General features: G+C 59.8%; 96 protein-coding genes, 1 tRNA gene and 1 pseudogene (1 of these 98 running past the window's edge). 36 read left to right on the top strand and 62 right to left on the bottom strand.

Annotated elements, in window-relative coordinates:
* Window positions 1-160: the 3' portion of an SEC-C metal-binding domain-containing protein gene (locus EI969_RS30930; protein ID WP_160386827.1), read on the top strand. 17 nt of this gene lie to the left of the window's left edge; 160 of the gene's 177 nt are visible here — the last part of the coding sequence; its start codon lies beyond the left edge, outside the window; its stop codon occupies window positions 158-160.
* Window positions 161-691: 531 nt separating this feature from the next.
* The gene (locus tag EI969_RS07155) at window positions 692-1,828 is read left to right on the top strand and encodes a tyrosine-type recombinase/integrase (protein ID WP_160386826.1); all 1,137 of its coding nucleotides are present in this window, start codon (window positions 692-694) and stop codon (window positions 1,826-1,828) included.
* A gap of 164 nt (window positions 1,829-1,992) precedes the next feature.
* Here EI969_RS07155 and EI969_RS07150 read toward each other — a convergent pair whose 3' ends face one another.
* From EI969_RS07150 to EI969_RS07120, 7 genes are all read right to left on the bottom strand, one after another.
* Window positions 1,993-2,526: a DNA-binding protein gene (locus EI969_RS07150; RefSeq protein ID WP_160386825.1), complete on the bottom strand. Its 534-nt coding sequence runs from the start codon at window positions 2,524-2,526 to the stop codon at window positions 1,993-1,995.
* A 24-nt stretch (window positions 2,527-2,550) separates the two neighbouring features.
* Window positions 2,551-3,864, bottom strand: a complete 1,314-nt coding sequence (locus EI969_RS07145; RefSeq protein WP_160386824.1) for a hypothetical protein — start codon at window positions 3,862-3,864, stop codon at window positions 2,551-2,553.
* Entirely contained in the window at window positions 3,861-4,820 is a 960-nt protein-coding gene (locus EI969_RS07140; RefSeq protein WP_160386823.1) for an ATP-binding protein, read from the bottom strand. The genes EI969_RS07145 and EI969_RS07140 overlap by 4 nt, the downstream gene beginning before the upstream one ends.
* Complete coding sequence (locus EI969_RS07135; protein ID WP_160386822.1) at window positions 4,813-6,585, bottom strand: hypothetical protein; 1,773 nt, start codon at window positions 6,583-6,585, stop codon at window positions 4,813-4,815. Before EI969_RS07135 ends, EI969_RS07140 begins: the two co-directional genes overlap by 8 nt.
* A 185-nt stretch (window positions 6,586-6,770) precedes the next feature.
* Window positions 6,771-7,421 carry a hypothetical protein gene (locus EI969_RS07130; protein ID WP_160386821.1) on the bottom strand — a complete coding sequence of 217 codons (651 nt, stop codon included), beginning with the start codon at window positions 7,419-7,421 and terminating at the stop codon, window positions 6,771-6,773.
* A gap of 458 nt (window positions 7,422-7,879) precedes the next feature.
* The gene (locus tag EI969_RS07125; protein WP_160386820.1) at window positions 7,880-9,058 is read right to left on the bottom strand and encodes a M20 aminoacylase family protein; all 1,179 of its coding nucleotides are present in this window, start codon (window positions 9,056-9,058) and stop codon (window positions 7,880-7,882) included.
* A gap of 2 nt (window positions 9,059-9,060) precedes the next feature.
* Window positions 9,061-10,380, bottom strand: a complete 1,320-nt coding sequence (locus tag EI969_RS07120) for an MFS transporter (protein ID WP_160386819.1) — start codon at window positions 10,378-10,380, stop codon at window positions 9,061-9,063.
* A 386-nt stretch (window positions 10,381-10,766) separates the two neighbouring features.
* On the opposite strand from EI969_RS07120, the gene EI969_RS07115 reads away from it, so the two are divergent.
* Window positions 10,767-11,906 (top strand): porin, encoded by a 1,140-nt coding sequence (locus EI969_RS07115; RefSeq protein ID WP_160386818.1) that lies wholly within the window; start codon window positions 10,767-10,769, stop codon window positions 11,904-11,906.
* Here the strand turns inward: EI969_RS07115 and EI969_RS07110 are convergent.
* The 3 genes from EI969_RS07110 to EI969_RS07100 form a co-directional block, all read right to left on the bottom strand.
* Entirely contained in the window at window positions 11,903-12,826 is a 924-nt protein-coding gene (locus EI969_RS07110) for a LysR family transcriptional regulator (RefSeq protein ID WP_160386817.1), read from the bottom strand. The genes EI969_RS07115 and EI969_RS07110 overlap by 4 nt on opposite strands.
* Window positions 12,827-12,930: 104 nt before the next feature.
* Window positions 12,931-13,599 (bottom strand): dTMP kinase, encoded by a 669-nt coding sequence (locus tag EI969_RS07105; protein ID WP_160386816.1) that lies wholly within the window; start codon window positions 13,597-13,599, stop codon window positions 12,931-12,933.
* Window positions 13,596-14,525: a LysR family transcriptional regulator gene (locus EI969_RS07100; protein ID WP_160386815.1), complete on the bottom strand. Its 930-nt coding sequence runs from the start codon at window positions 14,523-14,525 to the stop codon at window positions 13,596-13,598. Before EI969_RS07100 ends, EI969_RS07105 begins: the two co-directional genes overlap by 4 nt.
* Window positions 14,526-14,591: 66 nt before the next feature.
* Between EI969_RS07100 and EI969_RS07095 the strand changes: the two genes are divergently transcribed.
* From EI969_RS07095 to EI969_RS30475, 3 genes and pseudogenes are all read left to right on the top strand, one after another.
* Window positions 14,592-14,765 (top strand): hypothetical protein, encoded by a 174-nt coding sequence (locus EI969_RS07095; RefSeq protein ID WP_160386814.1) that lies wholly within the window; start codon window positions 14,592-14,594, stop codon window positions 14,763-14,765.
* Between the two features lie 45 nt (window positions 14,766-14,810).
* The gene (locus EI969_RS07090; protein WP_160386813.1) at window positions 14,811-15,398 is read left to right on the top strand and encodes an NADPH-dependent F420 reductase; all 588 of its coding nucleotides are present in this window, start codon (window positions 14,811-14,813) and stop codon (window positions 15,396-15,398) included.
* Window positions 15,399-15,673: 275 nt separating this feature from the next.
* Window positions 15,674-15,898, top strand: a pseudogene (locus tag EI969_RS30475) (LysR family transcriptional regulator); the annotation flags it as partial.
* A gap of 17 nt (window positions 15,899-15,915) precedes the next feature.
* Here the strand turns inward: EI969_RS30475 and EI969_RS07085 are convergent.
* The 14 genes from EI969_RS07085 to EI969_RS07020 form a co-directional block, all read right to left on the bottom strand.
* Window positions 15,916-17,286, bottom strand: a complete 1,371-nt coding sequence (locus EI969_RS07085) for an LLM class flavin-dependent oxidoreductase (protein WP_160386812.1) — start codon at window positions 17,284-17,286, stop codon at window positions 15,916-15,918.
* 34 nt (window positions 17,287-17,320) lie between these two features.
* Window positions 17,321-18,166, bottom strand: a complete 846-nt coding sequence (locus tag EI969_RS07080) for an amino acid ABC transporter permease (RefSeq protein ID WP_160386811.1) — start codon at window positions 18,164-18,166, stop codon at window positions 17,321-17,323.
* Complete coding sequence (locus EI969_RS07075) at window positions 18,163-18,984, bottom strand: ABC transporter substrate-binding protein (RefSeq protein WP_160386810.1); 822 nt, start codon at window positions 18,982-18,984, stop codon at window positions 18,163-18,165. The genes EI969_RS07080 and EI969_RS07075 overlap by 4 nt, the downstream gene beginning before the upstream one ends.
* Before the next feature lie 218 nt (window positions 18,985-19,202).
* Window positions 19,203-20,621, bottom strand: a complete 1,419-nt coding sequence (locus EI969_RS07070) for an aldehyde dehydrogenase family protein (protein WP_160386809.1) — start codon at window positions 20,619-20,621, stop codon at window positions 19,203-19,205.
* A gap of 12 nt (window positions 20,622-20,633) precedes the next feature.
* On the bottom strand, window positions 20,634-21,674 hold the full coding sequence (locus tag EI969_RS07065) for a homoserine dehydrogenase (RefSeq protein WP_160386808.1): 1,041 nt from the start codon (window positions 21,672-21,674) through the stop codon (window positions 20,634-20,636).
* A 114-nt stretch (window positions 21,675-21,788) separates the two neighbouring features.
* On the bottom strand, window positions 21,789-22,226 hold the full coding sequence (locus EI969_RS07060; RefSeq protein WP_030130664.1) for an Lrp/AsnC family transcriptional regulator: 438 nt from the start codon (window positions 22,224-22,226) through the stop codon (window positions 21,789-21,791).
* A complete protein-coding gene (thrC, locus tag EI969_RS07055) occupies window positions 22,223-23,611 on the bottom strand; it encodes a threonine synthase (RefSeq protein WP_160386987.1) in 1,389 nt (462 codons plus the stop codon). The genes EI969_RS07060 and thrC overlap by 4 nt, the downstream gene beginning before the upstream one ends.
* Window positions 23,612-23,629: 18 nt before the next feature.
* A complete protein-coding gene (locus tag EI969_RS07050; RefSeq protein ID WP_160386807.1) occupies window positions 23,630-24,520 on the bottom strand; it encodes a LysR substrate-binding domain-containing protein in 891 nt (296 codons plus the stop codon).
* Between the two features lie 51 nt (window positions 24,521-24,571).
* A complete protein-coding gene (locus EI969_RS07045; protein ID WP_160386806.1) occupies window positions 24,572-26,005 on the bottom strand; it encodes an amino acid permease in 1,434 nt (477 codons plus the stop codon).
* A 136-nt stretch (window positions 26,006-26,141) separates the two neighbouring features.
* A complete protein-coding gene (locus EI969_RS07040) occupies window positions 26,142-27,410 on the bottom strand; it encodes a cystathionine gamma-synthase family protein (RefSeq protein ID WP_160386805.1) in 1,269 nt (422 codons plus the stop codon).
* Between the two features lie 266 nt (window positions 27,411-27,676).
* Complete coding sequence (locus EI969_RS07035) at window positions 27,677-28,060, bottom strand: VOC family protein (RefSeq protein WP_160386804.1); 384 nt, start codon at window positions 28,058-28,060, stop codon at window positions 27,677-27,679.
* A gap of 20 nt (window positions 28,061-28,080) precedes the next feature.
* The gene (locus tag EI969_RS07030) at window positions 28,081-29,193 is read right to left on the bottom strand and encodes an S-(hydroxymethyl)glutathione dehydrogenase/class III alcohol dehydrogenase (protein WP_160386803.1); all 1,113 of its coding nucleotides are present in this window, start codon (window positions 29,191-29,193) and stop codon (window positions 28,081-28,083) included.
* 110 nt (window positions 29,194-29,303) lie between these two features.
* On the bottom strand, window positions 29,304-30,272 hold the full coding sequence (locus EI969_RS07025) for an ABC transporter substrate-binding protein (protein WP_160386802.1): 969 nt from the start codon (window positions 30,270-30,272) through the stop codon (window positions 29,304-29,306).
* Window positions 30,273-30,397: 125 nt separating this feature from the next.
* Complete coding sequence (locus EI969_RS07020) at window positions 30,398-31,237, bottom strand: hypothetical protein (protein ID WP_160386801.1); 840 nt, start codon at window positions 31,235-31,237, stop codon at window positions 30,398-30,400.
* A gap of 109 nt (window positions 31,238-31,346) precedes the next feature.
* On the opposite strand from EI969_RS07020, the gene EI969_RS07015 reads away from it, so the two are divergent.
* A complete protein-coding gene (locus EI969_RS07015) occupies window positions 31,347-32,258 on the top strand; it encodes a LysR family transcriptional regulator (RefSeq protein WP_160386800.1) in 912 nt (303 codons plus the stop codon).
* Between the two features lie 59 nt (window positions 32,259-32,317).
* Here the strand turns inward: EI969_RS07015 and EI969_RS07010 are convergent, their stop codons facing one another.
* The 13 genes from EI969_RS07010 to EI969_RS06950 form a co-directional block, all read right to left on the bottom strand.
* On the bottom strand, window positions 32,318-33,973 hold the full coding sequence (locus EI969_RS07010; protein ID WP_160386799.1) for an arylsulfatase: 1,656 nt from the start codon (window positions 33,971-33,973) through the stop codon (window positions 32,318-32,320).
* 57 nt (window positions 33,974-34,030) lie between these two features.
* Window positions 34,031-34,825, bottom strand: a complete 795-nt coding sequence (locus EI969_RS07005) for a cyclase family protein (RefSeq protein ID WP_110658374.1) — start codon at window positions 34,823-34,825, stop codon at window positions 34,031-34,033.
* On the bottom strand, window positions 34,803-35,807 hold the full coding sequence (locus EI969_RS07000; RefSeq protein WP_160386798.1) for an NAD-dependent epimerase/dehydratase family protein: 1,005 nt from the start codon (window positions 35,805-35,807) through the stop codon (window positions 34,803-34,805). Before EI969_RS07000 ends, EI969_RS07005 begins: the two co-directional genes overlap by 23 nt.
* Window positions 35,808-35,817: 10 nt before the next feature.
* Window positions 35,818-36,801: a fumarylacetoacetate hydrolase family protein gene (locus EI969_RS06995; protein ID WP_160386797.1), complete on the bottom strand. Its 984-nt coding sequence runs from the start codon at window positions 36,799-36,801 to the stop codon at window positions 35,818-35,820.
* On the bottom strand, window positions 36,798-37,379 hold the full coding sequence (locus tag EI969_RS06990; RefSeq protein ID WP_160386796.1) for a cupin domain-containing protein: 582 nt from the start codon (window positions 37,377-37,379) through the stop codon (window positions 36,798-36,800). The genes EI969_RS06995 and EI969_RS06990 overlap by 4 nt, the downstream gene beginning before the upstream one ends.
* A gap of 13 nt (window positions 37,380-37,392) precedes the next feature.
* Window positions 37,393-38,640, bottom strand: coding sequence for an MFS transporter (locus EI969_RS06985; RefSeq protein WP_160386795.1), 1,248 nt, complete (start codon window positions 38,638-38,640; stop codon window positions 37,393-37,395).
* On the bottom strand, window positions 38,630-41,098 hold the full coding sequence (locus EI969_RS06980) for an RND family transporter (protein ID WP_160386794.1): 2,469 nt from the start codon (window positions 41,096-41,098) through the stop codon (window positions 38,630-38,632). Before EI969_RS06980 ends, EI969_RS06985 begins: the two co-directional genes overlap by 11 nt.
* Window positions 41,099-41,102: 4 nt before the next feature.
* Entirely contained in the window at window positions 41,103-42,197 is a 1,095-nt protein-coding gene (locus EI969_RS06975) for a YCF48-related protein (RefSeq protein ID WP_160386793.1), read from the bottom strand.
* Window positions 42,198-42,259: 62 nt separating this feature from the next.
* Window positions 42,260-43,648 carry a DUF1329 domain-containing protein gene (locus EI969_RS06970; RefSeq protein WP_160386792.1) on the bottom strand — a complete coding sequence of 463 codons (1,389 nt, stop codon included), beginning with the start codon at window positions 43,646-43,648 and terminating at the stop codon, window positions 42,260-42,262.
* 12 nt (window positions 43,649-43,660) lie between these two features.
* On the bottom strand, window positions 43,661-45,358 hold the full coding sequence (locus tag EI969_RS06965) for a DUF1302 domain-containing protein (protein ID WP_160386791.1): 1,698 nt from the start codon (window positions 45,356-45,358) through the stop codon (window positions 43,661-43,663).
* 44 nt (window positions 45,359-45,402) lie between these two features.
* Window positions 45,403-46,527, bottom strand: a complete 1,125-nt coding sequence (locus EI969_RS06960; protein WP_110658383.1) for an FAD-dependent oxidoreductase — start codon at window positions 46,525-46,527, stop codon at window positions 45,403-45,405.
* An 87-nt stretch (window positions 46,528-46,614) separates the two neighbouring features.
* Window positions 46,615-47,025 carry a Rieske (2Fe-2S) protein gene (locus tag EI969_RS06955; RefSeq protein ID WP_160386790.1) on the bottom strand — a complete coding sequence of 137 codons (411 nt, stop codon included), beginning with the start codon at window positions 47,023-47,025 and terminating at the stop codon, window positions 46,615-46,617.
* Window positions 47,026-47,034: 9 nt separating this feature from the next.
* Window positions 47,035-47,964, bottom strand: a complete 930-nt coding sequence (locus EI969_RS06950; RefSeq protein WP_160386789.1) for a VOC family protein — start codon at window positions 47,962-47,964, stop codon at window positions 47,035-47,037.
* Between the two features lie 277 nt (window positions 47,965-48,241).
* Between EI969_RS06950 and EI969_RS06945 the strand changes: the two genes are divergently transcribed.
* Together EI969_RS06945 and EI969_RS06940 are read left to right on the top strand one after the other, a co-directional pair.
* The gene (locus EI969_RS06945; RefSeq protein WP_160386788.1) at window positions 48,242-49,204 is read left to right on the top strand and encodes a LysR family transcriptional regulator; all 963 of its coding nucleotides are present in this window, start codon (window positions 48,242-48,244) and stop codon (window positions 49,202-49,204) included.
* Between the two features lie 59 nt (window positions 49,205-49,263).
* The gene (locus EI969_RS06940) at window positions 49,264-50,421 is read left to right on the top strand and encodes a S9 family peptidase (RefSeq protein WP_160386787.1); all 1,158 of its coding nucleotides are present in this window, start codon (window positions 49,264-49,266) and stop codon (window positions 50,419-50,421) included.
* A gap of 474 nt (window positions 50,422-50,895) precedes the next feature.
* Here the strand turns inward: EI969_RS06940 and EI969_RS06935 are convergent, their stop codons facing one another.
* The gene (locus EI969_RS06935) at window positions 50,896-51,282 is read right to left on the bottom strand and encodes a nuclear transport factor 2 family protein (RefSeq protein ID WP_160386786.1); all 387 of its coding nucleotides are present in this window, start codon (window positions 51,280-51,282) and stop codon (window positions 50,896-50,898) included.
* Between the two features lie 259 nt (window positions 51,283-51,541).
* Here EI969_RS06935 and EI969_RS06930 point away from each other — a divergent pair, with 259 nt between their 5' ends.
* Together EI969_RS06930 and EI969_RS06925 are read left to right on the top strand one after the other, a co-directional pair.
* On the top strand, window positions 51,542-52,891 hold the full coding sequence (locus tag EI969_RS06930) for an amidohydrolase family protein (protein ID WP_160386785.1): 1,350 nt from the start codon (window positions 51,542-51,544) through the stop codon (window positions 52,889-52,891).
* Window positions 52,892-52,902: 11 nt separating this feature from the next.
* Entirely contained in the window at window positions 52,903-53,349 is a 447-nt protein-coding gene (locus EI969_RS06925) for a heme-binding protein (protein ID WP_160386784.1), read from the top strand.
* Here the strand turns inward: EI969_RS06925 and EI969_RS06920 are convergent.
* Together EI969_RS06920 and EI969_RS06915 are read right to left on the bottom strand one after the other, a co-directional pair.
* Window positions 53,334-54,269, bottom strand: a complete 936-nt coding sequence (locus tag EI969_RS06920) for a LysR family transcriptional regulator (RefSeq protein WP_160386783.1) — start codon at window positions 54,267-54,269, stop codon at window positions 53,334-53,336. The genes EI969_RS06925 and EI969_RS06920 overlap by 16 nt on opposite strands.
* Window positions 54,270-54,403: 134 nt before the next feature.
* A complete protein-coding gene (locus tag EI969_RS06915) occupies window positions 54,404-54,874 on the bottom strand; it encodes a MarR family winged helix-turn-helix transcriptional regulator (RefSeq protein ID WP_160386782.1) in 471 nt (156 codons plus the stop codon).
* 270 nt (window positions 54,875-55,144) lie between these two features.
* Between EI969_RS06915 and EI969_RS06910 the strand changes: the two genes are divergently transcribed.
* The 3 genes from EI969_RS06910 to EI969_RS30470 are packed head-to-tail and all read left to right on the top strand — an operon-like array spanning window position 55,145 to window position 57,680.
* Window positions 55,145-56,098, top strand: a complete 954-nt coding sequence (locus EI969_RS06910; RefSeq protein WP_160386781.1) for a PDR/VanB family oxidoreductase — start codon at window positions 55,145-55,147, stop codon at window positions 56,096-56,098.
* 40 nt (window positions 56,099-56,138) lie between these two features.
* Window positions 56,139-57,215 (top strand): aromatic ring-hydroxylating dioxygenase subunit alpha, encoded by a 1,077-nt coding sequence (locus EI969_RS06905; RefSeq protein WP_160386780.1) that lies wholly within the window; start codon window positions 56,139-56,141, stop codon window positions 57,213-57,215.
* 45 nt (window positions 57,216-57,260) lie between these two features.
* Window positions 57,261-57,680 (top strand): hypothetical protein, encoded by a 420-nt coding sequence (locus EI969_RS30470; RefSeq protein WP_256678261.1) that lies wholly within the window; start codon window positions 57,261-57,263, stop codon window positions 57,678-57,680.
* A 170-nt stretch (window positions 57,681-57,850) separates the two neighbouring features.
* Here the strand turns inward: EI969_RS30470 and EI969_RS06895 are convergent, their stop codons facing one another.
* The 4 genes from EI969_RS06895 to EI969_RS06880 form a co-directional block, all read right to left on the bottom strand.
* Window positions 57,851-59,437 carry a GMC family oxidoreductase gene (locus EI969_RS06895; protein ID WP_160386779.1) on the bottom strand — a complete coding sequence of 529 codons (1,587 nt, stop codon included), beginning with the start codon at window positions 59,435-59,437 and terminating at the stop codon, window positions 57,851-57,853.
* 153 nt (window positions 59,438-59,590) lie between these two features.
* A complete protein-coding gene (locus tag EI969_RS06890) occupies window positions 59,591-60,475 on the bottom strand; it encodes a sugar phosphate isomerase/epimerase (RefSeq protein ID WP_160386778.1) in 885 nt (294 codons plus the stop codon).
* Between the two features lie 91 nt (window positions 60,476-60,566).
* Window positions 60,567-61,589, bottom strand: coding sequence for a glycoside hydrolase family 3 protein (locus tag EI969_RS06885; protein ID WP_160386777.1), 1,023 nt, complete (start codon window positions 61,587-61,589; stop codon window positions 60,567-60,569).
* 47 nt (window positions 61,590-61,636) lie between these two features.
* A complete protein-coding gene (locus tag EI969_RS06880) occupies window positions 61,637-62,806 on the bottom strand; it encodes a Gfo/Idh/MocA family protein (RefSeq protein ID WP_160386776.1) in 1,170 nt (389 codons plus the stop codon).
* Window positions 62,807-63,212: 406 nt separating this feature from the next.
* Here EI969_RS06880 and EI969_RS06875 point away from each other — a divergent pair, with 406 nt between their 5' ends.
* The gene (locus tag EI969_RS06875; protein WP_110661413.1) at window positions 63,213-64,079 is read left to right on the top strand and encodes a helix-turn-helix transcriptional regulator; all 867 of its coding nucleotides are present in this window, start codon (window positions 63,213-63,215) and stop codon (window positions 64,077-64,079) included.
* On the opposite strand, the gene EI969_RS06870 is transcribed toward EI969_RS06875, so the two are convergent.
* The gene (locus EI969_RS06870) at window positions 64,070-65,248 is read right to left on the bottom strand and encodes a thiamine pyrophosphate-dependent enzyme (RefSeq protein ID WP_178120583.1); all 1,179 of its coding nucleotides are present in this window, start codon (window positions 65,246-65,248) and stop codon (window positions 64,070-64,072) included. The genes EI969_RS06875 and EI969_RS06870 overlap by 10 nt on opposite strands.
* Window positions 65,249-65,777: 529 nt before the next feature.
* Between EI969_RS06870 and EI969_RS06865 the strand changes: the two genes are divergently transcribed.
* From EI969_RS06865 to EI969_RS06845, 5 genes are all read left to right on the top strand, one after another.
* Window positions 65,778-66,938, top strand: coding sequence for a PotD/PotF family extracellular solute-binding protein (locus tag EI969_RS06865; RefSeq protein WP_160386775.1), 1,161 nt, complete (start codon window positions 65,778-65,780; stop codon window positions 66,936-66,938).
* A gap of 95 nt (window positions 66,939-67,033) precedes the next feature.
* Window positions 67,034-67,969, top strand: coding sequence for an ABC transporter permease (locus tag EI969_RS06860; RefSeq protein WP_160386774.1), 936 nt, complete (start codon window positions 67,034-67,036; stop codon window positions 67,967-67,969).
* 28 nt (window positions 67,970-67,997) lie between these two features.
* The gene (locus EI969_RS06855) at window positions 67,998-68,789 is read left to right on the top strand and encodes an ABC transporter permease (RefSeq protein ID WP_160386773.1); all 792 of its coding nucleotides are present in this window, start codon (window positions 67,998-68,000) and stop codon (window positions 68,787-68,789) included.
* A gap of 5 nt (window positions 68,790-68,794) precedes the next feature.
* The gene (locus tag EI969_RS06850) at window positions 68,795-69,874 is read left to right on the top strand and encodes an ABC transporter ATP-binding protein (protein WP_160386772.1); all 1,080 of its coding nucleotides are present in this window, start codon (window positions 68,795-68,797) and stop codon (window positions 69,872-69,874) included.
* A 127-nt stretch (window positions 69,875-70,001) separates the two neighbouring features.
* Window positions 70,002-71,588, top strand: a complete 1,587-nt coding sequence (locus EI969_RS06845) for a GMC family oxidoreductase (protein ID WP_160386771.1) — start codon at window positions 70,002-70,004, stop codon at window positions 71,586-71,588.
* A gap of 195 nt (window positions 71,589-71,783) precedes the next feature.
* Here the strand turns inward: EI969_RS06845 and EI969_RS06840 are convergent, their stop codons facing one another.
* Together EI969_RS06840 and betT are read right to left on the bottom strand one after the other, a co-directional pair.
* On the bottom strand, window positions 71,784-72,788 hold the full coding sequence (locus EI969_RS06840) for an AraC family transcriptional regulator (RefSeq protein ID WP_160386770.1): 1,005 nt from the start codon (window positions 72,786-72,788) through the stop codon (window positions 71,784-71,786).
* A gap of 80 nt (window positions 72,789-72,868) precedes the next feature.
* Window positions 72,869-74,842: a choline BCCT transporter BetT gene (gene betT, locus EI969_RS06835; RefSeq protein WP_160386769.1), complete on the bottom strand. Its 1,974-nt coding sequence runs from the start codon at window positions 74,840-74,842 to the stop codon at window positions 72,869-72,871.
* Window positions 74,843-75,165: 323 nt separating this feature from the next.
* On the opposite strand from betT, the gene EI969_RS06830 reads away from it, so the two are divergent.
* The 7 genes from EI969_RS06830 (at window position 75,166) to EI969_RS06800 (ending at window position 87,232) form a co-directional block, all read left to right on the top strand.
* Complete coding sequence (locus EI969_RS06830; RefSeq protein WP_160386768.1) at window positions 75,166-76,233, top strand: alpha/beta fold hydrolase; 1,068 nt, start codon at window positions 75,166-75,168, stop codon at window positions 76,231-76,233.
* A 461-nt stretch (window positions 76,234-76,694) separates the two neighbouring features.
* Window positions 76,695-78,185, top strand: coding sequence for a DUF1254 domain-containing protein (locus EI969_RS06825; RefSeq protein WP_160386767.1), 1,491 nt, complete (start codon window positions 76,695-76,697; stop codon window positions 78,183-78,185).
* 14 nt (window positions 78,186-78,199) lie between these two features.
* On the top strand, window positions 78,200-79,690 hold the full coding sequence (locus tag EI969_RS06820; protein ID WP_160386766.1) for a DUF1254 domain-containing protein: 1,491 nt from the start codon (window positions 78,200-78,202) through the stop codon (window positions 79,688-79,690).
* A gap of 738 nt (window positions 79,691-80,428) precedes the next feature.
* Complete coding sequence (locus EI969_RS06815) at window positions 80,429-82,300, top strand: DUF1302 domain-containing protein (RefSeq protein ID WP_160386765.1); 1,872 nt, start codon at window positions 80,429-80,431, stop codon at window positions 82,298-82,300.
* Between the two features lie 16 nt (window positions 82,301-82,316).
* Window positions 82,317-83,669: a DUF1329 domain-containing protein gene (locus tag EI969_RS06810; protein WP_160386764.1), complete on the top strand. Its 1,353-nt coding sequence runs from the start codon at window positions 82,317-82,319 to the stop codon at window positions 83,667-83,669.
* A 75-nt stretch (window positions 83,670-83,744) separates the two neighbouring features.
* Window positions 83,745-84,878: a YCF48-related protein gene (locus EI969_RS06805; RefSeq protein WP_160386763.1), complete on the top strand. Its 1,134-nt coding sequence runs from the start codon at window positions 83,745-83,747 to the stop codon at window positions 84,876-84,878.
* Entirely contained in the window at window positions 84,875-87,232 is a 2,358-nt protein-coding gene (locus tag EI969_RS06800; protein ID WP_160386762.1) for an MMPL family transporter, read from the top strand. Before EI969_RS06805 ends, EI969_RS06800 begins: the two co-directional genes overlap by 4 nt.
* An 80-nt stretch (window positions 87,233-87,312) precedes the next feature.
* Here EI969_RS06800 and EI969_RS06795 read toward each other — a convergent pair whose 3' ends face one another.
* A complete protein-coding gene (locus tag EI969_RS06795) occupies window positions 87,313-88,338 on the bottom strand; it encodes an NAD(P)-dependent oxidoreductase (protein ID WP_218575182.1) in 1,026 nt (341 codons plus the stop codon).
* Window positions 88,339-88,610: 272 nt separating this feature from the next.
* Here EI969_RS06795 and EI969_RS06790 point away from each other — a divergent pair, with 272 nt between their 5' ends.
* Entirely contained in the window at window positions 88,611-89,381 is a 771-nt protein-coding gene (locus tag EI969_RS06790; protein ID WP_160386761.1) for a DUF3313 domain-containing protein, read from the top strand.
* A gap of 40 nt (window positions 89,382-89,421) precedes the next feature.
* Entirely contained in the window at window positions 89,422-89,829 is a 408-nt protein-coding gene (locus EI969_RS30465; RefSeq protein WP_256678256.1) for a hypothetical protein, read from the top strand.
* A gap of 1 nt (window position 89,830) precedes the next feature.
* On the opposite strand, the gene EI969_RS06780 is transcribed toward EI969_RS30465, so the two are convergent.
* The 7 genes from EI969_RS06780 to fdnG form a co-directional block, all read right to left on the bottom strand.
* A tRNA-Sec gene (locus EI969_RS06780) sits at window positions 89,831-89,926 on the bottom strand.
* Between the two features lie 6 nt (window positions 89,927-89,932).
* On the bottom strand, window positions 89,933-91,840 hold the full coding sequence (selB, locus tag EI969_RS06775) for a selenocysteine-specific translation elongation factor (RefSeq protein WP_160386759.1): 1,908 nt from the start codon (window positions 91,838-91,840) through the stop codon (window positions 89,933-89,935).
* Window positions 91,837-93,267: an L-seryl-tRNA(Sec) selenium transferase gene (gene selA / locus EI969_RS06770; RefSeq protein WP_160386757.1), complete on the bottom strand. Its 1,431-nt coding sequence runs from the start codon at window positions 93,265-93,267 to the stop codon at window positions 91,837-91,839. The genes selB and selA overlap by 4 nt, the downstream gene beginning before the upstream one ends.
* Window positions 93,268-93,318: 51 nt before the next feature.
* Window positions 93,319-94,245: a formate dehydrogenase accessory protein FdhE gene (gene fdhE / locus EI969_RS06765; RefSeq protein ID WP_160386755.1), complete on the bottom strand. Its 927-nt coding sequence runs from the start codon at window positions 94,243-94,245 to the stop codon at window positions 93,319-93,321.
* 3 nt (window positions 94,246-94,248) lie between these two features.
* Window positions 94,249-94,914 (bottom strand): formate dehydrogenase subunit gamma, encoded by a 666-nt coding sequence (locus tag EI969_RS06760; RefSeq protein WP_160386753.1) that lies wholly within the window; start codon window positions 94,912-94,914, stop codon window positions 94,249-94,251.
* Entirely contained in the window at window positions 94,911-95,846 is a 936-nt protein-coding gene (gene fdxH / locus EI969_RS06755) for a formate dehydrogenase subunit beta (protein ID WP_160386750.1), read from the bottom strand. The genes EI969_RS06760 and fdxH overlap by 4 nt, the downstream gene beginning before the upstream one ends.
* Entirely contained in the window at window positions 95,847-98,912 is a 3,066-nt protein-coding gene (gene fdnG, locus EI969_RS06750) for a formate dehydrogenase-N subunit alpha (RefSeq protein WP_160386748.1), read from the bottom strand.
* Window positions 98,913-99,222: 310 nt separating this feature from the next.
* On the opposite strand from fdnG, the gene EI969_RS06745 reads away from it, so the two are divergent.
* The 4 genes from EI969_RS06745 to EI969_RS06730 all read left to right on the top strand — a co-directional run bounded on the left by EI969_RS06745 (window position 99,223) and on the right by EI969_RS06730 (window position 103,517).
* The gene (locus tag EI969_RS06745) at window positions 99,223-100,377 is read left to right on the top strand and encodes a MalY/PatB family protein (protein WP_160386746.1); all 1,155 of its coding nucleotides are present in this window, start codon (window positions 99,223-99,225) and stop codon (window positions 100,375-100,377) included.
* Window positions 100,378-100,612: 235 nt separating this feature from the next.
* Complete coding sequence (locus EI969_RS06740; RefSeq protein ID WP_160386744.1) at window positions 100,613-101,470, top strand: SDR family oxidoreductase; 858 nt, start codon at window positions 100,613-100,615, stop codon at window positions 101,468-101,470.
* 74 nt (window positions 101,471-101,544) lie between these two features.
* Complete coding sequence (locus EI969_RS06735) at window positions 101,545-102,156, top strand: Yip1 family protein (protein ID WP_160386742.1); 612 nt, start codon at window positions 101,545-101,547, stop codon at window positions 102,154-102,156.
* Window positions 102,156-103,517, top strand: a complete 1,362-nt coding sequence (locus EI969_RS06730) for a sodium:proton antiporter (RefSeq protein WP_160386740.1) — start codon at window positions 102,156-102,158, stop codon at window positions 103,515-103,517. Before EI969_RS06735 ends, EI969_RS06730 begins: the two co-directional genes overlap by 1 nt.
* Here the strand turns inward: EI969_RS06730 and EI969_RS06725 are convergent.
* From EI969_RS06725 to EI969_RS06715, 3 genes are read right to left on the bottom strand one after another with little or no spacing between them, the layout of a single operon-like run.
* The gene (locus tag EI969_RS06725) at window positions 103,495-105,414 is read right to left on the bottom strand and encodes a PAS domain-containing sensor histidine kinase (RefSeq protein ID WP_160386738.1); all 1,920 of its coding nucleotides are present in this window, start codon (window positions 105,412-105,414) and stop codon (window positions 103,495-103,497) included. The two genes, EI969_RS06730 and EI969_RS06725, sit on opposite strands and share 23 nt — an antisense overlap.
* A gap of 13 nt (window positions 105,415-105,427) precedes the next feature.
* Window positions 105,428-107,716 (bottom strand): ATP-dependent DNA helicase, encoded by a 2,289-nt coding sequence (locus tag EI969_RS06720; RefSeq protein ID WP_160386736.1) that lies wholly within the window; start codon window positions 107,714-107,716, stop codon window positions 105,428-105,430.
* Complete coding sequence (locus EI969_RS06715; RefSeq protein ID WP_160386734.1) at window positions 107,713-109,365, bottom strand: VRR-NUC domain-containing protein; 1,653 nt, start codon at window positions 109,363-109,365, stop codon at window positions 107,713-107,715. The genes EI969_RS06720 and EI969_RS06715 overlap by 4 nt, the downstream gene beginning before the upstream one ends.
* Before the next feature lie 211 nt (window positions 109,366-109,576).
* Between EI969_RS06715 and EI969_RS06710 the strand changes: the two genes are divergently transcribed.
* Window positions 109,577-109,801 (top strand): YgdI/YgdR family lipoprotein, encoded by a 225-nt coding sequence (locus EI969_RS06710; protein WP_160386984.1) that lies wholly within the window; start codon window positions 109,577-109,579, stop codon window positions 109,799-109,801.
* 137 nt (window positions 109,802-109,938) lie between these two features.
* Window positions 109,939-110,610 (top strand): MliC family protein, encoded by a 672-nt coding sequence (locus EI969_RS06705; RefSeq protein WP_160386732.1) that lies wholly within the window; start codon window positions 109,939-109,941, stop codon window positions 110,608-110,610.
* Between the two features lie 44 nt (window positions 110,611-110,654).
* On the opposite strand, the gene EI969_RS06700 is transcribed toward EI969_RS06705, so the two are convergent.
* The 4 genes from EI969_RS06700 to EI969_RS06685 form a co-directional block, all read right to left on the bottom strand.
* Window positions 110,655-111,740: a polyamine ABC transporter substrate-binding protein gene (locus tag EI969_RS06700; protein ID WP_160386730.1), complete on the bottom strand. Its 1,086-nt coding sequence runs from the start codon at window positions 111,738-111,740 to the stop codon at window positions 110,655-110,657.
* 70 nt (window positions 111,741-111,810) lie between these two features.
* Window positions 111,811-112,152, bottom strand: a complete 342-nt coding sequence (locus tag EI969_RS06695) for a cupin domain-containing protein (RefSeq protein ID WP_008050088.1) — start codon at window positions 112,150-112,152, stop codon at window positions 111,811-111,813.
* 43 nt (window positions 112,153-112,195) lie between these two features.
* Entirely contained in the window at window positions 112,196-113,602 is a 1,407-nt protein-coding gene (locus EI969_RS06690) for an FAD-binding oxidoreductase (RefSeq protein WP_160386727.1), read from the bottom strand.
* A 50-nt stretch (window positions 113,603-113,652) separates the two neighbouring features.
* Entirely contained in the window at window positions 113,653-114,468 is an 816-nt protein-coding gene (locus EI969_RS06685; RefSeq protein ID WP_160386725.1) for an AraC family transcriptional regulator, read from the bottom strand.
* A gap of 264 nt (window positions 114,469-114,732) precedes the next feature.
* Between EI969_RS06685 and EI969_RS06680 the strand changes: the two genes are divergently transcribed.
* Window positions 114,733-115,005, top strand: coding sequence for a DUF1652 domain-containing protein (locus tag EI969_RS06680; RefSeq protein WP_160386983.1), 273 nt, complete (start codon window positions 114,733-114,735; stop codon window positions 115,003-115,005).
* Window positions 115,006-115,343 lie beyond the last annotated feature (338 nt).

Genomic DNA, 115,343 nt, shown 5'->3' with positions numbered 1-115,343 from the left:
GTCAAAGAACCCGGCCGCGCGAGATACCTCTTCAACTGTCGCCGATGCTTTCGCATGGCAGCTACGGGCGGGCTTGGTCCAGCCGAGGACAAGGCCCGGGCGCAATGATCCGTGTTATTGCGGATCAGGTCAAAAGGTCAAGAAATGCTGCAAGGCATGATGTCGGGCTGTTAATCCACCGGGCGACCTACTGGTATGCCAGTAGCGGGCTACCGACGGCGGCTTAGAGCAGCCGGGCGAAGCACCACGAGCCAATATTACGAGTCTTGGCCGCGGAGCCCTTCGCGTTAACGGTGCACTCTGCGTACTTGAACTTACTGCGGAGTGGCCCACACTGCAAGGCGCGACTTGGGCCGCGACGGTTCTGCCAGGGGACCGAGGTTGGCGGCTGGAAGCGGTTCTACTAGCGCCTCCCGCGGCGCAACGAGCGGTCACCCGCGGTCGTGGTTGCTCAGCTGTTTCTGGGCGGGGGGGCGCTTGCGTGGTCGCTGACCACTCGTTGCCCCTGTGTTACCTCTGTTGGCGTCGGCCAACTGCTGGCTCAGCGTTACAGCGCGGGCCAGCACCGCATTCGCGGCGGCAAACACCTCGTTTTCCGGCACTCCTACCGCCGCGCTCCACCTCCGGTTATATTAGGCCTGATAATAGAATGTTATCCGACGTTATTTCCGAAGACGGAAATTTCAGTCCGATGAACGTACTCAATAACACCGATCAGTTAGCGCTGGTCGACGCAACGCCGCTGGACCTGCATTGCCTGGCGCTCAACGCCCAGCAAGCGACGGCGGCGTTTATTGCCGCCGGCACCGCAGCGAACACGGTACGCAGCTACCGTAGTGCCCTCGCTTACTGGTCAGCCTGGCTACAGTTGCGTTACGACCAGGTACTGGGCGATGTGCCGCTACCGGCCGCCGTGGCAATTCAGTTCGTCCTGGACCACCTGGCGCGGCCGCTGGAACAAGGCGGCTGGGCCCACCTGTTGCCGCCCAGCATTGACGTCGCGCTGGTCGCCGGCCGGGTCAAGGCCAAGTTGGGGCCGCTGGCGTTCAACACGGTCAGTCACCGTCTTGCGGTACTCGGTAAATGGCATCGGCTCAGCGGCTGGGACAATCCATGCGAGGAACCGGCCCTGAAGACCCTGCTGCGCGAGGCGCGCAAGGCGCAGTCGCGTCAAGGTGTGAACGTGCGCAAGAAGACCGCGGTGGTGCTCGAACCCCTGCAGGCAATGCTGGCGACCTGCGACGATGGCGTGCGTGGGCTCCGCGACCGCGCGCTCCTCCTCCTGGCCTGGAGTGGTGGCGGTCGACGGCGCTCGGAAGTGGTGGGACTGCAGATTGGCGACGTGCGTCGGCTCGACGCCGACACCTGGCTCTACGCCCTGGGCGCGACCAAAACCGACACCGCCGGCACGCGCCGCGAAAAGCCGCTACGCGGCCCCGCAGCACAAGCGCTGGCGGCTTGGCTGGCGGCGGCGCCGGCCACCTCGGGGCCGCTGTTTCGGCGCCTGTACAAAGGCGGCAAAGTCGGCACGACGGGAATATCAGGCGACCAGGTGGCTCGCATCGTCCAGCGGCGGGCAAAGTTGGCGGGGTTGGAAGGTGACTGGGCGGCGCACAGCCTGCGTTCGGGGTTTGTCACCGAAGCCGGTCGCCAGGGTGTGCCGCTTGGCGAGGTGATGGCCATGACCGAGCACCGCAGCGTTAGCACGGTGATGGGCTACTTTCAAGCGGGATCATTGCTCGGCAGCCGTGCGAGCCAATTGATCTCAAGGAATGACTCACAGGCTGATGAGTCCGGAAATACTTTGCCCAATCGAGACGAGCCCTAGCCGAGATGAAGATGGCCAGCGCACAGGTCGCCTAATGCCCATTGAGAAAAGGGCTAGGAAAGTTTTCTAATGCAATGGCGGTTCGCGGTTTGGGAGTGAGTAAACCGTGTTGTGGCGGCTCGATGCACCATCGAGGCGAGCAGGACGAGAGAGGCAGAACAGCCCTACCCATCATCCCTGTGGTCAGGGTCATCAGCCCTGTGCAAATATTGCAGCACCTCGCGCATTTCTCGATTCTCTGCCAGCATTCGCCTGCGCTCCGTTTCCATGAACTCAACCTTGCGAGCATATATTTGAATTTTATCCCTAGCTGTGGCAAGAGTACGGTTGGCATCAGAAATCAGCTCGTCGAAGTCACCTTGCAGCCTCCTGAAGCGCTCAGCGAGTGCGAAAAGCTCATCGTCTACAACCCTATCAACCCTTGGACTAGCGTGATAACTTGAGGGGGGATACTCACTTTGAGGTTCGAGTAACTTTTCTGCCCTCTGTTTTTCTCGTTTTACGTAATATGCGAGTTCAACTGCTGCAATGGAATGTTCAAACGTCCCTTCCCTGACCCCGGGGAGTTTCAGCCAATTGGAGATGGTGGTGAGACTGCCCCCTGTCATCGCGCGCACGCTTCTCGTAGTAATAGGCTCTCCCGCAGCCAACAACTTCTTTACCGCAAAGGCAACTTGTTCGGGTGTAACTCCTTTCATAATTACCTCCTGACGAACTTAAGATCATAAGTTCAGCACAATACTTCTCTTACCAGAATACCCAGCCGACGTCACCACCCAACCAAAGTTATCATTCCGGCTAAAGCTAAGAACAGAACGTTCACCACTAATGTTATCGCAGTAGAACGCCTTGTTCAGCGGCGAGACACCGAGTATCGTCACCCCCTCCCCCTCGCGCCTGCCAGGTCGAGACAAATCATAAAGCAACCCCTCCCACGGAAGCAGCCGAAGCCTTACCGAATAACCAAGGTTGAGATAAATACTTAAGTTGTATAATAATTTTAAAAAATAAACCCTTATCAGCACCGCCGGAAACCCAAATCTGGCAGGCTGAACATTTTGCAGGATCCCTAAATAGTCAAAACCAAACTTCTTGTAGTGACCAGCGGGGATGCTCAACTGACTCAAGGAAGAGCAACGAATGCGCACTAGAAAATACACGATGAACTTGAGGCAGACCATGCATGATAGCTCCTCCCCATTCCAATATCCTGAAATAGACTCGATGCTGCTCTCGCACTGTGAACAAGGGGCGCGAAAGTGCATTTTTTCAAGCCGTTGGCACTCCGCCTCCCACTCCAACACTGCTTGAAGTTTTTCTTCCGCCACCCAACGAATGAGCCTCGCTCTACGCCTGGCCACAGCCTCCTCGCAAAGCTCGAGCGGCAGCGGCCAACCCAACGCTTTGATAACCGTTGCGTCGATGGGATTTGCGTCATAACTGTCCATTCTCTCAATCAGCAAGAACAGTGAACTGCCCGATCTACAATATTGAGAAATATTTGTATACCACCTGTCCAATGCAACCACAGCACGATGTATTTGCACTTTCAACTGAGCATTTCGCCTACAAAAAATCTGATCGGAAGGAGGCGTAAGATAAAATCCGCACGAACGACATGGAGAGACAGTTACATTGATCGTATTGAAACTTTGACAACCTGCGCAAGCGACAATGAGTGGCTCACGGTGAATCGCACAAACGTTGACCTGCGGCATGCAAAAAAAAACTGAATGATAGCCAATCTTCAAACACGATAAACAAAACTTGAATTTAAGGCTGGGCGGTGCGTGGGACAACAAAAACGCCCCAGGAAAACATTGCGCAGGCTGAGGGAGCCAGACCTGCTCAGTAAAATCCCCTTTCATGGATGCCGCATGGTAATGCAGGGTGATTTTTGTGACCGTAGGCTTGCTACTGATCATTCTGAGGATCGTAACGGGAGGTACTTTATGAAACAAAGCGAGATTAAGAACAACCCCCGTCACGGACTCGTACGGGTAAAGTCCACCGCGGTAAAAGCCGATCGGGGTCATTGCTTTTTACTCCCATTGAGCAGGCAAAACTCCTTTAAGCTGGAGCGCTCCACCACATCAGCACACAAAACACTGGTTATTTCTAACTTCGATCCGTCATGGCTGGCGATATACCTGAGCAAATACCTGATGGATAGAAACACATGTTCAAGTGGAACATTATTTTTATAGGCACCCACCGCGCCCGCATCGAACGCCTGCCATAACGACTGGACGTAGTCGGCCAACCTGAAGCCGGCTTTAAAAGCGGCGGGAGCGAAATTTTGAGTGTAGGGCTCGCATGATCCAACCGGATACTCAGATTTTTCATCAAAAGTCTTTAGAATGACAGCGAGGTCGTGCGCGCTGCGACAGCCTTTGAATTCGACCAACTTGCTCATGAATCGCGCAATCAGTTGCTCATTGTCACCGCCTACGACTTCCATAAGTTTATCTCTTTGCTTAAAAACTTGAGGCATCGCAAATGACAAAACGGTCATCGTAACCCCCTTTCTGTCAAGACGATTAAATAAATGAAATAGGATATTTATATCATGCACTCGAAGGCGCTGAAATTCATCCAGGAGCAGCACCCAATGGTTGCAGTTCTTTTCGTGACAACGATTTATAATCATGTCGGCCATCTGACCTAGTTTTTCTACCGCGAGGGTACTGCGACGAAAAACAAGTTCTTCCTCCTTGGCCAATTGCTCCACAATATTGTTGGTATAGGACCCTTCTTGCTTGATTACCTCTATTTGCGTCACGTATGCGCGCGGCATGAAACCGCTGGTTTGGGCGTGGATGCTTTTAATGCAGCATGTTTTACCTACTCGCGAGAGGCCATAAAAAATAATGCCCGTCTGCCTCATGAATATTGCTTCCAATGCAATATTGGATGCTTCCGACACGGCGTTAGTTACGATGGTAAAATCCTTGCGGAAGACTGGATGTGCATCCATTTCATCTCTATTCATCGATCACTCCGCCGGACTCGACATTAAAAAAATCGTCGATATCTGCACGCCTACCCCCCCCCTTAAGCTCAATTACCTCGAAACCAGCTTTGAACTCCACCTCAGGAGGTTTAGGAGCTTCGGGCCATTCAGCATTAACTTGGCGACCAAGTACGTCACTCTTCATCTTCTGAACCTGCAAGAGGTTTCGCTTCGAAGGGCTGAGCATTAGATGATCAACATATGATAAAACTATGTCATCCGGTCGAGTCAACTCAAAAGCCCGATCTTTATAAGCCCTATTTATTTGCTGCCGGGTCGTGACGCTATGCAGCGTCTTGCCCCAATAGCCCAAGACCTTAAGGGTTCCCAATTTCTCACCGGTATCCAGGATGGCTTCTACAAATCGATAGTCCTTCGGATTTATCCTGACAACAACCCGGCGCCCTATCAGGCTGAGATCACTGCACATAACTTTATTGGTGTAGTGGGCCTTATCCAGCGTTATATGAGGAGCTCTTCCGCCTTCGGCGCTGCCTCTGATCACGCAGTAGCGGACGTCATGCCCCAGCGACACTTTGCTTGTCTTAGACTCAGGGAGTTTAGGAAAAACTACATCCCGCTTGGCGTTATCAAAATGCATCCTGACAATCTCAATCGGGCTCAAGGAAAAATTGGCCCCTTGCTTCGGAGTGCAATTAAAATTGGCCAGCCACACATCCAGAACCATTTCCGCTTCGTCTACATAAATCTCATATTTTTCCGCATTTTCCTCAGGGGTTGCCGCCCTACCTTGCTGAGGGCCGCTGCCAGTGGTGGACTGCACGCGATGCATTATTTTTTGTGCTACTTGTTTAAATGTATTCTCTATCGTGGATCTGCGCTCAGGCCTTTTGAGCTGTCCATAATTTATTGAACACCCCCCATTCCGCTTGAACTTATGCTTTATTTTGCCTGCATGATGTGCCATTGCATTATCTAGCATCAGGGTCCCCCAAATGGCGCCTTGAGCCTCCGGCACTGCATATCCGAGCATTCCGCCACCTTGCGTATACTTCAGTTTGGGTATTGTTATGTTGTCGCAAGGTGTCCAGTCACCTATGATCGCGTCCAACAATACACCCTCAACATCTATCGCTGTGACTTCACTACTGAACACATATCGAGCTGCAAGAACACCATCAGACGCTGCATCTACCGCCGCTAGCATCCAGAAGCGATCGAGGACCCGCTGCGTATAGATGCCGGGTTGCGTTTCAATACGGAGAATGCAAAATTTATCAACCTTGTAGGCATCCAATTGAATGATATCAAAGGGCATATCCGCCGACACGAGCCCGACAACACCCGTCCCCAGCGGCGCATGAGTGACACCGTGGCTCCCCAGCGTCAGCGCTGCGACAACAAAGTCCTGCCTGACAAGTTTGGCTAGATGTTTTTCAATCGTGCGCTGCCCTAATCCTTTCTGACTGAACGGCCAGTCCTCCTCAGAAGCACCAGCCTTTTTCAATGCAGCTCTAAACTTGGCTGCCATAAACATTATGTCGAACTTTTGACCCTTGAAGTTTCGATGAAAGTCCAGGACCGCAATTTCTATTTCTTCTGCTGCCTGTGGAAATCTTTTGAGTGTCTGGGCGAGCATACCGCTCGCGCCACCTTTTTGCTGGGAGCGCATTTTTTTCAAAGGAGTTCGCCGTTCGTATTCCTTGAGACGGGCATTGGGCAATAACGCACGATCTCCCCAACAAACACCGGCGGCGTCCACGTCTAGAAAGCGCTTGATCAAGCGTGTCTGCTCTCCATCCGATACGCCGCACGACTTATAGATTTCAGCACCGGACCTACCCCTGTGGACCATTTTTACGGTCTTAACTCTTCGCTCAAATATTTCGCGAACGTCATCTGCCAATACCTCGGCCTGCACTGTAAACAGAGGCGAAATGTCGGTACATCTCAATTTTTGCCTTGAGCTCACAGTGCCTCCCAGCCGGCGGCACGATCGAAAAAGCCGGGCAACAGTTCAACTTTAATAATGCCTTCGGAATACAGCCTCGCGATTAAAAAACACGCAAGGCTGTGGCTCTCTTCATCGTTAAGTTGAAACAAATCCCTAAGACACCCGCGCTTATGCTTACGAACGAATGCTATTAGCCCATGGTATGCTTCGTAACTAATTTCGACAGTATGCCAGGCGGAAAGGCACGCACAAGCTTTCAAAAGCGGGACAATATGTGCTTTGCGGGGCTCTATATCTTCTGCGCGAAACAGCCGTAACTTCACCCCAATCAAATCTGCGTACTTCTCCAGCTCGTTTAATAACAGAGGGCCAAACTGCTGGGTTGAGCACAGCAGATGCCATTCCAGATCGCCATTTTGGGTCATAACCTCCGCAGTAAGCGCTACCTTTCGCGGCTGTGGGCAAGATATTACTCGAGCAAGGGGATGCAGCTCATATCGAGCAATAGACGGATCGAATTCCAAATAAAGAAGCCAATAGCCTAGCTCAATATCGCTGCGGAGCTCAACATCGCACTTTGACTTAAAACTAAATGACGCCCAGATATTTCCGAAATGCTTTCCTCGATTTGTAAAATTATGCGTCCTAGACATTGCTTTGGGCATACCCCATCCTCCTTAGCGCAAGGCGTCGTAAGAAAAGATGGGTCTATTTTGATCTCTTGGAAGCGTTCGAAACGCAGTGTGGAATAGCCCATTAGCAGCTTAGCGCTTCCATTGAGCATCGGTATAACTAATCGCTATTTCCCCTGATTTTTAAAGAATGCAAAACCGAGCCAGCAGCATGGATAACTCTGCCCACAGGGATAAAAGTCCGAAAACATCAAAAATCTTTTTAAATACATCGGATTGCGACGACTCTGACTTTTTTGATTTTTAGTTCGGTGTGCTTTTGGATACTCAGTTACACCGAGCCGCTTCTACATGGGCTCAGTAACCAGCTCAAGTAACAACACCAACGACCCCGACCGCATCCTCAAGTCAGTTGTGGGATGCGGTCGCTGATCCTTCTTCAATCTGAAGCAGCATCTGCCTGACGTCGCGAGGTCCTTCTCAGCCCGGGCTCAAACAAGGAAATCCTCCACCAGCTTGACCCAGCAATCGGACCCCAGGCGGATCAACTCGTCGTTGAAGTCATAGTGCGGGTTATGCACCGAGCAGCCATGAAACTCGCCCTCGCCGTTGCCCAGCATGAAGTAGCAGCCCGGTACTTCACCGAGCATCCACGCGAAGTCCTCAGTGCCCATCACCTTGGGTCCACGGCTATGCAAGTGACCGGGCTCGAACAGTGATGCCAGGCTTTGGCGCACCAGCTCGGTTTCAGCCACGTGGTTTATGAGCGCCGGGGCCAGTTGGGTGATCGAAAGATCGATGCTGACGCCGAACATTTGCTCGTGACCGCGGACGATCTGCTCCAGGCGCTGGTTGATTTTCTGCTGGGTCTGCGGGGTGTCGGTGCGCACGCTGATCAGCATGCTGGCCTCATCAGGAATGATGTTGTAGACGCTCCCGGCCTGCAGCATGCCGATGCTGATCACCGCGTATTCCTCAGGCGCCAGATTGCGCGACTTGATGGTCTGGATCGCGTTGATCAGGCTCGCTACCACTGGCACCGGATCGACGGCCAGTTCGGGCATGGCACCGTGTCCACCCTTGCCGGTGATCTTCAGTTGCACCCGTTCAGAGGACGCCATGGTCGGTCCCGCTTGAACCACGACTGTGCCCACGGGTGAGCCGGGCATGTTGTGCAAGGCAAAAATTGCATCACAGGGAAAACGCTGGAACAGGCCGTCGTCGATCATCGCCTTGGCCCCGCACAACCCCTCCTCGTCAGGCTGGAAAATCAGATTCAGGGTGCCGTTGAACTCGGCGCTGGTCGCCAGGCGATAGGCGGCCGCGAGCAGGATCGCGGTGTGCCCGTCGTGACCGCAGGCATGCATGCGCCCGGGAATCTGACTGGCATGGGCGAAGGCATTTTTCTCCTGCATCGGCAGCGCGTCCATGTCGGCGCGCAGGCCAATGCGGCGGCTACCCTGGCCTTTCCTAAGGACCCCGACCAGGCCATGCCCGCCGATGCCACGATGGACCTGGTAGCCCCACTGCGCCAACTTGGCAGCCACCAGTTCAGCAGTGTGTGGCGTCTCGCCTCCAAGCTCGGGAGCCGCGTGAATCTGTCGGCGCATCGCCACGAAGGTTTGCAGATCGGAGTCGCTCAAAGCAGTGTTGGTTTGTTGAGTGCGCATGGTTAGGCTCTTCCAATGTTTTCCGGGAACAGTTTCAGGCAGGTCAGGCTGATCACCCCACCGGCCAGCAAATAAAAGGCCGGGGCCAACGGATCGTTGAGCGTCGCCGTCAGCCAGGTAGCGATCAGCGGCGAGAACCCGCCGAACAGGGTCACGCCAAAGCTGTAGCTGACCGAGGTGCCAAGTGCCCTTTGCGGTTTGGCAAAGGCTTCCATGATCATCGCGAAAAACGCCCCCGAACCAACACAACCGGGCAGCACCAGCAGCGCCACGATCAGCATCGCCAGGTACAGGTCGGTGGTGTTCGACAACAACCACAGCGCCGGCCAGGCTGCGATGACAGGCAAGGTGACAGTCCACACCAAAAGCTTTTTGCGCAGGCCGTGACGGTCGGCGTAACGCCCGGCGATCGGCGTGATGATCGCCAGGCACGCGGCAGCCACACAGGCAATCGCCAAGGCGCTGCGCTGCGGATAGTGCAGCGCGGTGACCAGGTACGACGGCATGTAGAAAATGAACAGGTACATGCCGATGGTTGCGCTCGCCATCAGGCCAGTGGCGAGGATGGTGTTGCGCAGGTCGATCACCTCGCGCCAGCGAGGTTTGCGCACCGTGGACGGCTGTAGCTCAATGGCTGCGTGCTCGAGTGTTTCCGGCAGGCAGCGGCGGATGTACCAACCAACCGGGCCGATCAGCAAACCGACGATGAACGGGATGCGCCAACCCCAGCTTTCCAGGTCAGGCGTGGTCATGACACTGGTCAGCAGCAGCCCGATGCCAGCCCCGACCAAGGCTGCATAACCTTGGCTGGCGGCCTGCCAACTGACGTTGCCGCAACGATTCCCCGTCCCGGTCGACTCCATCATCAGCACCGAGGCGGTGCCGATTTCACCACCGGCGGAAAATCCCTGAGTAAGACGCCCTATGACCAGGAGCACCGTGCCAAAGACCCCCGCTTGCTGGTAGGTGGGGGCGAATGCGATCAACGCCGTGCCCAGTGTCATCAGGAAAATGGTCAGCGTCAGGGCCGCCTTGCGACCTTTTCGGTCGGCGAAACGGCCGATCACCATCGCCCCGATCGGCCGCATCAGAAAACCCACGCCGAAGGCGGTCAAGGACATCAGCAACGACGCTATCGGCGACTGCGCCGGAAAGAAATTTTTGGCGATCACCACGGCGAAAAAACTGTAGATGGTGAAATCGTACATCTCCAGGGCGTTGCCCAGAGCGCAGGCGACGGTGGCTTTGCCAGATCCGACGGCGGCGCTGTCGCGCCGTATCGTGCCGTTGGCCAAATGAGTGTCCGAGTGCAAGGTGGTCATGGGGGGCTCTCTCCGAGTCATTCGTGTTGTCGACACCAACTATCGGGTAACTTCTGCGATGAATCACTTGCGCTTTTTGCACACGATTAACCATTGGTTCATTTCGTTGCGCTTTGCCCCGCAGTTTCGCCCCGCCACGGTGCGATTCATGGTCATAGAGCCCTTCCCTGCACCGGCTTTTGCCAGAAACAACGCTTGCTAAAGACGGTGGATAGGTAAAAAGAGACGTCTCCAAGAGCAATGCCCCCTACTCCACTCCCTGAAAGCCTGTATTCAGCGAGAAAATTAGCAAACGGGCATACCCATACAAAATTGACAATTTCCGGCTGATTTTATTTTCGTGGAGGCTGCGAACCTTCACTCATCAGCTACACGGAGAGTCTGTAATGGGTAAGTCCGTCGCGTGTCATTCGTCCCTGGTCACCCTGCTCCTGGGGTTAAGCCTGCCGGTTGCCGGTCAGGCCGAGGGGTTTCCCTCCATCGCTCGGGTAGCGTCAGGGTTTGGCTACTACAACGTCGACAAGGGCTTTGATGACAAGCTCAAGATCTATGGCACTGTCGATGCCTTCGTGAACTATCAGGACTCAGGGCATTACTCGGGGTTCAAGGTCGCCGGCGGCGCGGCATGGACCAACAAACTGGGACTGTACATGCGCAAAGCGCTCGACGAGGACACGGTACTGGAAGCGGATGTCGAAGAAGGCTTCAACCTCAATGGCCAGGCGCTGGACGAGCATTGGAAACAGGTTGGCGCATTGCGCCTGGCTGTTGTGGCGCTGCGCTCGCGCAACTACGGCAAGCTTGAGTTTGGCAAAACCTACGGCATGGGCACGCCGACCTACGCCGACCCGTTTCTGGCCACCTATGGGTCGCCCTATACCTACCTGACCTCTCCGCCGGCCGGGCGTGGCGCCTATTATCTGGACATGCGGCCCAAACACACCCTGGCCTACACCACCCCGAAATACGCCGGCTTCAGTCTCGGCAGCGCATTGAGCTTTGGATTGAACGATACGGCCAGCTCGGGAAAAACCCTGCGCGGTAAGGGTGTCAGCTTGCAGTACAGCAATGCGCGCTGGATCTTGATTGGCTCGTTCAACGACTATCTGAGCGACCCCTGGGACGATGGTGATCGCCAGCGCCAGACCCACAACTACTTCAAAAGCGCCTCAGTGTTTTACGACTTCGGCCCGCTTGCAGCCAGCGTCACCTGGCAGCGCCAGGACGTCGACTACCACGCTACGCCGAGCATGACCGCGTGGACCGCGGGCATTTCCGCTCCTGTGGGCAAAGCTGATGTGGCACGCCTGGCACTGGTCAAGCGCAACATCGAATTCGGCGACAAGGACGCCTTCGGCATGATGCTCGGCTACGACCATTTCCTGCGGCCCAACTGGGCCATCTACGGCCGCGTCGCACTGATCGATAATCGCCCCAATTCATCCATCACCTATGCGGGCATACCGGTCGAGCAGCCCGGTGACGACCCGCAGAACCTGGCAATCGGCATGTACTATCACTTCTAACGAGCGAGTTCGGCCAACGACTCCGCGGCCAGCCTCGACTTGAGGCTGTAGAACAGATCCTTGGCCGGCGACGTCAGCGAATGACGGTCGATGCATACCAGGTAGATCGGGTATTCGGGGATGATTTCCTCGATCTCGACGCAGGCCAACTCCGGCGCCCGCCCAGGCGGCAATGTGTTGCCTACCGCCAGGTTACTCAGGGTCATGAACGCGTCGGCGTTCTCTACCAGGCGCAAGGCCAGCAGCAGCGACGCGCACTCGATGACCTTCTGCGGCGGGTGAATGTCGTTGACCTCGAACATCTGGTAGAACTGCGACGAGCGATCGTCGATCTCATCCAGGCTGATCCAGTTGGCGTACTGCAACTGGCGCAGTGAGCGAGAATGACGCAACGGGTTGTCCGGGCTACAGACCACGGCCCCCTGAATGCGATGCAAGGCTTCCCAATCCAGATTCAGACGCTGGGTGTTTTGCTGCGAAGTCAGGGCAAAATCCAGGCTCCCGTCGCGCAAGCGCTGCACGATATGGCTCGGGCGCTGCTCGATGAGTTTGATCCGCACCCGTGGATTCTTCGCCTGGAAATCACTGATGCACTGCTCGAATCCGGGCAACATCGCTGTCAGTGAAGTAATGCCGATGGCCACATCGCCAACCGCCATGTCATGAATATTATCGGCCTCGATCTGCAGCCGTCGCATGCTTTCGACCGCCATGTGCGCGTGGCGAATAATGCGCCGGCCCTCCTCGGTCAGCGACATGCCTTTGTACGAACGCTGCAGCAAGGTCAGCCCGAGCTCTCGTTCCAGATCCTTGATTGAACGGCTTAATGCAGGTTGAGTAACGTGCAGTATCTGCGAAGCCTCATTGATACTGCCGCACTGATTGATCGCTACCAAAGCTCTGATTTGATGAAACTTCACAGTGTTCGACTCGCCTTTTATTGTTCACCAAGGATATAGCAATATCCCGGCCACAAGCCGCTCGCCGATCCAATGCTTGCGTTTGATGTAGCCAACAAGGGGGCTCAGTTTTTCACATGTGCAGTGCACACGGATGGCATGGAGGGCTTGAAGTTTTCGGACTGATGAAGCGCTTTAAGGATCTCGGCAACAACCTGCATCGTTGCATCTTCGATCGTTCCTTCGTTACGGCATAAAACCCAGGCGTGATCTGCAATCGCTCGCTCGAACGCCTGGGTACACGCGATCTGTTCTTCCAGGTTATGGATCACGGTACTGCCCAACCCACGGGATCGTGCCGCTGCCCTTGCCCATGAAATATCAGGGTCGGTGACAACGCCCACATGCAGATCCGGCACTTGCACGCCTCGATCAATGTTCAACCGTAGAATCTCTGCAAACGGGATCAGCCGGCGAAACGCAGCATCTGACGGGTACCAGCGATCCATCAGGATAATGCTGCCCGGTGGCTGTTCCGGCAGCACGTGCTGCGAAATCCACCTACGGCTATCAGCAAAGCGCTCACAAACCTCCAACTCCAGATCCCTGTCGGGATTTCTGGCGAGTTCGTTGACGAGGGCCATTGTTTGCCCCCTGTAGGGATCGCTTTTTCTCTCGCAAAGCCGGATCACCTTCCTGTTGTCTGCCCTCAGTGCCTTCGTGACGGCTTCCAGCAGTGTGGTTTTTCCGGTGCCCTTGGGCCCATCCAGAGAAACAAACCAAGGACGGTTCATTCTTCAAATGACGATTGATGGACGGTTTTTCCATGACTCAAATCGTGCATACGATCAATCAACCACCGCCCAGCCGGCCCGGGCAACGTACTGGTCGCGTGAACCGCAGAAATATCGATCTTCACCCCCTCTCTGGGGATGCTTTCGACATCGAGCATAACCAAGGTGCCGGACGCCAAGTCTTGTTCGATCATGTGCAACGGCATGCTGCCCCAGCCGACACCATCTTTCAGGAAAGCGTACTTGGTCGATAGATCGGCCAGGCGCCACGTCGAAGGCGACATCACGCCATAGTCCTGGCCCGCCAACATTTCCGAGCGATCAGTCAGCACCAGTTGAATGTGCTTGGCCAGTTCCCGCCTGGATAGTTTGCCACTCAGGCTGGACAACGGATGATCGGCGGCGGCCACCATCACCAGCGAAAACTCACCGATTCGCTCGCTGGACAAGGTCGGAAATGTAATGGGTAACGAAGCCAGGATACCCAAGCTACAACGACCGTCCAGTATGGGTTGATAGCCAGCCCCAAGCCCCTCGACGAATATTTTGAGACGAGTCAACGGGAAGCGCTCAGCGAACTCCTTGACGACGGCGGTGATCGCCGATGTCGGGAAAAACACGTCCACCACCACCGACAATTCTGGTTCGAGCCCCGAAGCCATGAGTTTGGCGCGCGCCTTCAAAGTGTCTACCCCAGACACGATGTTGCGTGCATCGGTAAGCAAGAGCGCACCTTGAGGCGTCAACTTGGGAAGTCGCCCTGAGCGGTCGAACAGCACGACACCCATCTGATCCTCCAGACTGCCAACCCAACCACTGACGGCCGACTGGACTCGATTGAGCTTTCTGGCCGCCGCCGAGAAACTGCCTTCATCCACTGCCGCAATGAAGGTTCGCAACTGATCAAGTGATACGCCGTCGAGCATTTCCCTATCACTCCATCTCAAATAAAGATACTTAACATCTCAATATACCGTCTATTCAGATGCTACGTGAAAGCTCATCGTTCTCGTGACGTTCAAATCCACGAGATCTGGCTGCTGCTAGGTTTTCTGGGAATCAGCGATACGACCGTTATCCGCGCAGAGGGTTTGGCGATCAATGCGCAGGTCAAGGATGCAGCCATCGCTCAAGCACTAGAAGACATAGCTGCCATTAGCGCGTGATCACGACCAGCCTCCCGTTCTTTTATCGCTTTTGAGGATATCGACATGACTTATTCCATCATCGGTTCCGGCAAAGTGGGCACTGCCCTCGCCCGCCAATTCGCCCGAAACGGCATTCCCGTCGGGATAGCCAACACCCGTGGCCCACTGAGCCTCGCGCTGCTTGCCGATGAACTGGGAAGCACGGTCGCAGCACAAACTCTCGAAGAGGCACTGGCTGCAGACGTCGTGATTTTGGCCATTCCGTTCAGCGCTCATCGCAATATCGGTGGGACACACGCGAACTGGAACAACAGGATCGTCATTGACGCGATGAACACCTATGGCGTGCCGCCTCAGGAACTGGGCGACCAGGCCTCAACTGACGTCGTGGCGGCCGCATTCACTGGCGCCAGGGTAGTCAAGTCCTTTAATCAACTTCCGGCAGCACTGCTCGCCAAAGAGCCGGCGCAAGACGGCGGACGACGTGTGATGTTTTTATGGGGTCGTGATCAAGACGCCAACACCAGCGTAACCGCTCTGGTGGAAAAACTGGGCTTCGCAGCCATTTCTCTTGGCACAACGACCGATGGCGGAAAACTGCTGGGCCTGGGTGGCCCGTTGATTCTGCAGAACATCATCAAACATCAGTGATTGAGCTCGCAGTTTGCCGAGTCGCCCTGCTCTGCAGTCCTGGCTCTGTCAAACGCTACCAGCCCCTTGCGAAGTTACGTTATGGGTTATTGGTTTCATTGTCTTGGAGGTCACATGGTCCCCTGTAGGAGCCGGCTTGCCGGCGATGGTCGTTAACGATAACGCGTGTGAACCGAATAAACGCGGCGCACTTGAGTCCATCGCCGGCAAGCCGTCTCCTACAGTTTCCCGGTAATCCGTGAAGAACCATTTTTTTACGGGTTAATTAATCAACCGTTGCTGCTGTACGCCTGCACTCAGATAGCATGGCTGTTTGTGAGCAGATGCTGATTCACGGCCAGGTTCAATTTCTGCGTTGCCATCGCCATCCCGACGTCCCGCCTTTGCTGGTCCCAGATCAATTCATTGGAAAGAAGGATGGATAGGATGTGCTCGTGCCTTTGGCAAGTGCCTCTGCCAATTTTGGTACCTCACCTAAAAGCCTGACGGAACAGGCACATCCACTCTAAAAACCTGCTTAAAAGCGGAACGAGGCGCCATAAGCAGAATCCGGTAAATGGTCAGCGCCATCGCCCCGTAACCGCGAACGGAAAGTACCGCTCTGTGGCTGGGTGCGATACAAACCACGCTTTTGCAGTTCAGGAATGACCAGTTCAACAAAGTCTTCGAGGCTGCCCGGGCTGATCAGCGGGTTGAGCATGTAGCCGCTGGTGCCGGAGATCCGTGCATGCTCCTCGATGCGATCGGCCACCTGCTGCGGCGTTCCCACCAGAATCAGGTCACTGCCCCGGGTGACGTTGGCGAAGCGCTGTTTGACATCGCCGGCGGTCAAGGGCTTGCCACTGCCATCAGGGCGCATCACGTAGGACGTCATGCCTTCAGTGTGAGTCGACAACGCGTCGCTGTCCGCGTAGCGGCTGATATCGATACCGGTGTCGCCGGCATAACTCACCAGTTGCGCTTGCAAGTGATAGTTGCTTTGCAGTTCGTCATATTTGCGCTGGGCTTCGATCTCGGTCCTGGCCGTGACGATGCGCAGTACGGTCAGTGATTTGACATCCCCGGCTTGACGCCCGCGTGCCCTGGCCTGTGTCCATATATCTTCCAAGCCCTGGCGAATCTCCAGCGGGTTGGACTTGGCGATGAAAATCAGTTCGGCGTGCTTGGCCGCAAACTCACGACCACGGCCTGACCAACCGGCCTGGATCAGCAACGGTGTGCGTTGCGGAGATGGGGACGTCAAATGCGGCCCGGCCACCCGGTAATGCTCGCCAACATGATTGATCGGTCGCACGCGATCGCCCTTGGCATAGACCTGGCGAGACTTGTCGGCCACCACGGCATCGTTTGCCCAGCTGCCTTCCCAGAGTTTGTAAACCACATCGAGAAACTCCTCGGCGCGTTCATAACGATCATCGTGCTTGATCATCTGCTCCAGGCCGAAGTTGCGAGCGGCGCTGTTCAGGTAGGAAGTGACGATGTTCCAGCCGACCCGGCCATTGGTCAGGTGATCCAGCGTGCTGAAGCGCCGGGCATGGGTGAAAGGATGCTCGTAGCTGGTGGTGACAGTCACGCCGAACGCGAGGTTTTCCGTCACGGCGGCCAATGCCGGGATGATCATCAACGGATCGTTGGCCGGCGCTTCCACCGCCCACTTCATGGCCGCGTCGGCATTGCCGCCAAACACATCGTAGAAACCCAGCACGTCACCAAAAAACAGCATGTCGAGATGAGCCTGGTCGGCAATGCGTGCCAGGTTCGACCAGTAGCCCAGCGAGTTGATGGTCAGTCGCTCGTCAGCCGGGTGCGTCCAGAGGCTCGGCGCGCCGCCACAGCCAACACTGGCTTGCTCGTATAACGCAAACAACAGAGGTTTTGGATCGGACATCGTAGTACCTGTAAAAAGTCATTAAACGGGCGGATCAGCGCTGATGCTTGAAACCTTTGCCGTAGTGGCGTTCAAGACGGTTCTGTATCAACTCCAGTCCAATGGACAGGAGCCAATAGATCACGGCTGCCGTGGTGAGCATTTCGATGTAGCGATAGGACGAACGACCGTACGACTGCGCCAGGAACATCACTTCCCAGACGCCCATCACCGATATCAACGAGGAGTCCTTGAGCATTGAAATGAACTGACTGGTTGTCGGGGGAATGATCGTGCGCATGGCTTGCGGCAGGACGATGTGCAGGAACGTTGCCACCGGCCCCAGCCCCAGGGCCATCGCCGCTTCGCGCTGTCCGGGTGCTACAGCCATGATGCCGGCACGAAAAATCTCGCTGAGGTAGGCACCGTAATTGAGCGAGAGCGCAATGATCCCTGCGCTGATGGCGCCAGGAACCACACCCAACTGCGGCAGCCCCAGGTAGATCAGCAGGATCTGGATCAGCAGCGGAGTACCGCGAAAAAAAGACGCATAGAAACTGGCAATGCCGAAAGCCACTGCACTGCGGGACAGGCGCGCCAGCGCCGTCACGAAGCCCAGGAGCAACGAAAGCCAGATCGAGCAGAAGCACAGGAACAGCGTCAGCGCGGCACCTTGCAAAAAACCGTCAGGCCCCAAATGCAGGCCCATCAGGTTGGGCAACTTCTGCACAATGATCGAGAACTTCAGATCGAAGCTCATGAAAAACATGACGCACAGGCCGAACAGCACTGTCCAGGTCAAATACAGGCGAGTGCGAAAACCAGGTAGCGGGCTGAAACGACGCGTCTCGGTGTCGGGGGCGAGAGCCGCCTTGGCCGGGTGTGGATTGAGGGCTGTCATTGGCTGATATCGGCACCGATCCACTTCTGTGAAATCTTGCTTAATGTGCCGTCGGCCTTGAGCTGGGTGACGACCTCAGTGACTTTGGCATTCCATTGCGGATCGCCCTTTTCGATCGCTACCACGTTGGGCTCTGCATACAGCGTGTCGCCAGCAATTTTGAAACGCGGATCCTGGGCGATGCGTTCACGAGCGGTGATGAGGTTGGTGACCATGGCATCCAGACGCACGCCAGTGCCCAAGGCCAGATCCTGGAAAGCTACCGTTTCGTTGTCGTATGGCGCGACCTGGACGCTTTCGAATGGATAGCTCAACGGCTTGTCCTCGGCGCCCTCGATCACCAGATCCTTGTTCAGATAGGCTTCATAGGTCGACGCACTGATCACACCGACTTTTTTACCCGAAAGATCCTTGCCCGTGACAATGCCCTTGTCTTTGGCATTCACCACGATCACGGCCGGTGACTGGTAATACTCAACCGGGAAGTCGAACACTTCGGCCCGCGCCTTGCTCGGGGTCATGGAGCAAACGCAGATGTCATATCGTCCGTTCCAGTGTCCGGCTGCGATGACATCCCAGGACGGTGTCTGCAACTTCAGCTTCACCCCTAGCCGTTGCGCAACGGCCTTGGCAACATCGACGTCAAACCCGTCCAGTTGGTTCTGTTCATTGAGAAAGGAGAATGGCGGATAGCTTTCCATCAGCACGCCGGTCAGCTCCCCGCTGCTGGTTACACGATCCAGAGTGGCGCCCGCGAAAGCCGTCGAGCAGGTAGCCAGCAGTGCCAGGCCAAAAGGTAAAAGCGCCTTAGTTTTCAAAGACAAGTGCTCCAATCAATTCAGAATATCTGCATAGATTAAAACGCACTATAAAATAGTTATGTACTTGTTTTATGGAATAAGCGCCTATGCTCAGGCTATATTGGACATAGCGATAGCGGGGGTACGCAAACGCAGAAATCATAACTACAGGGGGCATCGGGCGGCAGAAACAAGCGTCCACCCGATGGGAGCCAATGGCAATTTACCCCTTGGGTTCAATCCAGCTCGCTGATGCAGACCACTTTAGGCTGCGTCATGTCCTCATACGCAAATCGAACACCCTCGCGCCCCAGGCTTCCGTACTTGAAACCACCGAAAGGCATGGCATCGAAACGATAGTCGGAAGAGTCATTGATCATCACGCCACCCGCTTCAATCTGACGCGCCAGTTTCAAAGCCTTGGAAATGTCACGTGTGAACAGACCTGCATGCAGGCTGTACTCTGTTGTGTTGGCCAGAGCGACAGCGTCTTCCAGGTGGTCAAAAGGCTCCAGGATAACCACCGGTGCGAAGACTTCCTGCTGCCAGATCGTACTGCCATGGCTCACATGCTCCAGCACGGTCGGCGCATAGCTTCCCGATTGGCGATGGTGCCCACACAGAAGCACAGCGCCCTCGGCCAGAGCCTCATTGACCAATTGCTCGGTACGACGCGCCGCCTGTTCCGTAATCATCGGACCTACATCCGTTGCTCGCTGGTCAGGATCGCCCACTACCAATTCGCGCGTTTGACTGACAAAACGCTCACGGAAGTCCTCGTAAATTGAACGATGGACAAGGATGCGCTGCGTGCCGATGCAATTCTGCCCTGCTGCCCAAAAAGCACCAGACACACAGGACTCGACTGTCGGTTCGATATCACAATCTTCAAGCACGAGAACCGGGGCATTTCCTCCCAGATCCATTGCCAGCTTCTTCAACCCGGCACTACGAGCGATGGCCTCTCCCGTGGCAAAACCACCGGTAAAGGAAATCATCCGAACTTCGCGTACCTCCACCAAGGCTTTACCCAGGTCGACGCCCCCCGTAGCCGGGGTAATCACAGAGGGTGGAAGACCCGCTTTGACCAAGCACTCAACGAGCTTGAGAGCAGACAGTGGCGCAAGTTCCGAGGGTTTCAAAATCACGGCATTGCCACCGGCGATTGCCGGGCCGAGTTTATGGGCGACCAGATTCAGCGGATCGTTGTAGGGCGTGATTGCGACGATAAGCCCCAAGGGTTCCCGCGTGAACCAGCCTTGGCGCGACTCCGATCCTTCATAAGCCCCAAATGGAATCACTTCCCCGGCGTTGCGACGCGCCTCTTCTGCCGAAAGCTTCAACGTGTTCACGCAACGCTTCACTTCCTTCTCTGCTTGTCGCAGCGTTTTTCCCGCTTCGGCAACGATCAGCCTGGCAAATGCTTCAGACTCAAGCTCCACATACCGGGCGGCGTCCTCAAGAATGCGCGCACGCAGGTGACGAGGCATTGCCGCACTCTCGCGCACGCCGATTCGTGCGCGTTCCAGCAGGCCAGGAACGGCGGCTGCATCGAGGCAAGGGACGCTCCCTACCAAGCGACCATCGAATGGACTGAACACATCAATCTGTTTGGTTTCAACAAGCTGGATACTGGCCATGCTGGATACGCTCATGACTATCTCCTGTTATTTGCCGTGGGCGGTGTGGATGGCGACGATGTCCGACAGCAATGCGAAGGCTGTCTCGATACGCCCTGCCCCAGGCCCGGATACCGTGACGGCGCCGAGCAGTTCGGTATTGAATGACACGGCATTCGTGGCGCCGGCAATACCTGCCAGAGGATGGGCATTGGGCAGCAGACGGGCCTCGACACTCGCTCGAACCGAGCCATCGGCTTCACGATTGGCTGAGCCAATCAATTTCCAGCTCGCGCCATTGGCGCTTGCTTCAGCGATATCTTCTGGACTGATGCCGCTGATACCCGAACATGCCACATCACTGACACTCAATCGCGCATCGAGCAGTTCGTTGGCAAGAATCACGACCTTGAGGCGCACATCAAACCCTTCCACATCGGCGGTCGGATCTGCCTCGGCATAACCGAGTTGTTGCGCTTGCGTGACTGCATCGTTGAACGTCATGCCGTCTTTCATTTGGGTGAGCACGTAGTTCGAAGTGCCGTTGAGGATGCCTTCGAAGCCTTGTACGTTGACACCTGCCAAGGCCTGCCGGGCCAGACGAATCACCGGGGTGCCACTCATCACCGCCCCCTCGTATTCGAAAGCCACCTGGTTGCGCCGGGCCAATGCCTTGAGTTCGGCACCGTGCAGCGCAATAGGTCCCTTGTTGGTGGTTACTACATGAATGCCACTTTCCAGGGCCCAGCGGCAAAAAGTAGTGGCGGGCTCGCCATCCACCGGGTTGGTGAAAGTGGCCTCAGCGATGATGTCTGCACCGCAATGCTTGATCACGGTTTCGTTGAAGGCCTCGGCATTGCCGCCGGGCAGTTGAGCGAATGCGCCTTTCTCAACCGGCAGCGCAACCAGCTGCTTTGCATCCAGACCGTCTTTGGCAACGATGGAGCCGAGGAACAGATCGGTGACACCGACAATCTTGACCGTGAAGCCCAGGGACTCTTTCCACTCGGCATTACGATCGGCGACCAATTGGGCGAAGCCACGGTTCACGCCACCAAACCCTACCAAGGCAATTTTGTACTCAGTCATGAACGCTGTTCCTTTATTGATGTTGTTCGACAGGAACATCCTAAGAGCCGGGCTTTGGCAGTTGAATATGGCAGTCTGCTGTATTAGTTGGGCGTTTTGCCCAAGCACGATGTTTCAGAACACCGCCGAAAGGACGAACGATGTCACGGTGTTTTCCACCCCTGGCATGGCCGCGATTTCCTTCCACACGAGATGGACGCGTTCAGGCGTGGCGGCATTCACGCGCAGCATCAAGTCGAACTCGCCACTGAGTACTTCACACTGCACGACTTCGGGAATGGAGCGCAGCGCAGCCAGTACTTCCTCGCCACGCATGCGGTCGTAGCGGTAGACGAAGATCACCGCGCTGATAAGCGACGTCGGCCGCCGCGACTCACCGAGCAGTACCGTATAGCCCTGGATCGCACCGTCGCGCTCAAGACGCTCGATGCGTTGGCGCACTGCATTGCGCGACAAGTTGATCTTGGCGCCCAGTTCGATGTGGGCTATGCGCGCATTGGCGGTAAGCTCGGCCAGAATGCGTTCGTCCAGCGGATCCAGAATGCGCTTCATGCAAACCTCTGTTGTGCCAGACGAAGAGCCTGGCACAGCCCCTCCAGATCGCCCTTGGCCAGGTAAGGCGGTTGCGCGAGCACCTCGACAGTGCTCGCGACGCTTGCTTGCCAGACACCCAGTTCGGCCAACAGCGCCGCCGACTTGACCGGCGCAATTTGCCCGAAGGTGACCATTGGCGCCCCCAGGCTGCGCCGATGAAGCCGGCCGGCGAGTACACCGACAGCGGTGTGAGGATCGATGGCCGAGCCTGTCTCCCGGAACAGCCCGACCACCTCATCGCGCACCTGGGATTCGTCTACCGCATAGGAGTCGAAGAGTACTCGGGCACGCAGCCATTGCTGATTGCCGATGCTCATTTCTCCGCAACTTTCAAAATGCTCCATCAGCGCTTTTGTTGAGCCGCCATCGTGCTCGTAAATCTCCCAGACAAACCGCTCCAGGTTGGAAAACAACGAGAAGTCCATCGCCGGCGATACGGTTCGACTCGTCATCCGGGTGGAGTAGCGATTGCAATGAAAAAACTGGTGCAGGGCATCATTGCTGTTGGTGGAAATGATCACCTGATTGATGGGTAATCCCATCTTTTGCGCAATATAACCAGCGTAGATTTCGGCCGAGCTGGCAGCGGGAACGCTAAAGCCAACGGGACGCGAGCCACCGCCCAGTTGCAACGCAGCGTGGAAGTAGAAAACGATCTGCGCCAGAACGCCGATCCAGTTGGTCGAGTTGAAACAGACCGGTAACACTCCGTCCAACGGCCACTCACGCAAGAGTCGGGCGACCAGCGTCTGGCAATCATCGAAATTGCCGTCAACTGCAAACAGCTGAACCCGCTGCGGGTCGGCTGCCTGCAAGGCACTGAGTTGCTCAGGCGCGAGCCCGTCGCGCGGATACAGTATCGCCATGCGGGTGGCCGGGCTGTCAGCAAAGGCTTCAAGCGCGGCGAGGCCGGTATCACCGTTGGTTGCACCGACCACCAACGCTTCCTTACCGACCTCCTTCAGAAAATGCTCGACCAGGCGCGACTGCAATTGCGCGGCGAAATCCTTGGAAGAACCGGTCGGACCATGAAACAGCTGGAGTATCCACTCGTTATGCCCGATCTGTTCAAGCGGCGTGATCGCACGGTGCTTGAACTGCTGATAGCTGTCACTGAGCAAACCACGCAGGGTGCTTTCGTCTATGGAAGAACCAACGAAAGGCGAGATTATCCGCCATACCAGTTCATCAAACGGCAGCCATGACCAACTGGTGATTTGTTGCTCGGTGAATACCGGCAAACGGGTCGGGACATACAGACCACCCTTTTCGGCGAGCCCCGACAGCACCACACTGCGAAAATCCGCCCGCATGTCACCGCCGCGCGTGCTTACATAATCCATGGCCCCTCCCAATCGGTATTACAAAAGGCGATGGGCTTGAGCCACCAGCCAGGTAGAAAAATTTGCGGCATCCGGCGATAGCGCTTCGGTCTGTTCGTGCACCAGATAAAAAGACTCGCTGGCCTCGATTCGGTGACTGAATGGCGCAACCAATTGCCCACTCTTGAGCAAGTCCTCGACCACGGAAGAGCGTGCCAGCGCAACGCCCTGCCCCAACTCGGCCATGCGGATCGTGGAAATCAGCGTGTCAAACTGAAGGCCACGGGAATAGTCGACGTCGCCGGCTCCCACTCGCTTCAACCAGTAACCCCAACCTTCTTCGTACCCCAACACATGAAGCAGGGAATGGTTCATCAAGTCGCGAGGCTCATGGATGGGTGAGCTGGCCATGAGCGTTGGGGAGCAAACAGGCAGGAGGATGTCCCAGGTCAATCGTTGAGCGTGCAAGCCCGACCACTCACCACATCCCCAGCGAATCTCCAGGTCATCCTCGCCGTCCGGTTCTTTCACCCAAATGTTGCTGATGTATCGAATATCAATCTGCGGATACTCCCGACAGAAATCCGCGAGCCGGGGGGCCAACCAATAGTGAAGAAAGGACAGGCTGCCACGCACCTTCAAATGTCTTCGATTGTGCTGGCCGAAAATCTCGTTTGTACCGACTGCAAGGCGACTGATCGCGTCTTGTACGACAGGCAGGTACGACTGCCCTTCCTCGGTCAAGCCAAGCCCTCGGGGCAAGCGCTTGAACAGCGCCACACCGAGGTGACCTTCCAACTGACGGATCTGCTGACTCACAGCCCCTTGAGTCAAATGGAGCTCCTCGGCCGCGTGGGTAAAGTTCAAATAACGCGCCGATACTTCGAATGCCCTCAACCAGTTCAAGGGTGGTAGTGACTTTTGACTCATCGGCGCAACCTCATCAGGACTTTATCTATGCTCAATCATTGCCTGAGAAATTCACGCGGGGCTAGAGGAATGAGCCGCTGCGGCTAAAGCCAACCGCTCTGCCCTCTTGTTTCGAGTGATCCAGTAAACGAAATAACACCACGCGATAAAGGGCAGGCCGAAGTAAAGCGCCACTCGCTGCTCAGGATCAAAAGCGATACCCACACAGGCCAGCAGACAACACAAAATCGCACCGATAGGCACCCACGGGTAGCCGCGTACACGGAAATGCAGGTCTTCAACGCGTCCGCCATTGGCGACGTATTGACGACGGAACGCGATCTGGCTTGCAGCAATGCTCATCCACACGACGACGACCGCCAGACCGGAAATGGACACCAGGGCCAGGTAAACCGTATCAGGGGCGAACACACTGCTGAGCAGAGAAGCCACGGCACCGGCCATACTGAGAACGATGGCGTTCACCGGAGTGCCACGACTGGAGAGCCTGGCGTAGCGTTTAGGCATGTGTCCTTGATCGCTCAATGTCCACAGCATGCGCGATGCTGCATACAGCCCCGAGTTGGCAGCGGAAATCAGTGCCGTAAGAATGACGAAGTTCATGATGTCGGCAGAGTATGGGATGCCGATCAGCTCGAACACCATGACGAACGGACTTTCTACCAGCCCCGCCTGTTCTCGTGGCAGTAACGTCGCAAGGACGAAAATAGTCCCCACGAAGAACAGCGCCAAACGTACCACTGTCGTGCGGATTGCCTTGGGTACGCTGGTTTGTGGATCTTGCGCTTCACCTGCCGCAATCCCGATCAGCTCGGTTCCGGAAAATGCGAAGGAAACCGCCAGGAGGGTCATTGCAATGGGTAAGAACCCGGTGGGGAAGAGCCCCTCACGGGTGAAGTTGGAAAGTCCCGCTCCCTGCAAGTTCTGTACTTGCAAAAGACCGAAAATTGCCGCTCCGCCGATCGCAATAAAGGTGATAACGGTCAGAACCTTGATCAGCGATAGCCAGAACTCAGTCTCCGCAAACAACCGGACAGAGACAACATTGCTCAAGAACACTGCAATGGCAAACAGCGCACTCCAAATCCACACCGGTGTATCAGGAAACCACCGAACCATCAGAATGCCCGCAGCGGTAAACTCTGAACCGATAGCGACTGCCCACGTGAGCCAGTAAAGCCAGGCCACTGTATAGCCTGTGCCTGGGCCCAGGTATCGCGTTGCGTAGCTACTGAAAGATCCGGTTTCCGGCATCTGTACAGCCAACTCACCGAGACAGACCATGACCAGATACACCATCACTGCACCGATGATGTAGGCGATCACTGCGCCGAGTGGCCCTGCCTGATTAACCGTGTAACCGGAGGTCAGGAATAACCCCGTACCGATCACACCGCCCAACGCCAACATAACGATGTGACGGGTTTGCATTTCCTTTTTGAAATGCGAGTTTGGATCTGGCTGTTTATCTATCTGTGTGGACATAGTGGTAGTCTCATGAAATGTTCGGACAAACGCCTTGTAACTGGCTGTTGGGCAGTACAATTTTGCTGTCGCTGGATTTTATTATTTTCATTCTTCATGAAGGGCTTAAGATGAATGTCGAAAGTCCTGCTCCTATTCAGGCTCCTGCCTCAATTAAACGTCGGGCACTGTCGGCGTGAAGGTTTGCATCACCTTGTGTACTTCGCACTAAGGCGAAGGCTTGTTTTAGATCCGCCAATAAATCTGCTGATTCTTCAATACCTACGGACACTCGAACCAAACCTTCGGAAATGCCAAGTGCCTGACGTTCTTCCAGGGTGTTTTCCACGTGGCTGGTTGTCCGTGCGGGCCCATAGATGGTCTCGACTGCGCCCAGATTACCCGCCCGATGCGCATATCTGAGCAGCGGGAGCAAACGAGTCACAGTGTCCATGCCGCCTTTGAGCACGAAGCTGACGATGGCGCCGAATCCGTTCATTTGCGAACGGGCGATGTCATGACCTGGATGTTGAGGCAATCCCGGATAGTTCACCGATTCGACCAGCGACTCGGTACAGAGGTACTCGGCCAACAGTTGTGCGCTCGTCTGTTGCTGGCGAAGACGCAGCGCCAGGGTCTTGATGCCGCGGATGATCAGATACGCCGAAAAAGGATCCAGCGAGGCCCCATTGATCTCGCGGTAATGGCGAACTTGCACCATCAAATGCTCCGCGCCGCACACCACGCCGCCGAGTACATCGCCATGACCGGACAGGAATTTGGTCGCGCTGTGCACAACCACATCAACGCCTAAAGCGAGCGGATTCTGATTCAGCGGCGTCGCGAATGTGTTGTCTGCAACAACCAAAGCACCCACTCGCTTCGCCGCTGCCACAAGGCGCCGAATATCAACGATTTTCAGCGTTGGATTCGTGGGTGTTTCCAGGTACAGGACGTTGCAGCCTTTCGCGATCTCCTGCTCAAGTTCCACGGTGTCGAGCGTATCGCAAAGGGTGACTTGCACACCCATGCGTGGAAGAAACTCCTCGAATATCTTGTTCGTTCCACCGTAGCTGTCACGTGTAGATATCACACGCTGCCCATGGGAAAGGAAGGTGTGCAGTACACCGCTGATCGCAGCCATTCCGGTACTGAAAGCTACAGCTGACTCTGCGTTTTCGAGCTCACAGAGTTTATCTTCCAGGACAGAGACAGTGGGGTTGCTCATCCGGCTGTAAATGAAGCCGGGTTCCTTTCCCAATGCCACGTCGTACCACTTATCGATGTCGTCATAGCCATAGGCGGCACTGACCACGATGGGGGGCTGGGTCGCATTGTAGGGATGTTGAACTTGCTCTCCGCCCCATACGACTCGAGTCCCGATCCCGACCTCCGACGCCTGGACGGCACGTTTCCTGTTTTCCATAAAAGTCTCTCGCATCAAGGGAAACACAACCGTGTTCCAAGTGGGCTTGGGAGGACTATAAGGAAGGCTCATGATTGTGAAAAATCATGATATCCGGGAGTAAGGGGTGCTTTTTTTAATGGCTGGAAGCGGATGGCAGGGAATCAGCGTCGCTTTCTGAAAGTGGCGGGGATCGAACCCGCCAGGATTATGGCAGGTTCGATGAAACGCTCGCGGGAGTCATGCCGGGGCCCGCTCAAAGGAGGAATGCGAAGCCCCGATAGGGCTTAGTCTGCCTTGAAGCAGTACGCGGCCAGCTTGTTGCCGTCCAGATCCCGGGCATAGGCGGCATAGGCATTGGGTGCCCAGCCCCGTGGCCCGGGTGCGCCTTCGTCGGTGCCACCGCTGGCCAGGGCGGCCGCATGGAAGGCATCGATAGCAGCGCGATCCGGTGCTTCAAAGCTGACAGTGACACCGTTGCCGACGCTGGCAGGCGCGCCGTTTGCCGGCTTCAAAACGAAGAAAGACGGCGCGTTTTCGCCCCAGATGGAACCATTGTCCTCCAGGTCGGCGATGCGTTTCTGGCCGAGTGCGCCGAGTACGTTGTCGTAAAAACCTCGGGCTTTTTGCAGGTCGTTGGTACCGACGGTGACATGGGTGAAGATGCTCATTTTGATGCTCTCTTTGTTGTTCAAAAATGGATAACTGTGCGAATGCTCTTGCCTTCCTGCATCAATTCGAAGGCCTTGTTGATGTCTTCAAGCCCCATGGTGTGGGTGATGAAGGTATTCAGCGGGATGTCGCCGGCCTGAGCCTTCTCGACATAGCTCGGCAACTCCGAGCGACCTTTGACGCCGCCGAAGGCGGAGCCGCGCCAGACGCGACCGGTCACCAACTGGAACGGTCGGGTACTGATTTCCTGGCCCGCGCCGGCGACACCGATGATTACCGACTCGCCCCAGCCTTTGTGGCAGCATTCCAGAGCCGCGCGCATGAGTTGGACGTTGCCAATGCATTCAAAGGAGTAGTCGACACCGCCTTCTGTCATCTCGACGATCACGTCCTGGACGGGTCGGTCGTAATCCCTGGGGTTGACGAAGTCGGTAGCGCCCAGTTGCCTGGCGATGTCGAACTTGGCCGGGTTGATATCGATCGCGATGATCCGGCCAGCCTTGGCCATGGTGGCGCCGATAATGGCTGCCAGGCCGATGCCGCCCAGGCCGAAGATCGCCACGCTGGCGCCCTCTTCCACTTTGGCCGTGTTGAGCACCGCGCCAATCCCGGTGGTCACTCCACAACCGAGCAGGCAAACCTGCTCCAGTGGCGCATCCCGGGGAATCCTGGCCAGGGCGATTTCCGGCAGCACGGTGTATTCCGAGAACGTGGAAGTGCCCATGTAGTGAAAGATCGGCTGCCCCTCATAAGAGAAGCGGCTGGTGCCATCCGGCATCAGGCCTTTGCCTTGGGTGGCACGGATCTTCTGGCAAAGATTGGTTTTACCGGACCTGCAGAATTTGCATTCGCCACATTCCGGGGTGTACAGCGGGATCACATGGTCGCCCACCGCCAGTGACGTCACGCCCGCGCCAACCGCTTCGACGATACCGCCGCCTTCGTGGCCAAGGATGACCGGGAAGATCCCTTCGGGATCGGCGCCAGACAAGGTAAATGCATCGGTATGGCAGACACCGGTCGCGATGATGCGCACCAGCACTTCGCCGGCTTGCGGCGGCGCCACATCGATTTCGACGATTTGCAGAGGCTGGTTCGCCGCGAAGGCGACAGCCGCTCGTGATTTGATCATGTTCATGATTCCCGGACGCAAAGAGGCGCCACTTCTTGTGTAGAAGCAGTCAAGAGATTGAGTTCAGAGGGGCGTTGCAGAGTGCGGGCGTCCTTGCCCTGGAGGCTCGGTTAAAGCGCTGCCTCGATCTTTTTGGCGGCGGTTTCGTCGACCCAGGCATGCCAGACTTCCGGGTGTTCCTTGAGGAACATCCTGGCCAGCTTCGGTGACTCGATACGTTCGCGGGTCATTCTCGCCAGGTTCTGATTCAGCAGATCGATGGGGATATTGACCTTTTCCAGGACCGCGACCAGTTCGGGCGCCTGTTCATGAAAGGCCTTGGAGAGCCCGACCATGGTAACGACGTCTTTGTTGGCCCCGGTCTTTTCTTCCAGTCTGATCGCATCGATCTGCCCCATCAGCGGAGTCGGTGACCAGTAGTAGAACAGTACCGGCTCGCCGCGCTTATAGCTGGACAGGACCGCCGCGTCCAACGCAGCGCCGGTGCCCGGGCGGAAGTTGGTGAAGGTATTTTCAAGACCGTATTCCTTGAGCATCTCGGTATTGTCCTGCTCACAAATCCAGCCCGCGGGACAGTTATAGAACCGGCCCTTGGACGGCTCTTCTGCATCGTGAAAAACACTGGCGTACTTGCTCAGGTCGGCGACTGTCTTGAGGTCGGGTGCTGGCGCCGGTCGATTGCGTTTGGCGTCCCCCTCGACGACGTAACGCGGGACGTACCAGCCCTGGGTCGCACCGATGATCGGCGCACCAACGCCGATGACCTTGCCGGCTGCCGCCGCCTTCTTCCAGACCTCGCTGCGCTCCATCCATTCTTCGCCAAACACCTGGATGTCGTTGGCGGCCAGGGCGGTCTCGAGAATGATGGTGTTACCCACCAATTGATCGGTCGCACAGCCATAACCATCCTTGAGCACGATCATCATGATGTCGGAGAGGAGCATCCCGCTCTCCCAGTTCAGGCCGGCAAACTTCACCGGCTTGCCCGACTCACACCAGCCTGCCGCCTGGCTTGACGCGCTACCGGCGAGCAAGCCAAGAGTGAGCAACGAGGCCAGCAACTTCTTCCTGCTTTTCATGATCAGACGCTCCGAATCATTATTATTGGGGGCAGCGAACTGTTGTGTGCGACACAGGAATAAACCGGCCGCAAACACGTGAAGCAAAGGCGTGAATCAATTGCAGTTATTGTTATGGGTGACACTCAAACCAATGGCTCGACCGTGGTGCGCCCGTAAAACAGTTGGCGGGCATAATCGCTGAATTCGACATTGGGTTGATCCACATAGGCGAACACTGCGTTGAGCCGCAACCGGTCCCCTTCCACCGGCGTTACCCGATGCAGTGAATAGCGACCACGGAACAATGTCAGGGTGCCCGGCACTTGCGGCAGCACTTCCACCTGCTGGGTTTTCGGGTCATCGAGGAACTGCCTGACCGCGTCATGGCAATCGTCGTTTTCGTTGCGCAGCATGCGCACGTACTCGAAATCCCCACCGGCGCTCGCCGCCTGGAGGGACAGCGTGACACTGAAGTCGGATCGATCGAAATGCCATCCCAGCTGCTGCCCTGCGGTGAATCCCTGCAGGTTGAGGGCGGCCAACGGATCGGCGTGCCGATAGAGCGCGTCCAGGTTCAGCACATCCTTGATGAAACACAGTACATCGTCCGATTGATAGATCTGCCGGATCGAGTGGTCGGCAGGAATATCGGCATAAGCCACGGTGTCTTTTTCGGTGTCCATCAGCCGTCGCAGCGGATGCTGCGCATCGACGCCCTCCTCCTGGGGTTTGAAATAAACCGTGTGCTTTTCCCGAAAATGGAACATGCGCGGGTGCAGTGCCAGGGTTTGGTCCGCCATGGCGACAACCGATTGATCGCGAACGAACCCCGGGAAGATTGCAACGCCCTCCTGCCCCAGCAACGACTGGCTCTGAGCGACCAGTTCAAGGTAAGCGGGATGGCTGCGATCGGTAATGGGGTAACGCTCCAGGTCGACGATATCGCCCAGGGTCAATACAGGTGTGAAAGGCAGGTTAGTCATTGTTGTTGGTCTCCGGTGGGCTCTGCTGGATTCAGATTGCAACGGCACCAAAAACAAGTCACGCTCATAATTTTACGCAATTTTGTGAATTATTTTCAGGTCGCCTGCCATGAGACTGACGCTCGATCACCTTGTGATGTTGAAAACCCTGTCGGAAGTCGATTCGGTCACAGCCGTGGCCGAGCGTCTATGGTTGACGCCTTCGGCTGTGAGTCATCGTATTCGCGAAGCCGAGCGGCGGCTTGGGGTGAACCTGACGGAACGATCGGGCGGAAAACTGCGGCTCAGCCCTGCCGGTGTGCGCCTGGAGCGAGCCGCCAGGGACATCATCGCGATACTCAATGAGGCCGAGTCCGAGGCCCGGTCCATGGCCGGTGGCGTCACCGCTTTTGTCCGCATGGGCGTCACCTCCTACGGCCCGTTTCGCTGGATTCCGAAATTCATCAAGCACTATTCCAGCCTTCGGCCCGACATCGAAATCACCCTGGTCACCGTGCCCCGCGATGACGTTTACGCGAGCCTGATGCAAGGCCGGCTCGACGTGTCCATCATCGATGACGGCATGGTGCCGAGTGGCGTGGCAAAACTGCCGCTGTTTCGCGATGACCTGATTGCGATCATGGCCACCGACCATCCCCTGGCGGGCAGGACGAATATCTACGCCGAAGACTTCAAGACCTACAACCTGGTGACCTACTCGACCGATCGCGCCAGCGGTTGGGAGTACGACCGGTTCTTCGCCCCCGCCAGCATCTTGCCGCGCCGCATGATCACCGTGGAGTTGATCGAAGCCATCGTCGAACTGGTGCGTTCAGGCTACGGAATCAGCATATTGCAACGCGACCTGGTGACCCCCAGTCTCGAGCGCGGGGAATTGGCGTGGGCCGCCCTGAATGACGGACTGGATATCGCCTGGAACGCCATCGTCCGCCCTTCGGAGCGGGACGACAGTGAGGTCAATCAAATGGTCAGAGCGCTTGATGCGTGGATAAAGAATGCTGAAACACTTGGGCACCGCTAATAAAGCCGGGCGTTCAAACGTTCAATTCCCAACGTTCCGGAACACGCAAGGACTGAGGGTTAATGCGTCGCAAACACCACGCCCACCTGCTCTGCATACTTTAACCAGGCATCCTTGAGCCGCTGCACCGTCTCAGGCTGGGAGGCAGCCAGGTCTGTGGTTTCGCCACGGTCCTGTGCCAAATCAAACAATTGCCATTGCAACGGTTGCACGCTTGCGCCAAAGCCTGCCTGGGGTCGCAGGCCCAACAGCTTGAGATTGCCTTCTCGGTAATAAGCATTGCCGAACAGCTCTCCGGCCAGGCTGTCGTTGCCGTGCGGGCTGCCATTACCGGCAAGCATTGACAGCATTGATTTACCGGTGATCGGGTGTTTACTCGTGTCCGTTGGCGCTTCGTTTGGCAATGCGATACCCGCCAGTTCCAAAAAGGTTGGTGCCAGGTCATCTACCCGCGCAACACCGCGCTCCATGCCTTGGCGACGCAGTGTCTTGGGCAGTTGGATGATCGCCGGCACGCTGATGCCGCCCTCGGCGGTGGTGCCTTTGAACAAGTGGAACGGCGCTGCACTGACCTCGGCCCAGCGCAGGCCATAGTCGATCTGAGAACCCTTCTGCCCGAGGTTGGCAAAGCCATTGTCAGTGTGCACGCCCGGCGGATAGAACTGGGTGTGGTTCTCCCCGGCCGCACCGTTATCCGACATGAACACGATCAACGTGTTGTCGTACTGCCCACTCTCGCGCAGATAATCGATCACCCGGCCAATGTTATGGTCAAGGTTATCGACCATGGCGGCGTAGATTTCCATCTTCCTCGACTCGACACGCCGCTGTTCAGGACTCAACTGGTCCCATCCCGGCAACGTTGGATTGACCGGTAGCGGATTCGCAGGCTGGGCATCCCTGGCTATCAGGCCGAGGCTTTTCATCCGTTCGATCCGGGCCAGACGTACGCTGTCATACCCCTGATCAAATTGTCCCTGGTACTTGTCCAGGTATTCCCTGGGTGCTTGTAGCGGCCAGTGCGGCGAGGTGTAGGCGGCGTAGGCGAAAAACGGCTTGCCGTCCTTTTTGCTGTTTTGCAGGTAGCTGATCAGCTTGTCGGTGTAGAAATCCGTGGAGTAAAAGTTGTCCGGCAACGTCACGGCCTTGCCGTTTTCACGATAGTGCACTTGCTCGATTTTAGTCGGATCGACACTCGAGGGTTTGAAGTGTGCAGCACCGCCCTCAAGCAAAGTGAAAGACTGCTCGAACCCCCGTTGATCCGGGCCTTGATCCGCCTCCAGCCCCAAGTGCCACTTGCCAACCATCAGCGTGCTGTAGCCGCCTTTTTTCAGTAGATCGGCAATTGAATAGGATCGCTGGTTCAAATACCCCTCATAACCTGGCTTGCCGCGTTGAAAGGGTTGCAGCGCTTCAGCCATGGTGCCGAGCCCGGCGAGGTGATTGTCGGTGCCGGACATCAGCATCGAACGCGTGATCGAACAGGTGGGCGCCGCGTACATGTTGGTGAACTGCACACCATCGTGGGCCAACTGATCCAGGGTCGGCGTACTGATGTCACCGCCATAGCTGCCCAGGTCGGAGTAACCCAGGTCATCGGCCACAATCAGCAGGATATTGGGCTGTGCAGATTCAGCGCTGGCCGCCATGACCAGACTGCTGCCCAACGCCAGCATGGCCGTCAATAAAGTTTGCGGCAGACGAAAAAGAGGCATGTTGTTTCTCTTGTTGTGTTTTGATCGAGGACTTTTCCTGCTGTTCCCCCAGGCGCCCTACTCTTCGAATATCGCTACCGCTCGCACAAATCCGGCCGACGCGTGCTTGATCTTGTAGGGGAAGCATGACACCACGAATCCACTGGCCGGCAGGGATTCCAGGTTGGCGAGCTTTTCCATTTGCCCATAACCGATATCGCGCCCGGCCTTGTGCCCTTCCCAGATGATCGAGGCATCGCCATCGGCTGCAAAGCGCTCGCGGGTGTACTTGAACGGCGCGTCCCAGCTCCAGGCATCGGTGCCCACGACCCGCACGCCACGTTCCAGCAGATACATCGTGGCTTCACGACCGATGCCGACGCCGGCATCCAGATAACCCGGTTGCCCGAACAACGCGCCGGCACGGGTGTTGATCAGCACGATGTCCAGCGGCTGCAATTGATGGCCAATTCGCGCCAGCTCGGTTTCGATCTCGTCGGCGGTCACCACATGACCGTCCGCCAGGTGCCGAAAGTCCAGCTTCACACCCGGTTGCAGGCACCAATCGAGCGGTAACTCGTCGATGCCAAACGCCGGCTGGCCGCCGTCGGTGGTCGAGGCGTAATGCCAGGGCGCATCCATGTGCGTTCCGCTGTGGGTGGTGATGTGCAGCCGCTCGGCCGCCCAGGATTCGTTGCCCGGCATCTGCTCGAGTTGCAAACCCGGGAACATCGCCGCCATCTCCGGCCAGCCTTGCTGGTGATCCATGTAATCGATTTTCGGCAACAACGGTGGCGGATCGGTGTAGGGGTTATTGTCCAAGGTGACCGAGAGGTCGACGAGACGACGTTTAGGCTTGGTTGGCAATGACATCAAAGGTCTCTCCGGTGAGCGGCAAGCGTCGGGGGGCCGCGGGATTCAGGGAATTGCGCACCAGCGCGGCAGCGTTGCGGTCATGGCTGAAACCGGCAGCGCGCGCCTGAGGTGTTTTCAATGGCGGCAGACGTCCGAACAATGCTTCCAGGCGAGCGTCAGGCGCGAAGCTGATCAATGCGCGGCGCTCCTGCCCGTAACGCTCAGCCAATGCATCGATGACCTGGGCAATCGACAAATGCAGCACCGGCAACTGCCACACCCGTTGAGTTCCAGGCACGTCGCCATCGAGCTCCGCAGCGTGGATCAGGTTGTTCACGCAACAGCGGGCGGACATCCACCACGCCGTCGCCTCTGGCGAGACCGGGCATTGATAGGGTTCACCTTCGGCAAAGGCCCGCATCAGGTCGCTCATGAATGCAGAACGCAACCCGTTGGGTTCGCGGGGTCGGGCGACGATGCCTGGCAGGCGCAACACACGACCGTCCACATCTCCGCGCCGGGCCAGATCGCTGATGGCGCTTTCCACCATGGCTTTGTGGGTGCCATAGGACAATTCGGGACGCAGTTCGGCAGTCTCGTTCATGCGTGCCGGAAGAACCCCGCCGTACACCGCCACGCTGCTGGCGTACACCAAAACAGGCGGCTGGCTTTTGTTGCGCAGCTGGTTGAGCAATTCCAGGCTGGCCAGCAGATTGACCTGGTATCCGAGTTCGTACTGTTCTTCTGCCGCGCCACCTGGAATGCTGACCAGATGGAACACCACGTCGATGCCGTCGGCCAATACCCGACGCATCAAGGCCGGGTCGGTCACACTGCCGAAATGACGGCGAAGACGGGTGTCGTCCGGCAAGTCCTGCAAGTCTCTATCCAGCACCAGTAACGTGCCAATGGCTTGCCCTCGCAAGTTGCCCTGCGCCAGCAGGCAACGCACCAGCTCACGGCCGACAAAACCATTGGCACCGGTAATCAACACACGCATAAGCCGCTCCTCAGCCTTGGGCCTGAACGATGCATTGATCGATTGCGCCGAACAGCGACTGTCCATCGCTGCCGGTGACATCCATGTGCACGCGGTCGCCAAAGCGCATGAAGCCGGTTTGGGCGGCGCCATGCTCAATCATCTCGATGGCACGGCGCTCGGCGATGCACGCCGAGCCCGCGGCTTTTTCGGCATTGGAGACCGTACCGGAGCCGATCAGCGTGCCGGCGCGCAGCCTGCGGGTGAGCGCGGCGTGAGCGATCAACTGGCCGAAACTGAAGTTCATCTGCCCGCCGTGCGGATGACCAAACCACTGGCCATTCCAGTGCACCTGCAATGGCAAATGCACGCGACCGTCGCGCCAGGCATCGCCCAATTCGTCCGGTGTGATGGCCAGCGGCGCGAAGCTGGAGGACGGTTTGGCCTGCAAGAATCCAAAGCCCGTGCGCATTTCCCGAGGGGCCAGGGCGCGCAAACTGACATCGTTGATCTGCAGGATCAGCTTGATATGTTGCTGCGCCTGTTCGGCGCCGCAGCCCATGGGCACATCATCCACCAGCACCACAAACTCGCCTTCGAAGTCGATGCCCTGGCTCTCGCTCGGCAGCGCGATGTCGTCGCGTGCGCCAATGAAATCGTCGCCGGCACCCTGGTACATCAGCGGCGTGTGTTCGACGCCGTCGATGGGGTCAAGATTGAAAGCCTTCTGCATCAGCGCACCGTGGCTGAGAAAGGCCGAGCCATCGCACCATTGATAGGCGCGGGGCAGTGGCGCCATCGCCTCGACAGGGTCAAAGGCAAAGGCACCCGCCGCCTCGCCCGCATTCAACTGATTCGACAGCTGCTGCAAGCGCGGCTCGACGCGACTCCAGTTCTCGATGGCCTCCTGCAAGGTGAGCGCCACGGAACGGGCATCCAGCGCCCAGGCAAGATCCCGCGAAACCACCACGAGTTGACCATCGCGACTGCCGTTTTTCAGGGTGGCGAGTTTCATGCCGATGCTCCCTTGCCGTTGCTCAATTCATCGGCATAGCGCCCGTCGAGCAAGATGAAAACCATGCGCGCCATCGCTTCGGTGCGGTTGCTCCAGGCATGATTGGTACCGCGTTGAACCACCACGTCGCCGCGTTTGAGGTGCACTTCTTCCTCATCCAGCACCAACCAGACTTCACCTTCGGTGACGATGCCGTAGTCGAGGGTCTCGGTGCGGTGCATCAATTTATGCCTGGAGTCACGCTGGCCGGTGCCTGCATGGGATTCACCGATTTCGGCGAACACCGCCGCGGCATCTTCAGCGCTGACCTGGTTCTGCACGCTGTCCGGCGGAATATCCACCACCCGGATAACACTGCCCTGTGCCCCGGGACTGAGTTGCAGGGGTTTGTTGCTGGGGTCGCTGGCGTTGTCGAGCGAAGCCGGGGTGGTCGTGCTGTTCCACAGTTCATGAAACACCGTGCCCGGCACCGCCGACAGCGCGAACACGTTCGGCGTCGGCCCGTTGCTGGCGACAATGGCCTGGCCCTGCTGATCGTGACCGGTGACCACTCGTTTGAATTCAGGAAGCGCTTGCATGGAAAATCCTCGTTCAATTTTTGTCGGCGAGGGTCGTGCCACCGACCACAACGTTTGTGTCGTGCAACAAACCACCCAGCCTGGGCACGGCCAGACAAAACACCGCCACCAGCAGTTGCAGGCCACCGACGATGGCCAATGCCTGAGGTAGCACCGTGGAGTCACCACGGGTCATGCCAAGAACAACGAGAGGGCTGATGAATTCGCCAGCGAAGATCGCGGCGGTGAAACACCCAGCCGCCCGCCCGCGCTGATGAAAACCGACTTGCGCCATGATCCAGGTGATCAGTGTCGGCAGCATCAAGCCGATGCCCAGGCCATTGATCGTCACTGCAACCACGACCTGCGTATGGGTCGCGGCAGCCGCCATCAATAACCCGCCAATGCCTGCAAGTACGTAGGCACTCATCAGCAGATGCTGCCCTCGCATGCCACTGAACAATCGAAAACTCAGTGCACCGACCAGCACGCCCAGTTGGTTGGCGCCCATGGTCATGCCGATTTGTTGTGGAGCATCGACGTGCAGCAGGTTGAGCAGATACCCGGCCTGCACCGGCACGATGAACAGGCTCAAACCTGCCAACAGCGACAACACGTACAGGGGTGTAAGCCCGCGCCACGGGAATTTTCCGGTAGGCAATGCCTGTGAAGGTTGCTCAGGCTGCGTGCGGGCTTGCGGCTCCCACAGCTGCCAGGCCATCAGCGGCAGAAAAATCAAACCGACGGCGTACAACGCAAACGGCGTACGCCAGTCGTTCTGCCCCAGGAAGCCACCCAACGCGATGAATGCCGCAGCCGACAAAGACGTCGCGACCATCTGCAAGGCAAACAGACGCTCGCGTTTGGCACCGCTGTAGTAGTCACCCATCAGTGTGGTGCAGCAGGTCATGATGCCCGCCTCGGCCAAACCAATGCCGGCACGGCTGAGCACGATGGCCTGCAGCGACTCGAGCCAGAGCGGCAGCACGCCGCAGAGCACATACAGCACCATGCTCGCCAGCAGTAACGGCTTGCGCCCAAGTCGATCGGCAATCAGCCCGGCGAACGGTGCCAGCAAGGCAATCACCAACGCTGGCAGCGTCAGTACGATGGGGACCAGCACGGCGCTGCCGTCGACGCTGGCAAAATGCGCCTGCATCCTCGGCAACACCGGGGCCAGCAACACTGCGCCCAGCACTGGCAAGCAGCTGCCCAACAGCAGCAACAGCGATTGCGCCACTCCGGCTTTCCGAGCAGGTTTTACGACGGTTTCAGCGACCATGACAGGGCTCCTTGATTTGCAGGTGTTGAACGTGCGCACCCACTGCCTTCTCGGCATCCGTCTCGTTGGGCATCGCCGCAACGGCAACCTGCGCCTTGCTGCGTGCGGGTAACAGGAAGTACGCCAACGCCGGCAGCAACACCAACGCGCCAACCATGTTCCAGACAAACATGAACGCCAGCAGCACGCCCATATCGGCCTGGAATTTGATGGGTGAAAATGTCCAGGTCGCCACGCCGATGGCCAGGGTGATACCGGTCAGCATCACCACCTTGCCGGTGGAAACCAGGGCGCGGTAATACGCTTCAGACAGGCTCTCCCCCTGGCGCAGATGCCCCAGGAGAATGCTCATCACGTACAACGCATAGTCGACACCGATGCCGACGCCCAAAGCGATGACCGGCAGCGTGGCGACTTTCACACCGATGTTCAGCCAGACCATCAACGCTTCGCAGAGGATGGACGTGAGCATCAGCGGAATCACCGCGCACAGCGTGGCGCGCCAGGAGCGGAAGGTGATCAGGCACAGCAGAATCACCGCAGCGTAGACCCAGACGAGCATCTCGCGGTTGGCTTGCTTGACCACGATATTGGTCGCCGCCTCGATGCCGGCGTTACCGGCTGCCAGGAGGAATTGCACCTCGTCGGTGTTGTTCTCGGCGGCAAACTTTTCCACGTGTTCGACCAGGCGGGTCAGCGTCTCGGCCTTGTGGTCGGTGAGGTAGGCGTACAGGGTCAACAGGCTGCAATCTTCGTTGTACAACCCCCGCGGCGCGCTGGCGGTGATCATGTTGAGCATCGCCTGGTTGTTCTGCAGCTCGTACCACTTCGGATTGCCCTCGCTGAGCCCCACCAGCATGCGCCGGTTCAGCAACGCCAGCGAGTTGGTCGAGTCAACGCCCGGCAAGGCGCGCAGTTGCCAGTCGAGGGCATCGACCTTGGCCAGAATGTCGTAGCGCGCACAACTGCTGGCGGGGGTTTTCACCATCACCGCGAACAGGTCGCTGCTGGCGCCGTAATGACGGGTCAGAAAAGCATCGTCCTGGTTGTAGCGCGAGTCCGCACGCAGTTCCGGCGCACCGGCGTCGAGGTCACCAATTTTCAGTTGCAGGCTGACCAGAAAGCCGAGCGCTGCCAAGGCGAGGCTGATGGCGATGCACAGGCTGGCCCAGCGCCGATGGGTGAACAGGTCCAGAAAGCGCCAGAACCCATGGCGCTGCTGACCGCTTTGCTCGGCCTGTTCGCTCTTGAGGCTCAGTTGCGCGGCACGCGGTGTCACGCCGACATAAGAGAGCAACACCGGCAGCAGAATCAGGTTGGTGAAGATCAGCACCGCCACGCCGATGCTGGCGATCACCGCGAGGTCTTGAATGACCTGGATCTTGATCAGCATCAGCACCGCAAAACCTACGGCATCACACAAAAGCGCTGTCAGCCCGGCGAGGAACAGGCGCCGGAAGGTGAATCGCGCAGCCACCACCCGGTGCATGCCACGCCCGATGTCTTGCATGATGCCGTTCATTTTCTGCGCGCCATGGCTCATGCCGATGGCAAACACCAGGAACGGCACCAGCACGGAGTACGGGTCTAACTGGTAATTCAACAATGGCAGCAGTCCGAGCTGCCAGACCACCGCCACCAGCGAGCACAGCACTACCAGCACCGTACTGCGCAGGCAGCGGGTGTACCAGAACAGCACGGCGGTGGTGATCAGGATCGCGACGGCGAAGAACAGCAGGATCTGCTTCAGGCCGGCGATCAGGTCGCCGACTTTTTTCGCGAAACCGGTGATGCGAATATCGATGTCATCGCTTTGATAGGTGCTGCGCAGGGCTTCCAGTTGCGCGGACAAGACCGCGTAGTCCAACGCTTTGCCGTCAGGGGTGGTTGCCAGCAACGGCACGTAGATGATGCTGGAGGCCTGGTCGAACGCTACCAGTTGACCGAGTTCGTTGGAGCGCTGCACATTGCGCCGCAGTGCATCGAGGTTGGCGGCGGTGCCGCTGTAGTCATCCGGGACCACCGGGCCGCCGTCGAGACCGTCTTCGGTGACGGCGACCCAGCGCGTGGCCGGTGTCCATAGCGACTTCATGTACGCCCGGTCGATGCCCGGCAGCAGGTAGAGTTTGTCACTCAGCGCCTGCAAGGTTTTCAGGTACTGGGCGTCATAGATATCGCCGTGTTTGTTGGCTACCACGATCCGCAGCGCGTTGCCTAAACCCGTGAGCTGCTTCTGATGCTCAAGGTAGTTGGCAATGTAGGGCTGTTGCGTGGGGATCATTTTTTCGAAGCTGGCATTGAGCTCGATACGGGTGGCTTGATAACCCAATACCAGGGTCGTCAACACACACACCAACAAGACCCACAGGCGGTGATTGAACAGTGTGCGTTCCACCACTGAACCGGAGCATGGATCGAAATTCGCCAGGCTTGCCGTGGCGTTGTCGAAAGACTTCATAACCTCACTCCGAAGCGTTGGCGATTGACGGCGACAGGCGCGTCAATCCAGTGAAACCCGCCAGCGTCAGGCTGCCGTCGGCGGCCTGGATAACACTGGAGACGGGCTTGCCGAGCGGTTTGCCGATAGGCTTGAGCATTGCGCCGGGCGGGTTGTCGGTGCGAAACAAGGCGCCACTCTGATTGACCAGCAACAACTGGCCGTCGTCGGTACGGATTGCATCACTGAAAGACACCGGCATCGTCACCGGCGCAGGCTGGAAGCTCTGGCCCAGGTCGCTGGAGACAAACGCATTGCCCTTCAACCCGGCCACGAGCAAGACACCGTCATCGCGCATCTGCACGGTAAAGAAGCTCCCCGTGTAAGGGCTTTCCAACTGCGCGAATGAATGACCGGCGTCGTCCGAACGAGCGAGGTAGCCCTGCTCGCCCGCCAGGAACCAGTGTTGTCCCTGTTGGGTGATCGCAGACAAGTGCGCACCCATCGGGTTATCGATGTTGCCCATGATGGATTGCCAAGTGACGCCGCCATCGTCGGTGCGAAAGGCAAGGCCATACGCCCCCACGATCAAGCCGTGTCGGGCGTCCACAAATTGCACGGCTAGAAACGGCTTGTCAGCGCCCTCGCCGGCCAGTCGTTCAGCCGTTTGCACCCGCGCGGCGGCCGCCTCCTGGTCGTTGGCCGAAGGCAGTTGCTGACGAGCACCTGCCAGTTCTATCTGTGCGGCACGCAGCCCATCGAGTTGCACAGCCCAGTGCTCACCGCCGTCATGGGAGACCAATACGACACCCGCATGCCCGACGGCCCAGCCCGTATCCGCGTCGATAAACTGCACGGCCGTAAGGCTGACGGAAACCGGTACCGCCGTTTGACGCCAGCTCACGCCGTTGTCATCGGAAAGCAGCACGATGCCCCGTTCACCGACCGCCACCAACCGCGCACCCGCACGGGCCAGGTCCAGCAACACCGCGGATTTCGCCTGCGGCGCCTGCATCGCCGGCGTATCGAGCGTGTCGCCCACCGCAGCGGCATGCGCCAGGCTCAACGGCAACGCCATAAGACACATGAGCCGACCCACCACCTGACAGATTCTGTTCATTACCGACCTCGACAAACCGTTTGAAACCGGATCACGGTCCACTCACCGCGACCCGGTCCGTCTCAACGAACCCCGGCACCCGCCATTGCCGCCGGCGAAAATTCGGAGGCCTTGTAGCGATCCACCATGCCGTACTGTTCTGGCAGGCCTGTGTAGACGTTCTGGATAAACCAGGCGCCGGAGGTCAGGTCGTAAAAGCCCGAGGACAATTGCGCCTGCGCGGGCAGGTCCGGGAGTACCGCTGGCAACGACCACAACGTCTTGGCCAGTTGGCCGTTGGCGTCCCAGCGGTCGCCCAGCATGGCTTGCCAGGTGTCCTCATCGAGGTAGTAGCGGCCCTTCGGCAACTGGTGACGCTTGCCCGGTGCCAGGTCCGCTTCCACGACCCACACCCGGTGCAATTCCCAGCGCACGTAATCCGGGTTCATGTGGTGAGCGAGGAACAGGTCTTCAGGTTTGGCGGCGGCTTGCACCTTGTTGGTGTTGTAGGGGATGTACATCTCCTGCTTGCCCACCAGTTTCCAGTTGAAGCGGTCCATGCGGCCCTGGAACACGCTCAACTCGTCGAACGACATCACCCCGGCAGTCGCGGGTGTCGGCGTATCGCAGCAGGCATTGGGCAGCTTGCGCACACGGCGCTGGCCGGTCAGGTAAACGTGCGCCTGGGACAGGTCGCCGTTGATGTTGGTGCGGCCCATGATCTGCTCGCCGGCGCGCAATGGCGGACCGACGTTGAGCAGCCGGAACAGCCAGTAGTCACCGGCAAACGACTCCGGCGTCCCTTCCTTGTAGTAATACGGCATTTCCTGAATGGCCTGGCCGTCGGTGGTCATCACCTGCTTGCCGTCTGCAGTCATCAGGTAGTGACGGAAATGCATCGACACTGAGGTGCCACGCCAATTCAACACGTGGTTCCACATGGCTTCGGCGCCGTTTTGCGGGATCGGAAACGGGATGCCGCCAAAGGCGCCTTCAGGTACCGGACCTGCGCTGCTGTCCACCAGTTTGGCGCGGGTGGCGTTTTTCAGGGTGTTGTCATACACCCATTGAGGCGCGGCGGCGGTGCGACGTGTCGGGTAAACGTCGATGCGATAAGTGTCCGGGAAACGCTTGAACATTTCCTTGGTGCCGTCGCTGAGTTTGCCGGCGTATTGCGCCAGGTTTTTCGAGGTGATGCTCAACAGCGGCTTGTCAGCGGCAAACGGGTCGCTGCGCTTGCCGCCTTCTTTGAACGAAGGGTCGACCTTGGTGTAGCCACCGTCCCAGGCGGGAATCGAGCCGTCAGCGTTACCGGCGCGCTCGGCCCCGAACGGTGTCAGGCTTTTCGACAGTTTGGCCGCGTCTTCGGCCGTCGCTGCCAATGTCACCTGACTGCAAATGGCCAGGCTTCCGAGCAGTGCCAAGCCAAGGGCTTTGAGCTTGAAGGCTGCGGTTTTCTTGTTGTGGGTCATGCGCAAGTCCTCTTAAAACGTGGTCTTGACGGAGAAAGCCAGGTAGTCCCGGTCTTTCAGCGATTGTTTGTAATTGAACTGGCTGGCGGCGTTGAGGTTGGTGTCTTCGGCGCCGTAGTAATGCGTGTAGGTCAGGCCGGCGGTGACGCGATCCAGGTAAGTGGCGGTGATGCCGATGTTCATGTCGCCGCCGTTGTCCGGGCCGAAGGAGCTGACAACGGCCGATTTGCCCAGCGGGAAGTAGCTGAGGCCGACCGGGAAACTGATGTCGATGCCGGAGAAGAGTTGGCGATAGGTCGGGGTGTAGACCACCTTGAACCCGAGGCCGTCGTCGGTGGCATTGGGGTCGAGGGCTGCACGGTTTTTGGTGACGCTCAGCAGTCGGTTCCAGGCGATCTCGCCGACCAGTCCCGATTCCCTGGCAAGGAAGTTCGGCCCGAACGAAGCAAGGACGTTGAGGTTGACGTGGGCAGTACGGCCGACCGCGTAGAGGGCGTCGTCATCGTTGTCAGCCACGACCCCGGGCAGCACGGTTTGACCGTTGGAAACCAGCGGCATGTTCCAGCGCATCGAGGCTTCACCGGCGAAGCTGTACTCATCAACCGTGGTAGAAAAACTGGCGCCGAAGGCACGAATGTCTTCCGGGTAGACCCAGTAGTATTCGCCGATCTGGCCCGTGCTGAAGTTCGGTGCACCGGCGGAGGGCTTGAGGTACAGCTTGGGGGTTTTGTCGTGATACTGGATCGCGTACAGGCCGTACTCGACCGTTTCCGCGCTGTACTTCAACTGCAAACCGCCCTGCCCCGAACTTCGTGCTTCCTTGTCATTGCCGTGGAAGAACGCCGCCGGACTGCCGGGATTGCCACCGAGAAACGCAGGGAATGGCGCCCCCACGATCAGGCGTTCGTTGCCTTCACCAATGGTGTCGCTGGTGGAGAAATAGCTGCCGGCACCTGGCAGGCGTGTCTCTTCCCATTCCAACTGGTAGTAGGCACCGAGCGACACGTCGTCGGTCAGCTGAAAAGTCCCCGACAGTTGATTGACCGGACGGGTGATTTCCTTGAACTGGGTGTTGGGTACGGACTGCGCCTTCACCACGTCGACCGGGCCCATGCCACCGGCAATCCCGTTGGCCCCGAAGAACAGGCTCTCACCCCAGATCAAGCCGTGGCGGCCCGCACGCAAGGACGTGGCGTGATCGGCCAGTTCGCCGTTCCAGTACACGAATGCATCGAGCAATTCACCGTCACCGCCATGCAGGTGACGGGTGTCATCGGTAAATTCGTCGTAGGCTACGGAACGGGCGTTGGCACGCGCCGGATCGTCGTTGTCATTGTCGTGTTGATAGGCGCTGTCGTACCAAGCGGCGCCACTGAGGCGCGCACCGACGTTCTTGAACGACATGTCCAGTTCGGAGAGGATGTCCGTGCGATTGGAAATCAGGCCTTTTTTGAACGCCCGATCGCCATCGTCCTGGTTGAGTGACACCTGCCCTTCGGTCAGTTTGCTGCTGGGATTTTGGGTGCGCCATGCGGCGCTGTACTTCACTGTGTTATCCCAGCGCAGGTTGAAATCAGGATTGCCGGTGTCTACCTGAAAGGCATGGGCAGCCTGGCTGCACAGCACCAGCGCAGCGGCCAAGGTGAAACCAAAGGGTGCAGACGTGCAGACCGGGCGGCGCGCAAGCGTCGCAGTCGTGGAACTAACCATCGCATTAACCTCTTGTTTTTATAGTGGTAACTGCTGTGGGTGAATCAAATGGGCTCGGCCGTCAGCGCAAGCATCTGCTTGACCAACCCGATCCGATCGAACTCGCGGTCGTGCTGCATTTCCTTGTCGCCAGCCAACACCGAGCTTTCGCTGATGTACTTGCAACGCTCGAACCGGCGCGCCATGAAGCGCTGGAGAACCTGCTCGATGCTGCCGTCGCCAGTCAGTTCTTCACTCAGTACGATGGCGTCTTCGATCGCCATGCCCGCGCCCTGTCCCAGATGTGGCGTGGTCGCATGGGCAGCGTCGCCGATCAACAGGACACGACCGCGGTACCAGGGCTCGTTGACGAAGACCACCTCCATGGGCTTGTAAACCACTTGGCTGCTGTCGGTGATTTGTTCACGCAACTGACCAATGAGGCCGGTGAAACCTTGCAGGCGCTGACGCATCTGCTCGGCCAGCGTCTGTGGGTCCATCCAGGGATTGGACGGTTCGTGGGAGGTGAGGAACAGGTACATCAAGTCACCAGCCAGTGGCACCAGGCCGGCGTTGCCGTCAGCGCTCTGGTAGTTGGCGAGGTGATCGATTTGCGGGTCGCGAGGGAAGTTGTAGCGCCACACCGATTGACCCGTAAACCGTGGTTTGTAAGTGTCACCAAACAGCAGGTCGCGCACTTTGGAGAACAAGCCATCGGCGCCCACCACAAGGTCGTAGTCACCGCGGCTGCCATCGGTGAACAACACGTCGATGCTGTCACCCTGGTCATTCAGGGTTTCCACACTGAGCCCCAGGCGTACTTTGGCGCCCAGCTCCAGGGCGGTTTCACTGAGGACTTTATGCAGTGCCAGACGTGAAATACCGACGTTCGCCGGGTAGGCAGGCCCCGCCAGGCGCTGACCCGGAATGCGCGCCAATTGCTGGCCGGCCGGGCCATAGATGGCGACGTCTTCAAAGGCGTACGCCGCATCCAGATAACCGTCGAGCACGCCGAGCTTGGCCATCTCGCGGACGACGTTGCTTTGCTGGATGATCCCGACACCGTAAACGGTCCATTCTGACTTGAGTTCGATCAGATCGACTTCAATGCCCTTGCGTCGCAGTGCAATGGCCGCACACAAACCACCAATACCACCGCCCACGATCAGAACTTTGTTCACTGCACTCATGGCTTACTCACTTTTTATTCTTGTGATTCGATGCAGCGCCGGGCACTGCGTCGTCAGGTTCAGCTTCCTGTCAAAGCAGGGATTTGACTAATCGCGAGTAGGGATGCGATGTATCGCCAAACGCGATACCTCAACCAACCCTGACAACGCCGTCGCTACAGGCATTTGCAGCACCACCCAACCCTCCTCCAGGCGCCATGGCAACGCGTCCAGCTTCTGGCCCAGACACGGGCCGTAGACGCATTCGCCGGTCTCCGGAAGAAACTGCGCACCGTGGGCGTAACAGACGATCAACTGACCATCAGCCGACAAAAACCGGTCCTTGCGGTACTCCAGGCGCACATCCAGATGCGGGCAACTGTTGCGATAAATCCGCACCTGCCCCTCGTGCACCAGTGCAAAGACACTGTCCCTGCCACGCTGCAATGGATCGAAGCCGCGCGCCTGCCCTTCCACCAGTTCGTCCATCCGGCACAGGGGGAAATCGCTGTGATCCATGACAGATACCTACCGCGGCGGGCCGCCCGGCGCCCATTTTTCCTTCGAGGTAAACAGGAACAACTGCGAGTTGTCCGCCGACAGCGGCGCACGGCGCGCCTCCCAGGCGTCATCGTGTTTGTCCATGTCGGCGTCGTATTCGATGTGGCAGCCCAGCGGACTGTTGAAGTACCAGAACCAGTTGGAGCCAAAGAGGTGACGACCAGGGCCCCAGAAACTGGTCCAGCCTTTTTGCTCGAAGCGCGTACCGGCCAGCAACACTTCAGTGCCGCTGCCCATGTGGAAGGTGAAGTGTTCGCAGCCCTTCATGTGCGGCGGGGTCTGGATCATGAACAGGCAATGGTGATCATCGGAACCCGCAGGGCGCATGAATGGCCCCGCGCCGATGAAGGTGTCGGTGGTCCTGAAGCCCAGGCGTTCGGCGTAGAAGGCTTCGGCCTTGACGGCATCGGGGACGAAATACACGACGTGCGACAGCGTGCGTGGCACCGCAGCCATTTCGAGGGTGATGCCCGGCTGGTTAAGCGGACGCTGTGGTGCGTGGCCGGCAGCATTGGTCAGGTCATCAGGAGCGTTGAAGGGCTTGCGAACGCTGACCTGGAAAGCAATTGCAAAACCCATGTCGTCGACGCTGTGCAGCACGCCGTTTTCACGGGTGACCTGACGGTCTCGCGCCAACTCGTCTTCGATGGCGTCGAGGTCAGCCGCGCTGGCAACACCGTAGATGGTTTCGCGAATCGAAGGCGCCGGGCCGATGGCAGCCGGCAGGCTCGGGTCGTCCGCACGGCGAATGATCACGGCAGTGCCGTCCAGTGCTTCAAAACGCCCGCCATTGCTGTCGACGTCAACCGGCGCCAGGCCGTAATCACGCAGGCAATCGGTACAGGCTTGGATGTCATCGACGCCAAAAATCAGGGCATCAAGGCCAATGATGTTCATCGCTACCACTCCATTGAAATTAGTATCCGGAAGCAGGCACCGAGGGCTCGACAGGCCCGTCAGCGATGCATGGAATCCGGTGGTGGTGTCGGCGAAAAGTCCGACTGCGGCGAAGATTGCCGTGCGGTTTGGCAGCTGACTAATCGCAAGTGGGGATGTGACCTATCGGCAAACGCGATACCTGAGCGTGCTGGGTATCGGCTCACGGGCGGGGTTGACGGGACGATGAATTAACCGGAATGTATCGTGAAAATAAATACAAGAACGGACATGCCTGATGCGTTTCAATCACCTGGATCTGAATCTGTTGGTCGCACTCGATGTACTGCTCGAAGAGCAGAACATCACCCGCGCCGCCGAACGCTTGCACATGACGCAGTCCGCCACCAGCGGTGTATTGGGACGCCTGCGTACCTATTTCGAGGACGAACTGCTGGTGCAAGTGGGGCGTAAAATGCAGCCCACGCCTTACGCGCAGGAGCTCGCCAAGCCCATCCGCGAAGTGCTGCTGACGATCCAGTCGTCGATCACCGCCAAGCCGGTGTTCGACCCCACGACCAGCAAACGACACTTCCGCCTTGTGACCTCGGATTATCTGATCAGTGTGCTGTTTGCCCAGGTGATTCAGAAGATCCATCAGGAAGCGCCCAACATCACCTTCGAGATGCTCGGCCCTGGCGACAATTCCGGTGAATTGCTGATTCGCGGCGAGGTCGACCTGATGATCGTGCCTGAGCGCTACATCATCGAAGGCCACCCTCACCAGCTGTTGTTCGAAGAGGACCACGTCTGCGTGGTCTGGCAAGGCAATACCCTGGTCGGCGACAGCCTGACCCTTGAGCAGTACATGGACATGGGCCACGTGTCTGTCGGCTTTGGTCGCACCCGGCACTTGAGCATCGAAGAATGGTTCATGAACCAGTACGGTTTCAACCGCCGTATCGAAGTCATCACCAACGACTTCAACACCCTGCCACAACTGGTCGTCGGCACCCAGCGCATCGCCACCATGCACCAGCGTCTGGCGCGGTTGTACGCCGAGCACCTGCCGCTGCGCATCCTCAATCCACCGGTGAGAATACCGGTCATGCGTGAATTCATGCTCTGGCACCGCAGTGTCGACGGCGACCCCATGCATCGCTGGCTACGTGAACGCATCAGCGAATTCATCCAGCATCTTGAGCATGATCATATCGCCGCTCGCGATACCTCCCATCCCGAGTCACGATTGGCGCATTAGTCGGCGCGTCCTTAACGTGCCTTGTGAACGACAAGGCAACCACAAGGACAACAACAATCATGTTCCGTTATTTCCCGACCAATTACGTGTGGAATCTCTCCGTCGACCTGGCCATCGAGATGGGCGCCCGCATGGGTGAAATCGAAGAGATGTGCGCGCCGCTGCAGGACGCCGCCCAGCAACCCGACGCCGCTGGAACCAAGGCGTTTCGCGAAACCTGGGCGAAGATGGCCGACAAACTCTGCGGCCTGGCCGAGGAAGATGAAGGCCATGGACGACTGCTGTCCGCCGGCGAAAAATACAACCGCGCGGCCACCTACTACCTCACCTGTGAACGTTTGCAGGCGCATGGCGCGCCGGGCCGGACGGAGCTGTACCAGCGTTTTTTGCAGACATTCAAACGCGGTATAGAACTGTCTCGCGAGAACTGTGAACGCGTAGAAATCCCCTACGAGGGCAAACACATTTCCGGCTTGCTGGTGCGTGCAGAAGGCGTGAGCGGCCCGGCCCCGATCCTGGTGCAGGTCAACGGACTGGATTCGACCAAAGAAATGAAATATCGCGTCGGACTGCCGGCGTGGTTGGCCAAACGCGGTATTTCATCGTTGATCATCGACCAACCCGGCACGGGAGAAGCACTGCGTCTGCATAACCTGGTCGCACGTTTCGACAGCGAACATTGGGCCAGCCGGGTGGTCGACTGGCTGGAAACCCGTAGCGATGTGGATGCCAAGCGGATTGGCCTGGAGGGCGTCTCGCTCGGCGGCTATTACTGCCCACGTGCCGTGGCGTTTGAACCACGGTTTGCCTGCGGTGTGGTGTGGGGCGCCAACCATGACTGGCGCGATGTGCAAAAGCGTCGTCTTGAAAAAGAAGGCAGCTTCCCGGTTCCGCACTATTGGGCGCACGTGTGCTGGGTGTGGGGGGCGAAAGATATGGATGAGTTCATGGCCATCTCCGAAAACGTGCACCTGGATGGCGTGCTGGATCGCATCAAGGTTCCGTTCCTGGTGACCCACGGTGAAAAGGACTCACAGATCCCACTGAAGTGGGCGCATCGCACTTACGAGCAATTGGTCAACAGCCCTAAACGAGAACTTAAAATCTTCACCGAACGCGAAGGTGGCGTGCAACATTCCAGCTTCGACAACAGCATCAATGCGGGTCATTACATCGCCGACTGGATTGCCGAAACATTGGGCGGCCACACCGCGTAACCTGCTCCCGCGATGGCGATGTCACATTCGCCATCGCCATCGCCAGCAAGCCGGCTCCTACAGACTTGTGTGATGCCAAACAATCCGAACTCACCCACGATCCTGTGGGAGCTGGCTTGCCGGCGATGGCGGCATCACATTCGCCATCGCCAGCAAGCCGGCTCCTACAGACTTGTGTGATGCCAACCAATCCGAGCTCACCCACGATCCTGTGGGAGCTGGCTTGCCGGCGATGGCGGCATCACATTCGCCATCGCCAGCAAGCCGGCTCCTACAGACTTGTGTGATGCCAAACAATCCGAACTCACCCACGACCCTGTAGGCGCTGGCTTGCCAGCGATGGCGGCATCACATTCGCCATCGCCAGCAAGCCGGCCCCTACGGATTTGTGTGATGCCAAACAATCCAGGCTCACCGACGATCCTGTGGGAGCTGGCTTGCCGGCGATGGCGTTTTGTCGAGCGCCGAACGAGCTCAGTTGGGTCCTCGGGTACCCTGGAAGGAGGTGATCTGCCACCCTTGCTCGCCAAACACCCAGACCTGCGTGGCAAAACCCTCCCCGCGAATCGACTGATCACCGCCCCGCTTACGCAACGTGTTGCACTGCGTACCGGTCATGACCGCCAGGCCTTCGCCATAAAAACGGATCAGCAATTCTCCCCGCTCGATGTCCAGATACTCTACGGCGCTTTTCGCGTACTCCAGATATTGCGCCTTGCCTTGCACCAATCCCGTGGTATGCACATACACCAGATCATCGGCGAACAGGTCGGCGACACGCGAATAGTCTTCCTCTACCAATGCCCGGCGGCGCTCTTGCTCAAGTGCCAGGAGTTCAGCTGTTGCGGATGCGGTGGTCATGGGGACTGCTCTCTATGGATGATGAGCGCGCACCATAGACGCCCGATCAGGCTCATAAAAAATCGCCAATCACGATGCCTGTCATCGTCACTCGCGATACCCGCCCCTTGAACCTGACCCGCGTCGCAAAGCCCCATTCCTGCTGACGTACAGCCGCTATCGACGCCATCAATACGTGAGCATTGATACAAGTTGCTGGTGGCTGCCATGGCCCTGCCCTAGCTTCGCTTTGCATAACAATCAGCAAAGCGGAACTGCCATGAATGCCCTGCACCTGAAATGCCAGACCTTGTTCGACGGTACTGGCCTGCAAACCCGTCAACAGCAAACCCTGATCGTGGAAAACGGATTGCTGTCCTATGTCGGTCCAACGGCCCTGGCGCCACAGCCGCAACCCGGAGACACCCTGCTGGACGCCGGCGACAACTTTGTCATGCCGGGCCTGGTGGATGTGCACACCCACTTGGCTTTCGGCAACGCGCAGAGCGAAGAAGACATCGATATCTGGACCAGCGACGAATTCCGCGCACTGCGTGGCATGTTCTTCGCCCAACATGTGCTGGCTGCCGGGGTCACCAGCATGGTCTGCCCGGGCGATAGCGGCCAACTCAGCATCGCCGTGCGCAACGCAATCGCTGCCGGTTTGTTTGAAGGCCCGCGAATTGCGGCCAGCAGCCGGGTCATCACCAATCGGCAGAGCCTCAACGACTGGTTCCCAAGCCGCGTAGGCGCCCCGGAATTTTTTACTGCGCGCCTGGTTACCAGCCGCAGCGAAGCGCTGGCTGAAATCCGCAAACAGGCCAAGGACGGCGTCGACCTGATCAAAATCGCCATGGACGGCACTCACCGCCGCCCGAATGGCGAAATCATCGCCGCGTTCACCGCCGAAGAAACCTGCGAGATGGTCGAAGAAGCCCATCGCCTGGGCTGCAAAGTGGCGACCCATGCCTACGGCCGTGAGGCTGTGATGTACGCCGCACGCGCCGGTGTCGACCTGGTGTTCCATGCCTTCTACATGGACGACGCGTGTATCGAGGCCTTGCTCGACGCCGGCAGCATCCTGGCGCCGACCATGACGTTTCCGCAAAACACCGTGGACTTCTGCCAACCCCACGATCCGGCCATCACTACCGGTTACGCTGGCTACTGTGCCCGTACCCTGGAAATCGGTTCGGCAGTGCTCAAGCGTGCCAAGGCAGCTGGCGTGCCTTTCGCGTGTGGCAGTGACAGCGGTTTCGCGGTAACGCCCTATGGCGAGTGGCACGCTCGTGAGCTGGAACTGCTCGTCACCCGATTGGGCTTCACACCCGCAGAAGCGCTGTATGCCGCCACCAATGTGGGTGCGCGCTGCATGCCACGCAGTGAAACCATCGGCACCCTCGAGGTGGGCAAGCAAGCCGACTTCCTGTTGCTCGACGGTTCGCCGTTGCACGACATCCGCATCCTGCAAGACCGCTCTCGCCTTAAAGCCGTGTACAAGGCTGGCCAATCCGTGCGCATGGAGCGCAGTCCCTACAACCCCAAACAGGTATCCGATTTCAACTCGTTGAAGTGGACTGACCTTTACACGCGAGACCGAGTAGCCCAGTTGGGCAAGTGGGCACAATGAGGACCAACATCATGCAACTACTCGACTTGATGACCGCCACCAACATCGCCAGTAACGCCATCCGCTTCGCTCGGGAAATGGGTATCAACCCCCTGGCGGTCGCGGTGCTGGATGCCGCGGGTCATCCATTGGCAGTCTTGCGTGATGAAGGTGCGAGTTTCCTTCGACCACAAATTGCCACCGGCAAGGCACGGGGTTGCCTGGGAATGGGTTTTGGCGGACGAGAACTTGCACGGCGCGCGCAAGCAATGCCGGCATTCTTCGACGCCATCAACAGCCTGACCGGCGGCGAAGTGATACCCGTCGCCGGCGGCGTGCTGATTCGCAACGCCGAAGGACTGATTCTGGGTGCCATTGGCATCAGCGGCGACACGTCGGACAATGACGAACGATGCGCTTTGCAGGCGATTGCCCAGGCTGCGTTGGTGGCGGACAACGGCGATCAGGTGGCGCGCTGATCAAGCAACGCGGCCTGCTCCGATAACAGGCCGCGAAACCACAGCATTGCCGGGTCATGGTCCTGATAAGGATGCCACTGCAATACCTGGACAGCGTCGGGAAATGCCAGCGGTGCCGGGTGAATACGCAGTGGATAATGTTGAGCGAAACGCTGCGCCTGGCGGCGAAATACGGTGGCGATCCGCTCCGTACCGACGATGAATTCGGGCATCAACACGAAGCTTTCAAGGGCCACCGCCACTCGCCGTTGAACACCCAACTCATGCAGGTGCGCGGCATCCATCGCCAGGTTTCGGCCATCGGCAAACTCGCGAACCACGTGTTGCGCACCGCAATAGTCGGCCAGGCTCAAGCCTTCGGCGAACCGGGGTTGCCCAGCACAGACGATGCAACAGAGCTGGTCGGTCATCAGTGGTACATGGGGATAAGCCGGGTTCAATCGCCCCTGAGGCACAATCACATAATCACTGCGGCGATAATCGAGTGCTTCGCTGACCACGTCACCGTCACGCGGTACAGGCATATCCCGCAGGCTCAAGCGCACGCCTGGTGCGACTCGGGCCAATTGAAGACTGACGGCCGGCAGCAGGACGCCAGCCACGTAGTCGGAAGCCACCAATGTGAAGTGTCGGTTGCAACTGGCCGGTTCAAAATTGACCGGTGCATCGACAATCTCACGGGTCAGTGCCAGCGCTTCACGCACTTTTGGAAGCAGTGCCAGACCGAGTGCAGTCGGCTCCAGACGCCGTCCGACCTGGACCAGCAACGGATCATTGAAATGCTCGCGCAAACGTCCGAGCGCCGAACTGGTTGCCGACTGCCCCAGGCACAATCGCTCGGCAGCCCGGCTGACGCTGCATTCGCTCAACAACGCATCCAGGGCGACCAACAGGTTCAAGTCAAGACGTCGATAACGCATGGTTTGCCTGGCTTGCGTCCAGAAGGTTTCTGATGACCGACAGACTGACGTGACAGAACGAGGCTGACTAATCGCGTTGAGGGATGCGACCTATCGCCAATCGCGATACCTGGAACCTATGCAAGCGTATGAACTCAAGCGTCGACCGGGTCGTACTCGTTCACGTTGGCTACTTGGGAGTGCAGCCGGCCCAACAACTCGACGAGGGTGTCCACCTCCGAGGCAGAAAGCCCGCTGAGCAGGCGTCGCTCTCGCTCCAGTGCAACCTTCAATACTCGCTCATGCAAGGCTATGCCGCTGTCCGTCAGGCTGACGGTGTAGCGCCGCGCGTCGGTTGGGTCCACTTGGCTGCGAATGTGCCCTGCCGCTTCCAGGGACTGGAGTGAGCGACTGACCGCGCTCTTGTCCAGACCGATCGTCTGGCAGATTCGGTTGGCGGTGATGTCATTTTCAACGGCAAGCATCGAGAGCATTCGCCACTCGACCACACCGATACCGAAGTGTTTGCGATAGCACTGCGACGCGCCTGCGGAGAGTTTGTTGGACAAAAAATTCAACAGCGCGGGGACATAACGCGTCAGGTTCAGTTGGGATTCTGCGGACATTGAATGAACACCTGGGATCGGCGGAGCCTTTTAAAATTGGTTGACACCGCAACTAAATAATCAGAGGATTTCTCAACCGAACGTCACGGGCGATTCGCTGCATGATATGCCGCCGCCCTGCCTCATAAAAATAATTATCAGGTTTTGGTCATGAACCCTTTCCATCTCATCGTCTGCTCCTTCCTCGTGCCAGCGCCCGGCTGATCCGTCCCCGGCCAGAGCTCCAACCGACTTTTTTTCAGCAGCCACTTCCGTGTGGAGGGACAAGTCATGCTTCAAGTCAACGTCACCCGCAAAGCAGACGAAGCCGAAGGCATCTGCAGTTTCGAATTATCTGCCGTCGATGGCAGTACGCTGCCGGCGTTCGAGGCTGGGGCCCACATCGACATTCACATTGCCGATGGCCTCACCCGCCAATACTCCTTGTGCAACGATCCCAAGGAGCGCCACCGCTACCTGATCAGCGTGCTCAAGGACCCGAGCTCACGGGGCGGCTCCAGAGCCATGCATGAGCAGGTGCGGTCAGGGCAAACGCTCACCATCAGCGCTCCGCGCAATCTTTTTCCGCTTGATCGCTCGGCACAACGACACTTGTTGTTTGGCGGTGGCATCGGTATCACCCCCATGTTGGCCATGGCTTGGGAGCTATCGCATCAAGGGGCCGACTTCGAGTTGCACTATTGCTTCCGATCAAGCCAGCGCGCGGCGTTCGTGGAGATGCTTGCTCAAGCCCCTTTCGTCGATCGCATCAGGTTTCATGACGACAGTGGCTTGCAGATACAGAAGCTCGATGCGCCGGGCCTGCTGGCAGCGCCGAACACCGACACCCATCTTTATGTGTGCGGCCCGGCCGGATTCATGAACTACATCCTTGATGCCGCGCAGAACGCTGGCTGGTCACAGGACCGGGTACATAAAGAGTTCTTTGCCGCAGACCCTGTCGATCAAAGCGCCAATGTGCCTTTCGAAGTTGAACTGGCAAGCAATGGCCAGGTTTTTCGGATCCCTGCCGACCGTACGGTATTCGAAGTGCTCGACGAGGCCGGTATCGCGATCGAGTCATCTTGCGAGCAAGGCGTCTGCGGCACCTGCGTAACCCGCGTATTGAAGGGCATGCCCGATCACCGGGACAAGTTCCTGACTGTGGCCGAACAAGCCGCAAACGATCGTTTTACCCCCTGCTGCTCGCGCGCCAGGTCATCACGCCTGGTGCTCGATCTGTGAATTCAAACAATAACATCAACCGTGCCTCCTGGAGAACACCATGAACACCTCCACTCTCCAAACGCTTGCCGAAGAAATTCCGGCGCCTGCCTTGCCCAGCTTTCCCCTTGACCAGTGGTACGTCGCTGCCCTGGGTTGGGAATTGAAGGACAAACCGGTGGGCCGGACATTACTCAACAAGCCTGTAGTACTGTTTCGCAAAGCCAACGGCGAGGTCGCGGCGCTGGAAGACCGCTGCTGCCACAGAGCATTGCCACTGTCGAACGGCACGCTCGAAGCAACGGGCATTCGTTGCGGCTATCACGGCCTGCTGTTCGATGACAGTGGAAAATGCGTCGAAATCCCGGGCCAGGACAAGATCCCGAGCAAAGCCAAAGTGCCGGCGTATCACGTGCGTGAGCAGGACCAGATCGTCTGGATCTGGTTTGGCAGTGAGGCTCGACCTGAGCCGAGTTGTGAGCCGCCTGTTTACTCAGTTCACAGCAGCGGCAAATACCTGTTCGACGGCAACGTGTACCACTACAACGCGCCTTATCAGCTGATTCACGACAACCTCATGGACTTGAGTCATCTGGGGTATGTCCACCTGCGCACCATCGGCGGCAACGCCAGCATTCACATGAATGCGCAGATGAATGTGGAAAGTGAAGACAACGTCGTACGGGTCGTGCGCCACATGCCTGATTCCGTTCCACCACCCACTTACACCGCCGCCTACCCCTTCAAAGGCAACGTGGACCGTTGGCAGGAAATCGAATTTCACGTCAGTCATCTGCGTATCTGGACCGGCGCGGTGGATGCCGGTACCGACTCACTGGATAACCCCGATCGAGGTGGCTTCCACATGCGCGGATTCCACGGCGTAACGCCGGAAACCGAAACCACCAGCCACTACTTCTGGACCATTGCCACCAACCCGGCGAGTGATCCAGAAACCATCAAGGCCAAGGTCGTGGAGCAAACCATCCTGACCTTCGATGAAGACAAGGAAGTGATTGAAGCCCAGTACCAGAACATGTGCCGGTTCGGTGTGCGCCCAATGATCGACATACACGTCGATGTCGGCGCCAATCGCGCCCGCCGGATCATCGAGCAACTTCGCCAATCCATCGCTTGAGTCATGGTACAGGCTTACTTCTCAGGCATTCGGGAGCGTCAGCGTTTGGGCTCGCTGCGACGCTCGGTGGGTGCTGCCGCCACCATTTTCGATGATGAAAATGAAGAAGGTATGCCCTCGATGTCCGAGGAAAACGCCGAACTGCGACGTCCAAAGCTGTTCCGGCTCAATGCCGGCCTGACGATTGCCTCGATGACTGGCCTGGTGGTGGAAGTGTTGCCGCTCATCCGGATTACACGCGTTATCGTTAACGACTATCGCGAGCAGGCTCTTTCCTACAAGGACTGCGCAATATCTGTAGGAGCCGGCTTGCTGGCGATGGACTCAAGAGCGCCGCGTTCATCCGGTTTACACGCGTTATCGTTAACGAACATCGCGAGCAGGCTCGCTCCTACAAGGGGCCGTGCAATACCTGTAGGAGCCGGCTTGCTGGCGATGGACAAAAGTGCGCCGCGTTTATCCTGATTACACGCGTTATCGTTAACGACCATCGCTGGCAAGCCAGCTCCTACAAGGACCGCGCAATATCTGTAGGAGCCGGCTTGCCGGCGATGGAACCGTAGTCCCTGCTGACCGGCAGCAGGCACGGCAGTCAAGGGTTACCCCGTGACTGCCGCGCTATCCCGAGTGCCGGATCAGTGCCCGCTTCTGATCATGTCCGCAGCCTTCTCACCGATCATGATGCACACCGAGTTAGGGTTCCCCGAGATCAGCGTGGGCATGACCGATGCGTCGGCAACGCGCAGCCCCTCCATTCCGTGCACGCGCAGATCCGGGCCGACCACCGAAAGCTCATCCACCCCCATGCGGCACGTGCCGGAGGGGTGCAGCGCGGCGTGCGCGTGCTCGTGGCAGAATTTTTTCATTTCTTCCCGGGTCCGGACCGCCCCGTCCGGCACATGCCGCCTGGCGATGAAAGGGTTGAAGGCCGCCTGGGACATGATTTGCTCACCCACCAGGCAACCATCCACCAGACTTTCAATATCGTAAGGGTCGGAGAAATAGTTGGGCACGATCCGCGGCGGTGACATCGGGTCGGCTGAATAGAGTTCCACATGGCCTCTGGACCTTGGACGTATCTGCCCCAGGTTCAGCGTGCAGCCATTGCCCCCGGGAACTGAATCGACGCCCTCTTCTATGCCGGCACCGACGACCATGAAGTATTGGATATCCGGATGGGCCGCTGCCTTGTCGCCCCACCAGAAAGCGCCGCCTTCAATGAGGTTGGACGCCGCCGGGCCTTGTCTGAACAAGGCGTATTGCAAACCGGCCATCATTTTCCAAAGGGGCTTTTTGTACTTGTCGTAGCTATGCGGCCCGGTCAGTTCATACACCAGCGACACTTCAATATGGTCCTGAAGGTTCTGGCCGACACCGGGCAAGTCGCTGACCACCTTGATGCCATGTTTATCCAGCTGCGCGGCGGGTCCGATACCGGACAACATCAACAAACGCGGTGAGTTGATGGCACCGGACGACAGAATGATTTCCTTGTCGGCATGCATTACATGACGCACGCCCTTCTCGATGTATTCAACGCCAATGGCTTTGCTGCCTTGGGTCAGGATACGGATGACCCGGCATCCGGTCTTTACGGTGAGGTTCTTGCGCGATTTGGCGGGTTTCAGGTAGGCCACTGCCGCGCTGCTGCGAAAGCCGTTTTTGGCGGTGATCTGATACAGCCCGCAACCTTCAGGCTGGCCCGAATTGAAATCTTCGTTGTACGGCAGGCCGTATTGCTGGCAAGCGCGAAGCCACACTTTGGTCAGCGGATGGATATTGATCGGATCGGAAACACCCAGCGGCCCGCCAACGCCATGGGCTTCGTTGCAGAAGCGCTCGTTGTCTTCGGCTTTTTTGAAGTACGGCAATACGTCCTTGTAAGACCAGCCGGTGGCGCCCTGCTCGGCCCAGCCGTCGTAGTCGGCCGGGACACCGCGGATGTAGATCATCGCATTGACCGAACTTCCGCCCCCCAGCACGCTGGCCTGGACCATCGTCGGCGTCTCGGTGCGGCGTTGATCTTCGGTAGGCTCCCAGGCATAGCGTTTGAGCAGCGGGCCTTGCGCCGTCTTGTAGTAGGCGCCGGGAATATGGATATAGGGGTTGCGATCGCGCGGCCCCTCTTCGAAAAGGACGACGGATGCCGTTGCGTCTTCGCTCAGTCTCGAAGCCACGGTGCAACCTGTCGATCCGCCTCCGATTACGATGAAATCCACCATTACGACCTCAGATCTTTTTAGTATTGGGAACAAGGCTGCCGGGAGCGGTGGCAGCCAATAGAGAGTGACAAGCCTTGACTTGCGCCTGCGCACTAACGGGCAGGCCGAAATCAAACTTGAAAAAGTACTTTTTGGTTGTTGTCGAAAAACTGGTTATCGACCCACAAGCCGGGTCAACAGTGACTTCAACTCTTTGGCGACTTCGTAACTGTTCTGTTGTTGCTGTTTCTTGCAAAACAACTCGCAACTCCACCAGCCCTCGTACCCGGTGGCCTTCACCGCGGCCGTCCACTCGACAAGGTCCAGGACCCCACTGCCCGTGGGCACATCCCTGAGGATTTCTTCGTTGGCGATACCGCCTTCATATGGCAGCGAATCACACACGTGCACGCCGTAGATCAGGTCTTTGTTCATCCTGGCAATGTCTTGCGGCTTCACGCCCGAGGTAAAGCAATGCCAGTAGTCGATGACCATCTTGACGTTATCGCGCCCGCTGCGATCAATCAGCTGAAGTTGGTGGTCCAGGCTGTTCAGTGGCGTCCAGGACAGCGCTTCAAGATAAAGAAGAACGTCATACTGCTTGGCCAGATCAGCCAGCAAAGTGAGGTTCCTGGCGGTCAAGTCATACTGGGTCGCTTCATCAAGACCCAGCAAGCCCGAGTAATGCTTGCTCTTGCCGTGTTGCTGGAAATCGATCACGGCCTGGACATTGATTGGCCCGGTGAGCACTTGCACACCTTTGGCGCCGGCCAGGTTGGCCAGCTGGAAGAGTCGCTCGGCCTCTTTGAGCAAGTCATCGCGTTCGGCACCCTGGCGCTCGATATCCCTCAGGTAACCAATGCCTGTGACAGGCACGTCCTTGAGCAGCTCTTTCAGTTCCGCTTCGGTGTAACCGGCCTGCAGCCAGGCTTCCAGTTTTGCGCTGTTGATCTCCAGCGCATCGAAACCCGCGGCCTTTTTAATGTCGATGTCCATCGCCAGGGTCGAGTGCTTTGCAACTGTGGAATGCAGGGCCAGGATATTGTTTTGGGTTTGCATATGACGCTCCTCCCGTTGTTATTCATTGTAGAGCGATCGGATTCAGGTAGAGATTTCGCAGCCACGCTAAATAAGGCGCGAACTGACGCAGTTACCGCGTCAGGTCGTGCGTGGCATTGGCCAACGCCCGTACCTTGAATGCGGCAGCCAACAGAACCTGGCGGTCGAGAACGCCCTCATCGACGGCCGCGACAATGGCTTCGGCGATGGCATCCAGACCCGACTCACTGGACACCAGCAACAGGTGTGCGCCAGCCGACAGTGACGCGACGGCGGTGTCGGTGATGGAGTTTGCGCGCAGGATGGACACCGCATCGAGGTCATCGGAAATGATCAAGCCGTCGAAACCAAGGGTGTCACGCAGCAGGCCGATCACGGTCGGCGAGGTGGATGCCGAATGCTCGGGGTCGAGCGCCGGGAACACCGCTGGCCCCGGCATCACCGCCTTGACGCCAGTGGCGATGACTTGCTTGAAGACCTCAAGGTTGTCGTGCAGCAAATGCACTGGCCCGGGAACCGTGGCCGGGGCAATCGCCGGATCCGCTTCAGTGATGTAATGGCCCGGGAAGTGTTTGGCCGTGGCAATCACGCCCGCCCGTTGCACCCCGCGGATAAAGGCACAGCAAACCCGGCTGACCTCGAGCGGGTCGGCGCCCAGGTGCCGGTTGAGCAGCCATGGGTTGGCGCCGGTGACCACGTCGACAATCGGCGCGAGGAACAGATTGACGCCCAGGCTGCGTGCCGCCCGGGCCATCTCGAAGCATCGATCTTCGATGTCCTGCGCGCTCAGCGCCTTGAGCTGCTCTCTCGAGGCGACGGCAGGAACCAATTGATGAAGGCGTTCGATGCCGGCGAGTTCCTGGTCCACTGCAATCAATACCGGCGATCCCGCCAACGAGGCCGCTTGCCGGGCGATGTTGACGAAGTCCGCCTGGGTTTCCGCGCCCTTTCGCGCCGCGCTCATGGCTCTGCCCACGTACTCGTCCCGTGTCTCCCCCAGCAACAGGGAAACGCCCCCGCGGCTCAGGTAACGACGGAGGTTTTCGTCCAGGTGCAAATCCCCGAACGCGGGAAGCAGTACCGAATATGCCGCTCTGTAGAGTTCGATAGACATCGATTTTCCTTGGTTGCGTAGTGTTGAGCACAGAAAGCGTGGAGGTGTCAGCTGGAGGGGAAAGGCACCCAGGCACGCCGTCGGCTGGACTCGACGCACGCCTGGGACAGGCCGACGCCGCGCACGCCCTCATGGATGTCGGGTAACGCAATGCGGGTTGCGCTGCGCCAGCCTGTGCCGGCATCGAGTGCCTCGGCGAAATCGGCGTAGAGAACGGCGAGCGCCTCCAGATAACCTTCGGTGTTGCCGGCGGGCAAGCTGGTGAAGTTCAGTGTCTGGGCGGCGTTGTCGCTCTGGCCTCGGCGGTAGATGCGCTCTGCACCGTCGACGGGGGTAAAGCGCAGTGTTTCCGGGGACTCCTGGCACCATTCGAGCGAAGCCTGGCTGCCGATGATCTTGAAGCGCAGGCCATTACGATGGCCGGGCGCCGCGAAACTGGCCCACAGCAGACCGTCCACCCCGCCTTCGAACTCCAGCTGCACCACACAGGTGTCGTCCAGCCCCCAGCCGGGGACGACCGTGGTCAATTTGGCATTCAGGCTGGTGCAACGGCGCCCGCACAGGAACTCAAGCATATTGAAGGCATGGGTGCCGATGTCCCCGACGACACCGGTGGGGCCGGCCTTTTGCGGATCACCGCGCCAGGCCAGGCTTTTATTCAGCGTCGAGACACCCGGCGCCAACCACTCCAGCAGATACTCGACATACATGAAGCGAATGTCGCCAAGTTCCCCGGCCTGAATGCGACTGCGGGCATCCCTGACCATGGGATAGCCCTGGTAGGTGTAGGTCAGCGCGAAGAACGTATCGTACTGATCGGCAATGCTCGCCAGTTCAATGGCTTCCTGTGGGCTGTTGACCAGCGGTTTGTCGCAAATGACCGGGATTCCTGCCCGCAGAAACAACCGGCAAGGTTCAAAGTGCAGGTGATTGGGTGTCACGATGACGACGGCCTCTATGGGGTCGGATCGACGCGACTCGGCAGCGGCCATGTCCTCGAACGACAGGTAGATGCGCTCTGGTTGAAGGCCAAGCGCCGCGCCCGCCTCCCGGCACTTGTCGGCATCCGAAGAAAAGGCACCGGCGACAATGTCGAAGCGATTGCAAAGACGCATGGCCGCCCGGTGATAACTGGCGAAGTAAGCGCCCTGCCCGCCGCCAACCATGCCTACCTTGATTCGCCTTTGTCCTGGAATGTCGCCGGTCAACCTTGCCATCGTCTGAGACTCCCATCGTTAAGCCTTGAAGTATCGTTGGCGAACTTTCTTTGCACCATTTCGCACACCGTCGATAGATGACGCGGACTGAAGCACTCGGCCATGGCACGGATATCTGTTACCGACGGCCGGGCGAAGTGTTACTGCGGGGCTTGCGTCGACTCAATGGTGAGCACCCTGAGCGCTTACAAACTGACGCATTGACTGATATTGGCGGATTGAACTTAAATACTCTGAGCGGGCATGGAACATGCTTGATTAACTATTGAAAATTCAATTGTTTAAGTGGGCACCAAGTTATACAGGCGGTTATTTCGATAACTGATTTATAACCTATATAACCTTCCGCTCTTACACCCTGGCCTATATCGAGAAAAAAATGCCCAGCCGAGGAGATTCGTCGCCCATGTCGCTAACTGCCGCCACCTCGCACCCTGAGCGACAACAGGTTCGCAGCGACTTGCAAGCCAACGTGCAAAAGAACCTGAGTACGCTGGTGGAGTCTTGTCGCTCGGTGGCGGACATGTGCCGCAAAGTTGATGTCAATCGCCAGCAGTTCAACAAATACCTGGTGGGCCAGCACGTCCCCTCGCAGAAAATCCTGCAGAAGATCGGCCGGTATTTCATGATGGAGGCCGAAGACCTTTTCCGGCCGCCCGCCGAGTTCAAGAAGTTCTATGAAGGCTACGAAAACGAACTGCCGACAGACTTGCGGGCCTCGGCGCAATTCAATCATTTCCTGCCCCTGGCGAAGCAGTCGGCGGATCTGCTCGAGGATTATCTGGGCGTCTATTACCGGTACCACAACTCGTCTATCTATAAAGGCCGCATCCTGCGTTCGGTCACCTGTCTGTATCGGGCCGACTCGATGGTCCAGTACGTCACCGTAGAACGTTTTCCCTTGCTCGATGGCAGTGGAAAGATCGGCTATTCGTTCACTTATCACGGTTTCTGCCTGCTGCTCGGCGATCGTCTGTTCATGGTCGATTTCGAGGGCAAGCAACGTAACGAAATGACCTTTTCGATTCTCACGCCGCAGCATCGCCGGCCGATCCGGTTTCTCTATGGATTGGTCACCGGTGTGGCGTCATCGTCTTTTCGCCAGCCCTTCTCGACGCGCATGGCGTTGGGGCTGGTGGACAAAGGCAAGATCCGCAAACATCACCTGCGCAACGCAACCGCGGTGCTTCCCAGCGATCAGTCGTTACCGCTGGAAGTGCGCGAATACATGACGGGCGATAACGCCACTATCGTCTGGGGCGGTCAGGATTGAGACGTGCGCGAACTGCGTGCAGTAATGATCTCGACCAACGAAGGCCCTTTGCTGTTCAGCGCCTTGATGAAGGCCGGGTTGAGTTGCGAAGCGTGTTCGACTCGCCACGCGTCCAGACCAAAGTTTCTGGCGATGCCTGCGAAGTCAGGCGAGTAAGGTTTGCCGTCCGGCAAACTGAATTCCCCGGCCCGATGTTGCCCGGCGAGCGAAACCTGCACATCGCTCAACGACTCGGGCCCGCTGTTGTTGAACACCAGGAACACCACGGGAAGACTGTGCATCACGCACACCGCCAGCTCCTGCATCGACTGTAGAAAGTCCCCGTCACTGACGGCACACACCACTTGGCGTGCCGGCATGGCGAGCTTCGCGCCAATGGCCGCTGGAACCGCCCAACCCAGGGCACCGGCGCCAGTGGTGCAGAAATGGCCTCGGTGTTGATAATCCGGGAACAGCTCACTGACGGTCTCCTGGAGACTCTGCGTCCCGACCATCAATAGCGCATCCCCTTCCAGCACCGAACTCAGTTGCGCCAGAGGCCTGAGCGCCATCAGCGGCGGGATGTCGCCGGCGTTGTTGGCCCGCAAGGTGGCGGGTGACAAACTGGCGTCAACCGAGGCGCTCTGGACAGCCGCCGGGATATCCAGGCTGACCGGGCCGACGCGACCGCTGAACATCGTATCGAAGGCCTGGCGCAGGGCCTGCGCCAACTGTTCAATCGACGCAACCCGCACATGCTCTTTGCTGATGCCGGTGGCTGTGAACCCAGGCGAATCAACACCGCGTTCAGCATCGCCGCCGGTGATCACCAGCATCGCCGAGGCATCCGCCAACGCCACGGCAATCGCGCCCAAGGCTTTCGAAAGGCCCAGCGGCGCCGGCAGAAGAATCGCCATCGGTCGACCGCAGGCGCGAAAATAGCCGTCGGCCAGGTGGACTGCGCTTTGCTCCTGTATGACATGAATGAAAGGGATGTCGGAGCCTGTCCTCAGCAATGCTTCGACCAGGGCCCATGAGCCTTCACCCGGCATGCCGGCAACATAATCGACACCGTTCGCTTTCAGCGCCTTCGCAACAATCTGACCACCCGTGAGCTTCACAGAAAAACTCCCATCGAATAGACGCTGGCGCCCGTGCGGATGCACGTTGCTGCGTCTCAAGACCGTCATCGGAGTATTCGCCTGGAACAAACACGGCTCAATTTCGCACCCCCCGCAAAAGAGACGCACGTTGACGCACGTGAACACCACCCGTCCCCCGCTCAAGCGGGACTATCGTTATCAGGAGACTGCTGCGCCGATTAGGTCACTTTGATGCGTCAGAGTGCGTCGCTTTTAAAGGTGCTGCGAAATTGAGTGCCCTGCCCGCCAGGCCAATACTCGATCCATGAAAACAACAAGCCGAGCCTATCAAGCGCTGGGCGCGCCACGTGAAGCCTTCACCCTGCTACCTGAAGAACACGGCGCGCACCCAGCCAAGGAAGAGTCGATCGGACCAGTGGAGGCCACCTGCGCAATGCTCTCTCTACCAGGCAGCACAGCGCCACAACCTCCCCAGCCGCATGGAAACATCGCTGGCCATAACTCTGCCGATTTACCTGACTGCATGCATAAGGACATGCCCGGCGAAACCCGCCGAGCGCACGCCATTGCAAGTCGTTAACCGTTAGCAAACAACCACCCTAGGCAGGAACTCAAAATGAAAAAAGAAACAGAGTCGGGTTGTGGATCAACCGGCATCAACCTGGATTCGATCAGCCTGAACCGGCGCTCGTTCATGCTGGGGGCTGCCGCGTCTGCCGCAGGGTTGTACATTGCTTCGTTCGTGCCAAGTGCATTTGCCGCCTCCTCCGGTCACCTGGAGATTCTTGGCTGGGAAGGTGAAACCGGTGATGCGGAGCTGGCCGAGTGGCGCAAACAGCGTGGCATTACCGTGCGCTCCAGCTATGCCAGCAACCAGGACGACATCACCGCGCGGCTGGCCGGTTCCGATCCCGTGCAGCTTGACCTGACCATGTACGCGCTGGGCTACGAGACCATCTATCAGCAGATGGGCCTGCTCAAGGCGATCGACACTGCGCAGATCCCCAACTACTCCGCAGAAAACACCGTGCCGCTGTTCTATAAAGGCAGCCGCTGGTACTGGGATGGCAAGCAATGGGGCATCCCGCTGTTGTGGGGCATGAACACGATCGTCTACAACCCCAAGAAAATGAACAAACCCACCGAGTACAAAGACCTGCTCGACCCGAAACTGAAGGGCCGACTGACCTTTGTCGATGACGGGACTTCCAACTGGTCACTGATCGCGATCATTGCCGGCTACGGCGACAAGTTCCCCAACCTGACCCGCGCCGAATTCGACGACGCCTTCGAAAAACTCAAGCCGTATCGCGATCAATGCCGAGTCTTCGCGGCCTCCTCGGGGGATGCGGTTTCGCTGTTGGTGTCGGGCGAAGTCGACGCGGTGTTTTCGGCGTCGGCCAACACCCCCAGCGAGACCAAAAAGCGCGGCATAGTCACAGAGCTATCGGTGCCCAGGGAAGGTGCGGCCCTCTGGTGCGATGCCCTGTTCATCCCCAAGACCGCCAAGGACATACCCCTCGCGCTGGAGTTCATCAACAAGACGCTCGAGGCCGATACGCAGGCAAAAATGGCCACCACCATGTTCTCCGGCGTGGTCAACAGCAAGGCGGTGCCGCTGCTCCCCGAAGAGCTCAGGACAACGTTCGACTACGCGAACCTGGACAGCTTTTTCGAGAAGTCGAAGCTCTACGGCCAGCCGCCCCTGAGCTCCGACAAGTACGTGACCTATGCCGAATGGATCGATCAGTGGGCGAACTTCAAAGGCTCGTTCTAGCGGCCCCGGCTAACCGCCCGGGTGAAACAACGGCCTGAGAGGGCGTCCGGCAAGGCGCCCTCGTTATCGAAACAAAAAGCAAAGGCACAATCATCATGAACGTAGTCAACAACAGCGAGCCCATCCTCCTCGATGACAGGGATTCAAAGGCTGGCAAACACGTGAAAATCGACAAGAAAACACTCAGCGGCTATCTACTGGCATCACCGCCCCTGTTCTTCCTGGTGGTGTTCTTCCTCATTCCGTCGCTATTGCTGCTGGTCGCGAGTTTCTGGACCGCCAAGACCTTCAGCATGGAACCTGCGGCAACCCTGGCCAACTACGCCAAGGCCTTGAGTGCCACCGGGTTCTACGACTCGCTCTGGATCGCCCTGCAGAATGGCTTCTGGACGGCGGTGCTGTCGACGGTCATCAGTGCCCCGGTCGCCTACTACATTGTCTACCGCACGCGCTCCAATGCCGTGCTGTACCTGGCCCTGGTCTCCTGGTTCTCCAGCTACCTGGTGCGGGTCTACGCCTGGCGTTCGATCCTGGGCACCAACGGCGTGATCAATTCCACCCTGATGCACCTGGGACTGATCGACCAGCCACTGGAATGGCTGGTCTTCAGCAAGTTTTCAGTGGTGTTGACCCTGGTGCACATCATGCTGCCCTTCACCCTGCTGCTGTTGGTGTCGGGCTTGCGCGACATCAAGCGGGACTACCTGGAAGCCGCTGCGGACCTGGGTGCCGGCGGCGCCACCATCCTGTGGCGGGTGATCATGCCGATGGCGCACAAGAGCATCGTCAGCTCGTTCATGTTCACCTTCGTGCTTGCCGCCAGTGACTACGTCACTCCCCAGCTTTTGGGCGGCCGTGACGCGATGACCACGGGCCTGGTGATCGCCAACCAGTTTCGCTCGGTCGGCAACTGGCCACTGGGTGCTGCGATGGCCTACTTGCTGCTGCTGGTTTTCATGCTGGTCTATGCGCTGCTGCTGGGTGTGTTGCGGGCTGCAAACCTGGCACCCGGCAAGCGTTACCACGACTGATGACCGCCCATAAAAAAGGTAACTCGCCATGATCAGGCTCTTCACTTACGTCTACATGCTGTTTCTTTATGCGCCCATCGCGATCATCGCGCTGTTCAGCTTTCATTCGTCGGCCTCGCTGTCGTTCCCGTTCGAAGGCTTTTCGACCCAATGGTACGAAGCACTGTTCAGCAGCCCGGACTTCATGACGGCATTGACCAACAGTGCCATCGTCGCCGCGGGCTCGGCCATCCTGACCACCGTGCTGGGAACGTTCTCGGCCCTGGCGCTGATGCGCATGAAGGGCCGGATCAAATCCATCTTTGCCTTCATGAACTTCGCTCCGATCGCCCTGCCCGGTCTGTTCCTGGGGATCGCGCTGGTGATTTTCTTCTCGTTGATCGGCCTGCCGCGCTCACTGTTGACGGTGATCATCGGCCATACCTTGTTCACCTTCCCGTTCTTCGTCGAGTCCGTGCGTTCTCGCCTGGAATACTTCGATCTGTCGTTCGAAGAAGCCGCACGTGACCTCGGCGCGTCGCCGCTCAAGGCGTTCTGGCTGGTGACGCTGCCGATCATCGGCCCGACGATTGCCGGTGCCGCGATCCTGGCGATCGCCCTCTCCCTGGACGAGTTCCTGATCACCGTGTTCGTCACCGGCAGCGACACCACGTTGCCACTCATGATTCTTTCGATGATGCGCCGCGCCGTCAGCCCAACCATCAATGCCGCCTCGGTGTTCATGCTGGTCGTGACCATTGCCATCATTGTCATTGCCGGCCTGGTCATGACCCTGCGCCGTCGTCGTCTCGAACTTGAACGTGCTGAAACTGCAGAGTAATCGCCATGACCAACAGTATCGAACTGACCGGAATATCCAAGAGCTACGGCAATCTGACTGCCCTGGGCAAAGTCGACCTGACCGTAAAGCGCAACGAAATCCTGACCCTGCTCGGCCCCAGCGGCTGCGGCAAAACCACACTGATGCGCATCATCGCGGGCTTCGAGGAACCGACCACCGGCAAGGTCGTGATCGACGGCAAGGACTCCACCGCGCTGGCGCCGGAACATCGCCCCGTCAACATGGTGTTTCAGAAGTACGCGCTGTTTCCGCATCTCGATGTCTTCGACAACGTGGCGTTCGGGCTGCGCCTGAAAAAGAAACCTCGGGACGAAATCAAGCGTGAAGTGACCAAGGCGCTGGAGCTGGTGCAACTGGAAAGCTTCAAGAATCGCTGGATCTCCGAGCTCAGTGGCGGCCAGGCGCAGCGGGTCGCCCTGGCCCGGGCGCTGGTCAACCGCCCCGCCGTGCTGTTGCTCGACGAACCCTTGGCGGCCCTGGACCTGAAGATTCGCCACCACATGCTCAACGAGATCAAAAGGATCCACGAAGAGACCTCGACCACTTTCGTCTACGTCACCCATGACCAGGACGAAGCGATGATTCTCTCCGACCGGGTGGTGCTGTTGAACAAGGGCGGCATCGAGCAGATCGGTGGGCCACAGGAGATGTACTGGTCGCCGCGCACCTTGTTCGCCGCCAAATTTTTCGGCGACACCAATATCGTCAACGGCACCTATGGGCCGGCCGATGCCAGCAGCGGTTATGTCGAGCTTCCGTTCGGACGCTACGCACACACGGCCAAGAACACCCTCGGTGCCGGGCCGGTCAATGTGTCGATCCGTCCGGAAACCATCGGCCTCGAGCCTGCCCTGGGCAAACCGCTGGCCAACGGGGCCTTTGCCGGGAAAGTCAAAGACACTTCGTTCATCGGCAATCGGGTGATTTACCGCGTCGCCGTAGCCGGCGGAACCCTCGACCTCAAGTGCCAGCAGTTGCCGACCCCCGGCAGCCTCACACTGCCGCCCGGTGCGGATGTCGCCCTGACCTGCAAACCGGACAGCTTCGTGGTGATACCCGCCTGAACAGCTTTCGTTTGAACGACAAGCCCTGCGGCATTTCGCGCAGGGTCTGCGATTAGCGCCAACGCTGGATCACCTCTTCACCAAGAGTCTGATCCGGCGTTTTTTTTGACCTGAACGGTGAACAACAATGGTCCAATATATCGTGGTCGGGGGTGGGTCAGCCGGGTGCGTCATCGCCTCGCGCCTGAGCGAAGACAAACAGGCGTCGGTCGTGCTGCTGGAAGAAGGGCCGAGAGACACCCACCCGTTCATTCATCTGCCGGTGGGCTTCTATAAAACCAGCCAGGGCAACCTGGTGGAACGCTACCCCTGGGAGCCACCGGCCGGCTATATCGGCACGCCGAATCCGACCATGGTGCAGGCCCGGGTACTCGGCGGCGGCAGTTCCGTCAACGCCATGGTTTATTTGCGCGGACAACCCGCCGACTACGACAGTTGGGCCGAGGGCGGTGCCAGGGGCTGGGCCTACAAGGACGTCCTGCCGTTCTTCAGGAAATGCGAAAGCAATGACCGTTTCAGCAACGACGCCCATGGCACCGACGGCCCGCTCGGCGTCTGCGATCAACGTTTTACCCATCCCTTGACCAAGCTCTGGCTACAAGCCTGCCAGCAGGCTGGGCTGGCCTATAACGCCGATTTCAACTCCGGGGTGCAGGACGGTTGCGGGCTGTATCAGATCAACGCCAGCAACGGCCTGCGATCGAGCACCTCGGTGGCCTATCTGAAACCCGCACGGCGGCGCCCCAACCTGACGGTCAAGACCGATTGCCGGGTGTTGCGCATCCTTGTCGAGAACGGTCGCGCCATTGGCGTTGAATTCCTTGAGAAGAACCGTCGCCAGGTGCTGCGGGCCGATTGCGAAGTGATTGTCAGCGCCGGAGCGATCAACACGCCAAAACTGTTGATGCTGTCGGGCATTGGCCCGGCCGCTCACCTGCACGACAAAGGCATCAGGGTCATCCATGACCTGCCGGGGGTCGGGCAGAATTTGCAGGATCATATCGAGGTGTCGCTGATCAATGAACTGCGTCGTCCCTTGAGCTACGACAAGTACAAGAAGCCGCACTGGAAGATCGCCGCCGGCTTGCAGTACGCCCTGTTCCGACAAGGCCCGGTGACCTCCAACGTGGTCGAAGGTGGCGCCTTCTGGCGGACTTCCCTGGCCGAAAACCGTGCGGACGCCCAGTACTGTTTCATGGCCGGGGCCGGCGTCGAGGACGGTGTAGGCTCCGTCCCCGGTGGCAACGGCTGCACCTTGAACGTGTGCCAGACCCGCCCCCGTTCCAGCGGCTTCCTGCAACTGCACAGCGCAGACCCCATGGACTTGCCCCGCATCGAGCCCAATTACCTGGCCGACCCGTTCGACCTGGAGTGCATGGCGCAGGCCACCGAGTTTGGTCGGCACATCATGTCCCAGGCCGCATTGGCCGGCCACATTCAGCGCGAGCACATGCCCGCGGAACCTTTGCACACACCAGATGACTATCGACGATTCGTACGCCAGCACGCCCACGCTGCGCTGCATCCGGTAGGCACCTGCAAAATGGGTACGGACGCCATGGCGGTGGTGGACAACCAACTGCGCGTACACGGGATCGATGGCCTGCGGATCGCCGACAACTCCATCGCACCGAGCCTGTGCTCCAGCAATACCAATGCGCTGGCGATCATGATCGGCGAAAAGGCGGCTGATCACATTCAGCGCGCCGGGTAACCCGGGCAAAGGCGCAATACCTGTAGGAGCCGGCTTGCTGGCGATGGACTCAAGAGCGCCGTGTTTTTCCAGTTCACACGCGTTATCGTTAACGACCATCGCGAGCAGGCTCGTTCCTACAGGGTTGGGTGGGCGCCACTGGAAATCGCCCTGCACCTGCGCCCCGACGCACCACGCCCGGTGACCGCCCAATGATCAGTCTTCTGACGTATGTTGGCCCCGCCAGTTTCTCGGAGAAAACCCGGTCCACTGCTTGAAATGCCGACTGAACACCGAGACATCGGCATAACCCAGGTTCAACGCCAGATCGGTGATGCTGGTTTTGTCCCGCAGCAGGTTTTGCTTGGCGATTTCCAGGCGGGTTTCCTGCAGCAACTGACTGAAACGGCTGCCTTCGGCCTGCAGGCGTTTTTGCAGGACCCGCGGTTGCAGGTCCAGTGAGTTGCTGACCGCCTCGATGCTGCACTCGCCCGTGTGCAGGAGGCCGCCGATCAGATGGCAGACTTGCGCCTTGAGGTTGTCCGGGTACTGGTGCTTGAGCAGTTGCATGCGATGCAGCAGGTGTTCGCGCATCAGTTCTTCATTGGCTTGCGGCGAACGCTTGAGAAACTCCAGCGGAAAACTGATGCCATCGAAGCTGCTGTCGAAACGCAGCCTGCCGTAGACACCTGCCGCCTGCCACAGGGCGCTTTTCGCCGCGCCTTGTTGCAGATGGAGGCGGATCTGCGGGCTGTCGACCCCGGCGAGGATCTTCACGGCATTGAACAGTTGCGCCGCGCTGAGCTGGCTCAGTTGCAGCAGACCGCTGTCATTGCTGAAGTCAAAACTCAAGCGAACCTCGGCGCGCTCGCCCCGCTGGCCTATCTCCAGGTGCAACCCGCTGGCATGCAGGTACAGGTATTGCCGGGCAAAGCTCAACGCGTCCCCCACCGTCGGCTGTCGGCTGCCGGACAAGGCAACGTCGCCAATCGCCAACAGGTTCTGGCGCGACGCCAGGCGCAGTGCGAACAGCGGCTCCTGGCATTGGCGCGCGGTTTCATCGAGCAGGTCGGCGGTCTTCTCGTAAGACAGGTAGCTGTTGGGTTGGCGTAACTGGGCCACGACCATGCCGGCGTCACGCAACAGGTTCACCGGATTCTGGCCAAGTTGCGACACCAGGGTGCTGTAGCCCTCGATTGCGCCACTGCGTAGTAGAAACATCGTCCGTAGCCATCCGCGTCAAGATTCGCAATAAAGCAAGTTTTGCGCCCCGCAAGTCAACTCCATTGTCGACCGCTGTCTCAGCGCACCACATGCAAGTAATGCAAGTGACGCTCGTACTGGTCGAGGATATCGCCGATGACGTCCTCGCGGCTCCAGCCCATCAGGTCATAGTCCTGGCCGCCCTCGCGCAGGTGCACTTCGGCACGGAAGTATTTGCGCGCGTCGGAGCCATCGTCGCCATCGCGAATGACAAAACTCGGCGTGGTAAAGGCACGCGGGCGCACCTCGTAGAGGAAGCGCCCCTCCCCGCCATGGTTCACTTCCAACGCCACACTGCCCTCGGCGTTCTCGTTGACCGTGACCTCATAGCCTTGCTTGCGCAGCTCGACGGCAACCTCCTCGCAGGCAGGCTTGACCACTTCTTCGATGAAGCGCCGGACATGGGCGCGCCTGGGCAGCATGGCGATATTGCGCAGGCGCCGTTGCCAGCCGCCATGGGGATGCCGCGCATGGTGCTGGCCCGGCAACGCCTGGGTGCGCAGCCCGCGCCGCGTGGCGTCCAGGCTCAGCGCCTTGAACAGACCCCAGATGGATGCCAGCAGAATGATCGAGAATGGCAGTGCACTGGCGATCGTCGCGGTCTGCAGTGCCTTCAGGCCGTTGGCCAACAGCAACGCGATCGCTACCACGCCGATGCACACCGACCAGAAAATACGCTGCCACAGCGGCGAGTGGTCATGCCCGGAGGATGCCAGCATGTCCACCACCAGCGCGCCGGAATCGGCGGAAGTGACGAAGAACACCACCACCATCAGCACGGCCACCATCGACACCACGCTGGAAAACGGGAAGTGCTCGAGGAAGGCGAACAGTGCCAGTGAGCTGTCCTGGTCGATGACGCTGGCCAAGTCCTTGACGCCTTCGTTGAGCACCATATGGATCGCCGAATCACCGAAGATGGTCATCCACAGCAGGGTGAAGCCGGCCGGCACGAACAGCACGCCGCAAACAAACTCGCGGATGGTCCGGCCGCGGGAGATGCGCGCGATGAACAGCCCGACAAAGGGCGACCAGGACAGCCACCAGCCCCAATACAGCAGCGTCCAGCCGCCGATCCAGTCGGTGGGCTCGTAGGCATAGAGATTGAAGGTCTTGTTGACGATGTCCGACAGATAGGCGCCGGTGTTCTGCACGTAGGCCTGCAACAGAAAGACCGTAGGCCCCAGCAGCAGTACGAAGACCATCAGCACCACGGCCAGCCCGAGGTTGATTTCCGAGAGGATACGAATGCCCTTGTCCAGGCCGCTGGCGACCGACAAGGTGGCCAGCGCGCATGTCGCCGTGATCAGGATCACTTGCACCGTGGTGTTCACCGGCAGGCCGAACAAATGATGGAAGCCGCTGTTGATTTGCAACACACCATAACCCAGCGACGTCGCGACACCGAACACGGTGCCGAGGATGGCGAACACATCCACGGCATGGCCGATCGGACCGTAGATGCGTTCGCCGATCAACGGATACAACGCCGAACGCAGTGTCAGCGGCAGGCCGTTGCGAAAGCTGAAGTAGGCCAGGATCAACGCGACCATGGCGTAGATCGCCCAGGCGTGCAGACCCCAATGGAAGAAGGTGATCTTCATCGCCTCACGGGCAGCGGCGACCGTACCGCCCTCACCCACTGGCGGCGAGGTGAAGTGCATGACCGGTTCAGCCACGCCGAAGAACATCAAGCCGATGCCCATGCCCGCGGAAAACAACATGGCGAACCAACTGCTGTTGCGGTAGTCCGGCACGCTGTGATCCGGCCCCAGCTTGATGTCGCCGTAGCGACTCACGGCCAGGAACACCACGCTGATCAGGATCAGGGCGACCGACAGAATGTAGAACCAACTGGCATTGGTGTTGATCCAGCGCTGGATGTTGTCGAATTGCGACTGGGCCTGGGTTTGAAACACCACGGCATAAAGCACCAGCAGCAAAATGAGAATCGCGCTGGTGTAGAAAACCGGCGGATTGAGCGTACTCTTCGGCTTGGCAGGGCTGTCCATGAAAGCATCGTCTCCTTTGCAGCGGGGCATTCGAAGGTTCAGCCCAACAGCTACCTGGGCTCCGGCTCATCGAGTGTAGTTGCTTCCCCGGCTCAGGCAGCGCTCAGGTTTGCGCTTGTCGGGTGACCGTTGCCAAGTCTTCCACGATCGACTGCGCCGATCCGCCGTGTATCACAGTGTGTCAGCGCAACCTCTCGATACACAGACTTTCATCCGGCGGGAGATTGGACACAGGCCGGATACGTTGCCGCGTTTCAATGCAAGCAAGGTTTGCAGGGGCACAGACCGCACCCCTGACCCATGGCTGGTAATGGAGACAACCCATGAAGATGGCACTGCGCAACAGCAACACCGGCAAGACCCGCCGCCACCTGGCCGGCCCTTCGATTCTCGCGCTCACCCTGTTCGGCGTGCTCGGCGCGGCCCAGGCGCAAACGGCCGCCACCGTGCAGCCAGTTGCGGCTCCCGCCGCGTCCACGCAAGCGCTGGCCTTGCCCTTCGGAGCGCTCAAGCACGTCAACGCGGGCCTGCTGGACGTGGCGTACGCCGAAACAGGCCCGGCCGACGGGCCGGTGGTGATCCTGCTGCACGGCTGGCCATACGATATTCACAGCTATGACCAGGTTGCGCCGTTGCTGGCCGCCAAGGGCTATCGGGTGCTGATGCCGTATGCGCGTGGTTATGGCGATACGCATTTCCTCTCCGACAAGCCCCTGCGCAATGGCCAGCCGGCTGCGCTGGCCAGTGATGTCATCGACTTCATGGACGCGTTGAAGATCAAGCAAGCGGTGCTCGGGGGGTATGACTGGGGTGCGCGTTCGGCCGACATCGTCTCTGCGCTGTGGCCGGAGCGGGTCAAGGCGCTGGTCTCGGTCAGCGGTTACCTGATCGGCAACCAGGCGGCCGGCAAGAACCCGCTGCCACCCAAGGCGGAATTGCAGTGGTGGTATCAGTTCTACTTCGCCACCGACCGTGGTCGCGCCGGTTACGAGAAAAACACCCACGACTTCGCCAAGCTGATCTGGCAACTGGCCTCACCGAAATGGGCGTTCGACGATGCCACCTTCGACCGCAGCGCCAAGGCGCTGGACAACCCCGACCATGTCGACATCACCGTGTTCAACTACCGCTGGCGCCTGGGCCTGGTCCAGGGTGAAAGCCGCTACGAAGCGCTGGAGCAGAAGCTGGCCACGGCGCCGTCCATCAGCGTGCCGACCATCACCCTGGAAGGCGACGCCAACGGTGCGCCGCACCCCGCCCCCGAGGATTACGCCAAGCGCTTCACCGGCAAATACGAGTTCCGCCTGATCAACGGCGGCATCGGCCACAACCTGCCGCAGGAAGATCCGCAGGCGTTCGCCAAAGCGGTGATCGATGCCGATCATCTTTGACCAACGTGGGCACGATCCCTTGCTGGCGATGTTCGTCAACGATAACGCGTGCAAACAGGATAAACGCGGCGTATCTGAGTCCATCGCCGGCAAGCCGGCTCCTACGGGTGTCGCGTGTTTCGACCGGTACGGGGTCCCTTGTAGGAGCTGGCTTGCCAGCGATGGTCGTCAACGATAACGCGTGTAAACAGGATAAACACGGCGCACCTGGGTCCATCGCCAGCAAGCCGGCTCCTACAGGGATTGCGTCGTCGGTGATTCCCGGGATTGACACGATCTTTTGTAGGAGCCGGCTTGCCAGCGATGGTCGTCAACGATAACGCGTGTAAACGGCATAAACGCGGCGCACCTGAGTCCATCGCCAGCAAGCCGGCTCCTACGGGTATTGTCGGGGTAAACATTGAGCTATCTTGTCTGCGACTCACCTGCATCAGGTGACTGCCAACAAGTAAGGACGCTTCATGAATAATTTGCCCCGGCGCCATGCCCTCTTCGCCCTGACTCTCGCCAGTACGCTCACAGCCGCTGCCCTGTCGGGCACTCCGGTTTACGCAGCGCAAGCCACGGCTGCAGCCCCGGCCGCCAGCGCTGTCTCAGGCCCTGTTGCCGGCACCAAGGTAACTGAACCGTACGTACGCATGATGGCGCGCGAGGCGTATTTCTGGGGTTGGCCGATGGCCAATATCTTCAATCGTCGCCAGGCGTTCAAGAACCTGCCCGAGCCCGGCTTGATGGGCGGCATCGTGCCCATAGCGCCGATCAACCGATTGTCGATGCTCAGCGACTACATCGACCCGGCCGAGCGGCTGGTGGCCTGTCCGAACCAGGACGTGGTGTACGGTGCCGGCAGCATCGCCCTGGACATCGAGCCGGTGGTGCTGCAAGTGCCGGACTTCGACGGCCGCTTCTGGGTGTATCAGGTGGTGGACCTGCGTTCGGACAGCTTCGCCGAACTGGGCAAAATGTATAACACCCAGCCAGGTTTCTACCTGCTGGTCGGCCCGGACTGGAACGGCAAGGTGCCGCCCGGCATCAAGCGGGTGTACCGCGCGCGCACCAACACCGGGTTCGTGATCCCGCGGGTGTTCCAGGACGATACCGCCGCCGACCGCCAGGCCGTGCAGCCGGCATTGGCAGGCATCGACATGTACCCGCTGTCGCAATACGACGGCAAGGTCAAGAAACGCGACTGGAGCAAACAACCGAAATTCCCCGCCCAGGCTTCCGAAGGCAATGCCGAAACCAAATGGGTCGACCCGGAGAAGTTCTTCGACGAACTGCCGGCCCTGCTCAAGGACGCCAAGCCATTGCCTGGCGAAGAAGCCCGCTACGCACAAATGGCCGCCCTCGCAGCCATCGCCAAGGCCGACCCGCAACTGCGCGCTGCAATGATCGACGAGGCGAAAAAGGCCGACAGCGAAGTGATCGATCCGCTGTTGCAGTTCCGCAACTACGGCCTGCAACTGCCCAACCACTGGAGCACCGTCAGCAACGGCGCGGCGTTCGGCACCGACTATTTCACCCGGACCGCCGTGGCGCGTTCGAACATATTCGTCAACCAGCAGAAAGAGACCAAATACTTCTACCAGGATCTGGATGAGAACGGCCTGCACCTCAACGGCCAGTACGGCTACAGCGTCACGTTCGCCAAAGGCAAGCTGCCGCCGGTCAAGGGTTTCTGGTCGCTGACGCTGTACAACGAACAGCACTTTTTCGCCCCCAACGACCTCAAGCGCTACTCCATCGGCACCAAGAACAAATCCCTGCAAACCAACCCTGACGGCTCGCTGACTATCTATGTTCAAAGCGAATCGCCAGGCAAGGACAAGGAAAGCAACTGGCTGCCCTCGCCCAAAGGCGCCGAATTCTCGCTGTACATCCGCGCCTACTGGCCGCAGGCCGATGCCCTCGATGGCGACTGGACCCCGCCGGCCGTAGTGAAAACCAATTGAAAAGGACTTCGACGATGAACGCAGCCAGCAAAACGCTGACCGCACTGGCGTTGGCCGTTTCGGTCAGCCTCGGCGCCCAGGCGGCCACGCACTATGAACAACTGGCGGACCTGCCCTTCGCCGGCGGTTATCCAACCCTTGAAGGCGTGGCCCAGCTCAAGAACGAGTTGCTGTTCCAGCGCGCCGTGCAGTCCTACATCTGGGCACTGCCGGCACTGAACATGTACGCCATGAAGGAAGGCTCGGAAAAAACCTTCGGTGCCGGCTACAACGTGCTGCCGATCTGGAAAGACCGGCTCAACGCCAAGACCCTGGTGACCACGCCGAACTCCGACGTGATCTATGCCATGGGTTACCTGGACCTCAAGCAGGACGGCCCGATGGTGATCGAAGTGCCGCCCGGGATGCAGGGCATTCTCGACGACTTCTTCCAGCGCCCGATCTGCTCCGAAGGCCAGATCGAAGGTCGCCAGTGGTGCGGCGATGTCGGCCTGCCCGGTCCGGACAAAGGCAAGGGTGCCAAGTATCTGGTGCTGCCACCGGATTACACCGGTGACGTGCCTGCGGGCTACCTGACCTACCGTTCGCGCACCTACAACGTGTTTGTGTTCTGGCGCGGTTTCTTCAAGGACCCGAAACAGCTGGAGGCACCGGTCAAGCTCATGGAGCAGACACGCATCTATCCGCTGGGCAAAGAAACGACGGCGAAAAAGATGGAGTTCCCAAACGCCTCGAATATCCCGGTCAACATGCTCTACCCCACCGATGGCAGCGCGTTCGACATGCTTTCGCGGTTTATCGACCATGAATATGTCGACCCGCAGGACATGGAAATGCGCGGCATGCTTGCCGCCCTGGGCATTATCAAGGGCAAGCCGTTCCAGCCGGATGCGGCGACCCGCGACCTGCTCGACAAGGCCGCCAGGACCGCGAGCAAAATGGGCCACGCCACTTCCTACACCCCGCAAACCATCGTCGCCAACGGCACCTGGTATCCGGACCGCAAGTGGCTGAACGTCTTCCCGGGCAACGCCACGTTCACGGCCGACACCTTCAACTACATCGACCCGCGCACCGGCTTCTTCACCAATGCCTACTCGGCCAGCCCGGGCATGGCGGTCAACATGGAGAATGTCGGCGCCAAGTACCCTGCTACCTTCGTCGACGCCAAGGGCGAGTTCCTCTCGGGCAGCAACGGCTACACGCTGAACCTGCCCAAAGGCATTCCAGCGGCGTTGTTCTGGTCGGTGACCGTGTACGACTCGATCACCGCATCGGGCGTGGACAACGGCCAGCCGTTCCCGTCGTTGAACACCATGGACAAACCCCTGGTGAATGCCGACGGTTCGATTGACCTGCACTTCGGGCCGGACTCACCGGGTGAAGGCAAGAACTGGATTCGCACCCTGCCGGGCAAAGGCTACTTCGTGATCCTGCGCCTGTACGGCCCGACCAAGGCGTTTTTCGACAAGGCCTGGAAACCCGGTGATTTGCACAAGCAATAACCCGTGATGCCGTGAACAAATGAGCGCCCAGGTGGCGCTCATTTCATTTGGGTCACGCAACCCCCCTGTAGGAGCGAGCTCGCTCGCGATAGCGAAGTGTCAGTCGACATCAATGCTGGATGTACCGGCCTCATCGCGAGCAAGCTCGCTCCCACAGGTTTCAGTGGTGTCCTCAGATTTCGCGTCCGACACAGATCAACTGTGGGAGCGAGCTCGCTCGCGATAGCGCAGTGTCAGTCAACATCAATGCCGGATGTACCGGCCTCATCGCGAGCAAGCTCGCTCCCACAGGTTTCAGTGGTGTCCTCAGATTTGGCGTCCGACACAAATCAACTGTGGGAGCGGGCTTGCCCGCGATAGCGGAGGGTCAGTCAACATCAATGCCGGATGTGCCGGCCTCATCGCGAGCAAGCTCGCTCCCACAGGTTTCAGTGGTGTCCTCAAATTTCGCGTCCGACACAGATCAACTGTGCGGGCTTGCCCGCGATAGCGTAGGGTCAGTCGCCATCAATGCTGGCTGTACCGGCCTCATCGCGAGCAAGCTCGCTCCCACAAGCCCCCCCTGTCAGCATTTGGTAAGTCCCTGGCGTGAAATGCGCTGAAATCCCCCGCCTCGCTATCCATCATCTCCCTCAGCTTGTCCACCCTGGCGCTCGTGCGTGATGCACAGGCGTCGAGGCCCCAGGTAAACCGCGCCTGTTTCAAGCCCCCAACAATAAAAATCAGGAGGGCATCTCTATGACCCCAATCCGTGGTCGCACCTTGCTGGCCCGTACTGCGTTAGTCCTCTCGCCGCTGTCGCTGGCTGTCATGCAGTCGGCGCACGCCGGTGAGTTTCAATGGGGAGAAGTCACCGGTCGTGCCAACGGCAGCATCAGCGTGGGCGCCGTCTGGAGCGCCGAGAACCCCAACGGCAATTTCATCAACCAGGCCAACGCCGACAGCATCGGCCATGGTCATGCCGGGCAGTTCAACCCCAACAGCGCGCGCAACGTCGACGACAGCCGACTGAACTGGGGCAAGGGCGATCTGGTGTCCTCGCCCATCACCGTGCTCGGCGAGATGGAACTGAACTGGAAAAACTATGGCGCGTTCATTCGCGGCAAGACCTGGTACGACTACACCCTGAACCACCACAACGTCGACTTTGGCCATTCCTCCAATGGCTACCAGGCCAACAGCACGCTCGACGACAGCCACTTCGACGAGCTGGCCAGGTTCCAGGGCGTGGCGCTGCTCGATGCCTACGTATTCGGCGATTTCGAAATTGCCGATCACCCACTGAACGCCCGGGCCGGTAACCAGGTGGTCAACTGGGGCGAAGGCCTGTTTTTCCAGAACGGCATCAACGCGATCAACCCGGTCGATACCGCCGCCCTGCGCCGTCCCGGCTCGCAACTCAAGGAAGCGCTGGTGCCGGTGCCGATGCTCTATGGCAACCTCGGCCTGACCGACAACCTGAGCCTGGAAACCTTCTACCAACTGCAATGGAAGGCCTCGACCCTGGAAGGTTGCGGCACGTTCTTCTCCAGCAACGACTACATCACCGACGGTTGCTACGGTGTGCCGCGCGCCGGTGCCAATGACCCGGCCTCCTACGCGGCCGGCCAGTACATCACCCGCGGGTCGGACAACGATCCCCGCAACAGCGGCCAGTACGGCATGTCGCTGCGCTATTTCGCCGACGCCATCGACACCGAGCTCGGCGCGTACGCCATGAACATTCATTCGCGCACGCCCTACGCCAGCATCAACACCGACCTGTACGGCCCGACGGGTGCCGGTTGGCGCGATCCCAACCTGGCCCCCGGCAACGCGGCGAAAAACGCCAGCTACTTTGCCGACTTCCCCGAAGATATCCGTATTTTCGGCTTGAGTTTCTCCACCAACCTGTGGGGCACCTCGGTGTTCGGCGAATACAGCTATCGCCCCAACCAGCCCGTACAACTGGCCACCGGTGACCTGATCCCGGCGTTTGCCGGCAATGCCGCCGGCACCGCCGCGCTCATCGGCCAGCCGCTGACCCTGGGCAACGACGCCATCAATGCCGCGCCGGGTTCGGTCTACAACGGTTACGACCGCCTGAAGATTTCCCAGTTTTCCCTGGGCTTCATCAAGTCGATCCCGCAGGTGCTGGGCGCCGACAGCCTGAACCTGATGGGCGAAGCGGCCATGAAGTACATGCACGACCTGCCGGACCCGTCGGACCGACGCTACAACAAGACCGAAATCTACGGCAGCAACCTGGCGGACGGCAGCGCGGCTGGCTGTGCCGGTGGCGTCACCGTGCAGCAATACAAGCAGTACGGCTGCACCCGGGACGGCTACACCACCCAGTTCTCCTGGGGCTATCGCCTGCGCGCCCAGTTGAACTACCCGGGGGTATTCGCCGGGGTCAACCTGTCGCCGTTCATGGCATTCGGCCAGGACGTCCAGGGCTGGTCCTACGACGGCAACTTCGTCGAAGACCGCTTGCTGGGCTCGGTCGGCCTGCGTGCGGACTACCTGCAGGACTACTCCGCCGAGGTGTCCTGGTCGGGCACCGGCAACACCCCTTTCGCGCCCACCGACAAGGATTTCATCTCCCTCAGCCTGCGCATGGGCTTCTAGTTCACGAGATTTCAGCATGAACCCTAAAAAACTGTTTCGCCTCACCCTCCTCGGCGCCTTGATCAGTATCGCCAGCGCCCAGGCACTGGCCGCCCTCGATGCCAAGGACATCGCCCGCCTGGGCACCGACCTGACCCCGGTCGGCGCGGACAAGGCCGGCAACGCCAGCGGCAGCATTCCGGCCTGGACCGGCGGCCTGAACGCCGCGCCGGCCGGTTACAATCCGGCCCAGGACTACGTCGACCCGTACGCCGGCGAAAATCCGCTGTACACCGTGACCGCCGCCAACATGGCCCAATACAAGGCCGAGCTGACCCCGGGCTACCAGGCCATGTTGCAGAAGTACCCGACCTTCAAGATGCAGGTCTACCCGAGTCATCGCAGCGCGGCCCTGCCGCCAGGCGAGTACGCGGAAATCCGCAAGGAAGCGGCCACCGTGTCCCTGGCCGACAATGGCAACGGCATGGTCAATTACCAGAGCACCTCGGTGCCGTTCCCGATCCCCAAGACCGGCCTGGAAGCTATCTACAACCACATGGTCCGCTACCGCGCCGGTGGTTATCACTACTACCCGACCGAAATGGTGGTGCAGGCCAACGGCAAGTTCACCCCGGTACGCCGTGACGTCTCGGTGATGATGGCGTCGGCCATGGGCAACCCGGAACCGAACCGCCTGTATTACTACCTGGGCAAGGTCACCTCGCCGGAGAGCGTGGCGGGCAGCCAGAACCTGGTGCACGAGCCCATCGACCAGACCACCGAGACGCGTCTCGCCTGGACCTACAACCCGGGCCAGCGCCGGGTGCTGCGCGCACCGGAAATCTCCTACGATTCGCCGGTAGCGACCTCCGAAGGCCTGCGCACCAACGACATGATCGACATGTTCAACGGCGCGCCCGACCGCTACGACTGGAAGCTGGTCGGCAAGAAAGACATGTTGGTGCCCTACAACACCTACAAACTGGCCTCACACACGCTCAAGTACGCCGACATCATCCAGCCCGATCACCTCAATCAGGACCTGATCCGCTACGAGCCGCACCGCGTCTGGGTGGTAGAAGCCACGCTCAAGCCGGGTCAGCGTCACATCTACGGCAAGCGCGTGTTCTACATCGACGAAGACACCTGGGGGATCCTGGCCGCGGACCTGTACGACGGTCGCGGCGACCTGTGGCGCGTGCAGGAAGCCCACAGCCTGCAGCGCTATGACGTGCTCTCGGCGATCCACATCAGCGACGTTTCCTACGACTTGCAGGCTCGTCGCTACATCGTCTCGGGTCTGGAAAACGAAGAAAAACGCGCCCGGTTCGGCATCAAGGCCGAGCTCAAGGACTTCAGTACCGCCGCCCTGCGCCGCAGCGGTCGCTGAGCCTTTCATTGTCGGTCGGGCGGTCAGCCCAGGTTGACCGCCCGCTTTCCGTATCCCCAGAAAACAGGGTGCTGCATGACACTCAAGTTCCCCCTACGCCCCGCTTTCGCCCTGCTGCTTGGGCTGGGCGCTGCGTTCGCCGCACAGGCCGCGCCCCTCGATGACCGGCTGGAGCGCCCGTCGCAGCCCTCGGCACTGGCGAGCCGAGCACTGCTCACCGATGTCCAGACGGTCGGCGAGCGCCAGGTCATGGTCGGCGCCGCCGGCCATATCCTGCTGCGCGATGCCAACGGACAGGTGCAGCAGGCCCGGGTGCCGGTCGACCTGCTGCTGACTGCCGTGCAGTTCGTCGATGCCCGCAACGGTTGGGCCGTCGGTCACGACGGCGTGGTGCTGCACAGTGCCGACGGCGGCGAGTCGTGGAGCAAGCAACTCGACGGCCGGGCCATCAACCCGTTATTGCTCGAGGCGGCCCAGGCACAAGTCGACCGCGCGGAACAAGCGGCGGATGGCATGCCGGACGACGAGCAGCTTGCGAGCGCGTTGGACAATGCGCGCTTCGCCCTCGACGACGCGCAGGCCGCCAGTGCTTCGGGGCCGTCACGGCCGTTACTGGGCCTGTGGTTTCGCAATGCCCGCCAAGGCTGGGTCGTTGGTGCCTACGGCGTCTTCCTCAGGACCGACGACGGCGGCGCGTCCTGGCAGCCGGTCAGCGGCCTGGACAACCCGGATCGCCTGCACCTGAACACTGTGCTGGGCCTGGCCGATGGCAGCCTGCTGGTGGCGGGCGAAGGTGGCCGTCTCTATCGCAGCACCGATGGCGGTGAGCACTGGCAGGCGGCGCAACAGCCGACCGACGCCTCGCTGTACGCCCTGGCAGAGCTGCACGGCGGCCAGGTCATGGCCAGCGGTTTCGGGGGCACCTTGCTGGTCAGCGATGACCACGGCGCCAGCTGGACGCCTCGCGAATTACCGGTCAAGGCCAGCCTGTACGGCATCAGGCAGTTGTCTTCAGGCGTCGTGGTGCTGGCCGGCCAGGCGGGCGTTCTGCTGTACAGCACCGACGGTAAAACCTTCGAGCAATGGCGCTCGACCGGCAAGGCTGCGCTGCTCGATGTCAGTGAAACCCGGGCCGGCCAACTGCTGCTGGTCGGCAATGCCGGCCTGCAAGTGCTGCCCATGATCCCCTTCAAGGAACACGCAAAATGAACGCCCCCCTCCATCAGGAACCGACCCGAGTCGGCGCCATGCAACGTGCCGTGGGCTTCACCGAGCGCCTGCTGTTCGGTCATCGCCTGCTGGTCCTGGCTTTTTTCGCACTGGCCTCGGTGGTGCTTGGCATTGCCGCGCTGTCGTTGCGCCCCGACGCCAGCTTCACCCGGATGATTCCCGACGGGCATCCGTTCATTGCCAATTACCTGAAGTTCGAAGACGTGCTGCGCCCCCAGAGCAACGTCCTTCGTGTGCTGGTGGAAACCCCCAAGGGTGACATCGTCAGCAAGGCTTTTCTCGAGACCCTGCGCGAGGTCAACGACAAGGTTTTCTATATCCCGGGCGTGGACCGCAGCAACCTCAAGTCCTTGTGGACGCCCAATGCCTTGTGGTCGGAGGTCACCACCGAGGGCCTGCGCGCCGGCCGGGTGATCCCTGACACCTACGATGGCAGTGCCGACTCGCTGGAACAGGTGCGGCGCAACATCCAGCGCGCCAACATGATCGGCAGCTTCGTCGCCAATGACTTCAAGTCGGCGATCATCCGCGTGCCGCTGCTCGAACGTGACCCGCAAACCGGCAAGCCGCTGGACTACGGTGCACTCACCCAGGCCCTGGAAACCCAGGTGCGCGAGCACTTTGCCGGGCAAGGGGTGACGATCCGGGTGATCGGTTTTGCCCAGATCATCGGCGACTTGCTCGCCGCCGCCAGCGACATCGCGTTGTACTTCGCCCTCACGGTCGGCCTGATCAGCGCGTTGCTGTATGGCTATTGCCGGTGCTGGCGCAGCACCGCGGTCACCGTGCTGACCTGCCTGCTGACGGTGGTCTGCCAATTGGGCCTGCTCAGCCTGTTGGGCTTTGGCCTCGATCCGTATTCGATTCTGGTGCCCTTCCTGATATTTGCCATCGGCATCAGCCACGCGGTACAGAACATCAACCTGATGATGAGCGAGATGAGCCACGGCGTGACGCCGGTCGAAGCCTCGCGGCGGACCTTTCGCGCCCTGTTCATTCCCGGCACCACTGCACTGTTGGCCGATGCCGTGGGATTCATCACCTTGCTGGTGATCGACATCGGCGTGATCCAGCAGTTGGCGATCACCGCGAGCATCGGCGTGTTCGTGGCGATCTTCACCAAGATGTTCCTGTTGCCGGTGCTGATGTCCTGGGTCGGCGTCAGTCCCCGGGGCATGCGCCAGCAACTCAAACGCAGCGGTTCCTCGTGGCCGGTGTTTCGCCGGGTGGCGAGCATCGTCCAGCCACGTCGTGCCACGGCGTTGATCGTGGTCAGCCTGATGCTGCTCGGGGTCGGCTATTACGCACGCCAGGACCTGAAGATCGGCGACCTCGACAAAGGCGCCCCGGAGTTCCGTCCGGAATCGCGCTACAACCAGGACAACGCCTACCTGCTCGAGCACTACACCACCAGCACCGATGTGTTCGTGGTGATGTTCAAGACCCCGGCAGAACAGTGCTCGCGTTATGCCGCCGCCGACCTGGCCAACCAGTTCGAGCAGCACATGCGCGCGGTGCCCGGCGTTGAGTCGGTGCAATCGCTGTACAACGCGATGCGCTTCAACATCCTGGCGCGCAACGAGGGCAATCCGAAATGGGCGGAGTTTTCCCGCGACCAGTTCGTGATGAACAACGCCCGCTCGAGCGTCTCGGGGGAGTTCGTCGACCCCGACTGCAGCGTCGCGCCGATCAGCCTGTACCTGGCCGATCACAAGGCCGAGACCCTGAGCCGTGTAGTCAATGCGGTGAACGCTTTCACCGCCCGCTACGGCACTGGCGACGTCCAGATCCTGCAAGCCGCCGGCAATGCCGGGATCGAAGCGGCGACCAACATGACCATCGAGCAATCGGAAAAGACCATGCTGATCCTGGTGTTCGTGATCATCAGCCTGGTGGTGTTGTGGGAGTTCCGTTCGCTCAAGGTGACCTTTGCGTTGATGGCGCCGTTGTACCTGTCCACGGTGTTGTGCGAAGCGGTCATGGCGAAAATGGGCCTTGGGGTGAAAATCGCCACGCTGCCGGTGATTGCCCTGGGCGTGGGGATCGGCGTGGACTACGGGATCTACCTGTACAGCCGCATCGAAGGCTTCCTGCACCAGGGCTTGAAATTCCAGGCCGCGTTCTTCGAAGCGCTGAAGACGACCGGTACCTCGGTGGCGTTCACCGGCATCACCCTGGCGCTGGGTGTGGCGACCTGGTCATTTTCGGTGCTCAAGTTCCAGGCCGACATGGGCCTGCTGCTGGTGCTGTTGTTCCTGTGGAACATGGTCGGTGCGCTGCTGTTGATGCCGGCGCTGGCGTCGATGCTGATGTTCGACAAACACACGCGGTAGATTGGCACATGCAAACAAGGGCAGCCATTGGCTGCCCTTTTTCATTCAAACAAACAGAAGAACCTGTGGGAATATGGCGATTAAGGGGTGATCTGGCCGTTCAACCGCAACCAGTCTTCGGAACGACGCAAGCCGTCCTCAAGGGTCACCTTCGGTTCATAGCCGAGCAAACGCCGCGCCTTGGCAATGGAGATATCGCCGCTACGGGCGAGCATGTACATGGTGTCCGGGGTGACTTCGCTGTTGACCCTGAGCACGCCGTTGATCCGCCAGACCAGGCGGGTCAGCGCTGCCGCAAGACCCAGTGGCAGCGTGCGCGGTGCACCGCTGCGTCCCGCCCAGCGCCAGTGATTGGCGAAGAACGCCTTGCAGGTGGTCGGGCTGGCGCTGCTGAGGTGGAAAATATGTCCCCGCGCCTGATCCAGCCCCGCCGCCAGCATGATGCCGTCGAGCAGGTCCTCGACATACACCGGGGTAAAGACACCCTTGCCGCCATTGGGCAAAATCAAGGCGCCGGCCTTGGCCATCTTCAAGGGTTCAATCAGCCAGGCGCGCGAGCCCGGCCCGTAGACATCCCCCGGGCGCACCACGGTGCAATCGATTTCCCCCGCGGCATGGCTGGCCAGCACCACGTGCTCGCTCGCGCCCTTGGCCACGCCATAGCGATACTGATCGCCGATGACCACATCGCACGATTCGTCGGCCATGTCCGGATAGGTCCAGCCCAGCGCCGCGATCGAAGAAATGTGCACAAAACGCTTGGCACCGCCGGCAATCGCGACGTCGAGGCAATTGCGTACACCCCGCACCGACACTTCCCGATAGAGTTTCCAGGGGGCGGCCAGCGACACCACCGCCGCGGTGTTGATGAACAAGTCGCATCCCCTGGCATGTTCGGCCCAGACCAGAGGCTGGGTGAGGTTGCCGGCCACCACATCGTTCTCCGGGTCGGCAAACAGGTCCATGCCGCGCACTTGTGCACCCAGGGCCTTGTAGCGCTTGAGCAGTGCCTTGCCGATAAAACCGTTGGCGCCGGTGATGAATACCGAACGGGGTACCTCTGGCGTTTGCCCGCCCGCACCAACGGGCATCTGTGCTTTTGTCATACGAGATCCTTGCGACGGGCCCAGGGCCGTCACGCTGAGTGCTGTTTTTTTTAGAGTGAGGGATCACGCAGATCCATGCCTAGCTTGATGCACCTTGGGCCGGCGGATTGTCCATTTCGCGCCAATTTCCCATCAGATCATGCCAGCGTAGTAAAGCCGGGCCGACTTTGTGCAAAGGTAAACCTTCACAACTAAACCCGATTCTGTGAACTACCCTTGAGCCTGGCCTTTCAACCCCTGCGCAATCCCTGATGCAACTAAGGAAGAACTGCATGAATCCACGCTTGAGTACATTGACGCTCGGTGTCGCACTGATCGTATTGGCCGGCTGCTCGTCCACCTCGCAGCCAGGCAGAAGCACCACCCTGGGGGAAAACCTGACCGGTTCCGGTTTCATGGAGGACGTCTACCCGAAAATGAAAGATGGCCAGGGAGACGAGGCGCTGCGTCTGTATCGCAACCCGAAATACGCCGACAAGGCGGCCTTTGCCCAATACAACAAAGTGCTCCTGGACCCGATCAAGTTGTACGGCGGACCCAAGTCCAGACTCAAGGATGCACCGGCGGCCGACACTGCCGCGATTTCGCAGAACTTCCAAAAACTGGTGGCCGAGCAACTCGGCAAGGACTACAAAATCGTCGATCAACCGGGGCCGGACACCTTGCGAATCTCGGTGGCGATCGTCGATGCGGAAGCCGCTGACTCGTCGATGAAAGCGGCGTCCTACATTCCCATTCCCCTCGGCCTGCCGGGCGCCAAGGCCGCCGCGATGCAAACGCTGACCCACACCACCGGCAAACCGCCGTTCAGCGGGCAAGTGACCATCGAAGGCAAACTGGCCGATGCCCAGACCGGCGAAGTCATCGCCGCCGAGATCGACCGCCGCGTGGGGGCCCGCAAACCGATCATCGGCCTGTTCGAAAGCAGCACCTACGACTCCTGGAGCGATGTCAACGAGGCCGGCCGCTACTGGGCCGAACGCTTGCGCAATCGGCTTTGTGAGCGGCGTGGTGCAACCAATTGCGTCGTAGCCACCGAGTAAATCCTGCAACGTGACTGCCGCGATCCCTGTGGGAGCGAGCTTGCTCGCGATGGTCGTCAACGATGACGCGTACTTTCTGGGTATATGCGGTGGACTGGCGATCATCGCGAGCAGGCTCGCTCCCACAAGGGGCCGGGGTGGATCGACCATAGTGTCAACGCCGGAGATTATTGTAGGAGCGAGCTTGCTCGCGATGGTCGTCAACGATGACGCGTACTTTCTGGGTATACGCGGCGGACTGGCGATCATCGCGAGCAGGCTCGCTCCTACAGGGGGCCGGGGTGGATCGACCATAGTGGCAACGCCAGAGATTATTGTGGGAGCGAGCTTGCTCGCGATGGTCGTCAACGATGACGCGTACTTTCTGGGTATACACGGCGGACTGGCGATCATCGCGAGCAAGCTCGCTCCTACAGGGGATTGGGTGGGTTCGCAAAGGTGGGGTTGATTGGCGGAAGGCAGCCGGAGTCGAACCTGCCCGGGAACGGATGCCGTCCCCAACCGGGTTTGAAGCCCGGCCGCGCCACCGGGCGCGATTGCCTTCCTTGAAATCATGCCTCTGCACGCTGGGCCAACGCACTGTCCGGGCGAACCTGGCGACGATCGCCAAAACGCCGGGTCAGGCCGATGCGGTCGAAGTACTCCAGTAGCTGGATGCTGCGCTTGCGCCCCAGGCCCACCGCATCACGAAACGCCGTCACCTGGATCACCGGGTTGGCGCCCGCCAGTTGCAACAGCATAGCCGCCAATTGGCGAATCATGCTGTCGGTGTAAAACAGGTCGCGCACCACTTGATGCATCAGCCCCAGGCGCGCCATTTTGCGCAGCAAGCCGCGCACGGCAGCCTCGTCATGTCCCAGGTCACGCACCCACGGCGGTGCGAACCCGGCCTGTTCGAACAACGGCTGCAATTGTCGCCACAGGGCCTGGTCGTCTTCGCTCAAGTGCACCTGATGCCCGGGCAGATGCAACCACGGGCCACTGCTGCTGATCTCGGCGCTGGCCAGCAACTCGTCGAGCAGGCTGATGAACGTCGAGCGTTCCAGCGCGCTACCGCTGAACCGGCGCAGGCGATCGCGGTCCGGGCCCATCTGGTCCGGTTCCAGCTGGTGGAAACGCGTGAGGTGCTCCAGCACTGCGACCTTCAAGGCTTGCCAACGGCTGGCACTGAACAGCAACGCGCCCTGGCGGGTGTCGATCAAGCGCACGTCAGCGGGCAACACCCAACTGCTGCGCGGTTGATTGAACTGCCGCTCCAGACGCTGCGGATCGAGCCCGGTGTCGCTGTGGGCCAGCAATGTCGGCAGCACCTCTTCGAGTTTTGCGCTGTTCGCCAGCGCCTGCAGTTGCGCCAGCCGTTCGGGACTGCGGCGCTGGCGGGTGGGGGCAAACGGATCGAGCACCCGGCCGCCACCCAGGGTACGTTGGGCACTCTGATCGCGCAGGATCAGCGGGTCGCCCTTCACCGCATGCACCGGTGAATTGAGCAACAGTTGCGCAAACATGCGGCCTCCGGGCACCAGGCTGGAGCCTTCGAGCAAGGCGACTCGCGCGGTGACGTCCTGGGTGCCGAGGTGCACATGCACCGGTTGAAAGTGCTCGAAGGCCCGGGACTCGCCCGTAAGCAGGCGCATGTCGATGTCCACGCGCTGGGTCGGCGCATACAAACCGTCAGCCAGCAACCAGTGGCCGCGATGGATGTGCTCCAGCGCCAGCCGTTCGGCACTCAGGTTCAACGCCACGCGCTGGCCGGCAAAGGCGCGGTCGGCGATCTGGTTTTGCGCATGCAGGCCGCGAATGCGCACCGGTTTGCCTTGTGGCCCCAGCAGCAAGGTGTCGCCCACCGCGACCTGACCGGACAGCGCCGTGCCGGTCACCACGATACCCGCCCCGGCCACGCTGAAGGCTCGGTCGATCGCCAGGCGAAACCCACCGTCGATGCTGCGTTGCGCCACGTCCCGCTGGGCATCGAGCAACGCCTTGCGCAGGGTTTCGATGCCCTCGCCCGTCACGCTCGACAGCGCCATCAGCGGCGCATCGGCATACGGCCCCGGCGCCAGTAGTGCGCTGACCTGCTCGCGAACGATCTGTACCCGGGCGCCATCGACCCGGTCACATTTGCTGATTGCCACCAGCGCCCGTGGAATCCCGAGCAACTCGACAATCGCCAGGTGCTCGCGGGTCTGCGGCATCACGCCGTCATCGGCCGCCACCACCAGCAACACCAGATCGATGCCTTGCGCGCCGGCCAGCATGTTGTGGGTGAAGCGTTCATGCCCGGGAACGTCGATGAAACCGGTCAACTGCGCGTCCGGCTCCAGCGCGGCGTACAGGTAGCCGAGGTCGATGGTCATGCCGCGCTCACGTTCTTCGCGGCGCCGGTCACCCGCCTGACCGGTCAGCGCCTGGAGCAGCGCCGTCTTGCCATGGTCGATGTGCCCTGCGGTGCCGACGATCACCCTGCCCGGCCCTCCACCTGCAATTGATCGAGTTGCGCCAGCCACGCCGGCTCGTCGTCCAGTTGCCGCAGGTCCAGCCACAGGGCGTCATCGTCGATGCGCCCGAGGACCGCAATCGGCAAGGCGCGCAAGGCCTCTTCCAGGGTCAACAGCGAGCGCCCGCGCAAGCGTTTTGAGGTCAGCGGACGCAGACACAGCGCGGCGCTGGCCAGCCGCGCCACCGGTTGGCTGCCGCTGCCGATCATGCCCAGTGCCGGCATGGCGCTGACGCTCCAGCCCGCCCCCAACACCTGGGCGAGCGCCGGCCGCAAACGTTCGGCCTGGGCTAGGATATCGGCCTGTGGCCGGGTCAACAGGCGCAGGCTCGGCAAGCGCTCGGCCAGTCGGTCCGGATTGCGATACAGCCCCAACACCGCTTCCAGCGCAGCCAGGGTCATTTTGTCGACCCGCAGCGCACGCTTGAGCGGGTTCTTCTTGATTTTGCCGATCAGTGCCTTGCGCCCGACAATCAGCCCGGCCTGCGGCCCGCCGAGCAATTTGTCGCCACTGAAGGTGACGATGTCCGCGCCATCGAGCAGCGCCTGGCGCACCGTCGGTTCGGCGGGCAGGCCCCAGCGGGTCAAGTCCAGCAGGCTGCCGCTGCCGAGGTCCTCGAGCAGCGGCAGTCCATGTTGGTGGGCGATTTGCGCCAGTTCGGCGGTTGGCACGCTCGTGGTGAAGCCCTGGATGCTGTAGTTGCTTGCGTGCACGCGCATGATCAAACCGCTGCGCGGGCCGATGGCGGCCTCGTAGTCACGGGCATGGGTGCGGTTGGTGGTGCCGACTTCATGCAGCTTGACCCCGGCGCGGGCCATGATGTCGGGGATGCGAAAGGCGCCGCCGATTTCAATCAGTTCACCCCGGGAAATAATCCCTTCCTTGCGCGCGCCCAGGCTGTTGAGGGTCAAGAGCACCGCCGCGGCATTGTTGTTGACCACGGTCACCGCTTCGGCGCCGGTCAGTTCGCGGATCAGGCCCTCGATCAGGTCGTCGCGGTCACCGCGCTTGCCGCTACGCAAGTCGAATTCCAGATTGAGCGGATAACGCGCGGCCATTTGCACCGCCTCGATCGCCTCTTCGGGCAACAGCGCCCGGCCGAGGTTGGTGTGCAAGACCGTGCCGGTCAGGTTGAACACCCGACGCACCTGGCTGCGATGCAAGGTTGCCAAGCGCTCGCCGACCCTGCCCGCCAACACGTCGGGGCTGACTTCCACAGGTTCGAGCAACCCCTGCAGCACCCCTTCGCGCAACTCATCCAGCAATTGTCGCAAGGCGCCCAGCAAGGCGTCGCGGCCATAACGCTCGGCCAAAGGCCGGCACGCCGGGTGCCGCAACAGACTGTCGATGGAAGGTAGACGCAGGGGTTGGCTGGCACCGCGTGCAGACATCTGGCGCTCCTGAAAACGAATGACCGTCGCGCCAGAGTGTAGACGCTGCGGTTATTCGTCTCCCGGCGCCAGCAACAGATTCGGTGCCAGACGCTGATAACCGTCCTGGCTCAGGCGCATGTCGAGCATCAGGCTGGACAGGTCCGCCGACAACGCTTCGGCATCCGCATCGTTCTCAAGATAGAGCAACTTCAGGTAGCTGTTGCAGCCGGGGCAGACCTCGGCGCGCAACGGCGCCTGGTTGGCGGCATGGCGGTCATCTTCAAGGCTGAGGTATTCCAGGCCCTTGCTCTGTTCGCAATACACGCACTTGACCCGCACCACATGCCACTCGCAAGCGCACAGCGAACACACCAGATAACGCAGGCCATTGTGCTTGCCGCGATGACGGATGACCCCGGCCATGGCCGGCGAACCACAGGCCGGACACTGGCTGAGGCTGTCGCCCGGCGTCAGTTGCAGATTGGGCGTGCTCAACAGCCAGTGGCTCCAGGTCGTTTGCAGCGCCGCGCCGAGAAACGGCACCAGCGCCGCCGGCACCAGTGAATACTGGCCGCTGACCAGTGCCACCGCCCAGGCGCGGCGTTGCCCGGCACCGGCCAGGCGCAAGGTCTGCAGGGCATCGGCCACGGCAGAGGATGTCGATGGGGCATAGCCCTGCAGCAAGGCATCGAGGTAAAGCTGCCAGTCGTCTTCGCGCGCCAGGCTGTCGGCGGCGAACGGCGGCAGGCCGTGTTGCTGGCACAACTCGATGCGTTGTCGGTCAAGGGGTTCACTTGAGGGCGGGTCGTCCAGCACCTGTTGCTGCGCCCGGCACAACCCGGCGATCAGGCGCAGGTAATCGGTCAGCGGGTGCCCTTCGGCCAGCGTGTCCAGACGCCGGGCGCGCAGGCTGAACAGGTCGTGCGGTGGCATATAAAGAAACGGCGGCGAACTGGCCGCCGCTTCGATTTCGCCGGGTTCGAGGATGGTTGGCAAATGTCAGCCCTTTTTGGTGATCGGTCGCGCGGGAGCCTCGTCGCGGGTCTCGTCCTGAGTCACTTGGCGATACCAGAGTTCGTGGTGCTTCTTCGCCCAGGCGCGGCTGACCCGGCCGTGCACCATGGCGCTGACCGAGCCCTTGATCCAGATCCCGGCATAGATGTGCACGATGATGCTCAGGATCAGCACAAAACCGGCCAAGGCATGCAGCAGCATCGCCCAGCGTATCGCGGTGATGCCGAAATACGCGCTGAAGTAGGCACGCCATATCACCAGCCCGCTGAACAACAGCACCAGCATGCACAGCAGTAAAGTCCAGAACAGCAGCTTCTGCCCGGGGTTGTACTTGCCGATGGGCGGCACGCCCTCCTCCTCGTTCAGCATCACCCGGTCGATGCGCCGGAGCCACAGGCGATCGTTGGCGATGAAGTAGTTGGCGCGCCAGAAGCGCAACACCAGGCCGAGGAACAGCAGGAACATCAACACACCCATGAACGGATGCAGGATGCGTGTCCACGGTCCGCCGCCGAACAGGTTGCTCAACCAGAACAGCGCCGGATGGAACAACGCCAGCCCGGACAACCCGGCCATGAAAAACAGGATCGCCACCAGCCAGTGATTGGTGCGCTGGTTGCTGGTGTAGCGCAGGATCGTCTTGTTGCTCATGGCCTGCCCTCCCCACGGGGATCGAAGGTGTGCACCGACGGATCGACTTCGTGCACGGCGGTGTCCGGTGGGTCCGGATGCTCATCCTCTTCGACGATTTGCGGGCCGACGCGCACGTAGTGGAAGAACCCGGCCAGCACCGCCGCGCCCATGGCCAGCAGCGCCAGCGGTTTGCTGATGCCCTTCCACAGACCTACCAACGGACTGATCGCCGGGTGATCGGGCAAGCCGGCGTACAGCCTGGGCGTATCGGCATGGTGCAACACGTACATCACGTGGGTGCCGCCGACACCCTCGGGGTCATACAGACCGGCGTTTTCAAAGCCCCGGCTCTTGAGGTCGACGATGCGCTCGGCGGCATGTTCCTTCATGTCGTCCTTGGTGCCGAACACGATGGCACCGGTCGGGCAGGTTTTCACGCAGGCCGGTTCCAGCCCGACCGCCACCCGGTCCGAACACAGGGTGCATTTGTAGGCCTTGTGATCCTTTTGCGAAATGCGCGGGATGTTGAAGGGGCACCCGGTGATGCAGTAGCCGCAGCCGATGCAGTGGTCCTGATCGAAATCGACGATGCCGTTGGCGTGCTTGATGATCGCGCCGGGGCTGGGGCACGCTGCCAGGCAACCGGGCTCGGCGCAGTGCATGCAGCCATCCTTGCGGATCAGCCATTCGAGGTTGCCGGCGTCGGTCTCGTGCTCGGTGAAGCGCATCAAGGTCCAGGTTTCTGCCGTGAGGTCCTGCGGGTTGTCGTAGGTGCCGTGGTTATGGCCGACCTCGTCGCGCAGCTCGTTCCATTCCGAGCAGGCCACCTGACAGGCCTTGCAGCCAATGCACTTGGTGGTGTCGATCAGCTTGGCGACTTCTTCCATGCCGCGCACCGAGGGCGCGGGAGTGGTGGTGGCCGAGCGGGCAATGATGTCTTGGCTGGCCATTCAGACTTTCTCCACGTTGACCAGGAATGACTTGGATTCCGGGGTCTGTGTGTTGCCATCGCCGAGGAACGGCACCAGGGTGTTGGTCAGGTAACCGTGGCGCGTAAGGCCGGTGAAGCCCCAGTGCAGCGGAATGCCGATCTGGTGCACCACCTGATTGTTGACCTGCAGCGGACGAATCCGCTTGGTCACCACGGCCACCGCTTCAATGAAGCCACGCTTGCTGCTGACCCGTACCCGATCACCCGCGGCGATGCCTTTCTCCTTGGCCAGCACTTCGCCGATTTCCACGAACTGTTCGGGCTGGGCGATCGCGTTGAGCTTGCAGTGTTTACTCCAGAAGTGGAAATGCTCGGTCAGCCGGTAACTGGTGGCGGCATAGGGGTAGTCCTTAGCCACGCCGAGGGTATCCCACACCGAATCGAAGATCCGCGCCGCCGGGTTGCTGGTGGCTTTCTTGTTGTTCGGGTGCAGCGGGTTGATGCCGATCGGCGTTTCGAACGGCTCGTAGTGCTCGGGGAACGGGCCTTCGTTCATCTTGTCGACGGCGAAGAATCGCGCCACGCCCTCGGGGTTCATGATGAACGGGTTCATCCCCGCTTCCGGCGGCACGTCGGCCTTGTAGTCCGGCACGTCGGTGCCGGCCCAGGCCTTGCCGTTCCACCACACCAGGCGTTTTTTCGGGTCCCATGGCTTGCCTTGCAGGTCGGCCGAGGCGCGGTTGTAGAGAATCCGCCGGTTGGCCGGCCAGGCCCATGCCCAGCCTTGGTGTTGATGCATGCCGTAAGGATCGGCATTGTCGCGGCGGGCCATCTGGTTGCCGAGCTCCGTCCAGCTGCCGCAGAAAATCCAGCAGCCGGACGCGGTGCTGCCGTCGTCCTTGAGCTGGCCGAAACCGGCCAACTGCGCGTTGGCCTTGATCGCCGCGCCCGTGGCGTCGGTAAAGTCCGCCGTGGCCGAGCCGTTGATTTCCCTGGCCAGTTCTTCCGGCGAAGGTTCTTCGGCGATCTTGTACGGCCACGTCAACTTGAGCAGAGGGTCGGGAAACTTGCCGCCATTGGCCTGGTAGCGCTGACGCAGACGCAGGAACAATTCACTCATGATCCGTATGTCGGTGCGCGCTTCGCCAGGGCCGTCGGCGCCCTTCCAGTGCCACTGCAGCCAGCGACTGCTGTTGACCAGCGAACCGTCCTCCTCGGCAAAGCAGGTGGTGGGCAGGCGAATGACTTCGGTCTGGATGTCGGCGCTCTTCACATCGTTGTACGGCCCGACCTTTTGCCAGAACTCCGAGGTCTCGGTGGCCAGCGGGTCCATCACCACCAGCCACTTCAGCTTGGCCAGCGCCAGCATCACACGGTTTTTGTCCGGCAGCGCGGCGATAGGGTTGAACCCCTGGCACATGTAGCCGTTGACCTTGCCTTGCCCCATCAGATCGAACACCTTGAGGATGTCGTATTGGGGGATGTCGAGTTTCGGCAGGTAGTCGTAGGCCCAATTGTTCTCGACCGTGGCATTGGCGCCGTACCAGGACTTCATCAGGCTGACGTGGAACTTGCCGTAGTTCTGCCAGTAGGACAACTGCCCCGGACGCAACGGTTTCTGCGTGCGCTTGACGATGTAGGCGTTGTAGTCCTGTTCGGCATCGCCCGGTAGCGTGAGGTAGCCCGGCAGCGAGTTGGACAGCAGCCCCAGGTCGGTCAGCCCCTGGATGTTGGAGTGCCCGCGCAAGGCATTCACACCGCCGCCCGGCATGCCGACGTTGCCCAGCAGAAGTTGCACCATCGCTGCACTGCGGATGATCTGCGCGCCGATCGAGTGCTGGGTCCAGCCCAGCGCATAGAGAATGGTCATGGTCTTGCCCGGTTGCGAGCAAGTGGCGATTTCCTCCCAGATTTTCTGCATGGCATCGACCGGCATGCCGCAGATCTGGCTCGCCAGGTCGATGTTGTAGCGGCTGTAGTGCTGCTTCATCAATTGATAGACGCAGCGTGGGTCCTGCAAAGTCGGATCGACCTTGGCAAAACCGTCCTCGCCGAGTTCATAACCCCAGCCGGATTTATCGGTGTACAGGCGTTTTTCGGCGTCATAGCCGCTGAAGATCCCGTCCTCGAAGCCATAGCCGGCTCTGACGATGAACGACACGTCGGTGTAGTTGCGCACGTATTCGTGCTGGATCTTGTCCTCGGTCAGCAGGTAATTGATCAACCCGCCCATGAAGGCGATGTCGGTGCCGGTACGGATCGGCGCGTAATAGTCGGCCACCGAAGCGGTCCGGGTAAAACGCGGGTCGACCACGATGAGCCGTGCCTTGTTGTGCGCCTTGGCTTCGGTCACCCATTTGAAGCCGCACGGGTGCGCTTCTGCTGCGTTGCCGCCCATCACCAGGACCAGGTTCGCGTTGGCGATATCGGTCCAGTGGTTGGTCATGGCACCACGGCCGTACGTCGGGGCAAGACTTGCCACCGTCGGGCCGTGTCAGACACGCGCCTGGTTATCGAACCCCAGCATGCCGAGACTGCGCACCACCTTGTGGGTGATGTACCCGGCTTCGTTGGACGCCGCCGAGGCCGCGAGGAAACCGGTGGTCAGCCAGCGGTTCACCGTTTGGCCATTGGCGTTTTTCTCGATGAAGTTGGCGTCGCGGTCGGCCTTCATCAGGTCGGCGACGCGATCGAGCGCTTCATCCCAGGAGACGCGGGTCCACTCGGTGCTGCCGGGCTTGCGCACCTGCGGATATTGCAGGCGCCCGGGGCTGTGGATGAAGTCCAGCAGGCCCGCGCCTTTGGGGCACAGGGTGCCGCGGTTGACCGGGTGGTCGGCGTCACCTTCGATGTGGATGATGTTTTGCGCGACATTTTTCGCATCATCGCCCTGGCTGTACATGATCAAGCCGCAACCGACCGAGCAATACGGGCAGGTGTTGCGGGTTTCATGGGTGTGGGCAAGCTTGAAATGACGCACCTGTTCGGCAAAGGCAAGCGTCGGGGCCATGCCCAACGCGCCCAGGCTAGAGCCTGCAAGGCCGATACCGGCGACCTTGAAGAACTGACGACGGCTGAGATCCATCGTGCACTCCTGATCAGGTGGGACCCGATACATCGCCGGGCCTTTTTGAACAACCACGGTTTCGGCAGTCTGAATGCCGACACTTCAAACTTTAGTCAACCGGGTGGCGTTCTGTGTGAAAACCGACCGTCGGGCAAATCCCGGTTGGCGTCCAAGGAACACAAACTGTGGGAGCGAGCTTGCTCGCGATGGCGCAGGGTCAGACAACATCAATGCTGACTGTGCTGGCCCCATCGCGAGCAAGCTCGCTCCCACAGGGCTTGGGGATTATCATGGTCGCCATTCCAATCCGGCTTTTACGAGACTGCGCATGACTTTCGATTTTGATCAGGTGTTCGACCGCCACCACACCGGCAGTACCAAGTGGAGCCGCTACCCGGCCGATGTGTTGCCGATGTGGGTCGCCGACATGGATTTCGCCGCGCCGCCGGTGATCGTCCAGGCCCTGCAAAAACGACTGGAACACCCGATGGTCGGCTACAGCGTGGCCCAGGATGACCTGCGCGAGGCGATCGTCGCCGACCTCTGGAACAAGTACGCCTGGCGTGTCGAGCCCCAGGAACTGATCTTCCTGCCGGGCGTCGAGTCCGGTTTCAACATGGCGTTGAAGGCACTGGTGCAGGCGCCACAGAACGTCGTGGTGCAGGTTCCGAACTACCCGCCGCTGCGCCATGCACCCGGGCACTGGGGCCTGAACAAGGTCGAATTGAATTTCGATGCCCAGGCTGATGGCACCTACAGCACGCCGCTCGATACCCTGAGCCAGTCATTGCAAGGCGGCGGCGCCCTGCTGCTGAGCAACCCCCACAACCCGCTAGGCAAGGCTTTCCCCCGCGCAGAGCTGCAAGCCATTGCCGACATTTGCCTTGAGCACGGTGCCTGGATCATCTCCGACGAGATCCACGCCGAGCTGTGCTTCGACGGCCGCCAGCACATTCCGATGGCCACGTTGAGCCCGCAGGTCGCCCAGCGCACCATCACGCTGATGTCCGCGAGCAAGGCCTACAACATCGCCGGCCTGAAGACCTCCTTCATGATCATTCAGGACCGCCACCTGCGCGAGAAGGTCAACCACGCCCGTTGCGGCATGGTCGACAGTGTCAATCCGCTGGGCATGGAGGCCACTCGCGTCGCCTACAGCGAAGCCGCACCCTGGCTGGCGGAGCTGAAGGTCTACCTGCAAGGCAACCGCGATTTTCTCGCCGAGGCCGTGCGCACCCGCCTGCCGGGCGTGACCATGAACCTGCCGCAAAGCACCTACCTGGCATGGCTCGACTGCTCGGCGCTGGGGCTGGACAACCCGCAGCAGTTCTTCCTCGAGCAGGCCAAGGTCGGCTTGAGTGCCGGCCTCGACTTCGGCGATGACTGCAAGCAATTCGTGCGCCTGAACTTCGGCTGCCCCCGCTCGCTGCTCGAAGAAGGCATCGCGCGGATGGAGCGCAGTTTGCGCCACCTCAAGGCCTGATCGATCCCCGAAAATCCCTGAATATCCATGAATATCCCTGTAGGAGCGAGCCTGCTCGCGATGGACTCAAGAGCGCCGCGTTTAGTCAGCAAACGCGCGTTATCGTTAGCGACCATCGCGAGCAGGCTCGCTCCTACAGGGATTGGTGGTTCCCCTATCGAAAATCCAGTCGAACTCCAGCCAAAACGCCAGGGTCAACCTTCTGACACCCTGGCCTCGAGACTGGAGATCGATAATGACCGACTATCCAAAACCGCCCTTCCCCAAGCAGCATCAGCCGGTTCCCGGCACTCAGCGCACCATGGACCCCGTTCCGGATTGCGGCGAGCATTCCTATAAGGGCTCCGGTCGCCTGGCCAACAAAATCGCCCTGATCACCGGCGGCGACAGCGGCATTGGCCGTGCGGTCGCCATCGCCTTCGCCCGTGAAGGCGCCGATGTGGCCATCGCCTACCTCAACGAACATGAAGACGCCAAGGCAACCGCGCACTGGATCGAACAGGCCGGCCGCCAATGCCTGTTGCTGCCGGGAGACCTGGCGCAAAAGGCGCACTGCCAGGCCCTGGTGGAGAAAACCGTGGAGCGCTTCGGCCGCATCGACGTACTGGTCAACAACGCCGCGTACCAGATGACCCATGACAGCCTCGAAGACATATCGGACGAGGAATGGGTGATGACCTTCGACGTCAACATCACCGCCATCTTCCGGATCTGCCAGGCAGCCCTGAAACACATGAAGCCCGGCAGTTCGATCATCAACACCAGTTCGGTCAATTCCGACCTGCCGAACCCGACGCTGCTGGCGTACGCCACCACCAAGGGCGCGATCGCCAATTTCAGCGCCGGCCTCGGGCAAATGCTCGGGCCCAGGAACATCCGCGTCAACAGCGTCGCCCCCGGACCGATCTGGACGCCGTTGATCGTCTCGACCATGCCTGAGGAGACGGTACAGAACTTCGGCGCCAACACCTCCCTTGGGCGGCCGGGCCAACCCGTGGAAGTCGCGCCGATCTACGTGCTGCTGGCCTCGGATGAGGCCAGTTACATCACCGGCCAGCGCTACGGCGTCACCGGCGGCAAACCGATCCTGTGACCGCGTCGAAAAATTGAACCGGCGACGTCCTCCAGCGCTCCACAGCGTATAGACACTGATCGCTGGAGGTCGTCATGTCCGCACCCATTGTCAAACTGTTCACTCAACCGAACTTCGCCTGGCTGGATATCCGCAAGGAAGAAGAAGCCCATCCACGTCATTACCTCGCGCATCTGTTGCTGCTGGCCCTGATTCCCGCCGTGTGCCTGTTTTTCGGCACGACTTACGTGGGCTGGAGCCTGGCGGAAAACGAAACCGTGCGGCTCAGCACCCACAGTGCACTGCAACTGTGTGTGCTGCTGTACCTGACCATCGTTGCCGGCGTCGTGGTCATCGGCGCGTTCATCCGCTGGATGTCTCGCACCTTCGAGGCGCGGCCAACGCTCAATCAATGCATCGGTTTTGCTGCCTACACCGTAACGCCGTTCTTCATTGCCGGCCTGGCAGGCCTGTACCCCAGTCGCTGGCTGGCGATTGCAGTGCTGGCGGCGGCATCGGCTTATTCGACGTTCCTGTTGTTCATCGGCTTGCCGACCTTCATGCACGAGCGCAAGGAGCAAGGCCTGCTCAACGCCGCCTGCGTGTGGGGTGTCGGGCTGTTGGTGTTGGTAACGATCCTGGTCACGATGATCCTGGTGTGGTTCAACGTGCTCACCCCTGAGTACCTGCGCGCGCCTGTCGGTTGATGGGCTTCACGGCGTGGGTGGCGGTGCTGGGCGCCGTATTGCTGACACTGGCGCTCACCTCGTCGTACCTGCGCTGGTTGCCCGTGACCACCTCGGCGGTCTGCCTGGTGCTGGGCGTGGCCATCGGACCGTCGGGCCTGGGTTTGCTCAGGCTGGATATCAAGGACGCCGCCTTCTGGATGGAGCATCTGTCGGAAGTAGCGGTGCTTTTTTCCCTGTTCGTCTGCGGGTTGAAGTTGCGTCTGCCCCTGGGCGATCGCCGATGGCGGGTGGCATTTACGCTGGCGGGACCGGTGATGATCCTGACCATTGCCGGTGTGAGCCTGCTGCTGCATTTCGGGTTTGGATTCGCCTGGGGGCCATCGCTGTTGATCGGGGCGATCCTGGCACCCACCGATCCGGTCCTGGCCTCGCTGGTGCAGGTCAGCGATGCCAAGGACTACGACCCGGTCAGGTTCGGGCTCACGGGTGAAGCCGGTCTCAACGACGGCAGTGCATTCCCTTTTGTCATCCTCGGTTTGCTGTTTCTGCAACAAGGTGAGCACGCGGGTGCGTGGCTCGACGAATGGGCGCTCAAGCGGCTGCTATGGGCCGTGCCCGCCGGCTTGCTGACCGGTTATTGGATGGGGCGCGGCATCGGCCGCCTGACCCTGTTCATGCGCATAAAGAATGCCGACAGCACCTTTTCCCCCAATGATTACCTGGCCCTGGCCTTGATCGCACTGGCCTATGTCGTGGCCGAAACCCTTCAGGGCTACGGGTTTCTCTCGGTGTTCGCGGCCGGGCTTGGCCTGCGCCAGGCCGAGGTGAGTACCAGCAGTGACACCCGCACACCGGCGGAACATCTGGTCCAGCCGGTGGTCGGTCATCAGCATGTCGAGCCGGAGGCAGCCGTGGCCGGCAATGTCGACCATCTGGAAGACAAGCAAGTCGCCGCCGGGATCATGATGGGCGACATGCTGTCGTTCGGCAGCCTGGTGGAACGGGCCATGGAAGTGTTCCTGGTGACCTTGCTCGGGGTCGTGCTGACTGCACACTGGGACTGGCGGGCACTGGTGGTCGCGCTAGTGCTGTTCGCGGTGATTCGCCCGCTGATGGTCTGGCTGATGCCATGGGGCTCGCTGCTCAACGGCCCGCAACGCTGGTTGATCGGCTGGTTCGGCATTCGCGGCATCGGCAGTTTCTACTACCTGTTCTACGCCTTGAACCACGATCTGTTGCCATCAGTGGCCACCTTGTGTGCCGACCTGACGCTCTCGGTGGTAGCCATGAGCATCCTGCTCCACGGCATCAGCACCCAGCCGATGCTGGCCCGCTATGAACAGCACAATCGCCGCGTCATTTCATCGCCAGGGCAATGATTTCCACCAGGTTGAGTTGGGTATAGGGTTTCGACAAACGCGGCAGATGGGCGGCAAAGCCCTCCAGCCGTTCGGCATAACCGGTGGCGAGGATGATCGGCACGTTCGGTCGAATGATCCTGATGGCATTGGCCAGTTGCGCGCCGCTCATCTGGGGCATGGCCATGTCGGTGATGACCAGGTCGATCTCCGGTTCACGTTCGAACAGATCCAGCGCCGTGGCACCGGACGGCGCACTGATGACCCGGTGCCCGAGGTCCTCGAGCAGCAGGCTGGTGCTGGTCAAGACCAGGCTGTCATCGTCTACCACCAATACGCACAGGCGAGGCACCGTCACGTCCACTTCCCTGGCAACCGGCTGGACGACCGCATCGTTGGTAGCGACGGGCAACCAGAGTTCGGCGGTCGTGCCCTGATCCTTCTGACTCTTGAGAATGAAGCGTCCGCCCAGTTGTTCGATAAACCCGTGAACCATCGACAACCCCAGGCCCGTGCCTTTGCCGACGCCCTTGGTGGTAAAGAACGGGTCCATCGCCGAGCCCAGCGTGGTTTCATCCATGCCCTCGCCCGTGTCGGCAATGCTCAGGCAGACGTAATGCCCGGGCACCAGAGATGAGGAAACGCTGTCGCTCACTTCATGGTTTCTGGCACCGAAGATAATGGTCCCGCCGTTGGGCATGGCATCGCGGGCGTTGGTTGCCAGGTTGAGGACGGCCAGTTCCAGCTGGTTGAGGTCCGCCATCACCGGTTCGAGATCGACGGGAAACTGCGTTTCGATTTTCACCGAAGGCCCCAGGGAGCTGCGCAACAGCCCGGAAATGCCTTCTACCAATGCCGGTATCTGCACCGCTTCCGACTTGAGTTCCTGGCGTCGGGCAAACGCCAGCATGCGCTGGGTCAGGGACACACCGCGCAAGGCGCCCTGGGTGGCGTTGTCGATCAGGCGGGTGACCTTTGGATTGTCCGTCACCCGCTTGCGCACGATTTCCAGATTGCCGAGGATCACCGTCAACAGGTTGTTGAAGTCGTGGGCGATGCCACCACTGAGCTGACCAATGGCTTGCATTTTCTGCGCCTGGAACAAGGCTTCGCGGGTTTGCTCCAGTGCCTGCTGCGCCTGCGTGGCTTCAGTGATATCGCGGGTAATCTTGGCAAAACCGAGCAAGGTGCCGGTGTCGCCCCAGATCGGGTCGACAACCACATGGGCGAGGAACCGCGTACCGTCCTTGCGCATCCGCCAGCCCTTGTTTTCAAAGCGCCCTTCACGCACGGCAATGTCCAGCGTGCGTTGTGGCTCCTGGGCCTCGCGATCTTCCGGGGTATAGAACATCGAAAAATGCTGGCCGATGACTTCTTCCGGCAGGTAACCCTTGATGCGCTGGGCGCCGGGGTTCCAGTTGCTCACGCGTCCGTCCGGCGTCAGCATATAGATCGCATAGTCGGTCACGCTCTGCACCAGCAGGCGGAACTGCTGTTCGCTTTGCTTGAGGACTTCCTCGGCCATCTTGCGGTCGGTCAGGTCGCGGGTGATCTTGGCAAAACCGAGCAAGGTGCCCGACGGGTCGAGGATCGGATCGATGACCACATGGGACCAGAAACGCGTGCCGTCCTTGCGCACCCGCCAGCCTTCGCCTTCGAAACGTCCTTCGCCGATCGCTGTGTCCAGCGCCCGCTGCGGCAAGCCGGCACGGCGATCCTCGTCGGTGTAGAAGCGCGAGAAATGCTCACCGAGGATCTCGGCCTCCTCATAGCCCTTGAAACGCCTGGCGCCGGCGTTCCAGCTGGTAATGATGCCGTCCGGATCAATCATGTAGATCGCGTAGTCGATCACCGCATCGATCAATAGCCGAAAACGGCCGTCTTCGATGGCACTGACCCTGGTTCGATCTTCGCTCATTGATCCCACCGCCTCATGGTTTCTCTGGAGTATGCGTCATACCGGGAATTTGGACAGCCCACCAACGCGGCAGCAACTGCCTGACCTTGCTCTCGCCGAAGCGGTCGTCGATCAACATCACCACCCCCTGGTCCTGTTGCGTACGGATAACCCGCCCGGCGGCCTGCACCACTTTCTGTACGCCGGGATACAGATACGTGTAATCGTAGCCGGAACCAAAAATCGCGGCCATGCGCCGTTTCATCTGCTCGTTCACCGGATTGAGCTGCGCCAGCCCCAAGGTGGCGATAAATGCGCCGATCAACCGCGCACCGGGCAAATCGATACCCTCGCCAAAGGCCCCGCCCAATACAGCAAAGCCGATGCCCTGGCCGTCGGCGTGGAATTGATCGAGAAACTGCTGGCGTTGCGCTTCGCCCATGCCTCGGGACTGCGACCACAGGCTGATGTGCGGATGCTTCTCGGCCAACAACTGCGCCACCTGCTGCAAATAATCGAAGCTACTGAAAAACGCCAGGTAGTTGCCGGGCCGCTTGCAGAACTGTGCGGCGATCAAGTCCACGATCGGTTCCAGGGAGGACTGGCGATGCACGAACCGCGTGGAGATCTGGTTGACGATGTGCACCTGTAGTTGATCGGCATGAAACGGCGACTCGACATCGATGCACACCGTGTCCGTCGGCGTCCCCAGTAAATCGGCGTAATAGTGACGGGGGCTCAGGGTCGCGGAAAACAGCACCGTGCTGCGCGCGGCCGTCAGGCGCGGGCGGATGAAGCCTGCGGGCACCACATTGCGCAGGCACAGCTGCGACAGATTGCGCTTGCGCTCGAGGTCGCGTTTGCTGATGTCGAACAGGAACTGCTCATCGAACAGCTCGGCCACCCGGCAGAACTGCAGCATGTCGAAGTAGAAGCCCTGCAGTGCGCTGTCCAGCCCTTGCGGGTGATCGTTGAGGTAGTCACCGATGCTGGCGCTGCACGATGACAGTGCCTGAAGGAGCTTTTCCGGCGCCTTGTCATAGGCTTGGTAGGCGCCGGTTTGCGTGCCATTCAAGGCATTCCACTCACGGTTGACTCGCTGCATCGCTTTTTTCAGCACCTCGGGTGCGGTTTTGCGCACGCCGTTGAAGGTCCCCTGGTCGAGGCTCGCGCTGTACATCTGCCGGCCGCGCTCCACCAGGTTGTGGGCTTCGTCGACCAGCACCGCGACTTTCCAATTGTTGGCCTGGGCCAGACCGAACAGCAGCGCGCTGAAGTCGAAGTAATAGTTGTAGTCGGCCACCACCACGTCGGCCCAGCGCGCCATTTCCTGGCTCAGGTAATACGGACAGACGTCATGCGCCAGGGCAACCTCGCGCAAGGCGCTCTGGTCCAGCAGGCTCAGTCGGCTGGCATCCTGCCGTGCGGCGGGCAGGCGATCGTAGAACCCCCGGGCCAACGGACAGGACTCGCCGTGGCAGGCTTTGTCCGGGTGTTCGCAGGCCTTGTCCCGGGCGATCATCTCCAGCACCCGCAACGGCGGCGCATCGGCACTGGCCACAATCACCTGCGCGGCGTCCAGGGCCAGCTTGCGGCCCGGGGTCTTCGCCGTGAGGAAGAACACTTTGTCCAATTGCTGCGGCGCCAGTGCCTTGAGCATGGGAAACAGGGTGCCCAGGGTCTTGCCGATGCCCGTGGGCGCCTGCGCCATCAGGCAGCGCCCGGTGCTGACGGCCTTGAACACCGACTCGGCCAGATGGCGCTGCCCCGGCCGAAAGTCGGCGTGGGGAAAGGCCAGGCGCTGCGCCGCCAGATTGCGCCCGTCGCGATGGGCGACTTCCTGCTGCGCCCATTGCAGGAACCGCGCGCATTGGCGTTCGAAGAATTCCTGTAACTGCGCGGCCTCGAAGGGCTCGACCAGGCAGGTTTCCCTTTCGCTGACGATGTCGAAATACACCAGCGCCAGGTTGATCCGCGGCAGATCGCGTTTGCGGCACATCAACCAGCCGTAGATTTTCGCCTGGGCCCAATGCAACTGGCGGTGGTTGGCCGGTTGTTTGCTCAGGTCCCCGCGGTAGGTCTTGACCTCCTCCAGGCAGTTTTGCGCCGGGTCATAGCCATCGGCCCTGCCCTTGACCGTCAGGGTTCGATACAGGCCTTCAAGGGCGACTTCGCTTTGGTAGCCCTCGCTGCGTCGCGAGGCCACCGTACGATGCCCGACGATGCCCTCCAGCGCAGTGGGCGACGGTGTGAAGCGCAGGTCGAGGTCGCCGGTCTTGGCGGTGAACTCACACAGCGCCCGCACCGCAATGCTGTAGCTCAAGCGCCCTGCTCCGCCCATTGCACGTAGCACACGGTGATCGGCATCTGGTGCTCGTGGCAGAACTCCAGCCAACGCAACTGGTTGTCCTGCAGGCGATCGCCCGGGCCTTTGACTTCGATCATGCGGTAGGTCCTTTGCTGCGGCCAGAACTGGATCAGGTCCGGCATGCCGGCGCGATTGGCCTTGATGTCCAGCAGGAGGCGGTTGAACCAATGCTTGAGGTGCTCGGCCGGCAGGCAATCGAGGGCCTGCTCCAGCAGCGCCTCGTCAAGCACGCTCCAGAACACGAACGGCGACTGCACGCCCCACTTGGCCGCATAACGTTCGCGGATGGTCTGCCGATAGCGCCCGTCGTCGAGTTCGGCCAGGCACGCGGCAAACAGCTCGGCCCGGCGGCCATGGAAGTCTTCGCTGAGCAAATCCACCGGCCCGCGCTGGAACGGGTGAAAAAACGCACCCGGCAAAGGCGCGAAGATCGCGGGCCAACACAGCAGGCCGAACAGTGAATTGACCAGGCTGTTTTCGACGTAATGGACCGGTGCCGAATCCTCCGCCAGATGCGCCTGAACGTAAAACTCGACCGACATTGCCGGGTCGAGCCTTGGCAATTGCAGGTCCAGGCGCTGCATTTGCCGAGGCGCCGCGCGCTTGATCGGCGGCCCGCCGAGCTTGCGTCGCAGGCGTGGCAACACGCGAAGCAACTGCTGTTGCTCGGCGGCGCTCTGCGGTGCCTGTTCAGCCTGCATGGCCAGATCCAGAGCCCGTTCAAACTCACCGCTGCGTTCCAGTACGCGAATCAGCCGCGAACGCGCACCGGGATAGGCGCATTCGCGGTAGAGATTCAGGGCCATGGCGAAATCGGCGATGCGTTCGCAATGCTGGCCCATCTGGAACAGCAGCCTGGCGCGCCGGCGTTGCAGCCACGGGTTGTCCAGCACCAGACTGTTGATGCGCCCGGCCACCGCGTCCAGCGCTTCACCGGCCTCGAATTGTTGCTGGTACGCGTGCAGGAGGACACAGGCATCCACGTCTTCGCGGCTGCGCAAGCCCCGGGACTCGGCGCAGAATTCGACTTTTTCGTAGGTATAGATGCCCAGGTCGGCGAGGACGAACTCCGACCAGTCCTGATACAGGTTGCCGAAGAACATCAGGCGCAGGCGATCGCACAACTCCATGATGGTCAGGCTGAACAGGCGCTCGTCCAGGCTCGGGCACCACTCTTTGAAGCTTTGCGCCTGGGGAAACTGCTCGCTCAGCGCTGGCAACCAATCGGCTTTCTTGCCTTTGGGCTGATCGATGACCGGACCAAAGGCCTGGAGGATTTCACCCTTGAGCAGCACCCCGAACAGCGTTTCGACCGTCAACGGCATTTGCTCGTCGACCCAGCCAAGCGCCAACAGCGGGCCGGCGGCGCTGACGATATCGCCGATTTCCTCGTAATGCAGTTTGCTCGCCCTGAAATGAATGCCCTTGCGCATGACCATTCTGACCAGCAGTGCCTGCGATTCACGGGGCAACCGCCTAAACTCAAGAACGAAGCACAGCTCCTCGGCGCTCAGCACATCGGCAAAGCGCTGTTCAAGCCAATCAAGCACTTGCATGAAGTTGTTAAGGTAATAGAACGGATCGTCTAGCGGATTTGCAGTCACAGGAAATGGGCCATGGCGAGCGAGTACTGGTTATGCGTACAGATACCAGTTCCGCCCTGCCCGGTGCAATCGGAAAAGGATAAATGGAGGCGCTGTAAGGAATATTTCCCGGGCGGCAGAACTTTCTGCCCCCTGGCGGCACCAACCGCCATGGGAGTGCAGTGACAGGCGCAAGCTGATGGCACTGCTTCAAAATGAACGAGAGGTGATCATGGACATCAAGACTTTGGGTTTGCCCCTGGCCGTAGCGGCCCTGCTGATGCTGGCAGGCTGCTCGACGCCAACGGTGGTGACGCTGCAGAACGGCACCCAGTACCTGACCAAGGACATGCCGAAAACCAGGACCAGCGACGGCTTCTTCGAGTTCGAGGACATTTCAGGCGCGAAGGTGAAGGTCAGGGCCGATGAAGTGGCGACGATTCGCGAGGAAGATTGACGTTTCTCCTGGCACGATGTGGCAGGTTTCGAGCACTGCCTTACACTCGATAGACCCGTGCGACCGAATGACTGTGCAACGCTTCGACACGATGCGTTGCAATACGGGCATCACGCAAAGATTCAGGTGACGCCGAAATGAAAATGGTCATGCCACTCCTGGCCTCAGTGCTCGCCGTCAGCACGTGCGTGACGGCGAGCGTGTGTGACGCCGCCATCAAGGCAAAACCAAAGCCCTTGCCAACGTACAAAACCAGTTTCGATTGCAGCAACCCCCAGGCATCCGTCGAACAGCTTGTCTGTCACGACGCGCAACTGGCGCGCATGGACCTGGAACTCAATCGACTTTATCTGCTGGCGCTCACCGACGACCATTCAGTGCCGCGTCCGGATAAAGTCGAGATTGATCAGCGGTTCTGGGTCCAGTCCCGTAACCAGTGCGGTGCCGGGCCCCAAGCCAGGGAATGCGTCGTGCGAAACTATGCCGAGCGTGCGTTCCAGCTGCGCCAGGGTTCGGCCATTGCGAGAACCAAAGACCCGAGCAGGCTCACCGAAGGCCCGCTGGCCTATCGTTGCGCAGGGTTCAACGCTTTGGTTGCCGCCACCTTCTTTACCGTCGACCCGGGCGTTTTGTTCCTCAAATGGGCGAACACCTCCATTACCCTGAACCAGGTGCCGAGCAACTCCGGAAACCAGTACACGGGCAAGGATTCCAAGGGCAACTACAGCTTCTGGCAATTGGGCAATGACGTGTTCCTGCAGATACCCGGCTCAGGACAAATGACGTGCGCAGTCGAGCCGGTGGGCTGAAGGCCTGACATCGGGACATCCTGTCCCGATGACCGCTCGATGCTTCAGCTGCCGGTGCGAATCTTGTTCCACACGCGGGTGCGAACCCGGTCGATGTTCAACGGCATGGCTTCGAGCGCAAACAGCTTGCCCATCATTTCCGGGCTTGGGTAAACCTTGGTGTCGTTCTTGATCGCCGGGTCGATCAGGCTGTCGGCCTGCTCGTTGCCATTGGCGTAGTGCACGTAGTTGCTGACGCCGGCCATGACGTCCGGGCGCAGCAGGTAGTTCATGAAGGCGTAGCCGGCCTTTTCGTCCGGAGCGTCGGCCGGCATCGCAACCATGTCGAACCAGATCGCCGCACCTTCCCTGGGAATCGCATAGCCGATGTCGATGCCGTTGTTGGCCTCTTTGGCGCGGTTTTCCGCCTGCAGGATGTCGCCGGAGAAACCGACCGCCACGCAGATATCGCCGTTGGCCAGGTCACTGGTGTACTTGGACGAGTGGAAGTAACTCACGTACGGCCGCACTTTCAACAGCAGCGCTTCGGCCTTCTTGTAGTCCTCCGGGTTCTTGCTGTGATGCGGCAGGCCGAGGTAGTTCAGCGCCGCCGGCAGCAATTCGGGGCCGTTGTCGAGAATGGCCACGCCGCACTTCTGCAACTTCTGCATGTTCTCGGGCTTGAAGATCAGGTCCCAGGAATCCACCGGGGCGTTGTCGCCCAGCACGGCCTTGACCTTGGCAATGTTGTAGCCGATGCCGGTGCTGCCCCACAGGTACGGGAAGCCGTGCTCGTTGCCCGGATCGTTGGTCTGCAATGCCTTGAGCAAGACCGGGTTGAGGTTCTTCCAGTTCGGCAACTGGCTCTTGTCGAGTTTCTTCAGTGCACCGCCTTCGATCTGCCGGGCCATGAAGTGGTTGGACGGGAACACCACGTCATACCCGGATTTGCCGGTCATCAGCTTGCCGTCGAGGGTTTCGTTGCTGTCGTAGACGTCGTAGGTGAAGCCGATGCCGGTTTCTTTCTGGAAATCCTTGGTGGTGTCCGGTGCGATGTAATCCGACCAGTTGTAGATTTTGACGGTTTCGGCCGCCTGGCTGATCGATGCAACCAGCATCAGCGGGGCCAGTGTCAGGGTCTTTCGGATCATGAGTCGATTCCTGTAGGGGTTGTTGTTATTGGCAGGCAATCAAAGGATCAGCTTTCAAATTCCTGGGAATTCAAAAAATCAAAACGTAGGTCTTGCGCACGGTTTCCTGGATGTCCCAGATGCCGAGGCTGTTGGCCGGCAACATCAGTGCGTCGCCGGCCTCGATGTGCAGCGGTTCGCCACCGTCGGGGGTGAAGGTGCAGCGGCCCTGGATGAAGTGACAGAACTCCTGGGCGACGATCTGCCGCCGCCAGCGCCCCGGGGTGCATTCCCAGACGCCGGTCTCGACGCCGTCGTCGCGTTCCACGCTGGTGGTCGACGCCACGGCCACGGGCGTACCCAGGGGTACGGCGACCGGATTGGACTCGTCCAGTTTCAGGGTTGCGGTGTTCTTGAATTGCGTGATGCTCATGGGAATACCTGTCGATGGAGCCTGTAGATGAAGAGCGCACCGTTCAGTGCATGAAACCTTCCATGAAACCGGCGACCCCGCTGGCCAGCTTGCGCCGCCAGGGCGCAGTGGCCGGGTTGGCCAGGGTCTGGTCCTCATGGACAAAGCTGCGGATGATTGCGTTGTAGCCGAGCCAGCGCACGGGTTCCGGCTCCCAGGCCCTGAGCGCGTCGAGGCCGCGCCGGGGGATGACCCACGGCTGACGCACCAGATCGCTGTCGCGGCCGAGGATCAGGTCGGCGACCGTTCGCCCCCCCAGGTTGCTGGCGCCGACACCCTCCCCGCCATAACCGCCGGACAAGGCGATGCCGCTGGCCCGGTCGCAGAGCATGTGTGGCTTGAAGTGCCGGGACATGCCCAGGTTGCCGCCCCAGGAATGGGTGATCTGTACGTTCTTCAACTGCGGGAACAGCTCGCCGAACAGATAACGCCGCAGGTCTTTTTCATCCGCGGTCAGGTCGAAGTCGTGGCGCAGCTTGCCGGCGAACTGATAGCCGCCACGGGCGCCGAAGATCAAACGGTTGTCAGCGGTGCGCTGGCCGTAGGTCACCTGGCGACTGGCCTCGCTGAAGGCCTGGCCGCGACTCAGGCCGATTTCGTCCCAGGTCGCCGCGGACAACGGCTCGGTCGCGACGATCAGGCTCTGCACCGGCATCTGATAGCGCCCCAACGGCGGCAAGGTGATGGAGTAACCCTCTACCGCCGGCACCACCCAGTGACAGCGCACAGATGCTTTCGCCGTGCGCAGGCCGCCGGACTGCCAATGGGTGACCGGGCTGTTTTCGTAGATTTTCACCCCCAGGCGCTCCACCGCCCGGGCCAGCCCGCGCACCAGTTTGGCCGGGTGGATGGTCGCTACATGCGGCGCGTAGATGCCGCCATAGGGCTTGGCGACGCGAATCTGCTGTGCCAGTTGTTCCGGCGTCAGCCAGCGATAGTGGCTATCGTCGAGGCCCTGGCGGTGGAGATCGTCCAGATAGTGACGCAGGCTGGTCTCCTGCTCCGGGTAGCGCGCGGCGCAATACAGCACCCCGCCTTTACGGTAATCGCAGTCGATGCCCTCACGTTCAAGGACAATCCCCACTTCATCGGGGATGCCGTGCAACAAATCGTAGGAGGCGCGGCGTTGTTCGGCCGATAGATTGGCCAGCAGGCGATCCTCACCGAGCAAATTGCCCATCAGCCAGCCGCCATTGCGCCCCGACGCGCCGAAACCGGCGGTCTGCGCTTCGATGATGGCAATGTTCAGCCCGGGCTCGTGCTGCTTGAGGTAGTACGCGGTCCAGAGACCGGTGTACCCCGCCCCGATGATCGCCACGTCGACATCCAGGTCCTGCTCCAGCGCGGGACGTGCCAACAACGGCTCGTCGAGCTGGTCCATCCACAAACTGATATCGCGCCACGCCGACATGCAAGACTCCGCCACTCAAACTTCGATGGCGTCGATCCTAGTGCGTGGGCTCAGACGCTGTCTTGCGCGCGTGCACGCAAAGAAATTTGTTTGACGTAGGCCTTGGGTGACTGGCCGGTGTGCTGGCGGAAACAGCTGTAGAACGCCGACAGCGAATTGAACCCGGCAGCGAAGGCCAGCTCATCGATGCGCAGCGGTGGCGTGGCGGCATCCAGCGCTGCCAGCAGATGTTGCAGGCGCGCCTGGTTGACGTAGCGGTAGAAGCTCTGGCCCAGGACCTGGTTCAACAGGTAGGAAATCTGATTGCGGCTGTACCCGCACTCCTTCGCCACCCGCTGCAGATCGAGCTCCGGGTCGAGATACGGTTGCTGGCCCTGGAAATACTGCTGCAGGTCCTCGGCCATGAAACTCAATTGGCGCGGCGACAGACCGAGACGGCTGACGGCCGGGCGCTGGCTGTGGGTGGCTTTGCTGACCGCTTGCTCATGCACCAGCGAGGCGTATTCATTGACCCGCCAGATCAGCCCGTCCTTGACGGTGATCGCCTCGCTGGCGCGGAACGACACCAGCCCTTCACCACCGCGCAAGGTGATGCGGTACTGGATGAACGCGGTGTTGCCGTCCAGGCGAATGCGGTCGGAGTGCTCCAGCGCTTCATCGGGGTCCCGGGGCATGCTGCTGCGCACGTATTCGCGCAACTCGGCCAGGCCCATGACCCGGTTCTGGAAGAAATCGTTGTACTGCACCTGCGGGTGATAGAGCGCCATGACGCCGTCCAGGTCCCGGTGCTTCCAGCGCAAGTGATAGCGCATGACCGTCTCGGCCGTGGCCTGGGTTTGCAGCGGGCCATCATCATCGGCGTGCATTGAAAGTCCCGGCAAAAAAAGCCGAGCTTGCCCAACTTCCGCTCAGGCTTCAACGACTAAACGGATGAGGGTTTGGGGCGGCAAACACCACCAAAGCGTGACCTGAATCAAAAAAACGCCAGCAATCGCCAAACGGCCTGAAAAAACCACATTCCTTTCACACACGGATGCTACTTTTAAAGACTGTCACTGGTTGAACCAATGAAGGTTCTTCCCTCCTACCATGAGCTAAAGGAAGCGCTCGATACTGAAGGCGGGCAACACATGAACAAAGGCTTCAGCAAGGTCACCTTTCCAAACGCCTGCCAGCTGATGCGCTGGCATTTTCATCCCATGGGATTCGAGGCGAGCATGGACGCACCGGGCAGCATGATTGCCCGTCTTTTTGACCGTGCCACTGGCGAGACCATGATCGCCATTGCCGGCATTCCGTGCGCTACCGTGATGAACGCCGCGGATGTCGAACGAATAATCGAAGCGGTGGAGGATGAGCTTGAAGCCTTCGTTCCACCGGAGGCCCTCAGGAGTTACGCCTGAAGACTCAGCAATCAAAAAGCCCACTTCAAGTGGGCTTTTTGTTGAGCGCAATTCCTTGCTCGCGATGGACGTTAACGATAACGCTGTGAACCGGATAAACGCGGTGCACTCGAGTCCATCGCCAGCAAGCCGGCTCCTACAGTTTGGTGTTCACATCATTTCGACCCGGACGCGGTCCCTTGTAGGAGCTGGCTTGCCAGCGATGGTCGTCAACGATAACGCGTGTAACCCGGATAATCGCGGTGCACTCGAGTCCATCGCCAGCAAGCCGGCTCCTACAGTTTGGCGTTCACATCATTTCGACCAGGACGCGGTCCCTTGTAGGAGCTGGCTTGCCA

It is taken from the genome of Pseudomonas sp. PB101 (assembly GCF_009764265.1).
Lineage (GTDB): Bacteria > Pseudomonadota > Gammaproteobacteria > Pseudomonadales > Pseudomonadaceae > Aquipseudomonas.
This window is presented reverse-complemented; position numbering and strand designations above follow the sequence as displayed.

What these genes read in the sequence shown, in the direction of transcription:
- EI969_RS07030 (WP_160386803.1), bottom strand. Translation starts at nt 29,193, where the DNA reads ATGATCAAATCACGAGCGGCTGTCGCCTTCGCGGCGAACCAGCCTCTG.
- EI969_RS06845 (WP_160386771.1), top strand. Translation starts at nt 70,002, where the DNA reads ATGGTCCAATATATCGTGGTCGGGGGTGGGTCAGCCGGGTGCGTCATC.
- EI969_RS07040 (WP_160386805.1), bottom strand. Translation starts at nt 27,410, where the DNA reads ATGGAAAACAGGAAACGTGCCGTCCAGGCGTCGGAGGTCGGGATCGGG.
- EI969_RS07000 (WP_160386798.1), bottom strand. Translation starts at nt 35,807, where the DNA reads ATGCGTGTGTTGATTACCGGTGCCAATGGTTTTGTCGGCCGTGAGCTG.
- EI969_RS06800 (WP_160386762.1), top strand. Translation starts at nt 84,875, where the DNA reads ATGAACGCCCCCCTCCATCAGGAACCGACCCGAGTCGGCGCCATGCAA.
- EI969_RS06710 (WP_160386984.1), top strand. Translation starts at nt 109,577, where the DNA reads ATGGACATCAAGACTTTGGGTTTGCCCCTGGCCGTAGCGGCCCTGCTG.
- EI969_RS06890 (WP_160386778.1), bottom strand. Translation starts at nt 60,475, where the DNA reads ATGCAAACCCAAAACAATATCCTGGCCCTGCATTCCACAGTTGCAAAG.
- EI969_RS06745 (WP_160386746.1), top strand. Translation starts at nt 99,223, where the DNA reads ATGACTTTCGATTTTGATCAGGTGTTCGACCGCCACCACACCGGCAGT.
- EI969_RS07005 (WP_110658374.1), bottom strand. Translation starts at nt 34,825, where the DNA reads ATGTCATTGCCAACCAAGCCTAAACGTCGTCTCGTCGACCTCTCGGTC.
- EI969_RS06700 (WP_160386730.1), bottom strand. Translation starts at nt 111,740, where the DNA reads ATGATCCGAAAGACCCTGACACTGGCCCCGCTGATGCTGGTTGCATCG.
- EI969_RS06940 (WP_160386787.1), top strand. Translation starts at nt 49,264, where the DNA reads ATGTTCCGTTATTTCCCGACCAATTACGTGTGGAATCTCTCCGTCGAC.
- EI969_RS07090 (WP_160386813.1), top strand. Translation starts at nt 14,811, where the DNA reads ATGACTTATTCCATCATCGGTTCCGGCAAAGTGGGCACTGCCCTCGCC.
- EI969_RS07065 (WP_160386808.1), bottom strand. Translation starts at nt 21,674, where the DNA reads ATGACTGAGTACAAAATTGCCTTGGTAGGGTTTGGTGGCGTGAACCGT.
- EI969_RS06815 (WP_160386765.1), top strand. Translation starts at nt 80,429, where the DNA reads ATGACCCCAATCCGTGGTCGCACCTTGCTGGCCCGTACTGCGTTAGTC.
- EI969_RS06820 (WP_160386766.1), top strand. Translation starts at nt 78,200, where the DNA reads ATGAACGCAGCCAGCAAAACGCTGACCGCACTGGCGTTGGCCGTTTCG.
- EI969_RS06855 (WP_160386773.1), top strand. Translation starts at nt 67,998, where the DNA reads ATGATCAGGCTCTTCACTTACGTCTACATGCTGTTTCTTTATGCGCCC.
- fdxH (WP_160386750.1), bottom strand. Translation starts at nt 95,846, where the DNA reads ATGGCCAGCCAAGACATCATTGCCCGCTCGGCCACCACCACTCCCGCG.
- EI969_RS07115 (WP_160386818.1), top strand. Translation starts at nt 10,767, where the DNA reads ATGGGTAAGTCCGTCGCGTGTCATTCGTCCCTGGTCACCCTGCTCCTG.
- EI969_RS06865 (WP_160386775.1), top strand. Translation starts at nt 65,778, where the DNA reads ATGAAAAAAGAAACAGAGTCGGGTTGTGGATCAACCGGCATCAACCTG.
- EI969_RS07125 (WP_160386820.1), bottom strand. Translation starts at nt 9,058, where the DNA reads ATGCGCACTCAACAAACCAACACTGCTTTGAGCGACTCCGATCTGCAA.
- EI969_RS06955 (WP_160386790.1), bottom strand. Translation starts at nt 47,025, where the DNA reads ATGGATCACAGCGATTTCCCCCTGTGCCGGATGGACGAACTGGTGGAA.
- EI969_RS06905 (WP_160386780.1), top strand. Translation starts at nt 56,139, where the DNA reads ATGAACACCTCCACTCTCCAAACGCTTGCCGAAGAAATTCCGGCGCCT.
- EI969_RS06980 (WP_160386794.1), bottom strand. Translation starts at nt 41,098, where the DNA reads ATGAAGTCTTTCGACAACGCCACGGCAAGCCTGGCGAATTTCGATCCA.
- EI969_RS06805 (WP_160386763.1), top strand. Translation starts at nt 83,745, where the DNA reads ATGACACTCAAGTTCCCCCTACGCCCCGCTTTCGCCCTGCTGCTTGGG.
- EI969_RS06760 (WP_160386753.1), bottom strand. Translation starts at nt 94,914, where the DNA reads ATGAGCAACAAGACGATCCTGCGCTACACCAGCAACCAGCGCACCAAT.
- EI969_RS07085 (WP_160386812.1), bottom strand. Translation starts at nt 17,286, where the DNA reads ATGTCCGATCCAAAACCTCTGTTGTTTGCGTTATACGAGCAAGCCAGT.
- EI969_RS06790 (WP_160386761.1), top strand. Translation starts at nt 88,611, where the DNA reads ATGAATCCACGCTTGAGTACATTGACGCTCGGTGTCGCACTGATCGTA.
- EI969_RS07150 (WP_160386825.1), bottom strand. Translation starts at nt 2,526, where the DNA reads ATGAAAGGAGTTACACCCGAACAAGTTGCCTTTGCGGTAAAGAAGTTG.
- EI969_RS06810 (WP_160386764.1), top strand. Translation starts at nt 82,317, where the DNA reads ATGAACCCTAAAAAACTGTTTCGCCTCACCCTCCTCGGCGCCTTGATC.
- EI969_RS06695 (WP_008050088.1), bottom strand. Translation starts at nt 112,152, where the DNA reads ATGAGCATCACGCAATTCAAGAACACCGCAACCCTGAAACTGGACGAG.
- EI969_RS07020 (WP_160386801.1), bottom strand. Translation starts at nt 31,237, where the DNA reads ATGACTAACCTGCCTTTCACACCTGTATTGACCCTGGGCGATATCGTC.
- EI969_RS06990 (WP_160386796.1), bottom strand. Translation starts at nt 37,379, where the DNA reads ATGCAAGCGCTTCCTGAATTCAAACGAGTGGTCACCGGTCACGATCAG.
- EI969_RS06850 (WP_160386772.1), top strand. Translation starts at nt 68,795, where the DNA reads ATGACCAACAGTATCGAACTGACCGGAATATCCAAGAGCTACGGCAAT.
- EI969_RS07140 (WP_160386823.1), bottom strand. Translation starts at nt 4,820, where the DNA reads ATGAATAGAGATGAAATGGATGCACATCCAGTCTTCCGCAAGGATTTT.
- EI969_RS07155 (WP_160386826.1), top strand. Translation starts at nt 692, where the DNA reads ATGAACGTACTCAATAACACCGATCAGTTAGCGCTGGTCGACGCAACG.
- EI969_RS07105 (WP_160386816.1), bottom strand. Translation starts at nt 13,599, where the DNA reads ATGAACCGTCCTTGGTTTGTTTCTCTGGATGGGCCCAAGGGCACCGGA.
- EI969_RS06875 (WP_110661413.1), top strand. Translation starts at nt 63,213, where the DNA reads ATGTCGCTAACTGCCGCCACCTCGCACCCTGAGCGACAACAGGTTCGC.
- EI969_RS07100 (WP_160386815.1), bottom strand. Translation starts at nt 14,525, where the DNA reads ATGCTCGACGGCGTATCACTTGATCAGTTGCGAACCTTCATTGCGGCA.
- EI969_RS06840 (WP_160386770.1), bottom strand. Translation starts at nt 72,788, where the DNA reads ATGTTTCTACTACGCAGTGGCGCAATCGAGGGCTACAGCACCCTGGTG.
- EI969_RS06895 (WP_160386779.1), bottom strand. Translation starts at nt 59,437, where the DNA reads ATGGTGGATTTCATCGTAATCGGAGGCGGATCGACAGGTTGCACCGTG.
- EI969_RS06880 (WP_160386776.1), bottom strand. Translation starts at nt 62,806, where the DNA reads ATGGCAAGGTTGACCGGCGACATTCCAGGACAAAGGCGAATCAAGGTA.
- EI969_RS06740 (WP_160386744.1), top strand. Translation starts at nt 100,613, where the DNA reads ATGACCGACTATCCAAAACCGCCCTTCCCCAAGCAGCATCAGCCGGTT.
- EI969_RS07050 (WP_160386807.1), bottom strand. Translation starts at nt 24,520, where the DNA reads ATGAGTCAAAAGTCACTACCACCCTTGAACTGGTTGAGGGCATTCGAA.
- EI969_RS07130 (WP_160386821.1), bottom strand. Translation starts at nt 7,421, where the DNA reads ATGCCCAAAGCAATGTCTAGGACGCATAATTTTACAAATCGAGGAAAG.
- EI969_RS06970 (WP_160386792.1), bottom strand. Translation starts at nt 43,648, where the DNA reads ATGACCCACAACAAGAAAACCGCAGCCTTCAAGCTCAAAGCCCTTGGC.
- EI969_RS06795 (WP_218575182.1), bottom strand. Translation starts at nt 88,338, where the DNA reads ATGACAAAAGCACAGATGCCCGTTGGTGCGGGCGGGCAAACGCCAGAG.
- EI969_RS07080 (WP_160386811.1), bottom strand. Translation starts at nt 18,166, where the DNA reads ATGACAGCCCTCAATCCACACCCGGCCAAGGCGGCTCTCGCCCCCGAC.
- selA (WP_160386757.1), bottom strand. Translation starts at nt 93,267, where the DNA reads ATGTCTGCACGCGGTGCCAGCCAACCCCTGCGTCTACCTTCCATCGAC.
- EI969_RS06995 (WP_160386797.1), bottom strand. Translation starts at nt 36,801, where the DNA reads ATGAAACTCGCCACCCTGAAAAACGGCAGTCGCGATGGTCAACTCGTG.
- EI969_RS07045 (WP_160386806.1), bottom strand. Translation starts at nt 26,005, where the DNA reads ATGTCCACACAGATAGATAAACAGCCAGATCCAAACTCGCATTTCAAA.
- EI969_RS06915 (WP_160386782.1), bottom strand. Translation starts at nt 54,874, where the DNA reads ATGTCCGCAGAATCCCAACTGAACCTGACGCGTTATGTCCCCGCGCTG.
- EI969_RS06685 (WP_160386725.1), bottom strand. Translation starts at nt 114,468, where the DNA reads ATGCACGCCGATGATGATGGCCCGCTGCAAACCCAGGCCACGGCCGAG.
- thrC (WP_160386987.1), bottom strand. Translation starts at nt 23,611, where the DNA reads ATGGATTATGTAAGCACGCGCGGCGGTGACATGCGGGCGGATTTTCGC.
- EI969_RS06945 (WP_160386788.1), top strand. Translation starts at nt 48,242, where the DNA reads ATGCGTTTCAATCACCTGGATCTGAATCTGTTGGTCGCACTCGATGTA.
- EI969_RS06735 (WP_160386742.1), top strand. Translation starts at nt 101,545, where the DNA reads ATGTCCGCACCCATTGTCAAACTGTTCACTCAACCGAACTTCGCCTGG.
- EI969_RS07015 (WP_160386800.1), top strand. Translation starts at nt 31,347, where the DNA reads ATGAGACTGACGCTCGATCACCTTGTGATGTTGAAAACCCTGTCGGAA.
- EI969_RS06860 (WP_160386774.1), top strand. Translation starts at nt 67,034, where the DNA reads ATGAACGTAGTCAACAACAGCGAGCCCATCCTCCTCGATGACAGGGAT.
- EI969_RS06730 (WP_160386740.1), top strand. Translation starts at nt 102,156, where the DNA reads ATGGGCTTCACGGCGTGGGTGGCGGTGCTGGGCGCCGTATTGCTGACA.
- EI969_RS06965 (WP_160386791.1), bottom strand. Translation starts at nt 45,358, where the DNA reads ATGGTTAGTTCCACGACTGCGACGCTTGCGCGCCGCCCGGTCTGCACG.
- EI969_RS06825 (WP_160386767.1), top strand. Translation starts at nt 76,695, where the DNA reads ATGAATAATTTGCCCCGGCGCCATGCCCTCTTCGCCCTGACTCTCGCC.
- EI969_RS07025 (WP_160386802.1), bottom strand. Translation starts at nt 30,272, where the DNA reads ATGAAAAGCAGGAAGAAGTTGCTGGCCTCGTTGCTCACTCTTGGCTTG.
- EI969_RS06935 (WP_160386786.1), bottom strand. Translation starts at nt 51,282, where the DNA reads ATGACCACCGCATCCGCAACAGCTGAACTCCTGGCACTTGAGCAAGAG.
- EI969_RS06690 (WP_160386727.1), bottom strand. Translation starts at nt 113,602, where the DNA reads ATGTCGGCGTGGCGCGATATCAGTTTGTGGATGGACCAGCTCGACGAG.
- EI969_RS07145 (WP_160386824.1), bottom strand. Translation starts at nt 3,864, where the DNA reads ATGACCCCGATCGGCTTTTACCGCGGTGGACTTTACCCGTACGAGTCC.
- EI969_RS06680 (WP_160386983.1), top strand. Translation starts at nt 114,733, where the DNA reads ATGAACAAAGGCTTCAGCAAGGTCACCTTTCCAAACGCCTGCCAGCTG.
- EI969_RS06930 (WP_160386785.1), top strand. Translation starts at nt 51,542, where the DNA reads ATGAATGCCCTGCACCTGAAATGCCAGACCTTGTTCGACGGTACTGGC.
- EI969_RS07010 (WP_160386799.1), bottom strand. Translation starts at nt 33,973, where the DNA reads ATGCCTCTTTTTCGTCTGCCGCAAACTTTATTGACGGCCATGCTGGCG.
- EI969_RS06925 (WP_160386784.1), top strand. Translation starts at nt 52,903, where the DNA reads ATGCAACTACTCGACTTGATGACCGCCACCAACATCGCCAGTAACGCC.
- EI969_RS06885 (WP_160386777.1), bottom strand. Translation starts at nt 61,589, where the DNA reads ATGTCTATCGAACTCTACAGAGCGGCATATTCGGTACTGCTTCCCGCG.
- EI969_RS06910 (WP_160386781.1), top strand. Translation starts at nt 55,145, where the DNA reads ATGCTTCAAGTCAACGTCACCCGCAAAGCAGACGAAGCCGAAGGCATC.
- EI969_RS06985 (WP_160386795.1), bottom strand. Translation starts at nt 38,640, where the DNA reads ATGGTCGCTGAAACCGTCGTAAAACCTGCTCGGAAAGCCGGAGTGGCG.
- EI969_RS06920 (WP_160386783.1), bottom strand. Translation starts at nt 54,269, where the DNA reads ATGCGTTATCGACGTCTTGACTTGAACCTGTTGGTCGCCCTGGATGCG.
- EI969_RS07070 (WP_160386809.1), bottom strand. Translation starts at nt 20,621, where the DNA reads ATGAGCGTATCCAGCATGGCCAGTATCCAGCTTGTTGAAACCAAACAG.
- EI969_RS06725 (WP_160386738.1), bottom strand. Translation starts at nt 105,414, where the DNA reads ATGAGCGAAGATCGAACCAGGGTCAGTGCCATCGAAGACGGCCGTTTT.
- EI969_RS06870 (WP_178120583.1), bottom strand. Translation starts at nt 65,248, where the DNA reads ATGACGGTCTTGAGACGCAGCAACGTGCATCCGCACGGGCGCCAGCGT.
- betT (WP_160386769.1), bottom strand. Translation starts at nt 74,842, where the DNA reads ATGGACAGCCCTGCCAAGCCGAAGAGTACGCTCAATCCGCCGGTTTTC.
- EI969_RS06975 (WP_160386793.1), bottom strand. Translation starts at nt 42,197, where the DNA reads ATGAACAGAATCTGTCAGGTGGTGGGTCGGCTCATGTGTCTTATGGCG.
- EI969_RS07120 (WP_160386819.1), bottom strand. Translation starts at nt 10,380, where the DNA reads ATGACCACCTTGCACTCGGACACTCATTTGGCCAACGGCACGATACGG.
- EI969_RS06960 (WP_110658383.1), bottom strand. Translation starts at nt 46,527, where the DNA reads ATGAGTGCAGTGAACAAAGTTCTGATCGTGGGCGGTGGTATTGGTGGT.
- EI969_RS06705 (WP_160386732.1), top strand. Translation starts at nt 109,939, where the DNA reads ATGAAAATGGTCATGCCACTCCTGGCCTCAGTGCTCGCCGTCAGCACG.
- EI969_RS07060 (WP_030130664.1), bottom strand. Translation starts at nt 22,226, where the DNA reads ATGAAGCGCATTCTGGATCCGCTGGACGAACGCATTCTGGCCGAGCTT.
- EI969_RS07035 (WP_160386804.1), bottom strand. Translation starts at nt 28,060, where the DNA reads ATGAGCATCTTCACCCATGTCACCGTCGGTACCAACGACCTGCAAAAA.
- EI969_RS06830 (WP_160386768.1), top strand. Translation starts at nt 75,166, where the DNA reads ATGAAGATGGCACTGCGCAACAGCAACACCGGCAAGACCCGCCGCCAC.
- EI969_RS06950 (WP_160386789.1), bottom strand. Translation starts at nt 47,964, where the DNA reads ATGAACATCATTGGCCTTGATGCCCTGATTTTTGGCGTCGATGACATC.